Below are 113,457 nucleotides of genomic sequence, written 5' to 3' on the forward strand. Positions count from 1 at the left end.
GACGACGTTGATAGGCCGGGTGTGTAAGCGCAGCGATGCGTTGAGCTAACCGGTACTAATGAACCGTGAGGCTTAACCTTACAACGCCGAAGGTGTTTTGGCGTGAGAGACAGAAAAGATTTTCAGCATTGATTCAGAGTCCGAAGGATTTTGCGCCGGGACAAGGCGGCAAATGAGGCGACGGAAGGAGCATACAGAGGTATGTGACTGACGTTCGTGGAATGCAGCCAACGCGGTACCGGTGCAAAAGACACAGGACAGGGCACAAAGAATTTGCCTGGCGGCACTAGCGCGGTGGTCCCACCTGACTCCATGCCGAACTCAGAAGTGAAACGCCGTAGCGCCGATGGTAGTGTGGGGTCTCCCCATGCGAGAGTAGGGAACTGCCAGGCATCAAATTAGCAGTGAAACCGGGGCAACAAACCGGTGGTTGTAAAGAAATTCGGTGGAGCGGTAGTTCAGTCGGTTAGAATACCTGCCTGTCACGCAGGGGGTCGCGGGTTCGAGTCCCGTCCGTTCCGCCACTTATTTTAAGAGCCGCATCTCTAACGAGATGCGGTTTTTTTTCGTCTGTTATTTCGCTAAAAAAGGGCAACTACGCCCTTTTTAGCGTATGTTACTCCCAGCGTTTCAGCAGCAGGCTGGCGTTGACGCCACCAAAACCAAATCCATTGGATAAGGCATAGCGCATCTCCAACGGCTTTGCAGTCAGCGCAACCAAATGCAATCCTTCTGCCTCGTCATCAGGGTGATGCAAATTTAGCGTTGGCGGTACAACCTGATCACGTAAAGTCTGGATAGTGAAAATAGCTTCGATACCCCCTGCCGCGCCCAGCAGGTGGCCCGTCGCTGATTTTGTAGAGGTAATTGCAACCGGAGCGTTACCAAAAAGTCCCTTAATCGCTGCCAGTTCTCCTTTGTCACCGACCTGTGTTGAGGTCGCATGCGCATTAATATGCTGAATATCCGCAGTGGTAATCTCTGCCTGGCGAATGGCTGCTTCCATGGCGCGACGCGCGCCGTTACCATCTTCCGGGCCTGCCGTCAGATGGTACGCATCCGCGCTGGTTCCGTATCCCACCAGCTCTGCCAGCGGTGTAGTACCACGTGCCAGGGCATGTTCCAGCGATTCGATAACGAGCAATCCGGCGCCTTCTCCCATCACAAAACCATCACGATCGCGATCAAATGGCCGCGATGCTGCCGTTGGATCGTCGTTAAAACTGCTTGATAGTGCTCTTGCAGCCGCAAAGCCAGCAAGACTAACCCGGTGTATTGCCGCCTCACTCCCGCCACACAGCGCGATATCCGCTTCACCGCTACGGATCATACGCGCGGCGTCGCCGATGGCCTGCGCCCCTGCGGCACAGGCGGTTACCGGTGCGCCTATGGGTCCGCGAAAACCATGCGCAATTGAAACATGTCCGGCAGCGAGGTTGGCGAGGAAGGAGGGGATGGTAAAAGGGGAGAGGCGACGAGGTCCACGATCGTCCGTTGTGTGCACGGCATTGGCGATTTCGTTAAACCCACCGATCCCGGTCGCAATTACCGTGGCAGTGCGATCTTTTTCTGTTTGATCCTGTGGGAACCAGTTCGCCTGCGTCAGGGCTTCTTTTGCCGCCACCAGTGCGAACTCAATAAAACGATCCATCTTTTTGCGCTCTTTGGCTGGAATAGCCACCAGCGGATCAAAACCATATTGCGGATCTTCTTCTATAGAAGGGACCTGTCCTGCCACTTTGCAGGAAATATCATCGACAATCTCATCTGCAAGCCGGCTAATCCCTGATTTACCCTGTAATAGCGATTGCCACACATGCGAGACACCACAACCCAGCGGGCTGACAATTCCCATACCTGTTACTACGATGCGTTTTGTTGAAACGCTCATCATCAATTCTCCTGAAATATCATGCTGTTTGCGGTTTTTTCATTAAAGGAACCAGCAGCGCAGCGATTAAAAACCCTAACATGATCAGATAGAAAGCATCTGAAAATGCCTGTGTCCGAGCTTCACGCAACGTGATAGCCGAAAGATTCTTTAGCGCAGCACTGTTGGCGATATCGGGTGAAATCCCCTGGCTAACCAATCTGCTGGCGGTGCTCTGAACGAATTCCGTTACGGAAAGAGAGGCATTATTGAGATGATCCGCGAGGCGGCTGTAGTGCAAATTGGTTCGGTCATTAATCACGGTGCCGCACAAGGCGATGCCAATCGCGCCACCCAGATTGCGCATCAAATTGAACAGACCTGATGCCAGCTTCAGCCGCGTTGGCGGCAGGCTGCCAAGCGTCAACGTGACCGTCGGGGCAACCGCAAATTGTTGTGCCAGCCCACGAAATGCTTGTGGTAACAGGAGTTCTTGCGCCCCCCATTCATGGGTGAGCGGAATAAAACTGTACATCGACAACGCAAATCCGAGCAGCCCTGCCATCAGCAACCAGCGTAAATCGACCCGATTTGCAAGCCACGCATAGAATGGGATCGACAGCACCTGAAAAAGCCCGGTGGAAAACACCGCCAGACCAATTTCCAGTGCGCTAAAGCCGCGCACCGTGCCAAGAAATAAGGGCGTTAGATAGATCGTAGCAAAGATGCCAACCCCCGCCATAAACGAGAAGTAGCAGCCCAGTGTGAACGTTCTGTCCTTAAGGGCGCGAAGATCCATGACCGGTTGTGCGTGTCGCAGTGTACGAATAACGAAACCAATACCGCTCAGCAAGGCTAGCCAGCCAGTAAGTGTTAATGTGCTGTCATCAAACCAGCCCCAGCGCGGGCCTTCTTCGAGGGTATATTCCAGACACCCCAGCGATACCGCGAGCAGCAGGATGCTCAGGTAATCCGCGCCGCGTAATAGAGACGGATTAGGTGTATCTATTTTGACCAGCAGTGGCACGGCGAGGGCGATGTAAAGCCCCGGCACGATGTTGATATAAAACAGCCAGTGCCAGCTGAAATTTTCTGTTATCCAGCCACCGACGGTGGGGCCGAGCGTCGGTGCCAGCGATGCTAAACCACCAATTGTCGCGGCAGCGATAACGCGCTGTTTGCCCTGAAAAAAAGCAAATGCAGTGGTGAAAACCAGCGGGATCATTGAGCCTCCCGCCAGCCCTTGTAACGCGCGAAAAACGATCATACTTTGGATATTCCACGCCCAGCCGCAGAGCAGGCTCATCACCGTAAACCCGGCGGCGGAAGCGGCAAACAGCCAGCGCGTGGACATCACCCGCGCCAGCCAGCCGGAGAGAGGAATAATGATGATCTCGGCGATCAGATAGCTGGTTTGTACCCATACTGTTTCATCATCGCCAGCAGAAAGCCCTCCGCCGATATCACGCAGCGACGCCGATACAATCTGGATATCAATCAGGGCGATAAACATGCCCACACACATAGTCGCGAAGGCAAACACTTTCTGACTCACCGGCATTGAAACGCCAGGCTGCAGCGGTACAGCATCGGTCGTGCTCATGGCGCGCTCTTTTCGTCAACGGTAACGATGACAGAAAATCCCGGGCGCAATACACCGAGTTTTGCCGCTTCGCCATCCAGCGCGATACGCACGGGCACACGCTGGACGATCTTAGTGAAATTTCCGGTAGCATTTTCTGCCGGGAGAAGACTAAATCGTGAACCTGTCGCGGGGGAAACGCTGAGAACATGACCGTAGAACGTTCGACCCGGCATGACATCCGCCACAATGGTCGCGCGTTGGCCTGGAAGCATGTGGGCAAGCTGGCTCTCTTTGAAATTAGCGTCCACCCACAACCCTTCTGCGGGAACCAGTGAAAGCAGCTGCGTACCGCCGCCGACGAAGGAGCCGGACCAGGCCCGGCGATTGCCTATAACGCCATCGAACGGGGCGCGGATCTCGGTATAGTTCAGGTTTAATTTCGCGATTTCAAGATTCGCCTGGGCTTGCTGCAGCGCCGCTTGCGTCTGTTTTTCTCGCGCATCAAGCACAGCCAGCTGACGCATGGCGACAGCGTTGTCTGCCTGCGCTTTGCTCTCCTGCGCACGTGCCTGGCGATAATCCGCCGCCGCATTTTCCCGTACCTGCGCAGAAACGGCACTGGACATAACCAGCGCGCTGTAACGGCGATTGTCATTGGCTGACTTATCACTCACCGCTTTGGCTGCCGCCAACGATGCTGTTGCGCCTTCAATGGTCGCCAACTGCAACTGGCGCGTCGCGGCAATATCAGCCAGCGCCGCCTGCTGCGCGGCTACCTCACCTGCAGCTTTCGCCAGTGCAGCCTGGTAATCTCTGTCATCAAGACGGATTAAAAGATCACCTTTCCTGACCAGCATATTGTCCTGAACGGCAATCTGTTGGACATAACCGGACACTTTACTGGAGATGGCGCTGATATCACCACCCACATAGGCATCGTCGGTGGACTGTATAAATCGCCCGCTTTGCCACCAGTACACGCCATAACCCGCAGCGGCGAACAGCGCTGCGGCTAACAGCACCAGGGTGAGCGCCTTTTTCTTTTTACTGAGCGTCATTATTGCGGCTCACATAGTGAAGGGGGCGAATTTTTGCGTGTTATCGCCAGCGTGTTTGCGTTGTAAATAATCGTGGCGGTAATGGATAACCGGGGCCGCTGCAGGGCCGGGCACCAGGGCATATTTCTCTGGCGTGATGGGTTCGCCGGTTGCTTTATCAATGAGGATGGTCTCGACCGGACGCTGTGTTTCACGCTCGACTAACTCTATTTGCGCGCCTTCTGGCGAGAAGTGACGGTTTCCCCACTCCACCAGGGCGAGGATCACCGGGCGAAAATCGCGCCCGAGAGCCGTCAGGTGATATTCATAGCGCGGCGGTGTTGTGCTGTAGCTCACTTTTTCCAGTAGCCCGTCATCAACCAGCTCTTTCAGGCGACGGGAGAGAATGTTGGGGGCGACATTGGCGCTTTTCTGGAACTCATCAAAACGGGTGAAACCGGCAAAAGCGTCGCGCAGGATTATTATGCTCCAGCTGTCACCAATGCGGCCTAAGCTACGGGCAATGGGGCAGGGAGCGTTGCAAAGCGGTTCATTTTTCATGGTCTGATCCGGTTACTGATTAGATTCTGCGCTTACGGTGACATAGTGACTTTCAAAATGCAAGTGACTAGCTTTACGCTCTGAATCCCTTACTTTTGCTTCTCTGGCAAAAAACCTCTGCGTTTTCGCCTCTTTTTCCCCTTGCTGAAGCGGGGAATAATCAGCGCAACGAAACATTACGAAATCAGAAAGAGGAATTCTTATGGCTATCCCTGCATTTGGTCTTGGCACCTTCCGTTTAACTGACGAAGCGGTTATCGCTTCTGTAAAAAACGCCCTTGAACTGGGCTATCGCGTGATTGATACCGCGCAGATCTACGGTAACGAAGCTGCCATTGGCGAAGCGCTGGCTCAGAGCGGCGTTGCGCGTGAAGAGCTGTTCATTACCACCAAAATCTGGACCGAAAATCTGGGCGCTGACAAACTGATCCCCAGCCTGAAAGAGAGCCTGAAAAAATTAGGCACGGATTATGTTGATCTAACCCTGATCCACTGGCCGTCTCCGGGCGCCGCTGTGGCGGTTGATGTCTCTATGCAGGAGCTGATGAAGGCAAAAGCGCAGGAGCTGACACGCCAGATTGGGGTATCGAACTTCACCATTCCGCTGATGGAGCAGGCGATTGCCGCTGTGGGCGCGGAAAACATCGCCACTAACCAGATTGAATTGTCGCCGTATCTGCAAAACCGCAAAGTCGTTGACTGGGCGAAACAGCACGGTATCCATATCACCTCTTACATGACGCTCGCATACGGTAAAGCGCTGAAAGACGAAGTGATTGGACGTATCGCACAGAAACATAACGCCACGCCAGCACAGGTCATCCTGGCATGGGCGATGGGCGAAGGTTATGCGGTTATTCCGTCCTCGACCAAGCGTGAGAACCTGGCAAGCAACCTGCTGGCACAGTCGCTGAAACTGGATGCGGAAGATAAAGCGGAAATCGCGAAGCTTGATTGCAATGACCGTCTGGTCAGCCCGGAAGGTCTGGCGCCGAAGTGGGATTAAGCGCGAATTTAACGGGAGCGTAATGCTCCCGTTGTTGTTATTGCGGCAGATGTTCGCTAATAAAATCGATAAAGGCGCGTATACGCGTACTCACCGCACGGTCACTGTAATAAACCGCACTAAAAGGCATCTCTACCGGCAGGCGCTTATCCGCCAGCAAATCCACCAGTTCCCCGCTTGCCAGCTCCTTATCAATCATATAGTCCGATAAACTGGCGATACCGTTACCGCTCAGACACAAATGTTTGAGTGTTTCTCCGCTATTTGAGGAGATATCCGGCGTGGCTTCAAACAGTTGACCATCGGCAGAGGCAATCGGCCAGGTATTAAGGGAGACGGGTTCGGTAAACCCGAGTAACACATGATTACGCAACTCTTCGACGGTTTCAGGCTTGCCACAGCGAGCGAGGTAATCCGGTGAGGCGATAATTTTTCGATAGCTCTTGAACAGCGGACGGGCGCGCAGGCTGGAATCCGTTAATTTGCCCACGCGGATTGCCACATCCACTTTGCGCTCAATCAAATTGATAAACGTCTCGCTTGAGACCAGAGAAAGATTGATTTCCGGGTAGCGTTCACGAAACGGTTTAATCAGCGGCATAAGAAAATGCAGCACGACCGGCGTTGCCGCATCAATGCGCAGCGTGCCGCGCGGCGTGGATTTCGTTTCCATCACCTCTGTTTCTGCGGCCGCCATCTCCTGTAACACGCTTTGTACTCGACGGAAATAGCGCTCGCCTTCTTCGGTTAAACTGAGCTGGCGCGTGGTGCGATTAAGCAAATTTACGCCCAGCTTGTTCTCCAGTTTTTTTACTGCACGGCTGATGGCCGAGTTCGCCTGTCCCAGGCGTTCCGCTGCCCGGCTGAAGCTGCCGCTTTCAACAACAGCCACAAAAATCGCGAGTTCTTCTGAGGTGGTTTTCATTATTGCCTCTGTAGCAACACTGCAACGATATTATTCATCCATGCGCTATTTAACCATGTTGAAGCCTGTGATGCCACGCACGCGCGGCGCGGGAGGCATTAATAAGCGCTTACTAACCCATAACCGGTAGTTTTTCTGCCGATTGTGCGTTGAAAGTGTGCGCTAAAATCCCTATAACTGAATGACCACCCCGGAACCGGGTGCGGAAATCAATGAGGTTTGAAGCCGAAAGTGCCAAAGAATACCTATGCCATGCGATATGTTGCCGGACAGCCAGCGGAGCGAATTTTGCCGCCGGGATCCTTCGCGAGTATCGGCAAAGCGTTGCCTGCGGGTGTGCCTTTAAGCAGCGACGAAAAAATCCGTGTGCTGGTATGGAATATCTTTAAGCAGCAGCGCGCTGAGTGGTTATCGGTACTGCAGAGTTTTGGCAAAGACGCGCATCTCGTGTTGTTACAGGAAGCGCAAACCACGCCCGAACTGGTCAGGTTTGCGACCACTAACTATCTTGCTGCCGATCAGGTTCCCGCGTTTGTGCTGCCGCAACATCCCTCTGGAGTGATGACGCTTTCATCTGCGCATCCGGTCTATTGCTGCCCTCTGCGTGAGCGGGAGCCGATTTTACGGCTGGCGAAATCAGCGCTGGTCACAGTGTACCCACTGCCTGATTTACGTAACCTGATGGTAGTGAATGTCCATGCGGTGAATTTCAGTCTGGGTGTAGATGTTTATAGCAAGCAGTTGTTGCCGATTGGCGATCAGATTATGCGCCACGCCGGACCTGTGATTATGGCGGGGGATTTCAACGCCTGGAGCCGGCCGCGCATGAATGCGCTCTATCGCTTTACGCGTGATATGTCGCTGCGACAGGTGCGTTTCACCGATGACAATCGCCGCCGCGCCTTTGGTCGTCCGCTGGATTTTGTTTTTTATCGTGGTTTGAATGTGCAGGAAGCATCGGTACTGGTGACTCGCGCATCGGATCACAACCCGCTGCTGGTGGAGTTTACCCCAGCTAAACCGGCTTGAGGGGCGACAAGCAGGCAAAAAAAAGCACCGTGGGGAAACGGTGCTTTTTTATCGGTTTGTATCAGGAATCCGGTGTGGCGCTGTTCTTAACAAACAGTGTCAGCTGATCGCCTGGTTGCAGATTATCGGTATCGTTATTCCAGCGCATCACATCCTGGATGTTCACGCCGTGACGTTTCGCGATGCTCGATAACGAATCACCTTTGCGTACGCGATAGGTAATGCTATCGCTGTTGCTGGCGAGACGCTGTGCGCTGCTACCTGCACCCACCGTCAGACTCTGGCCCACTTTCAGGTTCGAACCGCGCAGGTTATTCCACTTCTGGATATCCTTTGCGCTAACGCCGAGACGCGCCGCGATGGCGGAAAGCGTATCGCCTGAGCGAACCTTGTAGCTCCGGCCTTGCAGCGGTGTGTTATCCGCAAGCTGTGTCGGCTGTACAGCGGCGATTTCGCCGGAGGCCAGTGATTCACGCAGTTGATCGGCGTGTTTCTTCGGCACCATCACGTACTGCGGACCCGCTGAACCTAACGTCGAACCTTTAACGCCAGCGTTAAACGTTTTCAGTTTGTTCACCGAAATCCCGGCCATTTCTGCCAGCTGATCGACCTCAACCGGGCTGCTCAGTCTGACTCGCGCCAGCGCACGGCTTTCGTCTGGTGTTGGCAGACTCACGCCATAGCGCTTACTGTTTTTGAGAATATCGCTCAAAGCCAGCATTTTAGGCACGTAAATCTTGGTTTCCTGCGGCAATGAAAGTGACCAGAAATCGGTGGGTTTACCCCGCGATTTATTGGCTTTCATCGCTTTCAACACGCGACCTTCACCGCTGTTATAAGCCGCAACTGTCAGTAACCAGTCGCCATCAAACATGCGGTTGAGACGCTGCATCATGTCAAGCGCGGCCGTAGTAGAGGCCACAATGTCACGACGCGCATCGTAGCTGCGAGTCTGCTTTAAACCATAATTTCGCCCGGTGCTCGGTATGATCTGCCAAATACCTGCGGCATTGGCGCCAGACGTCGCGTGTGGGTCAAAAGCGCTCTCCACTATGGGTAGTAGTACCAGTTCCATGGGCATGTTACGTTTTTTAACTTGCCCTGCTATCCAGTACATATACGGCTCTGCCCGTAAAGTTACATCGTGGAGATAGCTCTTATTGCTTAAATACTTGAGTTTTTGTTCGCGAATCCGGGTATTTTCCGGAATTCCCATCTTTAGCTCGTCGCTAATGGAGGTCCACAAGTCACTGTTATTCTGGGCGGCGAATGTTCCATCGTCCATCCACCGCGCCTGACTAGTAAACTTCCCTGCTTCCCCTTGACCAGCTGCAGAAAGGCTCTGTGCGTGCTGTTGTACCGTACCGTCGTGGTTAGACGCCTGGCACCCAGCAAGCAAGACAGAGGCGAATAAGATCGCTTTTGCCTTCATGTGTGTGTCAATAGTAGTTGCTTAAAAGACGAGCGATGATAACGGCGTCGTCTTTAAAAGGCAACCCGGAAATATCAGAAGTTATCTTTCTTTGACCTTAACCATGCGAAACGCTCCTCTGGGTGTTGCAACTTTGTTTCTTGGTTAATTATATTAATTAAATCAGCATCTTCCGTGCGTAAAAATAAATTAATTCGCCGTTCATTTTTCAGAATTACGGGGAGTGTTTTTTGATTTTTCGCACGTAACTCATTAACTTTTCGATAATATTCGTTAAGTGCAGGATCCTGCGGTAAGATACTGATCGCAAACTTCATATTCCCTAAAGTATATTCGTGTGCGCAGCAAATCACTGTATCATCCGGAAGCGCATTGATCTTACAAAAGGATTGATACATCTGGCTTGCCGTCCCTTCAAACAATCTTCCACAGCCACCAGAAAATAGTGTGTCACCGCAAAAAAGATAAGGGGAACTGAAGAAACAGATATGTCCTAAAGTGTGACCTGGCGTGGCAAAGACAGAAAAATCATGTCCCAAAACGGAGATAACGTCCCCCTCTTTAACGATCTGGGTGGTTCCCTTATCTTGCGTTTCTTCTGGCCCATAAACCACTATATCCGGGAAATGCTGACGCAACGTGTTCACGCCGCCAACGTGGTCGTTGTGATGATGAGTGAGCAAGACAGCTTCCGGCTGCCACTGGTTTTCTTCTACTGCGCGTAATACCGGTGCGGCTTCACCTGGATCGACAATCAGGCAGCGACCATCATCATTGTTCAGCACCCAGATGTAGTTATCCTGGAACGCCGGAATACTGTTAAGATTCATAAATTACCTCTCAAAGCGTAGCGGAAGGTTGTGATGAAACCGGCAAGGACTCCTAAGACATTGGTCGCACCTGCAAGCTGGAGCGATTTACCTAAAGGCGCGCATTATCGTGAAGCGCTGGAAGGAGAACTTAAGCCGTGGTTTGCAAAAATGTATGGATTTCATTTGCTTAAGATCGGCAATCTGAGCGCGGAAATCAATGCCGAAAGCTGCGCTATTTCCCACCAGGTCAATGTTTCCCTTAGCGGCGAACCGGCGCAGGTCAGAGCCGATCCGCTGCATTTACCGTTCGCAGAAAAATCGGTAGATGCCTGCTTGCTGGCGCATACGCTTCCCTGGTGTACCGATCCGCATCGGTTATTGCAGGAAGTGGATCGGGTGTTAATTGACGACGGCTGGCTGGTGATGAGCGGTTTTAACCCGATTAGCCTGCTTGGGCTTGGTAAAGCGGTTCCTTTTGCACGCCGATCGCCTGCGGTAAAAAGCCGGATGTTCACCCTGATGCGCCAGTTTGACTGGCTATCGTTGCTTAATTTCGAGGTGTTACATTATAGCCGCTTTCGCGTGCTACCCTGGACAAAACAGGGTGGGAAACTGCTTAGCACGCATTTACCGGCGCTGGGGTGTATGCAACTTATCGTCGCGCGCAAACGCACCATTCCGCTTACGCTAAACCCCATGAAGTCAAGCCTCAGTAAACCCCGGGTTCGCCAGCCCGTGGGCGCGACCCGCCAGTCTTAACTTTCCGGCTGATAGCCTACATCTTCCTGAGTTGGGTTCATCGCGGCGGCGCGCGCCAGCTCATCGCAGCGTTCGTTTTCCGGGTGGCCTGCGTGGCCTTTTACCCACTCCCAGCGGATTTGATGTTGGCTCAGCGCCGCATCGAGCCGCTTCCAGAGATCGACATTCTTGACCGGTTTTTTTTCCGCTGTTTTCCAGCCGCGCTTTTTCCAGTTGTGGATCCACTGCGTGATGCCCTGGCGCACATACTGGCTATCGGTACTGAGCACCACTTCGCAATGCTCTTTTAACGCTTCCAGTGCGACAATAGCCGCCATCAGTTCCATACGGTTATTGGTGGTCAGACGGTAGCCTTCGCTAAACAATCTTTCATGCTGACGATAGCGTAAAATCGCCCCGTAACCGCCCGGACCCGGATTGCCAAGACAAGATCCGTCGGTGAAAATTTCTACCTGTTTAAGCATCTCTGGTAGACTTCCTGTGTTTAAAACGACAAGTCTGACATAAATGGCCGCTATGAGCACAGCAATTACACGACAGATCGTCCTCGATACCGAAACCACCGGTATGAACCAGATTGGCGCCCACTATGAAGGGCATAAGATTATTGAGATCGGTGCGGTGGAGGTGATCAACCGTCGACTGACCGGTAATAACTACCATATTTATCTCAAGCCCGACCGGCTGGTGGATCCGGAAGCGTTTGGCGTTCACGGTATCGCCGACGAATTCCTGCTCGATAAACCGACGTTTGCTGACATCGCCGATGAGTTTATTGAGTATATCCGCGGTGCGGAGCTGGTCATTCATAACGCGTCGTTTGATATCGGCTTTATGGATTATGAGTTCAGCAAGCTGAACCGCGAGATTCCAAAAACCGAAACGTTTTGCAAAATCACCGACAGCCTGGCGCTGGCGCGTAAAATGTTCCCCGGCAAGCGTAACAGCCTCGATGCGCTCTGCTCGCGTTACGAAATAGACAACAGCAAACGTACGCTGCACGGGGCATTACTCGATGCCCAAATCCTTGCCGATGTCTATCTGATGATGACCGGCGGCCAGACATCAATGAAATTTGCGATGGAAGGCGAAGGGCAAACGCAAACAGGCGATGCGGGGATCCAGCGTGTTGTTCGTCAGGCAAACCGCTTGCGTGTGGTTTTAGCCAGTGATGAGGAGCTGATGGCCCATGAATCACGGCTTGATTTAGTGCAGAAGAAGGGCGGAAGCTGCCTGTGGCGCGGGTAAAACCGTTTTGTTAACGCGGAAAAATCGTCATACGGGTGATTTTTGCAGCAAACAATTCAAAACGATGGAAAAAGCGTTGACGGCACCAGGTGCAATCCGTAATATGCGCCTCGTTCCCTAACAGGAACACAACGCGGAGCGGTAGTTCAGTCGGTTAGAATACCTGCCTGTCACGCAGGGGGTCGCGGGTTCGAGTCCCGTCCGTTCCGCCACTATTCAGAAGGCCTGAATCAGCAATGATTCAGGCCTTCGTCGTTTCTACTCTTTTGCCGTCACGCGCTGGGCGGTAAATGTGCTGCTCACACCTTCGCGTTCACGGCGTGCCAGAAAGCGGTAGCAACCCGCACCGAGGAACGCGCCAATAAACCAGCTAAAGTTGGCCACTTCATGCAGCGCAGGAATAAAGCTAATAATCAGCCCAACCGCCACTGACGGCACCAGCGCCGCAATCGCTTTCGGGTTGAAGCCGTTTTTGTACCAGTAACGCCCGTTTGGTGAGTCGGTAAACAGATCGTCGACAAACACATTTCCGCGTTTAATCAGATAAAAATCGGTCAGTAAGATACCGAACAGCGGGCCAATAAACGCGCCGAGCACATCCAGCGTGTAGTGGATCAACTCCGGAGACTGGAACAAATTCCACGGCGTCAGCAGTACCGAGCCGACAGCTGCGATCATCCCACCGGTACGGAAACTGATTTTCTGCGGGGAGCAGTTAGAAAAATCGAAGGCCGGGGAGACAAAGTTCGCCACAATATTAATGCCGATAGTGGCAGTGATCATCGTCAACAGGCCAATTGCCATCGCCAGGCTGCTGCCTACATGGCTCACCGTTTCGATAGGGTCAGTGATCATCTTGCCAAACAGCGATTGTGTGCCGGAAACAATCACCACTGTGACAATGGAAAACAGCAGGAAGTTAAACGGCAAACCCCAGCGGTTGCCGCGGCGGATCTCCTGCATGCTTTTACCGTAGCGGGAAAAATCGCCAAAATTGAGCAGCGGGCCGGAGAAATAAGAAACCACTAACGCTGTTGCGGTGATCATCTGCCAGGTTTGCTCACCGGCCGTCAGTTGTTTGCTGGCGAGCGTAAAAGAGATGCCCTCGAAACCCGTTTGCCAGAGGATCCACCCTGCCAGCGCCATCATCACCACGTATACCGCGGGGCCTGCGATATCGATAAAGCGTTTAATCGCACTCATCCCGTGCCAGAACACCAGTGCTTGCAGCACCCACATAATGCCGAAACAGAGCCAGCCCAAATGCGACAGGCCCAGAAAGTGGCCGTTGGTCAGGGGAGTCAGGGCGGGCCAAAACTTCAGGATCACCAGCATCAACGCGTTGGCGGCCAGATAGGTCTGAATGCCGTACCACGCAAACGCAATCAACCCACGGATCACCGCCGGGATATTCGCGCCGAATACGCCAAATGCCTGACGGCAGATCACCGCATACGGCACACCGGCCATTTGGCTCGGTTTCGCCACCAGGTTTGCGCACAGCTGCACAATACAGATCCCCAACAGCAGGCAAAGTAGCACCTGCCAGCTGGCAAGCCCTAAGGCGAAGAAGCTGGCGGCGACCACATAGCCGCCCATGCTATGCACATCGGACATCCAGAAAGAGAAAATATTGTACCAGCTCCAGGTCTGATGGCGGGTCGGCGCCAAATCTTCATTGGTCAGGCGTGGGCTGTAGCGGGCATCGTAATTTGGTTCAAGGTTTGGCATGGATTCTGCTCCTCTGAATACAGATAGTGACGTGTAGTCTGCTATCCCTCGTTGCATTAACCAGGCCAGGTTTTAATTTTTTGTATACAAAATAAATTAACGGTGTATACAAAAATAGATGAATTGAATAACAAAGGAAGTGCGTTATGAACCAGCAAATAGGGCTGCGAACCCCTGCAGATCAGGAAGATAAAGAGCATGTCATTTGGCAATCGTTAATGACCGCCATCGTTGAACATCAGTTGCCACCGGGAAGTAAACTGCCGGAAGAAGCGCTGGCGGAGGTTTTTGGCGTCAGCCGTACCGGGATCCGCAAAGTCTTAACCCGCCTTGCGACGGTGCAAATGATCACCATGACGCCCAGACGTGGTGCATTTGTCGCCAATCCCAGTGTTGAAGAGTCAAAAGCTATCTTTACTACCCGTAAAATGATCGAATGCGCCAACCTGCCGCTGGTGCTGGAACATCTTCAGCCGCCACACCTTGCCGGGCTGGAAAAGATCATCGCGCAGGAAGAAGAGGCGCATCAAAACCATGATGGCGCGGCGGCTATCCGCCATTCTGCGGCTTTTCATATCCAGCTGCAGGCCATTTCCGCTAATGCGGTGGTGACTGACATTATCACCACGCTGGCGCAGCGTTCGTCGCTGGTGATAGCCGCCTGGGGCGCGCCCTGGCAGCGCGGTTGCCGCTGTGACGATCATGACCAACTGATTACGCTGCTGCGTAAAAAAGATCTGTCAGGGCTCAGTGATGCGATGGCCCACCACTTTGATCACATCGTTTCCAGCCTGCGTTTTGAGCGCAGCGGCGAGACATTGCCAGATTTTGCCCGACTGTTTGGTGCCCCAGGAGAACACTGATGAGCCAGTTTTGTATACAAGTTATCAATCCCAATACCAGCCCTGATATGACCAACACCATTGCCCGTGCGGCGCGCAGCGTGGCGGCACCCGGCACCACCATTCTCGCCAGTTCCCCCTCGCAGGGGGTGGAATCCATCGAAGGGCATTTTGATGAGGCCATTGCGGCGATTGGCGTGCTGGAGCAAATCAAACAGGGTAAAACCCAGGGCGCACAGGGACACGTGATTGCCTGTTTTGGTGACCCCGGATTACTGGCGGCGCGCGAGGTGGCGAGCGGGCCGGTTGTCGGTATTGCTGAAGCGGCGATGCACCTGGCAACGCTGGTGGCGACGCGGTTTTCGATTGTTACCACGCTGCCGCGCACGGTAATTATTGCCCGTCATTTACTGCGTCAGTATGGCTTCGAACATCACTGTGCTGCGCTGCACGCGATCGATTTACCTGTACTGGCGCTGGAAGATGGCACGGGTCTTGCTCAGCAAAAGGTACGCGAACGTTGTATACAAGCCAAACGGGAAGATCACAGCGGTGCCATTGTGCTGGGCTGCGGCGGCATGGCGAATCTTGCCCGCGAGCTGACGCAAGAGCTGGGCATGCCGGTGATCGACGGTGTGACGGCTGCGGTGAAGATGGTGGAATCTCTTCTCGCTCTTGGGCTTGGCACCAGTAAATACGGCGATCTCGCGTATCCCAATAAAAAGCCGCTTTCAGGATGTTTTGAACAGCTTTGCTGAAAGCGGCCCCGTAAAGAGGTCGAATCAGCATGCAATCAGCAACGGACAAACCTTTCTGGCATTTCACCGCCGACTACCCCCGCGATATGGCGGGTTATGCGGGAAAACCGCCGCACCCCCGCTGGCCGGGCGGCGCGCGCATTGCCGTCCAGTTTGTCCTTAATTTTGAAGAGGGCGGCGAGAACCATGTGCTGCATGGCGACGCGGGTTCAGAGCAATTTTTGTCGGATATTATTGGCGCGGCCAGCTATCCCGCGCGGCATATGTCGATGGACTCGCTGTACGAGTATGGATCGCGCGCCGGATTCTGGCGTATTCATCAGGCTTTTCAGCAGCGTGGCCTGCCGCTCACGGTTTTTGGCGTGGCAATGGCGCTGGCGCGCAACCCGGAGATTGTCGCGGCGATCAAAGCGGCTGATTACGATGTAGTAAGCCACGGCTGGCGCTGGATCCATTATCAGGATCTCGATATTCAAACCGAACGACAGCACATGCAGCAGGCGATTGAAATCCTGCAAACGCTGTTCGGCACAAAGCCGCTTGGCTGGTATACCGGGCGTGACAGCCCCAACACCCGCAAGCTGGTGGTCGAGCAGGGCGATTTTCTCTACGACAGCGATTATTACGGCGATGATTTACCCTTCTGGACCACGGTGGAAGGGAAACCGCATTTGATTGTGCCGTATACGCTTGATGCCAATGATATGCGCTTTGCCACGGCTCAGGGTTTTAACACCGCCGAGCAGTTTTATACCTACCTGAAAGACAGTTTCGATGTGCTGTACGAAGAAGGTGAGCATGCGCCAAAGATGATGTCGATTGGCATGCACTGCCGCCTGCTCGGGCGGCCCGGGCGCTTTCGCGCACTGCAACGTTTTCTTGATTACGTGCAAAGCCACAGTGACGTCTGGATCTGCCGTCGCCAGGATATCGCCGAACATTGGCTGAAGCACCATCCGTATAAGGGCTAAAGCGAGGCGAAAAGCCCGCCACCGTGCGGGCTTTGCTCAGCGCGTCAGACGTAGCTGTTGTAAGTTGCCATCCAGTTGCAGATCTGTTTGCAGACGCGCGACATCTCGACAGATAAAGGCCATTGCTTTATGCGCTTGCAGTTTTTGCCGCCACTTTTCCGGCACGTCCGCGAGGTTGTCGTACAGTGCTTCCAGCGTCGGGAAGGTGTTTAACAACTGGGTGGCGCTTTTCGGGCCAATGCCAGCAACGCCTGGCACTTTAGAACTGCTGATCCCCGCCAGCCCCCAGTAATCCGGCAATTGCTCTGGCGTGACGCCATATTCCTGCGCAATAAAGGGCGCATCCAGCCAGCGTTTCTGGAAATAGTCGCGGATGCGAATGGTCGGGGAAAGCAGCTGGCAATAGCCTTTGTCCGTGGAAACAATCGTCGCCTGCTGCCCGGCCTGCGCCATTTTCACCGCCAGCGTCGCGGCGAGATCGTCCGCTTCGTTACCCGGCGTTGCCCAACAACGAATGCCGCGCTGCTCAAAGGCGCTGCGTAACGCGGGCATCTCGGCATGAAGCGTCTCCGGCATAGGAGGTCGCCCGGCTTTATAGTCGGGCAATAACTGGTGACGCCAGCCCTGGCTGCGGGCCTCATCATCGAACACCGCCACGGCGTGAGTCGGCTGGCTGTGAACCACAAGCTGCTCCAGCGCGTGCAGGCAGGTGTCTACACAGGGCGATCCCTGCACCGCGTGGATCCGGCGGATAAGATTAAGCGCGTCGACAATTAACAGATGAGCCACAGATACCCTCCTTGAAATCGTGCCTAAGGGTAACATCGCGAGCGGCGTGAGGCTATGAAGCGGGGGATAATCAGGAAGATGCCTCGCAAAACGAGGCATCTTCCTGGGCTTAATCGCAGGTGACGATCTTCATCGCCAGCCCACCGCGTGAGGTTTCGCGGTACTTGGCGTTCATATCTTTCCCGGTTTCGTACATGGTTTCGATGACTTTATCCAGGCAGACGCGCGGCTCGCTGGTACGGCGCAGGGCCATACGCGCGGCGTTCACCGCTTTCACCGAAGCAATGGCGTTGCGCTCGATGCACGGAACCTGTACCTGGCCCGCGACTGGATCGCAGGTCAGTCCGAGGTTGTGTTCCATACCGATTTCCGCCGCGATGCAGACCTGCGCCGGGCTTGCGCCGAGCAGTTCCGCAAGGCCTGCGGCGGCCATGGAACAAGCTACGCCGACTTCGCCCTGGCAACCCACTTCAGCACCGGAGATAGACGCGTTCATTTTATAGAGCGATCCAATCGCGCTGGCGACCAGCAGGTAGCGCGCCAGTGAATTGGCGTTCACCTGACGAATAAACTTGTCGTAATAAGCCAGCACTGCCGGCACAATGCCGCACGCGCCGTTGGTTGGCGCGGTCACTACGCGGCCACCGGCCGCGTTCTCTTCGTTGACCGCCAGTGCGAACATGTTGATCCAGTCGACGACCTGCATCGGATCTTTACTGGTGTTATCGCTGCTGACCAGCATGCGACGCAGCGCGGCGGCGCGACGCGGAACGCGTAATTTGCCTGGCAGCACGCCTTCGGTGCTAATCCCGCGCTCAATACCACCCTGCATCACTTCCCAGACGCGCGCGAGATGCTGTTCCAGCGCCTCTTTGCTGTGTAGCGCCAGTTCGTTCTTCATCATCAGGCCAGAGAGCGACAGCCCGGTTTCCTGGCAGTGACGTTGCAGATCCGCCGCATTTTTGTACGGGTAAGGTACGTCGACAGGCGCGTTGTTGGTCTGGCCAAAATGTTCTTCGTCGACAATAAAGCCGCCGCCGATGGAGTAATAGGTCTGGCTGTAGATAACCTTGTCGCCCGCGAGCGCGGTAATACGCATGCCATTTTCATGTAGCGAGAGGTTATCGGCATGGAAGTTCATGCATTGATCGACAGGAAACTCGACTTCGTGCTCGCCGTTAGCCAGCAGCAGGCGGCCGTGCGTGTTGACGTCCTGAATAAATCCCGGAATAGCATCAATGTCGACGCTATCCGGCAGGTTACCCGCCAGGCCCATAATAATAGCGATATCGGTATGGTGCCCTTTACCGGTCAGGGAGAGGGAACCGTAAACGTCCACCACCACACGGGTCACGTCGTGCAGCATGCTGCGGGCAATCAGATCGTCAGTGAATTGCTTACCGGCTTTCATTGGGCCAACGGTATGCGAGCTGGAAGGGCCAATGCCGATTTTAAAAATATCGAATACGCTGATCATGACGCATTATCCATTGCAATGAGAGTCGCGCCGCCCGTGGAGAGCGGCGCGAAAGAGATTAGCTGAACAGAGAGTAGAAGATCGCGGAGATAGCGATAAGACCCATGATAACAATGAAGATGTTGCTGATTTTACCGCTGTATTTACGCATTGCCGGTACTTTGGCGATGGCGTACATCGGCATCAGGAACAGGATCATCGCGATAATCGGGCCGCCCAGAGTTTCAATCATCCCGAGGATGCTCGGGTTCCAGGTCGCGACAGCCCAGGTGGTCAGCAGCATAAACAGCGCGGTAATGCGGTTCAGCTTGTTGATTTCGATGCTTTTGCCTTTGCCACGCAGAGATTTGATCACCATACCGTTGAAACCTTCACGGGCACCCAGATAGTGGCCGAGGAAGGATTTGGTGATGGCGATCATCGCGATGATCGGCGCCATCCAGGCGATGATCGGTGCGTTAAAGTGGTTTGCCAGGTAAGAGAGAATCGAAATGTTCTGCTGTTTCGCCGACGCCAGGTCAGCCGGAGAGAGGCTCAGCACGCAGCTGAACACGAAGAACATTACCGTCAGCACCATCATGATGTGTGCGAACGCCAGAATACGTGAACATTTGCTCTCTGCTTCATCGCCGTACTCTTCACGTTTTGCAACCGCGAACGAGGAGATGATCGGCGAGTGGTTAAAGGAGAACACCATCACCGGAATGGCCAGCCACAGAGTCATCCACAGGCCGTTACCGGTCGCGGAAGTGCTGTTCAAAGAGAGTGTATCGAGTGCTGCGCCGTTCCACTGCGGGATCAGGTAAACCGCCAGCAACATCAGGGCGATAACAAACGGGAACACCAGAATACTCATCGCTTTTACAATCATCTGCTCGCCAAAACGCACGATGGTCATCATGCCGACAATCAGGATCAGCGACAGAATAGCGCGCGGCGGCGGCGTCATGCCCAGCTGGTGGGTCATAAAGCTGTCAACGGTGTTGGTAATGGCCACGCTGTACACCAGCAGGATCGGGTAGATAGCGAAGAAGTAGAGCAGGGTAATCAGTTTACCCGCGCCGATACCAAAGTGTTCTTCAACCACTTCGGTGATGTCTTCGCCTGGATTTTTACCCGACAGCACAAAGCGGGTCAGACCGCGGTGGGCGAAGTACGTCATTGGGAAAGCGAGGATGGCCATGATGATCAGCGGAATTAAACCGCCAACGCCGGCGTTAATTGGCAGGAACAGTACACCAGCGCCGATGGCAGTACCGTACAGGCCCAGCATCCACATGGTATCCGTTTTGCGCCATGAACTTCGTGTAGCCGATGTGGCCAGCGTACTGGTTTGAGTGGTTTCCATTTATAAATCTCCTGGGAAAAGCAAAATGCTGGCATGACGGGCGAATACATTGCCTGGCAGGCTGGCGGTAATATTAAATTCGGTCAATCACGGTTTTTTTATAATTTCTTTCCGTAATTATTTGCGGCGGAAAGATACATTTATGTTATGACTCTATCAGTGATCGCGATCGCAATTGCAATAAATCACTTTTTATGTGGATATATTTAGACCATCTCTCTGCTTAATGATCGGGAGGTGACATTTATGGGCGCGAAGGCTATCACCGGCAAGATTTGCGATCAAACGCACACCGTTGAAAGACGATAAATGCCCTGTAAAAAACCGCTATCGCAGTGATTTATCGACGTTTAAAGGCAACTGAAACGTAAGAATATGCTGGCGATATTGCTGAGTGTCAGACGGGGAAAATCCGAGGTATAAGGGCGACTTATGGGTCGCCCTGGAAGATCAGGCGCAGATTTCGTAGCAAGGAATATACGCGCTGCCTGGCAGTTTCATACGATGCTGGGCGACAAAGCCCTGTAGCAGGTCATCCATACGGCGCATCATGTCGCTATCGCCATGAATTTTATACGGGCCGAACTCCTCAATTGCCCGAATGCCGTGCTCTTTCACGTTACCCGCCACGATGCCCGAGAATGCCCGGCGCAGATCCGCCGCTAGCGTTTCCACCGGCTGATCCGGATAAAGTTTCAGATTAGCCATGTTTTCGTGCGTCGGTTCAAACGGCACCTGCAGATCCGGCGCGATGCGGATAGACCAGTTGAAGCTATAGGCATCCCCGGTTTCTCGACGGTTTTCTTTTACCCGCGGCATCGCTTTTTTCATCTGCCGCGCCACTTCTGCCGCATCATTGATGATGATGGTGTAGTGGCTGCGTGCGGCTTCGCCCAGCGTGTTGACGATAAATTCGTCCAGCACGCGGAAATAATCCGCACTCTCTTTCGGCCCGGTCAGAATCAGCGGCAATACCTGGTTTTTGTTGGCCGGGTTCATCAAAATCCCCAGCAGATACAACAACTCTTCTGCCGTGCCTACGCCGCCTGGGAAGATAATGATGCCATGGGCGATACGGACAAAGGCTTCCAGACGTTTTTCAATATCCGGCATGATGATCAGTTCGTTGACCAGCGGGTTTGGCGGTTCAGCAGCAATGATCGACGGCTCGGTCATGCCGATAAAACGGCCCTCTTTATAACGTTGCTGTGCGTGACCGACCGCGGCACCTTTCATGGGCGCTTCCATCGCGCCCGGGCCGCAGCCCGTACAGATATTTAGCTCGCGCAGACCAAGCTGGGTTCCCACGCGACGAGCGTACAGGTACTCGGTTTCGTTAATGGAGTGACCACCCCAGCAGACCACCATGCTCGGCGCTTCGCCGACATGCAGCGCGCGGGCATTACGCAAAATGGAAAAGACCAGGTTGGTGATATGAATGGAGCTTTCCAGATTTAAATGCTGGACGCGTCCGGCGTTATGAATCTGACCATTAACGAAGAGAATATCGCGCAGAACAGCAAACAGGTTGGCCTGTAGCGAGCGGATAATACGCCCGTCGACAAAGGCCTCTTCCGGTGGGTTGATCAACTCCAGCTTTACGCCACGTTCACGGCGTAACACGTTGATATCAAAACTTTCGTTACGGGAGAGCAGCTCTTTGCTGCTGTCGGTCTGGCTCCCTGAGTTCAGTACAGCGAGCGAGCAGTTGCGAAACAGTTGATACAGGTCACTGCTGGCCGTGCGTTTAAGCATATCGACTTCCAGCTGCGACAGCATATCCATTGAGCCAAGCGGGCTAATATGTGTAATCAAGTGAACTCCTTTACGGGACGAAAATTTTATCTTTCCCGTGATTACAATAGCCCTGGCTTATGACGTTTAACAACCTGTCGCGTGGGATCTTCTACGCAGAGTCGTAAAATGTTGTGTTTTACTGGCGCACTAGCCGTCCGGTGGCCGGAACAAAGTCGGTATTGGTACGCCATGGGTTGATATCCAGCCCGCCGCGTCGGGTATAGCGCGCGTAGACGCTCAGTTTTTCCGGCTGGCAGAAACGTTGAATGTCCGTAAAAATGCGCTCGACGCACTGTTCATGAAATTCATTGTGATGGCGGAAAGAGACCAGGTAGCGCAGCAATTTTTCACGGTCGATTTTCGCGCCGCGATACTGAATTTGCACCGAGCCCCAGTCTGGCTGGTGGGTGATCAGGCAGTTCGATTTCAATAAATGGCTGACCAGCGTCTCTTCGACAACGTTACCGCTGGCGGCATCGGTTAACAGCGTGGCGTCAAAGTCGTAGTTATCGATCTCAATATCCTGATCGTCGATACAGGTGCCATGAAAATGAGCGACAGGCTGCCCTTCCAGCTCATCAATACAGTACAGCACCACGCTGACGTCACCCTGGGCGCAGGCGCTCAAATCGCGTTGCAGCGTGTCGCGCACCTCTTGCCAGCTGGCAAAACGTGTCTGGTTAAAACTATTTAGATAGAGCTTGAAGCTTTTCGATTCCACCAGATTGATACTGGCGTGATCCAGTTCAACGTGACCGACGGCTACCTGCGGCAAGCCTTTCGCATTGAGCCAGGAGAGCTCATACAGCGTCCAGATATCCGCGCCGCGAAAAGGCAGGCTCCCGGCTTTTAAGCCTAACGGATCGCGGTTTAACGAACGGGGAACGCCTTGCAGCAAGCTGGCGTCGTAGGTGTCGCGGTAATCGGTGGTTTTGCCAAGCGTCAGGCCAGCCAGCGCCTGGTGGTTATCATAAGAGGACATGTTTCATCGCCATTTTGCAGGTAAACTATGACGCAGAGTTTATCCTGGCTTATGTGAAGAGAGAAATCGGTGGAAAAAGAGACGGCGCATGCCCTGAAAGCCTTTACGGAACGTTACTGTAATGCGTGGCACGCACAGCGAGACAGCTGGCCGCAAAGCGAAGAACTTTACGGTATTCCCTCGCCGTGCATTATTTCTTCCACCGATAAATACGTTATCTGGCAGCCACAACCGTTCGTGCCCGAACGAAATGTAAACCCCATTGAACAGGCTATGGAAATTGTGGTACAAACGCCGCTCCATACCTTTTACACCACACAATTTGCCGGTGATATGACCGCGCGTTTTGGCGAATTGACGCTGACGCTGCTGCAAACGTGGAGTGAAGATGACTTCGTGCGTATGCAGGAAAATCTGATTGGTCACCTGGTGACGCAGAAAAGACTGAAGTTATCACCTACACTTTTTATTGCCACGCTCGACAGCGAACTGGATGTGATTTCGCTGTGTAACCTGAGCGGCGAAGTGGTGAAAGAGACACTGGGTACGCGTCAGCGCACCGTTCTTGCCCCAAGCCTCGCAGCATTCCTCGACCAACTCGAACCCGTTGTGTAATCCTCTCTACTACTCATCTTGTGAGAGATCTCTTACACGACCTGTAAGAGATCGCAGGGTCTTTTTCCATAATTCTTATGAGCCTTCTCATTCATAATGAATATAAATCATGAGGTTAATCTAAAACCTTGCATATTCTATGGTTTCATTCAAAGGTAAATTTGCGTTAAGTATTCTTGTAAGACGCTACGTAATGGGTAATTCTATCTGAGTCGACACGGAGTCTGACAACGAAGCGTACATCAGGATGATGTTGTTTCGAGGACTCACCAGGACGGTGCTACAAGGATAGGCTTCAGGACGAAGCAAAGGGACATCGCTGGAATGCGTTAACGGACACCTCCAGGACGGAGAATGAGAGCCGATAAGGATGTTCGGCAGATCAGGATGATCCAGGACACGCTTTATGGATGAGGCCAGGTCACATCGGGGTGGTGTGAGCATGATGCGCTGTTTAAGGATGAACGGGTCAGGAGACCGCAGGAAAAGTTTTCAAGGATGAGCAGGGAGCACACGAGTAGCGGGACTGCTGCGAAACGAACCGGGAGCACTGTTTTTACAGTGCTCCCTTTTTTTATTTATCCCGCTCTTTGGTATGCTGCGCGCCAGTCTGATTATTCCGGGGGTTTATATGACTCAACATCAACGCGTGCGTGAGCAACTTCATCTTCTCGAAGCGCAACTGCGTGAACAGAATCTTTGGCAAACCAACGCGCCTGCGGCAAGCGCCTTTGAAAGCACGCAGCCTTTTTGCATGGACACTCTTGAGCCATTCGAATGGCTGCAATGGGTGCTTATTCCGCGTATGCACGCTCTGCTGGATGGTCAGCAGCCGTTGCCGCAGGCGTTTGCCATTGCGCCATACTATGAAATCGCCCTGGATGCGACGCACCCCGCGCGCGAAGTTATGCTGGTGCATTTACAGCAGCTCGATGCGCTGTTCAGCGACGAAAACACCTGATGCTGGAGATTATTTACCAGGATGAGTGGCTGGTTGCGGTGAATAAACCTTCCGGCTGGCTGGTACACCGAAGCTGGTTGGATCGCGATGAAAAAGTGGTAGTAATGCAAACCGTGCGCGACCAAATTGGCCAGCACGTTTTTACCGCCCATCGCCTCGACAGACCCACTTCCGGCGTGTTGCTAATGGGGTTATCCAGCGAGGCCGGTCGCCGCTTAGCACAGCAGTTTGAGCAACATCAGATTCAAAAACGCTATCACGCGATTGTGCGCGGCTGGCTGATGGAAGAGGCGTTGCTTGATTATCCGCTGGTCGAAGAGCTGGATAAAGTGGCCGACAAGTTCGCCCGCGCCGATAAAGAGGCGCAGCCTGCCGTAACGCACTATCGCGGGCTGGCAACGTGCGAAATGCCGGTGGCGACGAGCAAATTTCCCACCACGCGCTATGGTCTGGTTGAACTGGAACCGAAAACGGGCCGCAAGCACCAATTGCGTCGCCATCTGGCGCATCTGCGCCATCCGATTATTGGCGACAGTAAACATGGCGATTTGCGGCAAAACCGCAGCGCGGCAGAACACTTTGGCTGCAATCGCTTGATGCTGCATGCCAGCCAGCTAACGCTCACGCACCCGTTTACCGGCGCGCTGTTAACCATTCGCGCCGGGCTGGATGAGCGCTGGATGAGCGCGCTGTCGCACTTTGGCTGGCGCGGGCTTCTCCCTGAAAATGAAAGGGTTGAGTTCTTGCCAGTGAGCCGCCAGGATGAGGGCAATCTGGGATCACGCAAGGAGTGATGAGCATGGCGAAGGTCGGAATTTTTGTTGGCACCATGTACGGCAATTCGCTGCTGGTGGCGGAAGAAGCGCAGGAGATCTTACAGGCGCAGGGCCACAAGGCGACGGTATTTGAAGATCCCGACGTCAGCGACTGGGAAAACAACAAAGGCAATTACGCGCTGATCGTTACCTCCACGACCGGTCAGGGCGATTTGCCGGAAAGCATTGCGCCGCTATTCCATTATCTGCGCGACACCGTGGGTTATCAGCCCGATCTGCACTATGGCGTGATTGCCCTGGGCGATAGCACATACGCCCATTTCTGCGGTGGGGGTAAGCAGTTCGATGCCTTGCTGCAAGAGCAAGGCGCACAGCGTATCGGCGAGATGTTGCTGATTGACGCCAGCGAAGATCCGGAACCGGAAACCGTTTCAAATCCGTGGGTTGAGCACTGGGCGACCCTGCTTAAATAACCGGTATTCCTCTCCGTAAGCGGGGAGGAATACCCTCTTTTTGCCGCGTCAAGCGACGCATTTCACACTCTTTAACGCTGCCTCTCTTTTGACCGCCTTCGGTCATGCTCCATTTTCATTTCCGTGAAGTACTCCCCATCCGCCTGGGCTAATGCCTTAAAGGGAATAGCCGCGCCCGGCGAATGTTGTGTTGTTGCACGGTGAGAGTTGAAAAGGGGCTCCATATACTTTTTCTCGCCAGTTAAAAAAACGCGGCCCGCCGGGTGTGGCAAACCCGGCAGGTGCAGCAAAAAACACAACGACATCATCCTGTCTTCCCCTACAGGTTGCGCCGTACAGGATGAATGGACAAAAGAACATTTATGCTTCGGGAGTACAACCATGAGTACATTTAGCCAGGCGGCGAGCGGCGCTGAAAAGCGTACCAACGCCCGCTACTGGATAGTGGTGATGCTGTTTATCGTCACATCCTTCAACTATGGCGATCGCGCCACGTTGTCGATTGCCGGTTCGGAGATGTCCAAAGCGATTGGCCTGGATCCGGTCGGTATGGGTTATGTTTTCTCCGCGTTTTCCTGGGCTTATGTGATTGGCCAGATACCGGGCGGCTGGTTGCTGGATCGCTTCGGATCAAAACGCGTCTATTTCTGGTCGATCTTCACCTGGTCGCTGTTTACCTTGCTGCAGGGCTTCGTCGACATCTTTAGCGGCTTTGGCATCATCGTCGCGCTCTTCACCCTGCGCTTTATGGTCGGTCTGGCCGAATCCCCTTCTTTCCCTGGTAACAGCCGTATTGTCGCGGCATGGTTCCCGGCGCAGGAGAGGGGCACAGCGGTGGCGATTTTTAACTCCGCGCAATACTTCGCGACGGTGATCTTCGCGCCGATCATGGGCTGGCTGACCCACGAGGTGGGCTGGTCGCACGTCTTCTTCTTTATGGGCGGTCTGGGCATCTTTATCAGCTTCCTGTGGCTGAAAATGATCCACGAGCCGAACCAGCATCCTGGCGTGAACAAAAAAGAGCTGGAATACATTGCTGAAGGTGGCGCGCTGATCAACATGGATCAGGCGAAAAGCGCGCACCATGTTCCGTTCTCAGAAAAATGGGGGCAGATCAAGCAACTGCTGGGTTCCCGCATGATGATCGGCGTCTATCTGGGCCAGTACTGTATTAACGCCCTGACCTATTTCTTTATCACCTGGTTCCCGGTTTACCTGGTGCAGGCGCGCGGCATGTCGATTTTGAAGGCAGGCTTTGTTGCGTCAATCCCGGCGATCTGCGGCTTTGTCGGTGGCGTGCTGGGCGGGATCATTTCCGACTGGTTAATGCGTCGCTACGGCTCGCTGAACGTGGCGCGTAAAACGCCAATCGTATTGGGGATGCTGCTCTCCATGAGCATGGTGTTCTGCAACTATACCGACTCCGAAACGCTGATTATCGCTTTCATGGCGCTGGCGTTCTTCGGTAAAGGTATTGGTGCGCTGGGCTGGGCGGTGATGGCAGATACCGCGCCGAAAGAGATCAGCGGCCTGAGCGGCGGTCTGTTCAACATGTTCGGTAATATCTCCGGCATCGTGACGCCGATTGCCATTGGCTACATCGTCGGCACGACCGGCTCGTTTAGCGGCGCGTTGATTTATGTCGGTATCCATGCGCTGGTGGCGGTTCTGAGCTACCTGGTTCTGGTGGGCGATATCAATCGTATCGTGCTGAAACCTGTGACAGGACGTGAATGATGAACACACAAGCAAGCCCGATTATCACAGAGATGAAAGTCATTCCCGTGGCCGGGCATGACAGCATGCTAATGAACATCGGCGGTGCGCATAACGCTTACTTCACCCGCAACATCGTGGTGCTCACCGACAACGCCGGTAACACTGGCGTCGGTGAAGCGCCGGGCGGCGAGGTGATCTACAACACGCTGGTCGACGCCACGCCGATGGTGGTGGGGCAGGAAGTCGCGCGGTTGAATAAAGTGGTGCAGCGGGTACACAAAGGCAACCAGGCGGCGGATTTCGACACCTTCGGTAAAGGCGCCTGGACGTTTGAGCTGCGCGTGAACGCGGTGGCGGCGCTGGAAGCCGCTCTGCTGGATCTGTTAGGCAAAGCGCTGAACGTCCCGGTGTGCGAGCTGCTTGGCCCCGGTAAACAGCGTGATGCGGTGACGGTGCTGGGGTATCTGTTTTATGTCGGCGATCGCACCAAAACCGATCTGCCTTATCTGGAGGCGACACCGGGTAACCACGAGTGGTATCGCCTGCGTCATCAGGAAGCGATGAACAGCGATGCGGTAGTGCGCCTGGCGGAAGCGTCGCAGGATCGCTACGGTTTTAAAGATTTCAAACTCAAGGGCGGCGTACTGCCGGGTGAACACGAGATCGACACCGTGCGGGCGCTGAAAAAACGTTTCCCGGACGCGCGTATCACTGTCGATCCCAATGGGGCCTGGCTGCTCGACGAAGCCATCAGCCTGTGCAAAGGCCTCAACGACGTGCTGACCTACGCGGAAGATCCGTGTGGCGCAGAGCAGGGCTTCTCCGGGCGTGAAGTGATGGCGGAGTTCCGTCGCGCCACCGGCTTGCCGGTCGCCACCAATATGATTGCCACCAACTGGCGTGAAATGGGGCACGCGGTGATGTTAAACGCGGTGGATATCCCGCTGGCCGATCCGCACTTCTGGACGCTTTCCGGCGCGGTACGCGTGGCGCAACTGTGCGACGACTGGGGCTTAACTTGGGGTTGTCACTCCAACAATCATTTCGACATTTCACTGGCGATGTTCACCCACGTTGGCGCGGCAGCACCGGGAACGCCGACCGCCATCGACACGCACTGGATCTGGCAGGAGGGTGACGCGCGCCTGACCAAACAGCCGCTGGAGATCCGCCAGGGAAAAATCGCCGTACCCGATGCGCCAGGCCTTGGCGTGGAGATCGACTGGAGTCAAATCGAAAAAGCGCACGCGGCATACAAGAAGCTGCCCGGCGGCGCGCGCAATGACGCAGGCCCGATGCAGTACCTCATCCCTGGCTGGACGTTTGACAAGAAACGCCCCGTTTTTGGACGTCATTGATAGACCAAAAGGATTAAAAAAATGAGCACATACAGTTCGACACCCGTTGTCTCCTCCATGCAGGTCATCCCGGTTGCGGGCCACGACAGCATGCTGATGAACCTGAGCGGCGCGCACGCCCCGTTCTTCACCCGCAATATCGTGGTGATTAAAGACAATGCTGGTCACACCGGTGTCGGGGAAATCCCCGGCGGCGAGAAAATCCGTAAAACACTGGAAGACGCCATTCCGCTGGTGGTGGGTAAAACGTTGGGTGAGTACAAAAACGTCCTCAACACCGTGCGCAATACCTTTGCCGATCGCGACGCCGGTGGCCGTGGTCTGCAAACTTTCGATCTGCGTACTACGATCCACGTGGTGACCGGTATTGAAGCGGCGATGCTGGATCTGCTCGGCCAGCACCTCGGCGTCAACGTCGCTTCCCTGCTTGGCGAAGGCCAACAGCGCAGCGAAGTGGAGATGCTCGGTTACCTGTTCTTCGTGGGTGACAGCAAAAAAACACCGCTGCCGTATCAGAGCCAGCCGGATGACACGTGCGACTGGTATCGCGTGCGCCACGAAGAGGCGATGACGCCGGATCGTGTGGTGCGCCTGGCGGAAGCGGCCTATGAGAAATACGGTTTTAACGATTTCAAACTGAAAGGCGGCGTGCTGGCGGGAATGGAAGAAGCCGAAGCAATTTCTGCGCTGGCAAAACGCTTCCCGCAGGCCCGCGTCACGCTCGATCCGAACGGTGCCTGGTCGCTGGATGAAGCGATCAACATCGGTAAGCACCTGAAAGGCGTACTGGCCTATGCAGAAGATCCGTGCGGCGCGGAACAGGGCTTCTCCGGTCGTGAAGTGATGGCGGAGTTCCGCCGTGCGACCGGCCTGCCGACGGCGACCAATATGATCGCCACCGACTGGCGTCAAATGGGTCACACGTTGTCACTGCAATCGGTGGATATCCCGCTGGCGGACCCGCACTTCTGGACCATGCAGGGATCGGTACGCGTAGCGCAAATGTGTCACGAGTTCGGTCTGACCTGGGGCTCGCACTCGAATAACCACTTTGATATTTCGCTGGCGATGTTTACCCATGTTGCCGCTGCGGCACCGGGCAATATCACCGCTATTGATACACACTGGATCTGGCAGGAGGGCAACCAGCGCCTGACTAAACAGCCGTTCGAGATTAAAGGCGGGATGGTGCAGGTACCGAACAAACCGGGTCTTGGCGTGGAGCTGGATATGGACCAGGTGATGAAAGCCAACGAGCTGTATCAAAAACACGGCCTCGGTGCGCGTGACGATGCAATGGGAATGCAATACCTGATCCCGGGCTGGAAATTTGATAACAAGCGTCCGTGCATGGTGCGTTGATGAAATTGCCAGTCCTTGCGGGGGCTGGCATTTCCTCATCTTTCCTGGGTGTATGCTTAAAGCGGTGAATATGCGTAAGGATGGCTTATGAAAATTGTGATCGCACCAGACTCTTACAAAGAAAGTTTAAGTGCCCTGGATGTGGCGACCGCGATTGAGAGCGGTTTTCGTGAAATTTTCCCCACGGCGGAATACGTCAAAATACCGGTGGCGGATGGTGGCGAAGGGACGGTTGAAGCCATGGTCGCCGCCACCGACGGGCGTATCGTTAAGGTCGCGGTAAAAGGCCCGCTCGGCGAGCAGGCGGAAGGGTTCTACGGGCTTTCTGGCGACGAGCAATCCGCTTTTATCGAAATGGCCGCCGCCAGCGGGCTGGAAATGGTGCCGTCGGCCAAACGCGATCCGCTCATCACCACGTCGTGGGGCACCGGCGAGTTGATTCGCCATGCGCTGGACGCGGGTGTAAAACATATCATCATTGGCATCGGCGGCAGCGCGACCAATGACGGTGGCGCTGGCATGGTGCAGGCATTGGGTGCAAAGCTACTGGATGAGAAAGGCCAGCAGATTGCGCTGGGTGGTGCGGCGCTGGAAACGCTGGCGCGTATTGATATCGCGCAACTGGATAAACGCCTTGCCGGGTGCCGTATCGAAGTGGCCTGCGACGTGACCAATCCCCTCACCGGAAAAGAGGGCGCTTCGGCGGTGTTTGGCCCGCAGAAAGGGGCGACGCCGGAGATGATCGAAAGGCTCGATAAAGCGCTTGGACATTATGCGCGGATCATTGCCCGCGATCTGGATTTGGACGTGCTACACCTGGCAGGCGGCGGTGCGGCAGGCGGGATGGGTGCCGCGCTGTATGCGTTTTGCGGCGCTGAGTTGCGCCAGGGTATAGAGATTGTCACCGATGCGCTGGCGCTGGATGAGTACGTGATTGGCGCTGACCTGGTGATCACTGGCGAAGGGCGTATCGATAGCCAGACGGTGCATGGCAAAGTGCCTGTGGGCGTAGCGAAAGTCGCGAAGCGACATAATATTCCGGTAATCGGCATTGCCGGCAGTCTGACCGCCGATGTTGGTGTGGTGCACCATCACGGTATCGATGCGGTATTCAGTGTGATCTACAAGGTCTGTTCGCTGGAGGACGCGCTGGAAAATGCCGGCGAAAATGTTCGCATGACCGCGCGCAACGTGGCGGCAGTGCTGAAAGCAGGGCAAAAGCTGTAACCGCAAACCGCCCGGTAGCTGCACGCTTACCGGGCTTATATCTGCGCATTCTCACTCGCCGGGTGCTGATACGCTGAGTGGAGAATCAACGGGTTGGCTATCAACTCGCGGATAAACAACGTGTCTGACCTCAACGCCCGCCAGCGGTTATGCGCCTTGCTATCCCAGCAATTTATGTGCTTCGCGCGTGACGTTATCCATCTCATCAAGCAGTTCCAGGAACTCCGGCTCCAGCTCTTCGGGCGCCACGCCACTGCGTAACTGCTGCTCAATCAACTGGCAGAGATTTTTCAGCCGCGAAACACCGCTGTAACCGCAACTGCCGTGTAACTTATGGATCCCTTCAGAAAGCCCTTGCGGCGCTTCGCCAACCAGCTGTTCTTCTACCATATTGCGGATCTCCGGCAGGAACTCGACCAGCATATGCAGCATCTCACGCGCCAGATCTGTTTTCCCGGCCGCCTGGCGCAGTGCCAGTTGCCAGTCGAGCGTCGTATCGGCGTCAACGACGATGTCCGCAGGTGGTACTGCCTGTTCCGGCGGCACCAGCCAACTGCCCATATCCGGGCCGGGCTTATAACGACGCAGCAGGCTGCGCAGCTTATCCTCTTCAATGGGCTTCGCCAGATAATCGTTCATCCCGGCGCTGAGCAGTTTCTCTTTTTGCCCGGCCATGGCATGGGCAGTCACGGCGATAACCGGCGTTTGCTGCTGGTGCGGCAACTGGCGAATCAGCTCGCAGGCGCGGATGCCATCCATATCCGGCATCTGAATATCCATCAGGATCAGATCGAACTGGAGCTGTCGGGCGCGCTCGATGGCCTGTATCCCGCTTTCGCAAAGCTCGACATGCTGCACCTGATCTTCCAGCAATGCGCCGATGAGCTTCAGGTTGGCCGGGTTATCGTCCACGGCCATTACCGTCATCGGCAGTTTTGTTTCATCTGGCGGCTGAGCCTGCGTGAGCCGAGTCGCACGGCAATATTCTGTGAGCGCGGGCAGCAGGCGGGTAGTGGTCAGCGGTTTCAGCAGGCAGGCCGCCGCGCCGTCTTGTTTCAGCTCCTCGGCGTTCACCTGGGCATGGCAAGGCAGCGCTAACAGCAGGTAGTCGGTCATGGCGGCGGCCCGAGCAAGGCGGTCATGTTGCATGTTAAGCGGCTCACGTACCGTCACCGGAATGGCCATCAGCAGAATGTCGTAATGCGCCTGCGGCAGCGCCGAGAACGACGGGCTGTAAATCACCTCCAGCGGCGTTTCATGCAACACGTCCAGCGTACTTTGCGCGGCTGTCGCATTGGGCTCGACATAGGCAAGGCGTTTGCCAGCAAGGCAGCCTGTGGCAGGCGCTTCGCTGATGGCGTTTGGATTGAGATCGAGATTAATGTGGAACCAGAAAGTGGAGCCGCGATTCGGCTGGCTATGGAAGGAGATATCGCCGCCCATTTCATTGACCAGCTTTTGGGTTATCACCAGCCCCAGCCCGGTGCCGCCGTGGCGGCGAGAGATGCTGGCATCGGCCTGACGAAACGCCTGGAACAGCCGCGACTGATCGCGCTCGGGGATGCCAATGCCGGTATCGCGGATCTGCATCTCCACCTGCACTTTGTTGTTACTGATGGCGCGCTTCTCAACCACAATGTCGATATTGCCATGCTCGGTGAACTTGATGGCGTTACCGACAAGATTGGTGATCACCTGTTGCAGACGCAGCGGGTCGCCAATCACGTTATCCGGCACATCGTTTTTGATATTCAGCGTCAGTTCCAGCCCTTTGTCGTGCGCCGAGTGCGCCAGCAGTATCACCACCTCATCGAGCGTATTGCGCAGCGGGAACGGGATGCTTTCCAGAATTAACTTGCCCGCTTCGAGCTTGGAGAAATCGAGCACGTCGTTAATGATTGCCAGCAGGTTGTTCGCCGAACGTTCAATTGTCAGCAGGTGATCGCGCTGCGTGGGGTTGAGCTCAGATTTCAGTGTCAGGCGGGTAAAGCCAATCACGCCATTCAGCGGTGTACGCAGCTCATGGGACATATTGGCGAGAAACTCAGATTTGATGCGCGCCGCTTCCTGGGCGCGCTTTTTCGCCAGATCCAGTTCGACGTTCTGGATCTCCATCTGCTCCAGTGTTTCGCGCAGATCGGAAGTGGACTGGTCAATGTTGTGCTGCATCTCTTCGTGGTAGGCCGCCAGCGACATCGCCATTGAATTGATACCGTTTTTCAACATATCCAGCTCGCCAAGCATAAAGCCTTCGACGCGGCTGTCGAGTTGCCCGCGACGAATGCGGTCTACGGTGTTGACCATATTACGAATCGGGCTGGTTACATCGCGCATTAAGCGCCAGCCGAAAATCAGCGCAATGCCAATACAGAACAAAATCATCAGGCTGGAGATAAAAATCTCTTTGTACTGCTGTAAACGTACCGATTTGAGATCCAGCTCCAGCGCCACATAACCGAGCATATTGCCGGTGATTTTATCCGCCGGTAGTGCCGTGTTGGTTTGCGTATAGCCCTCGGAGAGGATAGGCGTGCGCAGGATCATTACATCGCCGCGCCGGGAGACGCTGAGTCTGCGCGGAAAAGGTTGCCCTTCCGCCAGCCGGAGATTATCGCCATCAAGCTGGAAATTAGAGGAAACGAATACGTTATTCTGCCCATCGTAAACGGAAATTGCCCGCACAATATCGGAATGGCGGCGATGCAAAACGCTCACCAGTTGGCCAATCGCATCTTTGTCCTGCAACGTCATGCTGTATTCGCTGGAGACCGCCAGCGGCTCAATAATGCTGGTGCCTGCGTCTTCCAGTTGACGCTGCAAATCGTTATAGCGGTGAACAACAAAGAAGATGCTGAGCAACACACCGATAAGCACGGTGGGCGCCAGGATCAGAATCATCATGCGTGCGCGCAAGCTGTAGTTGGTCATGGAGTTCCGTTATGGGAGAATTAGGCCATTAATCTGTAAATGAGATAAATCCCGGCAATGGCGCAATTCTACTCTGCAAAACGACGTGTGACGACTAGTCAAAAAGTAACCGTAACCGTAACTGATCTTGATCCTTTTGGGCAGGGGGTTGCGCGCCATAACGGGAAAGCGCTGTTCATTCCGGGGCTTTTACCCGGCGAAACGGCGGACGTGGTGCTTAAAGAGGATAAGCGGCAGTTTTCACGCGGTGAGGTGAAACGCCGCCTGAATGATAGCGATGAGCGCGTTACGCCGCGCTGCCCGCATTTTGGCGTTTGCGGTGGTTGTCAGCAGCAGCATGCCAGTATTGCCCTGCAACAGCGCAGCAAAAGCGCGGCGCTGGCACGTTTGATGAAACAGGGCGTTGATGAAGTGATTGCAGGCGAACCCTGGGGATATCGCCGCCGCGCGCGGCTTAGCCTGAGCTGGCAGCCCAAAAGCCAAAGTCTGGAGATGGGGTTTCGTAAAGCGGGCGGTAACGACATTATTAATGTCACCCGCTGCCCGGTGTTGGTGCCCCGTCTTGAAGCATTACTGGCGCCGCTGCGTGAATGTCTGAGCGGGTTGCAGGCCGTGCGTCAACTTGGTCATGTCGAGCTGGTAGAGGCCGATAATGGCCCATTAATGGTTTTACGTCACACCGCTGCATTAAGTGCAACAGACAGAGAAAAACTGGAACAGTTTTCGCATTCTCAGGAACTCTCTCTGTATCTCGCGCCACAAAGCGAGATACTAGAACAGGTTAGCGGGGAGTCTCCCTGCTACAGCTCTGACGGGCTACGCTTAACGTTCAGCCCGCGGGATTTTATTCAGGTTAACGATGGGGTTAACCAGCAGATGGTGGCGCGAGCACTGGAATGGCTCGATGTGCAGCCCGGCGACCGGGTGCTGGATCTGTTCTGCGGCATGGGCAATTTCACGCTGCCGCTGGCGAAACGCGCGGCCAGCGTGGTCGGTGTGGAGGGCGTCGCCGATCTGGTGGCGAAAGCGCAGGATAACGCGCAACAGAATGGCTTGCAGAATGTGACATTCTTTCATGAAAATCTGGAGGAAGATGTCACGAAACAGCCCTGGGCAAGCCGTGGTTTTGACAAAGTTTTACTCGATCCGGCACGCGCAGGCGCTGCCGGAGTGATGAAACATATTCTAAAATTGTCGCCGGGCAGAGTGGTGTACGTTTCCTGTAACCCCGCCACCCTTGCCCGCGACAGTGAAGCGCTATTGGATGCGGGTTACCAGATTCAGCGGCTGGCGATGCTGGACATGTTCCCGCACACTGGCCACCTGGAATCGATGGTGTTGTTTGTGAATCACAAATGATTAATTTCGGCTTGTCGAGTTCGACAGGCCCGGTCCCTGAAAGGAGAGGACAATGGTTGCGGTACGAAGTGCACATTTGAACAAAGCGGGTGAATTCGATCCGGCCAAATGGATCGCGAGTCTGGGGATCACCAGTCAGCCGTCGTGTGAACGCTTAACCGAAACCTGGGCATATTGTCTGCGACAAACACAGGGACATCCGAACGCGGAATTACTGCTGTGGCGCGGTGTGGAGATGGTGGAGATCCTCTCCATGCTCAGCATGGATACCGACACGCTGCGCGCGGCTTTGCTGTTCCCGCTGGCCGATGCGGAAGTGGTCAGTGAAGAGGTGCTGCGCGAAAGCGTCGGCACATCGGTAGTCAACCTGATTCATGGCGTACGCGATATGGCGGCTATCCGCCAGTTGAAAGCCACGCATACCGATTCCGTCTCCTCCGAACAAGTCGATAACGTTCGTCGTATGCTGCTGGCGATGGTGGATGATTTCCGTTGCGTGGTTATCAAGCTGGCGGAACGTATCGCCCATCTGCGCGAAGTGAAAGATGCGCCGGAAGATGAACGCGTACTGGCGGCGAAAGAGTGTACGAATATCTACGCGCCGCTGGCGAACCGGTTGGGCATCGGGCAGCTCAAATGGGAGCTGGAGGATTACTGCTTCCGTTATCTGCATCCGGCGGAGTACAAACGCATCGCCAAACTGCTGCACGAACGCCGTATCGATCGTGAACACTACATTGACGAATTTGTTGGGCATTTGCGTGCCGAAATGAAGACCGAAGGCGTCAAAGCGGAAGTGTATGGCCGCCCGAAACACATCTACAGCATCTGGCGCAAAATGCAGAAAAAACATCTCGCCTTTGATGAGCTGTTTGATGTGCGCGCCGTGCGTATCGTCGCTGAGCGCCTGCAGGACTGCTACGCTGCGCTGGGGATTGTGCATACCCATTACCGCCATCTGCCAGACGAGTTCGACGATTACGTTGCCAATCCAAAGCCGAATGGTTACCAGTCTATCCACACAGTTGTGCTTGGTCCTGGTGGGAAGACCGTAGAAATCCAGATTCGTACCCGCCAGATGCATGAAGATGCGGAGCTTGGCGTCGCTGCGCACTGGAAGTACAAAGAAGGCACCGCTACCGTTGGCGGCCCGCGTTCGGCGCACGAAGACCGCATTGCATGGCTGCGTAAACTGATCGCCTGGCAGGAAGAGATGGCCGATTCCGGCGAGATGCTCGACGAAGTTCGCAGCCAGGTGTTCGACGACCGCGTTTATGTCTTTACCCCGAAAGGCGATGTGGTGGACTTGCCTGCTGGCTCGACGCCGCTGGACTTTGCTTACCATATTCACAGCGATGTCGGGCACCGTTGCATCGGCGCGAAGATCGGCGGGCGCATCGTGCCGTTCACTTATCAATTGCAAATGGGCGATCAGATCGAAATTATCACCCAGAAGCAACCGAACCCAAGCCGCGACTGGCTGAACCCGAACCTGGGCTATGTGACCACCAGTCGTGGGCGCTCGAAGATCCATGCCTGGTTCCGCAAACAGGATCGCGACAAAAACATTCTTGCGGGGCGTCAAATCCTCGACGATGAGCTGGCGCATCTTGGCATTAGCCTGAAAGAGGCGGAAAAATTCCTGCTGCCGCGCTACAACTTTAACGAGCTGGACGAGTTGCTGGCGGCGATTGGCGGTGGGGATATCCGTCTTAATCAGATGGTGAATTTCCTGCAGTCGCAGTTCAATAAACCGAGCGCCGAGGAGCAGGATGCCGCCGCGCTGAAGCAACTGCAACAGAAAACGTACACGCCGCAAAGCCGCAGCAAAGACAATGGCCGCGTCGTTGTCGAAGGCGTAGGTAATCTGATGCATCATATCGCGCGTTGCTGTCAGCCGATCCCGGGGGATGAGATCGTCGGGTTTATCACCCAAGGCCGCGGGATCTCTATTCACCGCGCCGACTGCGATCAGTTGGAAGAGCTGCGTAACGTAGCGCCGGAACGTATCGTCGACGCCGTCTGGGGCGAAAGCTACTCGGCGGGTTACTCGCTGGTGGTGCGCGTCACGGCGAACGACCGCAGCGGTCTGCTGCGCGACATCACCACGATCCTCGCCAATGAGAAGGTGAACGTGCTCGGCGTCGCCAGCCGCAGCGACACTAAAGAACAGCTGGCCACCATCGATATGAACATCGAAATCTACAACCTGCAAGTGCTGGGCCGCGTGCTTGGCAAACTCAACCAGGTGCCGGATGTCATCGACGCTCGCCGCCTGCACGGTGGCTGATTCTCTCTTCATCCGAGCCTCGCCTTGATGGGCGAGGCTCAACACTCATTATCAGGGATTTCTCATGACTCAAATCGATCGTCTGCTCGGGATTATGCAACGCCTGCGCGACCCGGAAAACGGCTGCCCGTGGGACAAAGAGCAGACTTACGCCACCATTGCGCCTTACACGCTGGAAGAGACGTACGAAGTGCTGGACGCGATTTCGCGCGAAGATTTTGACGACTTACGCGGCGAGCTGGGCGATTTGCTGTTCCAGGTCGTTTTTTATGCGCAGATGGCGCAGGAAGAAGGGCGTTTCGATTTTAATGATATTTGCGCCGCCATCTGCGACAAACTGGAGCGCCGCCATCCGCACATTTTCGGTGACGCGCATGCGGGCAACAGCACGGAAGTGCTGGCGCGTTGGGAGCAAATTAAAAGCGAAGAGCGCGCGGAAAAATCTCAGCACTCCGCGCTGGACGATATTCCCCATAGCCTGCCTGCGCTGATGCGTGCGCACAAAATCCAGAAACGCTGCTCGACCGTCGGCTTTGACTGGACGTCGCTTGGTCCGGTACTCGACAAAGTGTATGAAGAGATCGACGAAGTCATGGACGAAGCCAAACAAGCGGTGGTAGACGAAGCGAAACTGGAAGAGGAAGTCGGCGATTTGCTGTTCGCGACTGTTAACCTTTCGCGTCATCTTGGCGTCAAAGCGGAGGTGGCGTTGCAAAAAGCCAACCTGAAATTTGAGCGGCGTTTTCGCGAAGTTGAGCGTATTGTGCGCGAACGTGGTCTGGAAATGACCGGTGTAGATCTGGAAACAATGGAAAATGTCTGGCAGCAGGTAAAACGCCAGGAACATGATCTTTAAAGCATTTGTTCAAGTAAGCGCGATTTGTGTGATTTTTTAAATAACAAGCGCTTGATTTGCGTCAAAAACATTTACCCAAAAGTGGCTATTTTCACACTCCTTAAGTTTGTAGAAATGCCTTGAGAATCGCCTCTTCGAGTAATTCGGGTCGCAGCAAGGCGGCAACCGAGCGAATCTTCAGCCGCAGCGAAATGCGCTGCGTCTGGGGTGAGCGAAAGAAGCCAATGCAGATGCGGCCTGAAGAACAGAGGAGAGGGGCAATGAAAGTTTGTGGCGTAGACCATCATCGGGTATACTGCTTTCCCGTCCTGGTTATTCCATCGTCTTTTAAACCTAACTTCTCAGGTTCAGCATGACAACGAACTATATTTTTGTGACCGGCGGGGTCGTATCCTCTCTGGGTAAAGGCATTGCCGCAGCCTCCCTGGCAGCTATTCTTGAAGCCCGTGGCCTCAACGTCACCATGATGAAATTGGATCCGTACATCAACGTCGATCCAGGGACGATGAGTCCAATCCAGCATGGTGAAGTGTTCGTTACCGAAGACGGCGCTGAAACCGATCTGGATTTGGGTCACTACGAGCGTTTTATCCGCACCAAAATGACCCGTCGCAACAACTTCACCACTGGTCGTATCTATTCCGAGGTTTTGCGCAAAGAGCGTCGTGGCGACTATCTGGGTGCAACCGTACAGGTTATTCCGCACATCACCAACGCGATTAAAGAACGCATTATTGCCGGTGGCGAAGGCCATGACGTTGCGCTGGTCGAAATCGGCGGTACGGTGGGTGACATCGAATCCCTGCCGTTCCTTGAAGCTATCCGTCAGATGGCGGTAGAAGTGGGCCGTGAGCGCACGCTCTACATGCACCTGACGCTGGTGCCTTATATGGCAGCTTCCGGTGAAGTGAAAACCAAACCGACGCAGCACTCTGTTAAAGAGCTGCTCTCTATCGGTATTCAGCCTGATATCCTGATTTGCCGTTCCGATCGCGCGGTTCCTGCTAATGAGCGTGCAAAAATTGCTTTGTTCTGTAACGTTCCAGAAAAAGCTGTGATTTCTCTGAAAGACGTCGATTCCATTTATAAAATCCCGGGCCTGTTGAAATCTCAGGGGCTGGACGATTATATTTGTAAACGATTCAGCTTGAACTGTCCGGAAGCAAACCTGGCCGAATGGGAACAGGTGATTTACGAAGAAGCGAATCCGTCAGGCGAAGTCACCATTGGTATGGTCGGTAAGTACATTGAACTTCCGGACGCATACAAATCGGTTATTGAAGCACTGAAACACGGTGGTCTGAAAAACCGCGTCACCGTCAACATCAAGCTGATTGACTCGCAGGATGTTGAAACGCGCGGTGTAGAGATCCTCAAAGGTCTCGATGCCATTCTGATCCCTGGCGGCTTCGGCTACCGCGGTGTGGAAGGCAAGATCGCCACCGCGCGCTATGCGCGTGAAAACAATATTCCTTACCTGGGTATTTGCCTGGGTATGCAGGTTGCGTTGATTGAGTTCGCACGTAACGTAGTCGGGATGGAGAACGCCAACTCCACGGAATTTGTGCCAGACTGTAAATACCCGGTTGTGGCGCTTATTACCGAATGGCGTGACGAAGACGGCAACGTTGAGCAACGTTCGGAGAAGAGCGATCTCGGTGGCACCATGCGCCTCGGCGCACAGCAGTGCCAGCTTGGTGATGACAGCCTGGTTCGCCAGCTGTATGGTGCGCCAACCATTATTGAACGCCATCGCCATCGTTACGAAGTCAACAATATGCTGTTGAAACAAATCGAAGCTGCGGGTCTGCGTGTTGCGGGCCGTTCCGGGGATGATCAGTTGGTCGAGATCATCGAAGTGCCGAATCATCCGTGGTTCGTCGCTTGTCAGTTCCACCCGGAATTTACTTCTACGCCGCGTGATGGACATCCGCTGTTTGCCGGTTTTGTGAAAGCCGCCAGCGAGTATCAGAAGCGCCAGGCGAAGTAAAAAAGTTACAACAGCAACGCGTACCATCGGTACGCGTTGTTTGTCTGGAGTTTTAGTTTAACTTGTACTGAGGAAAACCTAATGTCCAAAATCGTTAAAGTCATCGGTCGTGAAATCATCGACTCCCGTGGTAACCCGACTGTTGAAGCCGAAGTACACCTGGAAGGTGGTTTCGTAGGTCTGGCTGCTGCGCCGTCAGGTGCTTCCACTGGTTCCCGCGAAGCGCTGGAACTGCGCGATGGCGACAAATCCCGCTTCATGGGTAAAGGCGTACTGAAAGCGGTTGGCGCGGTTAACGGCCCGATCGCTCAGGCAATCCTGGGTAAAGACGCGAAAGACCAGGCTGGCATCGACAAAATCATGATCGATCTGGATGGTACCGAAAACAAATCCAACTTCGGTGCAAACGCAATCCTGGCCGTGTCTCTGGCTGTTGCTAAAGCTGCTGCTGCCTCTAAAGGCCTGCCGCTGTACGCACACATCGCTGAACTGAACGGCACCCCGGGTAAATACTCCATGCCGGTTCCGATGATGAACATCATCAACGGTGGTGAGCACGCTGATAACAACGTCGACATTCAGGAATTCATGATTCAGCCGGTTGGCGCGAAGAGCCTGAAAGAAGCGGTACGTATGGGTTCAGAAGTGTTCCACAACCTGGCGAAAGTTCTGAAATCCAAAGGCATGAACACGGCTGTGGGTGACGAAGGTGGTTACGCGCCGAACCTGGGTTCCAACGCAGAAGCACTGGCTGTTATCGCTGAAGCGGTTAAAGCTGCGGGCTACGAGCTGGGCAAAGACATCACTCTGGCGATGGACTGCGCAGCATCTGAGTTCTACAAAGACGGTAAATACGTTCTGGCTGGCGAAGGCAACAAAGCGTTCACCTCTGAAGAGTTCACTCACTTCCTGGAAGATCTGACCAAACAGTACCCGATCGTTTCCATCGAAGATGGTCTGGACGAATCTGACTGGACTGGCTTTGCTTACCAGACCAAAGTGCTGGGCGACAAAATCCAGCTGGTGGGCGACGACCTGTTCGTAACCAACACCAAAATCCTGAAAGAAGGCATCGAAAAAGGCATCGTTAACTCCATCCTGATCAAATTCAACCAGATCGGTTCTCTGACCGAAACCCTGGCTGCGATCAAAATGGCGAAAGACGCTGGCTACACCGCTGTCATCTCTCACCGTTCTGGTGAAACTGAAGACGCTACCATCGCTGACCTGGCTGTTGGTACTGCTGCAGGCCAGATCAAAACTGGTTCTATGAGCCGTTCTGACCGCGTTGCTAAATACAACCAGCTGATTCGTATCGAAGAAGCGCTGGGTGAACAAGCACCGTACCACGGTCGTAAAGAGATCAAAGGCCAGGCGTAATCGCTAAGCGTTGATCAAATAAAAATGCCAGTCAGTTGACTGGCATTTTTTTTGGCTTTTTCTGACTATTTAAAATCGACTTCCATCTGCTGTGGTATCGTCAGGCCGCGCGTTGTCTGCACGCAGCGGGCGATATAATCGGTAAAACGCGGCGGCTTCGGCATACCCATGCTGAGTAGCTTGTCATTGCTGAAACGCACGTTAAGCGTGGCAAACGCTCCGTAAAGACGCATCGCTTTCAGCATCAGGCGCTCGTTGCACGGCCCGAAGATATCCTTCAGCTCGCGGCGCATTTTCACCAGCGTTTCATAGCTAACCTGCGCGTATTTATCACCAACCGGCGCTTTTTCCAGTGCCTTCGCCATTGCCCTGTCGATATCGGCAAAGCGGACGCTATTCTCTTCCCCGGCCGAGATATGCACCACTTCTCCCTGTGCAATCTTGCCGCTAAGCAGCATCAGCAGCGCGTCGGCGCAGTAATCCACCGGGATCACATCCACGCGATCTTCCAGCGAACACATAAATTTTTGCAACATCAGCCCCATGCTGAACACCCAGAAGATACTGGTAGACGGGGTACAACCATGGCTGGTATGGCCGACGACAATAGAGGGACGTGCGATCACCAGTGGCAACTGCGGGCACTCTTTGCGCATCAGTTGCTCGATAGTGGATTTGGAGTGCGTATAGGCCACCAGATGCTCGGCGTTCTCGCGAAACTCGCTGCTTTCCGGTACCAGTGAATCCGGCTCCGGCGTGCATGACATCGCGGTGCCAACGTGCAGAAAACGCTGTAACCCGGCAACGTGCGACATCCGGCGGGCAAATGTCAGCGTGCCTTCCACGTTGACTTTCCAGACCAGCGGATTGTTACCAAAAGAGGCTACCGCTGCGCAGTTCAGCACGTGGGTTACATTTTCCAGGCGTGGATCGGCAATAAAACCTTCTGGTTCGCCCAAATCGCCGAGCAGGATCTGCGACGTTGAAAGTGCGTTCAGTACCTCATCACTGAGGTTGAATTTGCGCATATTACTTTTAACGCGCGCCAGCCCGGCTTCGCTATCTTCGGCACGAACCAGCAGCAATAAATTCATTGGTAGATTGTTATGAAGAATTTTTTCTAATACCGCCCCGCCAAGAAACCCAGTGACACCCGTAATCAATAATGTATTCATCAACGCTTTCTCATCATGGTTGTTCTGGCGGATTGTAGGCACAGAAAGCTAAACGCCATATCAATCAACTGGCGGGCAAAATCGCGGGTTTATTAAGGGTTTTTAAGGAAAAAAGCGCAGGGGATTTATCTACGACAACCAATAAAATGAAAAGATTCCGTCACGCCTCGGTAAATATTTATATCGATGATATTTAATGACTTATTTTTAGTTTATTCGCCTGCGAATTAGTCGTGAATATCATTCAAAATGTAAAATAAATAATATTTACTTACATCATTTGTTTTGCGCTTGATGGCTCACCAGTTTCCCGATGCGCCGCCGCCGTCACTCGACCCGCCGCCACCGTTGGAATTATCGCTACTGCTATGGCTGGAATTCTCGCTGCTGGTGTAAGTGGTTGTGTCGGTACTTATCTCGCTTCCACGAGAATAAGTGAGCTGCCTGCTCTCATGATATTTTTGCCGGCCTGCGGCGGTAAGCCGCTGCGGGTAAATCAACCATACGCACAACATCATCAGCAAGATAAAAGCGGGCACGGCAGCGCAGAATATCGTAAAAGGCAGCAGCAAAGGGTTTTGCTCACTGTAAGCGAACAATATCACGGCCAGAGGGCAGGCGATAAGAAACAGCCCTGCCAGCGTGCGGATTTTGCCCTTAACCGTCAGGACAATGATGACCACCGCCAACATTAGTAAACTCTTCCACAGAGAAAACCAGGTGGCCATTTGCTCGAAAAACGAAGGGGGTTGTGCTTTGGGCAGGGGCTGGCTGGCAAGCACGGTGCTGATCCCCTCAACGCCGCGCACGATTCCGCTATTCAGGTCATTCTGCCGGAAGGCTGGAAGCATATATTCATCAATAATTTGCTTTGCCAGCGCGTTGGTTAACATATCTTCAAGACCGCTTCCCACCTCGATACGCACTTTTCTGTCCTGCCAGGCGACCAGCACCAACACGCCGTCATTACGCGTAGCATCGCCGGGTTGCCAGCGGTTAAAAACCGCGTTGGCAAACTGTTCAATGGTTTCGCCATGGGTCGTGGGTATCAGCAGTACGACGGTTTGCGTACCCGTGCGGGCATTCAGATCGCTCACCTGCTGAATAAGCGCTTTACGCTGCCAGAGGCTTAATTGAGATTCGGGATCGTTAACCACGCCATTCATCGGTGGAACAGGCACAGCCAGCGCCGGAAGGGTAAAACTCAGCACCAGCAGCAGTGCCAGTATGCGCGCCATTTGCATCATCCTTGCGGGGCAACTCAGGGAAATAACCCTCATAGAATAGCGGTTGATAGCAGGTAATGACAATTTGCCATAACTGATAGTTTTCATTATCAGCGGCTTAAATAGTCCGCCGTGCGCGGCGCAAATGGCACATGATCCCCCGCGGGTTATCTGCAATAATGGCGTTTTTCCCCGGTAATAAGAGTGACGATGCAGTACCCGATTAACGAGATGTTCCAGACCCTGCAAGGCGAGGGTTACTTCACCGGCGTTCCCGCCATTTTTATTCGTTTACAGGGATGCCCGGTTGGTTGCGCCTGGTGCGATACCAAACACACCTGGGATAAGCTCGCGGATCGGGAGGTTTCGCTGTACAGCATTCTCGCGAAGACTAAAGAGAGCGACAAATGGGGCGCGGCAAGCAGCGAAGATCTGCTCGCTATTATCCAGCGCCAGGGATGGACAGCACGCCATGTGGTGATTACCGGCGGTGAGCCCTGCATTCACGATCTCACGGCATTAACCACGCTGCTGGAGCACAATGGTTTTAGCTGTCAGATTGAAACCAGCGGCACGCACGACGTTCGTACGTCGCACGCCACCTGGGTCACCGTATCGCCGAAAGTGAATATGCGCGGCGGTTATAATGTCCTTCAGCAGGCGCTGGAACGCGCCGATGAGATTAAGCACCCTGTTGGCCGCCTGCGCGATATTGAAGCGCTGGACGAGCTTCTGGCGCAGCTGCACGATGATAAGCAGCGGGTGATCGCCCTGCAGCCGATAAGCCAGAAAGAGGATGCGACACGCTTGTGTATTGAAACCTGTATCGCCCGCAACTGGCGGCTGTCGATGCAGACGCACAAATATCTCAATATTGCTTAATACAAACCCGCCGCTGGCGGGTTTTTTCATGCCGAAAGGGAAAACAAAGTGATTATTCCGAAGTGAATTCTCGTGATAATTTTACTTTGACCTCTATCAAAGGTTATTTTATTTATCTGTGTATTTTACTTCTCTGCGCCAGAAAACGTGCATTCTTAATATTTAAATATTGCAAGCGTCGCTTCGTTATTACGGAGTGTCGCTTTTTTCTAAAAGGATTTTGGAACACGCAATGTCAATGAGATCAATTAATAATTTTTCACTGGACTTTTTCTCCTTGCAGGGAAAAACCGCTATTGTCACCGGCGGTAATAGTGGATTAGGACAGGCATTTTCCGTTGCGCTGGCAAAAGCCGGGGCTAATGTTTTTATTCCGGCGATTACTTCGGACGGTGGGGAAACAGAAGAAGCCATTAAACAGCAGGGCGTAGATGTTGAATTTATGGAAGTGGATATTACCGCCGAAGGGGCGCCGAAAAAGATCATCAGCGCCTGTTGCGAGCGATTTGGCACGGTAGATATTCTGGTTAATAATGCGGGCATCTGCAAAATGAATAATGTCTGGGCGTTTAATCGTGCTGACTGGGATCCGATGATTAATGTGAATCTAACGGCGGCCTTTGAATTATGTCACGAAGCAGCAAAAGTGATGGCGAAAAACCTGCGTGGCAAAATTATCAATATTTGCTCGGTGCGTTCATTTTTAGGCCAGCAAGGATCGCCCGCTTATTCCGCGACAAAACATGCGCTCGCCGGTTTAACAAAAGCCTATTGTGACGAATTAGCGCAATTTAATATTCAGGTAAACGGTATTGCGCCGGGATATTTCTCCACAGATATCACGCAAATAATTCGTAACGATCGCAAGCAATATAAATGGGGAATTGATCACACACCGGCTATGCGCTGGGGAGATACGCAGGATTTAATGGGCGCGGTAATTTTTCTCGCCAGCCGCGCCTCGGATTATGTGAATGGTCATTTGCTGGTCGTCGATGGCGGCTATCTGGTGCGTTAAACAGACTGCCCTCTGTGAGGGGAGCAGATAACGAGTGGGCACCTGTGCTGTCAACCTGCAGGCCTGGTCGGCTTGCAGGTTGGCGGTACGACAGTAATTTATTCGCCGCGATAAACGCAGCCTGCCGTGCAGGTCTCTTTTACCATCACCGCGCTCAGCAGCGGCACCACCGGTTTCATCTGATCCCAAATCCATTTCGCCAGCACTTCGCTGGTGGGGTTTTCCAGCCCCGGGATCTCATTTAAATAGTAGTGATCCAGGCGTTCGTAAAGTGGTTTAAACGCGGCTTTCAGTTCGGCGAAGTCCATTATCCAGCCGGTATAAGGATCCACCTCGCCGGTGATCTCCAGGCGCACCATAAACGAGTGACCATGCAGACGACCGCATTTGTGCCCCTGCGGAACATGCGGCAGGTGATGCGCGGCTTCGAAAGTGAAATCTTTAAACAACGTGGTCGACATAATGAACTCTCAGGCTTACAAAAAACCGCCGCATGGTAGCGGAAATGACCTTTTTTAGCATTAATTAAAATCACTAAAAGCGGTTATGGCAGAAGCTAAGCCGCGATACATTCATTTTGTGAATATAATTCAATGAGTTATTTAACCTGTTTTAGTGTTAACAACTATAACTAAAACAGGTTAGTTCTTTTGGTTATTTGTTATTTCCAACCTTTCTTTAATTGTTATTATCCCCACCGTTAACCTTAGTTTCACTTCACTTTTTTAAAATGATATCCCATGGATTTCGCGGCATTGGCGCGTTCACAAGCTGCGCGAAAGACGAAAGGGAATTGCTACTGGAACAATACGACGCATGACGACCCAGGTCCCACCTTCCGCGTTGCTTCCGCTTAATCCGGAGCAACTGGCGCGCCTCCAGGCGGCCACCACTGATTTAACACCCACCCAGCTCGCCTGGGTTTCCGGCTATTTCTGGGGCGTGCTGAATCAGCAGCCGGCCGGCGCGGTTGTCGCTGCACCACCGGTCGCAGAAGCGTCCTCTATTACGCTGATTTCCGCTTCGCAAACCGGTAACGCCCGCCGTGTAGCCGAAGCGCTGCGCGATGATTTATTGGCCGCGAAACTCAATGTCACGCTGGTCAACGCGGGCGACTACAAATTCAAACAGATAGCGAATGAGAAACTGCTGATCGTCGTTGCCTCAACGCAGGGTGAAGGGGACGCGCCGGAAGAAGCCGTTGCGCTGCATAAATTCCTGTTCTCGAAAAAAGCGCCAAAACTGGATGGCACCGCCTTTGCGGTCTTCGGTCTGGGCGACACCTCGTATGAGTTTTTCTGCCAGGCCGGGAAAGATTTCGACAGCAAGCTGGCGGAGCTGGGTGCTGAACGTCTGCTGGATCGCGTCGATGCCGATGTCGAATACCAGGCCGCCGCCACAGAATGGCGCTCCCGTGTGGTCGAGGTGCTGAAAGCCCGTGCGCCAGCCTCTTCGCCTGCGCAAGCCGCTGTTGCCGCCAGCGGCGCGGTGAATGAAATCGTCTCCAGCCCCTACACCAAAGAAGCACCGCTTAGCGCAAGCCTGTCGGTTAATCAGAAAATCACCGGGCGCAATTCAGAAAAAGATGTGCGTCATATCGAAATCGATTTGGGTGATTCTGGTTTGCGTTACCAGCCGGGCGATGCGCTCGGCGTCTGGTATCAGAACGATCCGGCACTGGTTAAAGAGCTGGTTGAACTGCTGTGGCTGAAAGGCGATGAGCCCGTCACGGTCGATGGCAAAACCCTGCCGCTCGCACAAGCGTTGCAGTGGCATTTCGAATTGACGGTTAACACCGCCAATATCGTGGAAAATTACGCCACCCTGACGCGCAGCGAATCATTGCTGCCGCTGGTTGGCGACAAAGCACAGTTGCAGCACTACGCCGCGACCACACCGATTGTCGACATGGTGCGTTTCTCTCCGGCGCAGCTGGATGCGGACGCGCTGATTGGCCTGCTGCGCCCGCTGACGCCGCGCCTTTACTCCATTGCCTCTTCGCAGGCGGAAGTAGAGAGCGAAGTGCATATCACCGTCGGCGTGGTGCGTTATGACGTCGAAGGCCGCGCCCGCGCGGGCGGTGCCTCCAGCTTCCTCGCCGATCGCGTAGAAGAAGAGGGCGAAGTTCGGGTGTTTATCGAGCATAACGATAATTTCCGCCTTCCCGCCAACCCGGAAACACCGGTGATCATGATTGGGCCGGGCACCGGTATCGCGCCGTTCCGCGCCTTTATGCAGCAGCGCGCCGCCGATGAAGCGCCAGGTAAAAACTGGCTGTTCTTTGGCAACCCGCACTTTACCGAAGATTTCCTCTACCAGGTTGAATGGCAGCGCTATGTAAAAGAGGGCGTGCTTAATCGTATTGATTTGGCCTGGTCCCGCGATCAAAAAGAAAAAATTTACGTACAAGACAAACTGCGCGAACAGGGCGCGGAGCTGTGGCGCTGGATCAACGACGGCGCGCACATTTATGTCTGCGGCGACGCCAATCGCATGGCGAAAGACGTTGAGCAGGCTTTACTGGATGTGATTGCCGAATTTGGTGGCATGGACACCGAAGCGGCGGATGAATTTTTAAGTGAGCTGCGCGTTGAGCGCCGTTATCAGCGAGATGTCTACTAATGAGCGAAAAACACCCAGGCCCACTGGTGGTCGAAGGCAAACTGACCGACGCCGAACGTATGAAACGCGAAAGCAACTACCTGCGCGGTACGATTGCTGAAGATCTGCATGACGGTCTGACCGGCGGCTTCAACGGCGACAACTTTCTGCTGATCCGTTTTCACGGTATGTATCAGCAAGACGATCGCGATATCCGCGCCGAGCGTGCCGAGCAGAAGCTGGAACCGCGCCACGCGATGATGCTGCGTTGCCGTCTGCCAGGGGGCGTCATCACCACCAAACAGTGGCAGGCGATTGATCAATTCGCCCATGACAACACGATCTACGGCAGCATCCGCCTGACCAACCGTCAGACCTTCCAGTTTCACGGCATTCTGAAAAAATATGTGAAACCGGCGCACCAGATGCTGCACGCCGTTGGGCTGGACGCGCTGGCGACCGCCAACGACATGAACCGTAACGTGCTCTGTACCTCGAACCCGTACGAATCTGAACTGCACGCTGAAGCTTACGAATGGGCGAAAAAGATCTCTGAACATCTGCTGCCGCGCACGCGCGCTTACGCCGAGATCTGGCTCGATCAGGAAAAAGTGGCGACCACCGATGAAGAGCCAATCTTAGGCCAGACTTACTTGCCGCGTAAGTTCAAAACCACGGTGGTTATTCCGCCGCAGAACGATATCGATCTGCACGCCAACGACATGAACTTCGTGGCGATTGCGGAAAACGGCAAGCTGGTGGGCTTTAACCTGCTGGTGGGCGGCGGTCTGTCTATCGAGCATGGCAACAAGAAAACCTACGCCCGCACGGCGAGCGAATTCGGTTATCTGCCGCTGGAACACACGCTGGCCGTCGCCGAAGCGGTGGTTACCACCCAGCGCGACTGGGGCAACCGTACCGATCGTAAAAACGCCAAAACCAAATACACCCTTGAGCGCGTTGGCGTCGAGACGTTCAAAGCGGAAGTGGAGCGCCGCGCCGGGATCAAGTTTGAACCGATCCGCCCGTACGAATTTACCGGCCGTGGTGATCGCATCGGTTGGGTGAAAGGTATCGACAACAAATGGCACCTGACGCTGTTTATTGAAAACGGTCGTATTCTGGATTATCCGGGACGGCCGCTGAAAACCGGCCTGCTGGAAATTGCCAAAATCCACAAAGGCGAGTTTCGCATTACGGCTAACCAGAACCTGATCATCGCCGGTGTGCCGGAAAGTCAGAAAGCGAAGATTGAAAAACTGGCGCGCAGCCACGGACTGATGGACGCGGTAAAACCGCAGCGCGAAAACTCCATGGCCTGCGTGTCGTTCCCGACCTGCCCGCTGGCGATGGCGGAAGCCGAGCGTTTCCTGCCTTCGTTTGTCGATAAAGTCGAAGCGGTAATGGAAAAACATGGCGTCGGCGACGATCACATTGTACTGCGTGTGACCGGCTGCCCGAACGGCTGCGGTCGTGCGATGCTGGCGGAAATCGGCCTGGTCGGCAAAGCGCCAGGACGCTATAACTTGCATATCGGCGGTAATCGCAGTGGTACACGTATTCCGCGCATGTACCGTGAAAACATTACTGAAGCCGAAATCCTTGGCGCTATCGACGAGCTGGTAGCCCGCTGGGCGCATGAGCGGGAAGAGGGCGAAGGTTTTGGCGACTTCACCATCCGCGCGGGAATTATTCGCCCGGTGCTCGATCCGGCGCGGGATTTCTGGGAATAACGCCTGAATCCTTCCTCCCCGCTCGGGGAGGAAGAGGTGATAAGAGAGGTCAATATGTCCGTACTCGATCTGAACGCGCTAAACGAGCTGCCCAAAGTAGACCGCATACTGCAGCTTTCTGAAACCAACGCGCAGCTTGAGAAACTCAGTGCTGAAGAGCGTGTCGCCTGGGCGCTGGAAAATCTGCCGGGGGAATATGTGCTCTCCTCAAGCTTTGGTATTCAGGCGGCGGTGAGCCTGCACCTGGTAAACCAGGTGCGCCCGGATATCCCGGTGATCCTTACCGATACCGGTTATCTGTTCCCGGAAACCTATCAGTTTATCGACGAGCTAACGGACAAGCTCAAGCTGAACCTGAAAATCTACCGCGCCGAACAAAGCCCGGCCTGGCAGGAAGCCCGCTACGGCAAGCTGTGGGAGCAGGGCGTTGAAGGGATTGAAAAATACAACCACATCAACAAAGTTGAGCCGATGAACCGTGCGCTGGCCGAACTGAACGCGAAAACCTGGTTTGCCGGGCTGCGCCGCGAGCAATCCGGTAGCCGCGCCACGCTGCCGGTGCTGGCTATTCAGCGCGGCGTGTTCAAAGTGCTGCCGATCATCGACTGGGATAACCGCACGGTTTACCAGTACCTGCAAAAACACGGGCTGAACTACCATCCGCTGTGGGATCAGGGCTACCTTTCCGTGGGCGACACGCACACCACCCGCAAATGGGAGCCTGGCATGGCAGAAGAAGAGACCCGCTTCTTTGGCCTGAAACGCGAATGCGGGCTGCACGAAGGTTAATGTTCGCCCTCTCCTTTACCGGAGAGGGTTTTTGTTACCCCATCACACTCACATGCGCCGCCACAATGCGCCAGCCCCACGGGAACTTCACCCAGGTCTGCATCTGGCGGCCAATTTTCTCGCTGTTTTCCCGCGTAAACTCTGTGCTCGCCACCGCCATATCATCGCCGAAGGTGGTGATGGTGGTATTGCGTAGCACGCGCTCAAGCCCGGCCGAAGGGCGAGCGTTGCGAAAATCGCGGATCGCGGCAATGCCATACAGGTTTTCGGTGGCGCCGTAACGCACCGTACGCGCGTCATCCCAGAACAGCTCGTCCAGCACATCAATATCGTTGCTGATAAGCGCCTGCTCATAGCGGTAAAACGCGGTGGTCACTTCATTGAGGATCGCCGGGCGATCAACATTATCTCGGTTCATGCTGCATCCTGTAGGAAAAGAAGACCGGCCTGCTCCAGCCGCCAGGCGGCCTGTAAACAACGCGCTTCCTGCCAGGGCGCGCCAATAATCTGTACGCCTATCGGTAAACCGCTGGCGGTTTTCAGCGCCACGGTCACCACGGGCAAGCCAAGAAAGGAGATGGGCTGCGTCAGCATCCCCATGCTCGCTTTCACCGGCAAATCGACACCATTGATATGCATGGTTTGTGCGCCAATCAGCGTGGCACAGCAGGGCGTTGCCGGGGCTAACAGCAGATCAACGTCATTGAATAGCGGCAGCGTTTTGTCGCGAAACCAGGCACGGAAACGCTGTGCCTGGGTGTACCAGGCCGAGGGCGTCATCGCGCCTGCCAGCAGGCGTTCGCGTGAGTTGGGTTCAAACGTATCAGCATCGGTACGCAGGGCGGGTAAATAGTGGTTGCCGCCTTCCGCCGCCGACAGCAAAAACGCCGCCGTTCGCGCCAGTTCCGCTTCCGGCAGCGTTATCGCATTGTCTGCGCCCAGCGCTCGCGCCACATGGGTCACGGCCTGACGCGCATTATCATCGCACCAGGTGGTGAAATACCCCTCCAGCACGGCGCAGCGCAGCCTGCTTTCCCCATACAACTGCGGCAAAGCGGCATCACTGGCGCGATCGGATTGCCAGCGATCGTCCGGATCGTGACCTTGCAACGCGTCATACACCTGGGTCAAATCCTCAACGCTACGCGCCAGCGGGCCGATATGATCGAGGCTGGCGACAAACGGATGGCTACCGCTGCGCGACAGGCGGCCAAATGTCGGTTTCAGCCCGTTAATACCGCACAGCGAAGCGGGCACGCGAATCGATCCATTGGTATCGCTGCCCAGCGAAAAATTGACCATCCCTGCGGCGACAGCCGCCGCTGAACCGCCGGACGAACCGCCTGCAATACGCTGCGGATCGCGCGGGTTGTGCGTTGCGCCGTAGTGGCTATTTTCGGTGGTAAAACCATAAGCGTAGGCATCCATATTCAGCGCGCCAGCGAGCATCGCGCCCGCGCGTGTCAACTGGCGAAGCGCAAAAGCATCGGCCGTTGCGGGCGGTTGCTGGCTGAAGAGTTTCGCCCCGGCAAGCGTGGTGACACCTTCGATATCAAACAGGTTTTTCACCCCATATGGCACGCCCGCCAGCGCGGGCACTGCTTCGCCCTTCGCGATACGTTGGTCGATTTGCGCGGCCTCAGCCAGCATGCGCATAGCGGTGATGTCGGTAAAGGCGTTAATGCCCGGATTGTCGCGCTCAATGTACGCCAGCGTCTGCTGCGCCAGTTCGCTGGCGCTAAACGCTTTTTCCCGCAGACCGCGCTGAATATCAGCAATTGATAAATTCATAACCGATACTCTCCTGCGCCTTGCTGGCGGTGAGCCAGTTTGCTGTCGCTAAACGCTTTTTTCCGCAGACCGCGCTGAATATCAGCAATTGATAAATTCATAACCGATACTCTCCTGCGCCTTCCTGGCGGTGCGGCAGTGTAAAGGCCATCAGCGGTTGCGCCATCGCTGCGATTCTGGCGAGCTGAATTTCCAGCTCGGCGCGGCGTGCGTCATCCAGCGGCACATTAAGCAGTTGCTCCATCAGCCGGATATAGGTCGGCCAGTCAAATGTGGTATTCATCATTGCCCCTTAAAATCCCGCCGCGCTGCCGTTACTGCGCGGATCGTAAGCCCCTTCCAGCATGCCGCTGGTATGGCGCACAATCGCCCCTGCGTGACCGGTCGCTTCGCTCATTCCCGGCAACCACTCAACCTCATGCCCCAACGCCCGCAGCGCCTGGAATGTCTCTTCGCTAAAGCGTCCTTCCAGTTTCAGGCTATCGGATAGCTGCCCCCATGTACGACCCAGCAACCAGCGTGGGGCGCAAACCGCCTCCTGCAACGGCATACCCTGCAGCACATGGCGGGTAAAAATGGCTGCCTGCGTTTGTGGTTGACCATCGCCGCCCATGGTGCCGTAAACCAGCGTGCGCCCATCTTTCAGCCGCGCGGCAGCGGGGTTTAAGGTGTGGAACGGCTGTTTACCGGGCATCAGCGCCAGCAGATGCGCCGGATCGAGACTAAAGGCCGCGCCACGGTTTTGCAGCAGCACGCCGCTTTCCGGCAGCACTACGCCGCTGCCAAATTCGTGATAAATGCTCTGGATAAACGACACCGCCAGCCCGTTTTTATCGATAACCCCCATCCACACCGTATCACCCGGCCCTTTCCCCTGGCCCCAGGGCGCGGCGCGCTGCTCATCAATGCTGGCCGCCAGTTGCTCCAGCGGCGCTTGTTCCAGCAGGCTCTGTACCGGCAGCGTGACGTGGCGCGGGTCGGTGATGTAGCGATCGCGCAGACCGAAGGCTTTTTTGGTTGCTTCCACAATGCGGTGAATGGTCTGCACTTCGCTGGCCTGCGCCATCTCCAGATGATCGGTAATGCCGAGGATAGCCAGCGATACCAGCCCCTGCGTTGGCGGCGTCATATTGAAAATGTCGCCCTGGCTATGGCTGAGCTTCAACGGTACGCGGCGCTGGGCGCGATGGTTCGCCAGATCCTGGGCGGTCACAGGCAAACCCAACGCCTGCATTTCGCGGGCGATCACCTGCGCCAGCGAGCCACGGTAAAAGCTCTCCAGCCCTTCGGTGGCAAGCTGGGTCAGCGTGCGGGCAAGTTTCGGCTGACAAAAGCGGCTGCCTGCCAGCGGGGCGGTGCCGTGCGGCAAAAAGGTGTCTGCAAAACCGGGGATATCCACCAGTTCCGCATATTTACTTTGCGTAGCGCTGGCCTGCGACTGGGTGACGGGAATGCCGTCGGCGGCGTAGCGAATGGCATCGGCCAGTAACCGTGAGAGCGGAAGCTGCCCGCCGCCGAGCGCGGCGGAGACCTTCAGCGCCTCATCCCAGCCGCTGAGCGTGCCGGGTACGGTCAGCGCGGCAAGTGTACCGCGATGGGGAATATTCACATGACCTGCGTAAAACTCGCATGTTGCGTGTTGCCCGGCCGCACCGCTGGCGTCAATGGCGAGCGGTTCGCCCTCTGGCGGCACAATCAACCAGAAGCCGTCGCCGCCGATGCCGTTCATGTGCGGGTAGGCCACCGCAATGGTTGCCGCTGCGGCCACCATCGCCTCAATCGCGTCGCCGCCGTGGCGTAACACCGATAACGCCGATTCGCTGGCGAGGTGGTGCGGCGTTACCGCCATGCCGGAGGGGGCCATATTACTTTGCATCGTCACGCTTCCTGTTTTCTGCGGGTAAGTGCAGAACACTAAGCAAGAGCTGTTCCAGATTGACGACGGGCGTTTCACTGTGTCAGCTTAGCCTGAAACAAAAGTTGCAGGAGAAGCTATGCAGCAGCTGGATGAGCGTTTACGGGCGAGCTTTGACGAGCTATCCCCACAGGAACAACGGGTTGCCTCGTTTATCATCGATCATTTCGACGATCTGGTGAGCTATAACAGCGCCGAGCTGGCGCGCTTGAGCGGGGTATCGAAAGCCACCGTCAGCCGCTTGTTTAAGCGGCTGGGCTACGATCGTTTCAAAGAGATGCGCGATGAACTGCGCACGCTGCGCCAGAGCGGTATGCCGCTGACCGAAAACCGCGACGCGGTGCAGGGCAACACCCTGCTGGCACGCCATTACAAGCAGGAGATGGCGAACCTGACGCTGTGGGTCAATACGCTGGATGCCGGGCAATTCGCCGACATCGTCACCGCCCTCACCACGGCGAAGCGGGTTTTTATTTTAGGTCTGCGTAACAGCGCGCCGGTGGCGCTACATCTGCGCCAGCAGCTGCTGCAAAGCCGTGGCCAGGTGGTATTGATGCCGCAGCCGGGGCAGACGCTGGCGGAAGAAGTGGTTGATATCACCCCGCAGGATATGGTGGTGGTGGTGGCTTTTCGCCGCCGCCCGCGCGTGGTGCGCCCGCTGCTCGACGCGCTGCATCAGCAGGGCATTCCGTTACTGGCGATCAGTGAGCCGCAGGCGGCCAGCATTAAACCGCTGTGCCGCTGGCACATTGGTTTGCCGCTGGAGAGCGTCTCCGCATTCGACAGCTACAGCAGCGCCATGAGCCTGGTTAATTTGCTCTCCAATGCCGTGCTGCACACCGCGCTGAGCGAAGGGCGCCAGCGTATTCACCACATCGCCTCCCTGTATGACGAACTGGACGAACTTGAACACCGTTAATGCACCATAACGGTGCTTTTGCACCATCCTGATGGGTTATGACGGGGCGTTCAGCGCGCCGTTTTCTTTTGGTTTTGTGTGTGAAATAGCGATTACTCAGCGCTGGTGTCGTTTTTTTGCCTGTGGCACATTAGTTGCAGAAATTAATTCAAAGAATCTTTTGTTTCATATCTTACGCTGTCGCAGACTAAAGGACGCGCCCATGTTTGATTTCCAGCAGTTCCCGCAAATTAATCCGCCTTCGCGCCTGTTGATGGGGCCGGGGCCAATCAACGCCGACCCGCGTGTGCTGCGGGCAATGGCGAGCCAGTTGGTAGGGCAATACGATCCGGTGATGACCGGCTACATGAATGAAGTGATGGCACTCTACCGCGAGGTGTTTCGCACTGAAAACCGCTGGACGATGCTGGTGGATGGCACCTCACGCGCGGGTATTGAGGCGATCCTCGTTTCCGCTATACGTCCGGGCGATAAGGTGCTGGTGCCGGTGTTTGGCCGTTTTGGTCATCTGCTATGTGAAATTGCCCGCCGCTGCCGCGCTGAAGTCCATACCATTGAGGTGCCGTGGGGTGAGGTGTTTAGCCCGGATCAGATTGAAGACGCCATCGTTCGCATCAAGCCGCGCCTGCTGTTAACGGTACACGGCGATACCTCGACCACCATGCTGCAACCGCTGGATCAATTGGGTGAAATTTGCCGCCGCCATGATGTGCTGTTTTATACCGACGCCACCGCTTCGCTCGGCGGCAACCCGTTAGAAACCGATGCATGGGGATTAGATGCCGTTTCCGCCGGGTTGCAGAAGTGCCTTGGCGGCCCGTCCGGTAGTTCGCCCATCACTCTCAGCCCGCGCATGGAAGCCGCAGTACGGGCGCGCAAATGTGTAGAACAGGGCATTCGCACCGAGGCGCATCAGGACGGCGCGGAGGAGATGATCTACTCCAACTATTTTGATCTCGGCATGGTGATGGATTACTGGGGGCCGGAACGTCTGAACCATCATACGGAAGCGACCAGCATGCTGTTCGCCGCCCGCGAATGCGCGCGCATTATGCTCGAAGAGGGCATGGATAAGCTGATTGCGCGCCACGAGCTGCACGGGCGTGCAATGCTGGCAGGTATCCAGGGGATGGGGCTGGCGGTGTTTGGCGATATTCAGCACAAGATGAACAACGTCCTCGGCGTGCAAATCCCGCGGGAAGTGCATGGTGAAGAGGTGCGTAAACGTCTGCTGGATGATTTCCATATTGAAATCGGCACCTCGTTCGGTCCACTGCAGGGCAAGATCTGGCGCATCGGCACCATGGGTTATAACGCGCGCAAAGATTGTGTCCTGCAAACGCTGACGGCGCTGGAAGCGGTGTTGAACCGACTGGGTTTTCGCACCGTTCAGGGGGCAGGCATGCAGGCGGCATGGGACATTTACGAAGGAGTCAGTTAATGATGACACCTTTCGATGCCGCGCAAGCCGCCAGCCGGGTTATGCAGCGTTGTGATGCGCTGGCGCAAATCAGCGAAACGCCGGGCCAGCTCACCCGTGTGTATCTCTCGCCCGAGCATTTGCAGGCAAATGCGCTGGTCGCCGGGTGGATGCAGCAGGCGGGGATGCGTACCTGGCAGGATGCGGTCGGCAATATTTTTGGCCGTTACGAGGGTATCGATGCGGGGGCGCAGGCGCTGCTGCTCGGTTCGCATCTTGATACCGTGCGCGATGCCGGGCGTTACGACGGTATGCTTGGCGTGCTGGCGGCGATTGAAGTCGTTGATGGCCTGAATCGGGCCAACCTGCGCGGCAGACAAGCGATCGAGATTGTTGGTTTCGCCGACGAAGAGGGGACGCGGTTTAACATTGCGCTGCTTGGCAGCCGTGGGCTGACCGGTAGCTGGCCGCAAACGTGGCTGGCCTGTGAAGATGGGCAGGGCATCAGCGTGGCGCAGGCGCTGGAACAGGCCGGCCTGGATGCCGCGCAGATTGCTACGGCGCAGCGCCCGGTCGAGGATTTTTCTGCTTACCTGGAGCTGCATATTGAACAGGGGCCGGTGCTGGAACAGGCGGATCTGGCGCTCGGCGTGGTCACCGCCATCAACGGTGCGCGGCGGCTTAGCTGCCGTTTTACCGGGGAGGCCGGGCACGCCGGTACGGTGCCGATGCGTCATCGCCGGGATGCGCTGGCGGCCGCCGCCGAATGGATACAGATTATCGAACAGGCCACGATAGATTCCGGCCCGGAAATGGTCGCCACCGTTGGCACATTACAATGTGAGCCCGGTGCGGTAAATGTGATCCCCGGTGCTGTTGGGCTTACGCTGGATATCCGTAGCCCGCAGGATGATAAACGCGAAGCGTTGCTCAATCACTTGCTGGAGGAAGCCACCCGCATCGCCCGGCAACGCAGGCTTGAGTTCCGCCACGACATTTTTTACACCATCGCCGCCACGCCGTGCGATATGCCACTGCGTGAAGAGCTGGCCGATGCGGTTCACACCGTACAGGGGAAGGTGTTATCGCTGCCGAGTGGGGCAGGGCATGATGCTATCGCCATTGCGGAACGCTGGCCGTCGGCCATGCTGTTTGTGCGTTGCTATAAAGGCATCAGCCATCATCCGGCGGAAAGCGTGGCCTGTAGCGACGTCGCCCAGGCGCTTCGCGCCCTGAGCCTTGCGGTAGGGCGGCTGATTCACGCCGAGTAGCGTCAAGCTGTTACCACCGTTTCAGCGTGCGGTTGTGGGGAGCGCACGACACTATCCGGCACCCTGCTCTGTTCGGGCATACCGGAGCAGTGGCCGCCGGGATAGTGAATTCGCTATGCTGAGAACTGGCCATGTGTGCAGGTGCGGCAGGTTTTGTGTGTTTCTCTCTTCGACGTAGTGATGGAGAAGGTCTCCTTCCGCCTCCTCATCACTACGTCCCTGTCGCATTCAGGTATTTCCCTCTTTGGTTCCTTTCTTCCCTTTTAGTGCATGGTTTGCACGCTAATTGTGCATTTCATCGCCTGCATCCCCTGGTGTCTGTGACGTCCTCTGTGTTAGCCAAAAAATAAACATTAATAAATCAAAGTATTAACAAAAATTTATCGAACCAATGCCGTATTGGTTCGCGAATTGCTTAGTAAATAACGAGGCATACAGACGGTATAAGCATTAACTGTTTGTAATTAAACAAAAAGATAACGCGAAACGCGGATGAACCAATATGGAAAAACCGTCACGCTATCTGGCAAATTCCAGTACGGCGCTTGAACAACTTCGTGGGCTGATTCACCAGCACGAGTCAACACCAGGGACTCCTCTGCCCACGGAACGTGAACTGGCGGAAAACTTAGGCGTCGGGCGACGCGAAGTGCGTCGCGCGCTGGACGTGCTGGAAGAAGAAGGGCGGATCTGGCGTAAACAGGGCAAAGGTACCTTTATTGGCCCTGCGGCACCGGTTTCGCCTCTTGCACTACAGGGACTGGTGCAACAAACCAATATGCTGGAAGTGATGGAAGCCCGTCTGCAGATTGAGCCCAGTCTTGCGCGGCTGGCGGCACTTCGCGCCAGCCCGGAAAATCTGGCGCTGATGCAGCGCATGCTGGAACGCATCGACAACGTTAATCCGGATGATCCGGATCTGAATGAGCTGTGGGACAGCGCTTTTCACCGGGCTATCGCCGAGGCGGCAGGAAACCGTCTGATGCTCGGTCTTTTTGACACGCTTGACGCGGTGCGGCGCGAACCTGCCTGGCACCATCTGCGTGAACTGGCGCGAACGCCAGCGAAAGTGGATCGCTACAACGATCATCATCATCGCATCATGATCGCCATTCGCCAGCGCCAGCCGCATGAGGCGGCGACGGCGATGCGCGAACATTTGCTCGACCTGCAACATGCGCTGATCCAGGCCATTCATCTTGAGGACGATACCCCATGACGACGATCCCGTTTACAGAGGCTGCGCCGGTGCTGCGTCTGCATAACCTGGAAGTGCAGTTTGCTGGCAGCCCGGTAAGCGTGCTGGACAGGATTTCGCTCTCTGTCAAAAGTGGAGAAACGCTGGCGCTGGTTGGCGAATCCGGCTGCGGCAAAAGCATTACCTCGCTGGCCTTGATGGGGCTGCTGCCCGCCAGCGCGCAGATCCTTGGCGGTGAGATGCAGTTTCGCGGGCGTAACTTGCGCCAACTCTCCCCGCGCGAATATGCCGATCTGCGTGGCAATGAACTGGCGATGATTTTCCAGGAGCCGATGACCTCGCTCAACCCGGCGTTTACGCTTGGCGACCAGCTCAGCGAAGCGGTGATGCGCCACCAAAACGTGTCGGCGAACGCGGCGCACGAGGCGGCGCTCCGCATCCTGGAAAAAGTGCAGATCCCGGCCGCGGAGATGCGTCTGAAAGCCTATCCACACCAGCTTTCCGGCGGCATGCGCCAGCGGGTGATGATTGCGATGGCACTCATCAACAAGCCGCGTCTGTTAATTGCCGACGAACCGACAACCGCGCTGGATGTGACGATTCAGGCGCAGATCCTCGCACTGCTTAACACCCTGAAAGCCGAAACCGGCACGGCGGTATTGATGATCACCCACGATCTCGGTGTGGTGGCGGAAGTGGCGCAGCAGGTGGCGGTGATGTACGCCGGACAAGTAGTGGAGCAGGGCAGTGTGGAGGCGATTTTTGCCGATCCGCAGCACCCGTACACCATTGGTCTGATGGGATCTATCCCTTCACTGGGGGCGCGTAAAGGACAACTGTCGACCATTCCCGGCGCGGTGCCGTTACCGGAAGCGATGCCGCAAGGCTGCCGTTTCGCCACCCGTTGCCCGTTTGCCCGGACACGCTGCCATCAGGAAAAACCGCCGCTGCTGCCGCAAGGGCGCGGCCATCAGGTCGCCTGTTTTCGTGTTCCCCTTGAACAGCATATTGCACTGGGAGAAACCGCATGAGCACGCCGATACTTGAAGCTTTTGATCTGAGTAAACGCTTTGCCGGGCCAACCCGCTTATTCGCGCCAAAACGTTATGTCACTGCGGTGGATCGTATTTCCCTGGCGGTTTACCCCGGCGAAACGCTGGCGATTGTGGGGGAATCCGGTTCAGGAAAATCGACGCTGGGCCGCCTGCTACTGCGTTTGTTAACGGCCTCTGAAGGGCGCGTTTACTACCAGGGGGAGGAGATCACCCATGCCAGCGGGGCGCGATTAAACCAGCTTCGGCGCGAGCTGCAAATTATCTTTCAGGATCCGTTTGCCTCGCTCAACCCGCGTATGACGGTAGAGCAGATTGTTGGTGAGCCGCTGTGGTTGCACCAGAAGATGGGAAAAGCAGAACGTCAGGCGCGAGTGGCGGAACTGCTCGGTACTGTCGGCCTGCCTGCGGCCTGGGCGCGACGCTATCCGCATGAGTTTTCCGGCGGCCAGCGCCAGCGCATTGGCATTGCCCGCGCGCTGGCTTCCGGGCCGAAATTGCTGCTGGGCGATGAACCCGTTTCCGCGCTCGATGTGTCGGTGCAGGCGCAGGTGGTCAACCTGCTGGAGACGCTGAAACAGCAGCTTGGTTTAACCATGATTATCGTCGCGCACGGGCTGTCGGTGATCCGTCATATGAGCGACCGTGTGGCGGTGATGTACCTTGGGCAAATCGTGGAAATGGCAACGGTGGATGAGATCTTCGATGCCCCGCTGCACCCCTACACCCAGGCGCTGATTGCGTCTGCACCGCAACCGCAACCCGGCATTGTGCGCGAAACACCGCTGTTGCAGGGCGATTTGCCCAACCCCGCAAGCCCGCCGCAGGGCTGCCGTTTTCATACCCGCTGCCCGTTTGCGACAGACGAGTGCCAGCAACGCGAGCCCATCACTCAGGTGCTCGAAGGTGGCCGTCAGGTCTCGTGTCATCGCTGGCAGGAGATTAACCGCGACCGCAGCGTGATTCAGATTGCTCCCCCCTCAGCCGCGTTCTTGCGCCGTCGCGCGCTGTTTGAACACGCGGCCTCTCACTCCTCCCCTTAAAGGAAACAATAATGATGATGCGAAATTCGCTTTTGACCGTTCTGGGAAGTGTCATGTTGCTGGGCGCGGCGCTGCCTGCCCAGGCTGAAAGTGTGCTGCGCGTGGGTCTTGGCGCGGATCCGGATATGCTCGATCCGCACCTGGCGCGTACTTACTATGGCCGTTTTGTCTTCGCTTCTCTGTGCGACCGGCTGGTGGACGTGGATGAAAACCTGAAAGTGGTGCCCGGGCTGGCGAAGGCCTGGTCGTGGAGCGACGATGGCAAAACCCTGACCATGGATCTGCGTGAGGGCGTGACCTTCCACGATGGCGAGAAGTTTGACGCCTCAGCGGCGAAATTCAGCCTCGATCGCGCGCTGACGCTGCCGGGTTCGCTGCGAAAAAGTGAAATCTCCTCTATTGAGTCCGTGGAGGTCAGCGGGCCGATGCAAATTAAGCTGCATTTGAAAACGCCGGACTCAGCGTTGCTGATGCAGTTAACCGATCGCGCTGGCGCGATGCTGGCGCCGGAGGCGGCGAAAAAGCCGGACTTCGCCGCGCATCCGGTGTGTTCCGGCCCGTATAAATTCGACAGCCGCGTCTCGCAGGACCGCATTGTGTTGTCGCGTTTTGATAACTACTGGAACAAAAGCGCGTACCACTTCGACAAAGTGATCTATTTGCCGATCCCGGATGCCTCCGTGCGACTGGCGAACCTGCGTGCGGGCGATCTCGATCTGACTGAAGGTATTGCCGCCAGCGATGTGAAAACCGTAGAGGCCGACAGCAAACTGCAACTGGCGAAAGTGACGGGGCTTGGGTATCAGGGCATCACGTTTAATATCAATAACGGCAAAGTCCCGGCCAACGATCCGTTCAAAGATGCGCGCGTGCGTGAGGCTTTCTCGCTGGCGATTGATCGCGAGGCGCTCAACCAGGTGGTCTTCGAGGGGTTATACGCCCCGGCGAATCAGGCGTTTTCACCGGTTAGCCCCTATCACGTGAAGCTGCCTGTTGCGCCGCGTGATGTGGAAAAAGCCAAAGCGCTGCTGCAGGCGGCAGGGGTGAAGACGCCGATCACCGTCTCACTGCTGGTGCCGAACAACCCGACGTCACAGCAAGTGGGCCAGGTGTTGCAGGCGATGACCGCCGAAGCCGGTTTTAATGTCAATCTGCAAATGACCGAGTTCGCCACGCTGCTCGACAGACAGCAAAACGGCGATTTCCAGCTCAGCTACTCCGGCTGGTCTGGTCGCCCCGATCCCGATGGCAGCATCTTCGGTTTCATTAATAGCAAAGGAACGCTCAACGATGGTCGCTACAGCAACCCGCAGGTGGATGAGTGGCTGACGCAGGCGCGTTTGCACAACGATCCGGCAACCCGTCAGGGGCTCTATGAGAAGGTGGTGAAGCAGTTGCAAACGGATATGCCGATTGCCTACCTCTACTTTGAGCCGCGCCTGTTTGGGCTGAACAAAAAAGTGCAGGGCTTTAAACCTTACCCGGACGGCATTGTGCGTCTGGCGGGTCTGTCGCTCGCCAACTAAACGGCATCGCCTGGAGAAACCATGCTGGAATTGATTTGCAAACGCCTGCTGCTCGCCGTTCCGACCTTGCTGCTGGTCAGCATGATGGTGTTCGGTTTGCAAAAGTTGCTACCCGGCGATCCGCTCACGGCGATGCTGGGCGAGGAGCGCGATCCGGCGGTCATCGCCCAGTTGCGCGCGGAGCTGAACCTGGATGCGCCGATCCCGGTGCAATATTTTCACTGGCTGACCCGTGCGTTGCAGGGCGATCTTGGCGTCTCGTTGCGTACGCAGGAACCGGTAACGCACCTGATTGCCACCAAGCTGCCGGTGACGCTTGAGATGTCGCTGCTGGCGATGGTGATTGCGCTGCTGTTTGGCATCAGCATGGGCATTCTGGCGGCGGTGAACAAGAATAGCTGGATCGACCACGGCGCTAATTTTGTCGCGATATCCGGCATTTCGGTGCCGCACTTCTGGCTGGGGATCCTGCTGATCCTCATCTTTTCCGTCAATCTGCAATGGCTGCCTGCGTCTGGTTTTGTGCCCTTTAGCGAAGATCCCTTGCAGAACTTGCGCACGTTGTTGTTGCCCGCGCTGGTGCTGGGAACAGGGCTGGCGGCGACGTTAATGCGCCATACTCGCGCGTCGATGATTGCGGTGCTGAAAGCGGATTATATTCGTACCGCACGCGCCAAAGGGTTACTGCCAAAAGCGGTGATCATGAAGCATGCGTTTCGTAATGCGCTGGTACCCGTGATCACCCTGACCACGCTGTTGTTTGGCGAGCTGCTGGGCGGCGCGGTGCTGACGGAGCAGGTGTTTACCATTCCCGGTTTCGGCAAGATGATTGTCGATTCGGTGTTCAACCGCGACTACGCGGTGGTGCAGGGTGTGGTGCTGGTGGTGGCGATTGGTTTTCTCGCCCTGAACCTGCTGGCAGATGTGCTGTATGTGTTAATCAACCCGAAAATGCGGAGCGAATAATGGCCGAACTCTTCACCACTGGCGTGGCGGCATCGCTGCCGCGTACGGAAAACCGGGTACTGAAAAAATTCCTCGCTAACCGTAGTGCGGTGATTGGCGCGGTGATTGTCGGCGTGTTTGTGCTGATTGCGCTGCTCGCGCCGTGGATCGCACCGTTTGATCCGGTCAAAGCGAACTTTCTGGCAGTACGCAAACCCCCGTCGGAGCTTTACTGGTTCGGCACCGATGAGTTGGGGCGCGATATTCTCTCGCGCATGATTTGGGGGGCGCGCACTTCACTGCTGGCGGGCTGCGTGTCGGTGGTGATCGCCGTAGTGATTGGCGTACCGCTCGGTTTGCTGGCGGGTTACTTCCATGGCGTCTGGGACGGTGTGATTTCCCGCGTTATTGAAGCGCTGCTCGCCTGTCCGTTTCTGATTATGGCCATTGCACTGGGCGCGTTTCTTGGCCCCAGCCTGACCAATGCGATGATCGCCATTGGCTTGTCGGCGATGCCGATCTTTGCCCGCCTGACGCGCGGCCAGGTGATCGCGATTCGCAACGAAGAGTATATCGACGGCGCGCGGGCGATTGGTCTGCCTGATCGCTGGATCATCCTGCGTTACGTGCTGCCGAATGTGATGTCGCCGATCCTCGTGCAGGCCACGCTGGCGATCGCTTCGGCGATCATTACCGAAGCGAGCCTGTCGTTTCTCGGTCTTGGCCAGCAGCCTCCCTATCCGTCGTGGGGCGCAATGCTGAACACCGCAAAGGGCTTTCTGGAACAGGCTCCCTGGATGTCTATTTTCCCCGGTGTAACCATTTTTCTGACCGTGCAGGGATTTAATTTACTCGGCGACGGGCTGCGCGACGCGCTCGATCCGCGCCACGACTAAGGAGTTCTGATGACCAAAGCGATTGATTTCAATGTAAATTATGCCTCGCATCGTGCGCCGATGATGGGCCGCAACGCGGTAGCCACCTCACAGCCGCTGGCGGCACAAGCCGGGATGCGGATGCTCGCGCTCGGTGGTAACGCGGTGGATGCGGCGATTGCCACCGCGATGGCGCTCACCGTTGTCGAACCGACCGGTTGCGGGATCGGCAGCGATGCCTTCGCCATTGTCTGGGATGGCAAGGAACTGCATGGCCTGAACGCTTCCGGGCGTTCGCCCGCAAGCTGGCATGCGGATATGTTCGCAGGTAAAGCAGCCGTGCCGGAACTGGGCTGGGATGCCGTCACCGTGCCGGGCGCGGTATCCGGTTGGGTGGCGCTGGCACAACGCTTTGCCACCCTACCGCTGACCACGCTGGCGCAACCGGCTATTGAGTATGCACGCCACGGTTTTCCCGTCTCGCCGCTGATTGGTCACTTGTGGCAACGCGGCTATAACAAACTTAAAGATCAGCCGGGCTTTAGCGCCTGCTTTGCGCCGGAAGGGCGAGCGCCGAAACCCGGCGAAATATTCCGCAACCCGGCGCAGGCGCGCACGCTGGAGCTGATTGCCCAGACCAATGGCGAGGCGTTTTATCGCGGAGAATTGGCGCAGAAGATTGCCGCCTTCGCCAGAGAACACGGTGCGCACCTGAGCGAGGCTGACCTGGCGAATCACAAAGCCGATTGGGTCACGTTGTTGTCGCGTGAGTTCGCCGGTGGCTCCGTGCAAGAGTTACCGCCAAACGGGCAGGGGATCGCCACGCTGATTGCGCTCGGCATTCTTGAGCAGTGCGATATTGGCCGTTATCACCCGGACTCGGTGCAATCGCTGCATCTGGCGATTGAAGCCATGAAGCTGGCGCTGGCCGATCTTGACCGCTATGTTGCCGATGACGCACACCTGGAGTTTGCCGCAGAATTGCTGCTCAGTGACGACTATCTGCAGTCGCGTGCAGCGCTGATCGACCCGGATAACGCGTCTGATTTTGTCTATGGCGCCCCGACGCAAAGCGGCACGGTTTACCTTTCTACCGCTGATGCCAGCGGCATGATGGTGTCGTTTATTCAGTCCAACTTTATGGGTTTTGGCTCCGGCGTTGTGGTACCGGACACCGGCATTAGCCTGCAAAATCGGGGCTGCGGCTTTGTGCTTGATCCCAAACACCCGAACGCGCTGGCGGGCAGCAAGCGTCCGTTCCACACCATTATTCCCGGTTTTGCGATGGGCGCTGACGGTAAACCGCTGATGTCGTTTGGCGTAATGGGCGGGCCGATGCAGGCGCAGGGGCATTTGCAGATGGCGCTGCGCATAATGCTGCATGGACAGAACCCGCAGGCGGCGATTGATGCGCCGCGCTGGCGAGTGATTCAGGGGCGCGAAGTGGCGCTGGAGTCAAGCTTTGATCGCAACGTGATTGCGGCGCTGCGCGAGCGCGGGCATGTGATAACGGTGGAAGATCCGCTGGCGGGCTATAACTTTGGTGGTGCGCAGGTCATTTACCGCATGCCGGAAGGCCACTATGTGGCGGCGACAGAGAGCCGCAAAGACGGGCAAGCGTTGGTGAGTTGAGAAACACCCTCTCCCGGCGGGGAGAGGGGATCGCCTTATCCCAGCGTAAAGGGATCGGCATCCTGCCAGGCCGGAAACTTCTCGCGGTATTCCCGTAACGCGCTGAGTGACAATTCGGCGTCAATGCGCGTCGCCAGGTGCGGCTCGGCGGTGGCGATGATTTCGCCCTGCGGGCTGATAACCCGGCTGTCGCCACGATAGTGATGCCCGTTGCCATCGGTGCCAACGCGGTTGCAGCCCGCCACCCAGGCGAGGTTTTCAATCGCGCGGGCCACCAGCAGAGATTGCCAGTGCAGCGAGCGCGGCGCGGGCCAGTTGGCAACATAGAGCAGCAGATCGTAATCATTGCGGTTGCGCGACCACACCGGAAAGCGCAGGTCATAACAGACCAGCGGCAGAATGCGCCAGCCGCGCCACTCAAACACCACGCGCTCGTTACCCGCTTCGTAGTGGTGGTGCTCATCGGCCATGCGGAACAGATGGCGTTTATCGTAGAAGTGCACCTTGCCTTGCGGTTCGACCAGCAAAAAGCGGTTCACCGGGCCGCGATCGGTTTGCAGCGCGGCGCTACCGGCGACCAGCGCATTGGTCTGGCGCGCTTTGCTCTGCATCCAGGCGATGACCTCATCTTGCGGCATGGATTGTTTCGCCGCCTCCATGGCAAAACCGGTGGTGAACATTTCCGGTAGCACAATCACATCACGCCCGGTGACGTCTTCTAACTGGATATCGAAATGGCGCAGGTTAGCGGGGCCATCCATCCAGACTAACGGTTGTTGTAACAGCGTAATTTTTAAACCAGGCACAATAGCAACTCCCCGTAAGACAGCATCTGCACACTGTAGCATGAGGATAAATAAAAAAACCCGCATGATGCGGGTTTCGATAAGAGGAGAGGGTTTTCAGCCGCTTAGTCCGTTATGCGGCTTCCGGTTTGCGCATCTTTTCCGGCGTTTTGACCACCGGCTGAGTCGCCAGTGCCTCCGGTTCAAAGTCGTCAACGTTGATACTGCGCAGACGGCTGGCTTCGGCTTTATTAAGCAGATTCGCCTCATCCTGGTTGATCAACCCGCTTGCCAGCGCCTGCTGAGCCAGCACGTCCAGACGGGTGAACGGCAGGTTTTTGCCCAGCTCTTTACAGATGCGCTGGTGAATCGGATCGGCGGCCATCACATCTACCAGCGCCTCTTCCAGCAGACCGACCGGGTTATGCTCGCTCGGCGTCAGGTACTGGCCACGACCAATACGCGAACGCGTTGCGCTCGGGGTTTGCAGGATCTTCGCTATTTTGTGATCCAGTTTGTCGGACGGGGCGCGGTAGTGACGACCGGTCGGGAAAATCACCAGGCTCAGCAAGCCTGCGACAAAGCGGTTCGGGAAGTTCTCCAGCAAATCATGCATCGCCTGTTCCGCCTGGTAGAGCGCATCCTGCACGCCCCAGTGCACCAGCGGCAGATCCGCTTCCTGACGGCCTTCGTCGTCATAGCGTTTCAGCACCGCCGAGGCGAGATAGAGCTGGCTTAACACATCGCCGAGACGCGCCGAGATGCGCTCGCGGCGTTTCAGGCTGCCGCCAAGCACCGCCATGGACACGTCCGAGAGCAGCGCGAGGTTGGCGCTCACACGGTTCAGATGCTGATAGTAACGTTTGGTGGCGTCACGGGTCGGCGTGGCGCTGGTTAAGCCGCGTGTCAGGCCGAGCCAGAGGCTGCGCATTTCATTGCTGCCGACGTGGCCGATATGTTTGAACAGCAGTTTGTCAAAAGCGTCCAGATCGTTATTCTGCGCGGCAGCCATCTCTTCCAGCACGTACGGATGGCAGCGGATTGCGCCCTGGCCGAAGATCATCATGGTGCGGGTAAGGATATTCGCGCCTTCAACGGTAATGGCGATCGGCGCACCCTGGTAGCTACGCGCCAGGAAGTTGCTCTCGCCAAGCATGATGCCTTTACCGCCGGCAATATCCATTGCATCAATGATTGACTGCTGACCACGGTGGGTACAGTGATACTTAACGATGGCCGAAAGCACCGCCGGTTTTTCACCGAGCATAATGCCGTAGGTCACCAGCGATGCGGCTGCATCCATGGCGTAGGCGTTACCGCCAATGCGCGCCAGCGGCTCTTCGATGCCTTCCATTTTACCAATCGATACTTTGAACTGGCGGCGGATATGAGCGTACGCGCCGATCCCCATTGCGACGGATTTGACGCCACCGGTAGAGTTGGACGGCAGCGTAATACCGCGACCTACCGACAGACATTCCACCAGCATACGCCAGCCCTGACCGGCCATTTTCGGCCCGCCAATAATGTAATCAATCGGCACAAAGATATCGTCGCCACGGGTCGGGCCGTTCTGGAACGGCACGTTCAGCGGGAAGTGACGGCGACCAATTTCCACGCCCGGCGTAGACGTTGGGATCAGCGCACAGGTAATGCCTAATTCTTCGTCGCCGCCCAGCAGTTTATCCGGGTCGGATAGTTTGAACGCCAGGCCCAGCACCGTCGCGATTGGCGCGAGCGTAATGTAGCGTTTGTTCCAGGTCAGGCGCATACCGAGCACCTGCTCGCCCTGCCAGTCGCCCATGCAGACGATGCCGGTGTCCGGAATGGCGCCTGCATCGGAGCCCGCTTCCGGGCTGGTCAGCGCGAAGCAGGGGATTTCCACCCCGCGCGCCAGGCGCGGCAGGTAGTGATCTTTTTGTTCCTGGGTACCGTAGTGTTGCAGCAGTTCGCCCGGGCCTAAGGAGTTCGGTACGCCGACGGTGATCGCCAGAATACCGGAGACACCAGCGAGTTTTTGCAGCACGCGGGATTGGGCATAAGCAGAGAATTCCAGCCCGCCATACTCTTTTTTGATGATCATCGCAAAGAAGCGGTGCTCTTTTAAGAACGCCCACAGTTCCGGCGGCAGATCGGCCATTTCGTGGGTGATCTGGAAGTCATTCGCCATGCGACAGGCTTCTTCCACCGGGCCGTCGAGAAACGCCTGCTCTTCGGCAGTCAGACGCGGCTGCGGATAGTTGTGCAGTTTTTTCCAGTCCGGGTTACCGCGAAACAGATCGCCTTCCCACCAGGTTGTCCCGGCGTCGATGGCCTCTTTTTCGGTACGCGACATTGGCGGCATCACTTTACGGAAACCACGAAATGCCGGGGCGGAAATCAACGCTTTACGCATCGGCGGCAGGTTAAACGGCACCAGAATAATCGCGAGCGGCACCAGCAGCCAGATAGACCACAGGCCAGCAACGCCCAGCGCGGCGGTCCACGCCAGCAGAATCACGCTGCTGAGCAGCAGGTTAACGCGGTGGTAAAACAGCGCGCCGAGCAGAACAACCGTTGCGATAATGCTCAAAATCATCATAAAGAAAAGCTCCCTTGCTTGTAGGAGGTCTGACCACTTGTGATGTATTGGTTGTAGTGGATGTGATTTCTTTTAGCAATGTGTTTACAAAATAATTACAACCTGGTTCACATTGTTGAGGGCTTTTTGCGCACGGAAAATGAAAACAACGGGGGGCTACGGCTTTAACTTCTCGCCTGGAATAGTATCCGGTACACTGCGCAGTGTTATTTACATTTATGCTGAAGGATATCCTCATGTACCAGGATCTTATTCGTAACGAACTGAACGAAGCGGCCGAAACGCTGGCGAACTTCTTGAAAGATGATGCCAATATTCACGCTATTCAGCGCGCGGCGGTATTGCTGGCCGACAGCTTTAAAGCCGGCGGCAAAGTGTTGTCCTGTGGTAACGGCGGCTCGCATTGCGATGCGATGCATTTCGCAGAAGAGTTAACCGGGCGCTACCGTGAAAACCGTCCGGGTTACCCGGCGATTGCCATCTCTGACGTGAGCCATCTCTCCTGCGTCAGCAACGACTTCGGTTACGACTATGTTTTCTCCCGTTATGTGGAAGCCGTTGGCCGCGAAGGCGACGTGCTGCTGGGTATCTCCACTTCCGGTAACTCCGGCAACGTGATCAAAGCGGTTGCGGCAGCGCGTGAGAAGGGGATGAAAGTGATCACCCTGACCGGTAAAGACGGCGGTAAAATGGCGGGCAGCGCAGATGTTGAAATTCGCGTGCCGCATTTTGGTTATGCTGACCGTATTCAGGAAATTCACATTAAGGTGATTCATATCCTGATTCAGTTGATTGAAAAAGAGATGGTGAAGGCTTAAGGAAGGCTGTTTTTGCCTTTTTGATTCCGGCAGTGCCCGAACACAGTGAATCGGAGCACTGCCCGTATGCAAACTGGCTGCACCAATTACGCCTTCTCTGATAAGGGCGCTGTGTGGGGGTGTGTATGTGCGAACTGCTCGGTATGAGCGCAAATGTGCCAACCGATATCTGCTTTAGTTTTACCGGTCTCGTCCAGCGTGGCGGCGGAACCGGGCCGCATAAAGATGGCTGGGGCATTACCTTTTACGAGGGCAAGGGCTGTCGCACGTTCAAAGATCCGCAACCGAGTTTTAATTCCCCTATTGCGAAATTAGTGCAGGACTACCCGATTAAATCCCGTTCAGTGATTGCCCATATTCGCCAGGCTAACCGTGGCGAAGTGGCGCTGGAAAATACCCATCCGTTTACCCGTGAACTGTGGGGGCGCAACTGGACGTATGCGCACAACGGGCAGCTTACGGGTTATAAATCGCTGGAGACCGGGAACTTCCGCCCGATTGGCGAGACCGACAGCGAAAAAGCGTTTTGCTGGTTGTTGCACAAGCTGACCGAACGCTATCCGCGCACGCCAGGTAATATGGCGGCGGTGTTTAAATACATTGCGGCACTGGCAACGGAACTGCGTGAGAAGGGCGTTTTTAATATGCTGCTGTCGGACGGGCGTTATGTGATGGCGTTTTGTTCGACCAATCTGTTCTGGATCACCCGCCGTGCGCCATTTGGCGTGGCGAAGTTGCTGGATCAGGATGTGGAAATTGATTTTCAGCGGGAAACCACACCAAATGATGTGGTTACCGTGATTGCCACCCAGCCGTTAACCGGCAATGAAACCTGGCAAAAGATTATGCCAGGTGAGTGGGCATTATTTTGTCTGGGGGAGCGTGTAGTTTGACGCCAGCTGTGGCTGAACAGCGGTGTTCAGCGGCTTGCTAACCACATAGCGACCATCCACAACCGAGACAACCGGCGGCTGGTGGGTGGTGGCGAAGTAGTCATAACCCGGCTTCAGTTGCTTCCAGAAATCCGCATAGGTTGAATATTTATGGCGCTGCATATTGGCGTCGGTCATGCGGAACGGATAGATACTTACCTGCACGTTCGGCTGCCCGAAGACCAGCGCGGCGGTAACAAACTGGAAGATCTCGTCAATACCGGAATCCGTCATCGCGTAGCAGCCAATAGATACGCAAGCGCCATGGATCATCAGGTATTTACCTTCATAGCCGTGGGCGCGATCGTAGTTATTCGGAAACCCAATATTGATGGCTTTATAGAAGCGGCTATCCGGCTTCAACTGGTTGCGCTGCACGGAGTAGAAACCCTCCGGGCTTTTAAAATCACCCTGGCGCTGCTTGGGGCCTAACCCGCCGGAGTAATTACAAATCTTGTAGCTGTCGAGCAACTGGTATTGCTCGCCCATCTTGACGTAAAGATCAAGGGTGCGCTCTTCTTTGAAGATCTGGATATAAACCGGCGACCCCATCAACTGCTGCTTATATTCTTTGCTGACCGGCGTTACTGAACCGTTGCTGCTCACCAGGCCAGCAAAAGAGACGCACGGAAGCAGAAGCATCGCAATAAATAATGCGATTTTGCGCATACTACTTGTTTCCTTGATAAAGCTAATACCACATTGCCAGGACGGCAAAAGAAGCCCAAAATTCAGACTATTCTGTTTTGGAGCGCCCACATTAGCATTACGGCATTTTTTCGCAAGCCCCAATCTACGTCGTCTTTCCCGCTGCCTTGTTATGGGCTTTGCTTTTGTCTGGCGCGAATAAGATTGAGGATTATGTATCAAACGCTTGGCCGAAAGCTGGCGACTATTATGCGAGTAAAAAGCCTGAATTGCCGCTTATATTCCCCTCTTTTCGTCAGATTTACGCGCTGGCTTCTCAATTGCTGTAAATATGCTGTATACTTATCCAGTGTTCTGTGAGGGCGTACGTATGCGCAAAATCATACATGTTGATATGGACTGCTTTTTCGCGGCGGTTGAGATGCGCGATAACCCAGCCCTGCGCGATATTCCCATCGCTATCGGCGGCAGCCGGGTACAACGCGGCGTCATCAGCACTGCTAACTATCCGGCGCGCAAATTTGGCGTTCGCAGCGCGATGCCAACCGCGATGGCGCTTAAACTTTGTCCGCACCTCACGTTATTGCCCGGTCGTTTTGACGCTTATAAAGAGGCGTCCAACCAGATCCGCGATATCTTCTCTCGCTACACCTCACTTATTGAACCGCTCTCGCTGGATGAAGCCTATCTTGATGTGACCGATAGCCCGCACTGCCACGGTTCGGCGACGCTGATGGCGCAGGAAATTCGCCAGACCATTTTTAATGAAACCCAACTGACGGCTTCAGCGGGCGTCGCGCCGGTGAAGTTTCTCGCCAAAATTGCCTCGGATCTCAACAAACCCAATGGGCAATATGTGATTACTCCGGCTGATGTACCGGCGTTTCTGCGCACATTACCGCTCAGCAAAATCCCCGGTGTGGGGAAGGTGTCAGCGGCAAAGCTGGAAACGCTGGGGCTGCGGACTTGTGAAGATGTGCAAAAGAGCGATCTGGCGATGCTACTTAAACGCTTTGGTAAATTCGGCCGTGTTTTATGGGAGCGCAGCCAGGGCATTGACGAGCGGGAAATTAACAGCGAGCGGTTGCGTAAATCCGTGGGTGTAGAGCGGACGCTGGCGGAAGATATTCATAGCTGGGAAGAGTGCGAAGCGATTATTGAACATTTATACCCTGAGCTTGAGCGGCGGTTGGCAAAAGTAAAACCGGATCTGTTAATCGCTCGCCAGGGGGTAAAACTGAAATTTAATGATTTCCAGCTGACGACTCAGGAGCATGTCTGGCCGCGCTTAAATAAAGAGGATTTACTGGCGACGGCGCAAAAAACCTGGAATGACCGCCGTAGCGGGCGCGGTGTCCGGCTGGTCGGGTTGCATGTCACACTGCTTGATCCGCAACTGGAACGGCAACTGGTATTAGGGCTATAAAAATTACGCTACGGATAGACGACACGCTGCTTTATCCCCCGACGTTTATTTCACGTTACTGCAAAAGCATTTCACCGTACCCTGATGTCTCTTTGTCGTTCCTATAACCCCGGTTTCGTCTGCCGGTCCCTTTTATTTGTTCATATATAAAAGGAGATACGGGCAATTCTCTTTGCCATCTCGCTTAGGAAAATATTTCTACTAAACGGCTGGCAACCTTGCTGATTGCTCATCGTCTGCAACAAATAAAGGATGCTGAACGCGTGACGCTGAAATTAGAACGTCGATTGTTTCACCCGCAGATTGAACGGGGAGAAACCCGCTGCGCGCGTTTAAAGGGATGGTATTTAAGGCAGTGTAGAGTCGGGGAAAATGTCCGCGCCGGGCGACGCGGACAACAGACTTACTTCGCCGGAATCGCTTTCAGCAACTCGGTCAGCAGGGTCCAGTAATGGCCCACGCTTTCGATATGCACTTGCTCATCCGGTGAGTGCGGGCCGGTGATGGTTGGCCCAATCGATACCATATCCATGTCCGGGTACGGTTTTTTGAACAGACCGCACTCCAGACCCGCGTGGATCACCTGAATGTTCGGGGTTTTGTTGAACAGACGCTGATAAGTTTCGCGCACCAGCGCCATCACCGGTGAACGCGCGTCCGGCTGCCAGCCCGGGTAACCGCCTTTCGGTGCGGTTTTCGCTCCCGCCAGCGCACCCAGTGACTCCAGCATGCTCACCACATAATCTTTCCCGCTATCTACCAGCGAGCGGATCAGGCAGATGATCTCGGCGTTGTCATCCTGCAGCGTCACCACACCCACGTTCAGCGAGGTTTCCACCACACCTTTTGCCACGTCAGAGTTACGGATCACGCCGTTCGGTGTCGCATTCAGCAGGCGCACAAACGTATCGCGTGAGGCGGTGGTCAGCGCGGCTTTATCGCTGTTTGCGCTGTCCAGCAGCACCACCAGATTCTTCTCTTTCGCTTCCAGCTCGTTTTTCAGGATTGCCTGATATTCGCTGGTCAGCGTTTTCAGCTGTGCGGCTTTATCTGCCGGAACGGCGATAACAGCAATCGCTTCGCGCGGAATCGCGTTACGCAGCGTGCCGCCGGTGAAATCCAGCAGACGCAGATCCAGCTCCGCCGCGTGGCCGGCCAGGAAGCGCGCCAGCAGTTTGTTGGCGTTACCTAAACCGACATGAATTTCGGCACCAGAGTGGCCGCCTTTCAGCCCTTTCAGCGTCAGCTTAAAGGTTTCATACCCGGCGGGAACGGCTTCGCGGGAGAGCGGCAGGGTGGTGATAAAATCGATACCACCTGCGCAACCCATGTAGATTTCCCCCTCTTCTTCAGAGTCGGTGTTGATCAGGATATCCGCTTGTAACCAGTTCGCTTGCAGACCAAACGCGCCATCCATGCCCGCTTCTTCGGTCATGGTCAGCAGCACTTCCAGTGGACCGTGTTCAACGCTGTCATCTGCCAGCACCGCCAGCGCGGAAGCCATGCCGATGCCGTTATCCGCGCCGAGCGTAGTACCGCGCGCTTTAACCCATTCCCCGTCGACATACGGGCGAATCGGATCGGTAGTGAAATCGTGTACTGTGTCGTTATTTTTCTGCGGCACCATATCAAGGTGTGCCTGCAGAACTACCGGCTTGCGGTTTTCCATGCCCGCGGTGGCTGGTTTACGGATCAGAATGTTGCCAACCTGGTCGCGCTCCGCATGCAACCCCTTTTCTTTCGCCCAGCCCATAATGTGTTCGGCGAGTTGTTCTTCATGGTAGGACGGGTGCGGAATAGAACAAATTTTGGCAAAAATATCCCACAGCGGCTGTGGCGATAGGTGAGACAGTTCAGACACGATGAGTCTCCTTACGAAGAGCCTGCGCAACGTACCTTGCAGGTCACAGGGTTAAATAAACGAACATCGCAAGCGATGCGCTTGCGAGATGGCGTTGAGAATACCACTTTATTGCCGCGCTGCGAGCACCAGTGCGCGGAAAAAGCGCCGGTAATGCCGGGTAATACTGGTTTTTAGCGCTTCAGATCTCTATAATCTCGCGCAACCTATTTCCCCCTCGAATAATTTTTAAGCCGTAAAACACAGGCTGGGACACTTCACATGAGCGAAAAATACGTCGTCACCTGGGACATGTTGCAGATTCACGCACGCAAACTGGCCGCCCGATTGATGCCTTCAGAACAGTGGAAAGGCATTATTGCCGTAAGCCGTGGCGGTCTGGTGCCAGGAGCATTGCTGGCGCGTGAGCTGGGTATTCGTCATGTTGATACCGTTTGTATCTCCAGCTACGACCACGATAACCAGCGCGAGCTGAAAGTGCTGAAACGCGCGGAAGGCGACGGTGAAGGTTTTATCGTGATTGATGATCTGGTGGACACCGGCGGTACCGCTGTCGCCATCCGTGAAATGTATCCTAAAGCGCATTTCGTCACTATTTTCGCCAAACCGGCAGGTCGCCCGCTGGTTGACGATTACGTGATCGATATTCCGCAGGACACCTGGATTGAGCAGCCGTGGGATATGGGCGTGGTATTTGTGCCGCCAATCAGCGGCCGTTAATCCCGCTTTGAAACATTTGCTCACGCCCGGTTTTGCCGGGCGTTGTTCTTTTTAACGCGCAACAGGTTACAATAACCGCCGGTGATAGATACAGGGAGCCTGCGCGCAATGTCACAGCCCAATCTTAGCGAAACCTTATTCAAACCCCGCTTCAAGCACCCGGAAACTTCCACGCTGGTACGTCGGTTTAATCGTGGCGCGCAATCGCCGGTACAGTCGACTCTCGATGGCAAAAATGTGCCGCACTGGTATCGCATGCTCAATCGGTTGATGTGGGTCTGGCGCGGCGTGGATCCGCGAGAGATCCTCGAAGTACAGGCGCGTATTGTCATGTCCCAGGCCGAGCGCACCGACCCGGAGCTGTATGACACGGTAGTGGGTTACCGTAACGGTAACTGGATCTATGAATGGTCCGTGCAGGCGATGTTGTGGCAGCAAAAAGCGATGCAGGAACCCGCGCCGGAGCTCAGTGGCAAACACTGGCTGCATGCGTCCGGTTTGTTCAGCATTGCCGCTTATCCTCATATTAAAGGCGATTCGCTGGCGGAGCAGGCGCAGGCGCTGGCGAACCGCGCGTATGAAGAGGCAGCGCAGCGTCTGCCTGGGGAGATCAAAGAGCTGGAGTTCGCCATTCCCGGCGGCGCGCCTGTCACCGGATTTTTGCATATGCCGCCTGGCAATGGCCCGTTCCCGACGGTATTAATGTGCGGCGGGCTGGATAGCCTGCAAAGCGACTATTACACCCTGTATGAACGCTATTTCGCGCCGCAAGGCATCGCGATGCTGACGCTGGATATGCCTTCGGTTGGTTTCTCTTCGAAGTGGAAACTGACACAGGATTCCAGCCTGCTGCATCAGCATGCGCTGCAAGCGCTGCCGAACATTCCGTGGATCGATCACACGCGGGTGGCGGCGTTTGGCTTTCGCTTTGGCGCGAATGTGGCGGTGCGCCTGGCGTACCTTGAATCTTCGCGCCTGAAAGCGGTGGCTTGTCTTGGGCCGGTAGTGCATGCGCTGCTAAGTGAGCCGCAGCGCCAGGGACGCGTGCCGGAGATGTATCTGGATGTGCTTGCCAGCCGTCTGGGGATGCATGACGCTTCCGACGAGGCGCTGCGCGTGGAGTTGAATCGCTACTCGCTGAAAACTCAGGGTTTGCTCGGCAGACGTTGCCCCACGCCGATGCTTTCTGGTTACTGGCAAAACGATCCCTTCAGCCCGGAGGAGGAGTCGCGTTTAATCACCTCGTCATCTGGTAACGGCAAACTGCTGGAGATCCCGTTTAAGCCGGTTTATCGAAATTTTGATAAGGCGTTGCAACAAATAACCGGATGGATCAACCATCATTTCCGTTAATAGATTGATAAATTCTATCGGTTTGGTAAAACAGTTGCTTCACAAAAGGAGATCGCAATGACGTTACCGAGTGGACATCCGAGAAGCAGGTTGATTAAAAAGTTTACTGCGCTAGGGCCTTATATCCGCGAAGAGCAATGCGAAGAGAACCGTTTTTTCTTTGATTGCCTGGCAGTTTGCGTGAATGTTAAACCCGCGCCGGAAAAACGAGAGTTCTGGGGCTGGTGGATGGAAATGGAAGCGCAGGAGACACGTTTTACCTACCGTTATCAGTTCGGCCTTTTTGATAAAGAAGGGCAATGGAAGCCCACGGCAATAAAAGATCAGGAAGTGATCGATCGTTTAGAACAGACGCTGCGCGATTTTCATGAACGTGCGAAAACCCTGCTGGCTTCACTTGAGCTGAAGCTGGAACCTGCCGAAAACTTCAAAGAACAGTTGAAGCTCACCGCGTAACTTCCCGCATAAAAAATGCCCGATAGCTTACGCTTATCGGGCCTGGCCGCAGTTTCCCGGCCTTCCACCTGAATCAGGTTAAATAAATGCCCTCTTGCGAAGGCATTCGATATAACGAGGTATATTACAGTTACTGCAACTCAGAACTGGTAAGTCACGCCAACGGCAACAACGTCGTCATCAGCCAGACCCAGTTTGTTGTCGTCTTTAAGCTGGTTGATTTTGTAGTCAACCATTGCAGAGAAGTTCTTGTTGAAGTAGTAAGTGGCGCCCACGTCGATGTAGTTAACCAGATCTTCGTCGCCAACTCCTTTTTCCAGGTCTTTGCCTTTAGTCAGGACATAGCCGAGAGACGGACGCAGACCGAAGTCGAACTGGTACTGGACAACCGCTTCGAAGTTCTCGGTTTTGTTAGCAAAGCCTGAACCCAGCCCGGTGCTCGCTGCGGCAGAGACTGGCGTCATGTTGTAAGCAACGCCGTACATGGTGGCGATGTACAGGTTGTTTGCGTCATATTTCGCGCCGGTTGCCCAGGCTTCGGCTTTCTCGCCGCGACCAAACGCTGCGGTGTTCTGCGCGTTGGTACGGTCAGAGTTCGCATACGCGCCAATCAGGCTGAACGCGCTACCGCCGAAGTTATAGGAGAGTGAAGTACCCCAGCCGTCGCCGTTCTGTTTGCTGACAGCGCGGTTGCTTTCGTTTTTCCCCTGGTACTGCAGGGTCATATTCAGGCCATCGATCATGCCAAAGAAGTCGGTATTGCGATAAGTTGCAACGCCAGTGGTACGTTTGGTCATGAAGTCATCGGTACGGGTCATGCCGTCGCCGCCGAATTCCGGGAACATATCCGTTACGGAAGCCACATCGTACAGCACGCCCAGGTTACGACCGTAGTCGATAGAACCAAAATCTTTGATTTTCAGACCAGCAAACGCCAGACGGGTTTTTTGGCTAGTTGCTGAGTTATTGTTGTTGGTTTCGTCATTGTTACCAGCAAATTCAGCTTCCCAACGGCCGAAACCGGTCAGCTGATCGTTAATCTGGGTTTCGCCTTTAAAGCCGAAACGCACGTAAGTTTTGTCACCGTCGTTGTTGGTATCGTCACTGAAGTAGTGCATGGCTTTCACTTTGCCGTACACGTCCAGTTTGTTGCCGTTCTTGTTATAAACTTCCGCTGCGTGAACAGAAGAAGCAGAAGCGACAACGCTCATCACCATTAATGCCAGAGTGCTCTTTTTCATTTTGATTCCTGATTTGACTAACGCGCTAATATTCGCTGGGCATACGCCCCGTGAAAAACAGGAAGGGTTTTAACGCTGTGAAATTAAAGATTTATGACAAATTAAGAATATTTTTAAAAAGTTATGTTTTTTTGTATTTGCCATAAAAGTGTCAAATCCTGCCGCTACGCTTGCTGATCCCGCGCAACAAAAAAGTGAGCTGACAGCTCTGGCAGTTGGCAATCGCTCTGACTCCTGTTACAACGTCTGACGACGATTTACTTTCCTTATATTTCCTTAAAAAACGGCAGAGAATCATGAGTGACAGCCAGACGCTGGTGGTAAAACTCGGTACCAGTGTTTTAACGGGCGGTTCCCGTCGCCTGAACCGCGCCCATATTGTTGAACTGGTGCGCCAGTGCGCGCAGCAACACGCCGCCGGGCACCGAATTGTAATTGTGACGTCGGGGGCGATTGCCGCCGGACGCGAGCATCTGGGTTATCCGGAACTGCCCGCGACTATCGCGTCGAAACAGCTGCTGGCGGCGGTAGGGCAGAGCCGTTTGATTCAACTGTGGGAACAGCTGTTTTCCATTTACGGGATTCATATTGGGCAGATGCTGCTGACGCGTGCCGATATGGAAGATCGTGAGCGTTTCCTCAATGCGCGCGACACGCTGCGTGCGCTGCTCGACAACAATATCGTGCCGGTGATTAACGAAAACGACGCCGTTGCCACCACGGAAATCAAAGTCGGCGATAACGATAACCTCTCGGCGCTGGCAGCGATCCTCGCTGGTGCCGACAAACTGCTGCTGCTGACCGATCAGCAAGGTCTGTTTACCGCCGATCCGCGTAGCAACCCGGATGCGGAACTGATCAAAGATGTTTACGGCATCGACGATGCGCTGCGCGCGATTGCCGGGGACAGCGTTTCCGGCCTCGGTACGGGCGGGATGGGCACCAAGCTGCAAGCGGCTGACGTTGCCTGCCGCGCGGGGATCGACACCATTATCGCTGCGGGCAGCAAGCCTGGCGTGATTGGCGATGTTGTCGAAGGGATTTCCGTCGGCACGCGCTTTCACGCCCAGGAGTCGCCGCTGGAGAATCGTAAACGCTGGATCTTTGGCGCGCCGCCTGCCGGTGAAATCACCGTTGATGAAGGCGCAACGGCGGCCATTCTGGAACGCGGTAGCTCGTTACTGCCCAAAGGTATTAAAAGCGTGACAGGCAACTTTTCCCGTGGTGAAGTGATCCGCATTCGTAATCTGCAAGGCCGCGATATCGCCCACGGTGTAAGCCGTTATAACAGCGATGCGCTGCGTCGCATCGCCGGGCAACATTCGCAGCAGATTGACGCCATTCTGGGCTACGAATATGGCCCTGTCGCGGTGCACCGCGACGACATGATTACCCGTTAAGGAGCAGAAGTATGCTGGAACAAATGGGCATCGCTGCCAAAGCAGCGTCATACAAGCTGGCATTGCTCTCCAGCCGCGAGAAAAACCGTGTGCTGGAAAAAATCGCTGATTATCTCGAAGCGCAGGCGGATGAGATCCTGCTCGCGAATGAACAGGATCTGCTGGAAGCTCGCCGCAACGGGCTGAGCGAGTCGATGCTTGACCGTCTGGCGCTCAACCCGGCGCGCTTAACCGCGATCGCTAACGATGTGCGCCAGGTGTGCAAACTGGCGGATCCGGTAGGCCAGGTGATTGACGGTGGTCTGTTGGACAGCGGGTTGCGTATTGAACGCCGCCGCGTGCCGCTGGGGGTGATTGGTGTGATTTATGAAGCGCGTCCTAACGTCACCGTGGATGTCGCCTCTTTGTGCCTTAAAACCGGGAATGCCGCGATCCTGCGCGGGGGCAAAGAGACCTGGCGCACCAATGCCGCCACGGTAAAAGTAATCCAGCAGGCGCTGGAAGAGTGTGGCTTACCGGCCGGCGCGGTGCAGGCTATCGAAAGCCCGGATCGCGCGCTGGTGAATGAAATGCTGCGCATGGATAAATACATCGACATGCTGATCCCACGCGGTGGCGCGGGTTTACATAAGCTGTGCCGCGAGCAGTCGACCATTCCGGTTATCACGGGTGGTATCGGCGTGTGTCATATCGTGGTTGATGAGTCTGCGGAAATCGATCCGGCGCTAAAAATCATCGTTAACGCGAAAACTCAACGCCCCAGTACCTGCAACACGGTGGAAACCCTGCTGGTGCATCAGGGGATCGCGCAGCGATTCCTGCCCGCGCTGAGCAAGCAGATGGCGGAAAGTGGCGTGACGCTGCATGCGGATGAGCAGGCGATGGCGCTGCTGCAAAACGGCCCGGCGAAAGTGGAGGCGGTAAAAGCGGAGCAGTATGACGACGAGTTTTTATCGCTGGATCTGAATGTGAAAATCGTGGCGGGGCTGGATGATGCTGTTAACCATATTCGCCAGCACGGCACCCAGCATTCTGACGCTATCCTTACTCGCACACTGCGAAACGCTGATCGCTTTATCAACGAAGTGGACTCCTCGGCAGTGTATGTGAATGCTTCTACGCGTTTTACTGACGGTGGACAGTTTGGTCTTGGTGCGGAAGTGGCTGTCAGCACGCAGAAGCTGCACGCGCGTGGCCCGATGGGGCTGGAAGCGTTGACGACTTATAAGTGGATTGGCTTCGGCGACGACACGATTCGTGCTTAATTGAAAAAGGGTGATGCAAAAGTAGCCGTTTGATTCCCAAGGGCATTGACGCATCACCCGCTTAGTTTTAACCTTCTACTCCGTGATTCACGCTCGTGAACACATCGCAGGGCCGATATAGCTCAGTTGGTAGAGCAGCGCATTCGTAATGCGAAGGTCGGAGGTTCGACTCCTCTTATCGGCACCATCTTTTCTTATTTAAACTCAATAACTTATGCTTAAGTGGTCATGCTTTGATCGACCTGGAATTTCTCCGTGTTGAACATTCAAAGCGTAACGTGGCGTAAGTCATATCATGCCCTTTGCTTTATTGTCGGCGTCCCATTTATGGAATTAACAGCAGGCTGGATTAATTAATCCAGTGCTGTATTCCATGAAGCTGGCAGAAAGTGGATCGGAAATAACTCATCTTCTCTCCATAAAGATATATTTTGTATTAAGCCAGACCTCAACATGGTGCGCGCAAATAAAATACGTGGCGTGTATATTAATGGTCGGTTTCATAACATCATGTGTGCATGTTGAATTTATCGCCATTTTATTGATAGGGATGATCGTGATGAGAAAACTTATAGCTCTGTTGTCTATTTCGATTTTAAGTGGATGCGCTCAGCAACCACTTGTAACGGTAAATGCGCTATCCTCAGGCCAGAGTGTAGGGAAACGCTTCATCATCCTGCCAGCCAGTCAAGCGCTGTATGACGCTAACCAGATTGAATACAATCAAATCGCCGCCGTCGTTTCTGCATCGCTGACACGTCAGGGGTATGTACAAGTTAACGAACCGGAAAAAGCCGATCAGGGAATTTTATTAGGATTTGCAAGAAGTGGGGCGGTGACCAGCACACGTAATGTTACTGTTCCAGTCTATGGCCAGACCGGTATTAGTTCAGCGACGACATACGGTAATGCCAATACGACATATAACTATCTGGGTGGCGGTAACTTAACGTCGAACACGACAGGCAGCGCAACGACAGTCTACACGCCAACCTATGGAATTACCGGGGCATATGACACAACAGTAACTAATACATCATACGGAACAGCGGTAGCGCTTAATTCATACGATGCTAAGGTATATCTGAAAAGTAAGCGCGTAAATCTCCTGTGGAAATCAAGTGCGGCACTCGTATCTTCCAGAGCTGACAGTATTGCTGATTACAGAGGCCTGGCATTAATTGCGGCTAATTACGCCAATATGAACACTAACGGTGATACACATTTGAGAATCGATCCACGTAATCCCGTTCAGTAATTTAACCGGGGTGTGATAAATGCTATGGAAATTAACACCCCGTTCAAACCAAAAAATTATACCGCTAGTGAGCTGCATTGACCTCTCAACATTTCCTTCCTGATATTCACGCTACGCAAGATACCGTTTTAGCTATAAAAAAAGCGCCCGCAGGCGCTTAGAGAGTAGTGTTCGACCAGGCATACTTATTTGGTCAGTTCAGCCGTCATATGAACATTATTATTGGTGTTGGCTTCAATGATTTTATATGAAGCGCCAGCCTGCTGTGCTTTGGCGGCAATTAAGGATTCTGCTTCGTCAAGCGTTGAAGCTGTGGCGGTTACGCTCTGAGCGAAAGCACCAAATGACAGGACGGAAAGCACAGTAGCGACAGCAAGTGAATTGATGGTTTTCATAATGGTATTCCTTAAATTTTTATTTGTGTGGGCGATAACGCCCGATTCAACATCTGTTGTGAATGCCGGTTTTATACGGCAGAGCTTATTTGTAAATCACCGCGGTGCCGTGCAGGGTATTCGGGCCAGTCACGGAAGTAATGCGGAATGATTTCGCACCCATTTCATCGGCTTTCTGCGCCAACTCGCTTTGCAAAGAGGAGAGATTGGTGCCGGCATTGGCAGAAATCACGCCCACTTTTTGTTGGTCAGCCGGAGTGGATTGCACTTCGACGGCGGCTACGCTTGCGAAAGAAAGGGAACCAAGTACAGCGATAGCGATCAGGGATTTGATGGTTTTCATAATTTTTGCCTTCTGAATCTGGATTTGTGTGAGGTCGTAAGTATTAACTTAACGATCGATAGGTAAATGATAAGTGTGATCTGCGTCACCCGTCAACACTATTTTTATAATGATCATTTAAATAATTAAAAAACACTTGTTATTCATGTAGATAAATCTTTTATTTTTTCGAAAAATTTCTACTGGTCAGCCGCTTTGTAATGTTTTTATAATGATTATTAACTAAATTGATGTGAACGGGGGGAGGAACAATGGCAACCGACGACACATGCTGTACGAGAAAAGGTCGTGGACGGCCAAAAATTTTTGACCGGAACGCGATGCTGGATAAAGCGATGATGCTGTTCTGGCAACAGGGCTATGAAGCCACATCACTGGCAGATCTTGTTGAAGCCACCGGTGCAAAAGCACCGACGTTGTATGCGGAATTCCACAATAAAGAGGGATTGTTCAGAGCCGCGCTTGATCGCTATACGGCTCGGTTTTCCGCCAAACACCGGGCAGCGCTTTTTTGCGAAGAGAAAACGGTTGAGCAGGCGCTGCGCGATTATCTACAAGCGTTAGCCCGTTGCTTTGCCGGTAGCGATACCCCGGCAGGCTGCTTTTTGATAAATAGTTCCGCCACGGTTTCTGCTTCTTCAGAGCCGATAGCTGACACCATCCGGGAACGGCAAACGGCGCAGGAACAAACGCTACTTACCTTTTTGCTGCAACGTCAGTTGCGTGGCGAGATCCCGGCGCAAACAGAAGTGAAAACCATCGCGCTTTTTTTAAGCTGCATCATTCATGGAATGTCGGTCAGCGCGCGAGAAGGTGCGAGTGTGGATAAACTGCAGCAGATTATCGATACGACGCTGCGGTTGTGGCCGTTATTAATCAACGAGTAACACCGAGAACGTCTGGCGCTTTGCCATCGCCCACGATACACAGCGAAATGTTGCTATTGTTCACTATCACTGGCAATAACTCGGTGGTGAAACCAACCATATATTAATCGCTGTGCCTGCCGGTGGTGATCTTCAGGTGGACTGTTCCGCCATGGGAAACCAGTGCAAACGAGGGAAAACGCCCGCCAGCAATGCCAGCCCGGCTTCATCATTTTCCTGCTCGGATTAACGCTGAGCGCAATTTGCGTGGTGAACGTGAGTAACGAGGTGAGTGGCGTCGGGCGAAAATCTCGCCTGGAAGTATTGAAAGTCAGCCAGAACGAACGGAACGCAGGTTAAGAGAACGGCTGACAATGGATTGTTGATTGCCAATTGCGGGCGAGAGGATGGTTCGCCCGCGGTGAAACCATCAGTGATGCAGCATTTCGTCGACAATCTGCGCTTTCGTCATATTGTACGGATAATATGTCGGCCAGTTATCCATCTCTTTTAACAGCGCTTCTTGCGATTCGTTGCCAATAAAAATATGGAAATGTTGCGACTGGCGCGGGCCGATAATATGGTCGCTAAACTGCACATATTTTGGTGCTTTTGATTGTGCGTCTTTGCATTCAAACAGATAACGCACGCCTTTTTTCCCGGAGGTGTAGGTCAGAATTTTATAGCCCGCGTAATCATAGCGGCAGGCATTGACTGTTTTGCCAACGTGAAACTCCATCACATTGTTTTCTATGCCAATTATTTCGACATCGGTGGCATAACCTTTTTGGTAATAGGCGCGGTACTCTTCCACGCTTTTACCGCCTTGTTTTGCTTTTTTCTCCAGCACCGGATCAAGCGCACCGCTGAGCAGATACGGGTTCACGGATTGCCAGATCCCGTCCCAATCGGACAACGCCCGGTCTTTCACGTCCTTATCATCAAAAATGCCTTCGCTGGCTTTACGCTCCACTTCCGTAAGCGGTTTGCCGTGGTGGTGGTCATGCGCTAACGTCTGCGCACTCATTAGCAGCACACCCATGCCAAGTACAAAGGCCGATTTCTTCATGATCATATTGCGCTCCCTGGTTATCATTTGTTACGAAATGAAATGTTATAATATAACAAAATAAAATACCAGACTGCCTGCGCCTTTCCAGCCTGCGGGAAGTGACTGACGAGCGATATCGCCGCAGCTATAAAACATAAAATCAACTATATGTAAGTGAATAGTAAATAGTTTTTGTGTTTTTAATTTGTCTTCGGCACCTTGCCGCTCTTTTCGCAGTGTCTGCGTTTTTGCCCTCGCCGAAGGGCATTTAAGGGGCAGCTATGAGTTTTTACGCAATTAGCATTCCTGCTTTCGGTATGTCGATGGGTTCTTTTGCTGCCGCTTTCGGTAAAAGGGCGATGTTGAAACGCCCGCCGGTAAGCGAAACGCTACGCACCGGGAAGCCATCACCCCAATTATTGGTTTAGTCGCCAGCCAGTACATTATGCGGCAGGACCACAGGATAGCCTTCGTACTGCTCTTTGCGCCGGGTATGCGCATGATGAAAGAGCACTACGGATGAAGAAGCCGAAGCACCGCGTCGCCACGGTTTCTGGTTGCTGGTTACCACTGTTATTGCTACCAGCTTTGATGCGATGGCCGTGGGTGTCGGGCTGGCGTTTCTCAACGTGAACATCGTGGCGACGGTGCTGATGATTGGCTTTGCGACCACCATCATGGCTACCACCGGTATGTTGCTGGGGCGCTTTCCTGGCGCGGCGTTCGATAAATGGGCGGAAGTGTCCGGCGGTGTTGTGCTTATCTGTATCGGCAGCTCAATTCTGATTGATCACTTAGGTTTACTGTCACTTGCCCGAACGCGAGAAATCGTCAACAATGCGTCCTCAGGTGATGGCGTTCCACCTGACCCAACCGCTTCCCTGAGAAGCTGATGACGCCTGGTATGTCTCTGTAATGAGGCATGTCGGGCGTTTTTCTTTTGTCTCCCGCATGCCTCGCACTTTTGTTGATGAGGAAAAACATGCTGAAGTCTTTATTTGCCGTAATCATCGGTGGTTCTGCCGGCTGCGTGATCCGCTGGCTGCTCGCGATGCGTTTCAATACGCTGTTTCCCAATCTGCCGCCCGGCACGCTGCTGGTAAATCTACTCGGCGGGCTGATCATTGGCGGTGCGCTGGCACTCTTTACCCGCCACCCGCATCTGGATCCCACATGGCGGCTGCTGATCACCACGGGCTTATGCGGCGGCATGACCACCTTTTCCACGTTTTCTCTGGAGATTTTTGCCCAGTTGCAAACGGGCAGCTATGCGTGGGCACTGGCTTCCGTGCTGGTGCATGTGGTGGGATCGATTTTAATGACGGCGCTGGGGTTTGCGCTGATAAACGCCTGGTATTGATAAAACAGCAAGGGGAGCAATGCCGCTCCCCCTTATTCAGCTTATTTCACGCCGCCATTTGCAGGCAGGCTTCTGCGCAAGCCCGGCAACGTTTAGCGCACTGCTGGCAGTGCGGATGTTGATGCTTACTGCACTCTTCGGCGCAGGCTTTGCATACGTCGACGCAAATCCGGCACAGTGAGGGTAAATGTTTGCTTTCCAGCGCCATGAATTGGCCGGCAAGGCGACACAGGGCGGCACATTGCACGTCCAGTTTGATGCATTCACGCATCATGTCGATATTCTCTTCCTGCAGGCAAGAAAGCGCACAGTGTTCGCAAGCCGCTGCGCATTGATAACAGGCTTCTGCGCATCGTTGATGTTCTGTATGCATGGTTTTACTCCACAATATTTATGTGTCATGAGATAAGTGTGCACAGAATATTTATCCCTACCATTTTATTTACATATTTCATCACATCGGTAATTTTAGGCGATGAACAAAACTTTAGTAACCTGCTTATATCTATAGAGATTTATTTATCACGCAACATATGTGTTTAAATATTTCTTCCGGAAATATTGATTTAATTTGGATATATTTTTGCTCGTTCGATTGACTAATCGGGATAAATAGCCAGACTTAAGGTTCCAACGCGATTGATATGGGCTGTTAACCGTATCGATTATATCGAAAACGAGATGTGGAGATATAACATGGCCGAACATAGAGGCGGTTCCGGTAATTTCGCTGAAGATCGTGAAAAAGCTTCTGAAGCGGGACGTAAAGGTGGTCAGCACAGCGGCGGTAATTTTAAAAATGATCCCGAACGTGCATCCGAAGCCGGTAAGAAAGGCGGTGAAAATAGCCACGGCGGTGGAAGAAAATAACCACTTTTTAAAGTCATTATTTTCTTAATGCTAGCGAGCCGGAGACGGCTCGTTTATTTTTTAATTAACAATATCTTAAAAATAAAAATGTAGAGGTAGTGTAGTAATGAGTTCAAAAAATAATGACGAGGGCGAGAGAATTGGTTTGCTATCTGAAAATTTACCCACCTGTCTATCCACTAATTTAATTGAACATTTCCACCAGCCTGCCGAAAAAATCGCTATTAATTTTACCGAAGCCGTTGATTTATCGCTCCCGCCTTATAAAAAACGTCTGGTGCATAAAATGGCCAACCGCAAACAATCCTCAAAAAGCTAATAACCAGTTAATCCTTTTCCTTTCCCTCACGACGTTGTGCTTCTTACATTCGGGGAATTCTCCGTCTAATGGTGTGCTGCGGCAAGGGGCGGGAAGCCTTTCGCTATTCCTCTTTACGAAATGATCAGAGCCATTTTTAGCGCGTTGAAAATGATTAAAAAAAACCTTCAGGCTCAGCCAATTCGCGTTGCGCCTGAAGGCGTGCAATTGCATCTTCGTTACTAACAATAAGCGTGCTAATTATTAACGAATTTCAACAAGAAAAGCGCTATAAAACAGCGAGTTATGATGAAATAAACCGATCTTTTCGAATAAATTTTTTTATCGTTAACACATTGATGTTATTGATGATTTGTCTAAATTTCATCCGTTTCACGTTTTTAAATAACCTGTGTCGCAGCGGCAATAACGCTTTATGGGCAGTTTTTTTTGCCTGCCGCCTGGCCTCTATGGCGGCGGAGAGTCTATAGTTAGGGAACTAAAGGCAACGAGAGGAGGTTTCGTGTTCAACGTTGAAAAAGATGACCCCCGTGAAGCGCCGGAATCGGGTGATAAAAAACCCCAGCCGGTGAAGAAATAAATAAAAAGGTCGCTACGGCGGCCTTTTTATTAGCTATTCAGCATGTTAACAACAAAACCGTAAGACACTCAGGCCTCTCTCCGCGGCCAGGTTCCTTTATCGAACGCCCATTTACACCTGCTGTGTTTCTTATCAATACCGCTGAAGCGTTACGCAGCGCAAATCGCCCTGCGGGTGCGAGCACAGAGATTTACTCGGCTTTCTTTTCCACATGTCCGAGCGTTTTTTCCGGAAAGCAGTAGTCGCGCACGCGGCGCTTTAACTCTGCCGCATCGGGGAAACCGCCATCCAGCTTGCGATCCCAAATCACATTGCCATCAATATCGATAACAAAGATCCCGCCGGTGCCCGGTATCAGCGTGACGGAGCCGAGATCCGCATTAAACGTCTGCAACAATTCTTGCGCCATCCAGGCGGCGCGCAACATCCAGTTGCATTGTGAGCAGTAGTGCAAAGTGATGGCCGGTTTATTCATGGTTACTGTCTCCTGGCGCGAATGATAAAGAGGGCATAAAACTTATGCGGCTGAAAATCTGACGGTAAAACAAATTTATTGCAAATGATAACCGTTATCATTATCTTCGGTATCGATAACATAACAATAACCTGCAACTCTTTTGCACTGACTGCAATCTTCCGCGGTCTCCTGGAAGTCATACGTGAGCCTGATACTAATAAATTCTAAGGCTTACAAGACAATATGTGTAAATCGCACCTTTCCCTGCTGCGCTTTAACAAGCGTGTGCTGGTCACTTCATTACTCGCAGCGTTGTATCAACCCTCCGCATTTGCGGTGGATAACGACACCTCATCGACAGCTTCCAGTGGCGCTCAGCAAGATAACGCTGAGGAGATGCTCGTCACCGCACCAGCACCGACATTAAAAGCCGGCAGTTCGCATTCCCTCAGCGCTCAGGATCTGCAAAACAAAGGCGCGAAAGACTTTGGCTCCATTATGCGTTATGAACCGCTCATCAGCGCCACGGGCGCAAGCGGCGGTTCCGGAAACGGCAAAAGCGGCTTCGATCGCGGCGGGTACACTGGCTACAACATTCGCGGGCTGGAAAGTAACCGCGTCGGCATCGATGTTGACGGCATTCCGCAGCCGGACGCCACCGGGCGCAGCTACGTGAGCCGTGCAGGCCTTAACACCTTCGGTATTGGCCGCGACTATATCGATCCGTATATGTACGGCAGCGTTGATATCCAGTCCGGCGCGACCCGTACCGAGCAAGCCAACACCTCCATCGGTGGTAACGTCTCCTTCCGCCCGAAATCGGCAGATGACTATCTGCGCCCTGGCAAAGAGACATATTTTGGTTACCAGAGCGATTACGACTCCGCCGATCGCAGCTGGCACAATGGCGTGACGGGAGCCGCAGGGGACGAAACCCTGCGCGGCATCGTGGTCTACAGCCGTCGCGACGGTCAGCAAACCCGCAATAACAGCGGTACGGTTGACGCCTACCCGGCGAACTGGCACTCGGATGCGATGATGGCCTCCGGCATCTGGCAACCAAACGATGTACACAAATTCACCGGCACGCTCGATTACTACCATAAGACCAACCACACCCACTACGATGCGTGGAACAACGCCGGTAGCGCCATTCTTGGCGACGCACAGCAAACCAGCCAGACGCGCCGCTGGGGTGTTAGCCTGAAAGATGACTGGACGCCGATGAACGACTGGCTGGACAGTGTGTCCAGCAAAGTCTATTACCAGCACACCGAGGCACATGACCGTACGTATATGCCGGACAGCGTCACAGCGACCATGGAAACGGTCTACTCCAATTACGACACCGATACCTGGGGTATTCAGAATGCGCTGGCGAAAACGTTAGGACGCCACGATTTGAGCGCCGGTTTTAACGCCAGCACCAGTAAAACCGAGCGCCCGTTTAACCAGTCACCGGTGCCGAGCGCCTTTAGCGAAATCATGCAGCCGGAAGCCGACAGCCGCAGCTATACGTTAGGCGCGTTCCTGCAGGATCAGATCAATTTCGCTGCCGATGGTCACCACTTCGCTATCATTCCCGGCGTGCGCGTGGTTCACCAGGCGACAAAGCCGGATAATCTCTCCAGCCTGACCGCCAACAGCAGCGTGCTGGACGAATCCGACGTGTCGACCCTGTACGGTAAAAATTCCGACACCCAACTGCTGCCGTCGCTGACTTTCCAGTACGACATCACACCGCGCCTGATGACATACCTGCAATACAAACGCGGCGCGCAGTTCCCCAACGCCAGCCAGTTGTATGGCTCGTGGAACCTCGGTTCCAGCTACGCCGGGCGTGGACAGTATGCGCTTATTGGCAATACGGATCTGGACACCGAAACCAGCGATAACCTCGAGTGGGGCATGAAGGGCGAGGTGACCGAGGGCGTGACGTTGCGCACGGTGCTGTTTTACAACAGCTATAAAAACTTTATCGCCTATACCCGTTACACCCGTTCCGGCAACCCGGATAAATTCACTAACGTGCCGTCTAACATCTACACCACCTATCAGGCGGAAAACCGCGATAAAGCCTTTATCTATGGCGGCGAAATTAGCGCGAAATTGAATTTTGGCACCTGGTTTGAGCAGGTTGATGGTCTGAGCGCCACGCTGGCGTATGGCTACAGCGAAGGGAAGGCGAAATCGCGCTATCTGGGCGACAAATACATCGATCTCGATAGCGTCGCGCCAATGAAAGCGATTGTCGGCGTCGCCTGGGATGATCCGGCGAAACGCTACGGTACGGCGCTGACCGCCACCTTCGTCAAAGGTAAGCAAGCCACTGCCACTAACCGTCAGACCTACACCAACACCGGCGGGTCGCTGGGCGATTCCAGCACGGAATATATGCGGGTGCCGGGCTATGGGCTGCTCGACTGGACGGCGTACTGGCAGGTGGCGAAAAACATCAAAATTAACGGCGGCGTTTACAACATCACCGATCGTAAATATTGGGATTACCTGAACAGCCGTAACCAGGAAGAGACCACCAACCAGAATGCATATGACAAAGCGCTGGCGGTAATGCCGGGGCGGACCTGGCAACTGGGCGTCAATGTTGATTTCTGAGGTGATGTCATTTCACGTTGACCGCCTGGCGGCGCTACCGCTTCGCCGCCGCGACGCAACGTGAATGATTTTTCCGCTAGTCGGTACGTTTTCTCCCTCCCCGGTATCGCTGCCGGGGGTAAAACAGTTAAGGAAGTGAAAAATATGCCTGCAACATCACACGATTTCACCGCCATCTGGCAGCAGTATCAGACCATTAAAGCGCAACAGCCAACGAAGTACGCCCGCGATATCGCGACCGAGATGGCGATAAGCGAAGCCGAATTAACCTTCGCCCGTGTTGGCCATGACGCTGTGCGCCTGCAAGGGGAAATGCGCGACATCCTCGCTGCGCTGGAAGCGGTCGGCGACACGAAATGCATTTGTCGCAACGAATACGCGGTGCATGAGCAAATTGGTCGTTTCACCAATCTGCATATCAGCGAGCGTGCCGGGCTGGTGCTTAACCCGCGAGCGCTCGATCTGCGTTTGTTTATCAACCAGTGGGCCAGTGCCTTTCATCTGCATGAACAGAGCCCGCGCGGCGACCGTTACAGCATTCAGTTCTTCGATTATCAAGGCGATGCGCTACTGAAGGTCTACCGGACGGAAGCCACTGATAGTGCCGCGTGGAACGACGTTATCAACCGCTTTACCGCGCCGGAGAACCCGCCGTTAACACTCATTAAAGCCGAGGGCGCACAGCACGCGGAACAGGCAGATGGCGCCGCGCTGGAGAGTGAGTGGCGTGCCATGACCGACGTGCATCAATTCTTTGGTTTGTTGAAAAAGTACAACCTTTCGCGCCAGCAGGCGTTCCGGCTGGTGGGCGACGATCTTGCCTGTCTGGTCAGTAATGACGCGCTGCCCGGCCTGCTTGAGGCGGTGCAACAGCAGGGTAACGAAATCATGATTTTCGTCGGCAACCGTGGCTGCGTGCAGATCTTTACCGGCGTGCTGGAAAAACTGACGCCGATGAAAGGCTGGACCAACATCTTCAATGAGAACTTCACCCTGCATCTGCGTGATACAGAGATTGCCGAAAGTTGGGTCACGCGCAAACCCACCGCCGACGGCCATGTCACCAGCCTTGAGTTGTTCGCCAAAGACGGTACGCAAATCGCCCAGCTTTACGGTCAGCGTAGCGAGGGCCAGCCGGAGCAGAGCCACTGGCGCGCGCAGATTGATGCATTAACCAATCCGGGAAAAGCCGCATGAAAAAATTGCTGATTCTGCTGGCGGCGCTGCCGCTGGTAGCAAGCGCCGCCGGGCAAAAAATTGTCTCCTTAGGCGGCGATGTCACCGAGATTGTCTACGGGTTACATGCGCAGGCGCAGCTGGTCGGGCGCGACAGCACCAGTACCTGGCCTGCCAGCGCACAAAAACTGCCGGATGTCGGCTATGTCCGCCAGCTCAACACCGAAGGCATTCTCTCTTTGCGCCCGACGCTGGTGCTGGCCAGCGACCAGGCGCAACCTTCGCAGGTATTGCAAAAAGTGCAGGACAACCACGTCAGGGTCGTTGCGGTGCCGGGCGGTTACACGCTGGCGGCAATTGATAAAAAAATCGCGGTCATTGCGGATGCCATCGGCAAAACCGATGAAGGCGCGCAGCTGCGTAAAACGCTGGCGAACGATATTGCCGCCCTGCCGAAACCGCCGCTGAACAAGCGCGTGTTGTTTATCCTCAGCCACGGCGGGATGGGAACACTGGTCGCCGGGCAGAAAACCGCTGCCGACGGTGCGTTGCGAGAAGCTGGATTACAAAATGCGATGCAGGGTTTTGACCATTACCGTTCGATGTCGCAAGAAGGGGTGATTGCCAGCCAGCCGGACCTGGTGGTGATCTCCGCCGACGGCGTAAAAGCGATGGGCGGTGAAGAGAATCTGTGGCGGTTGCCTGGTCTGGCGCAAACGCCCGCCGGGCGCAATAAACAGGTGTTGCTGGTCGATGATGTCGCGCTGCTCGGTTTTGGCTTACGCACTCCGCAGGCGCTGCTTGCTCTGCGTCATAAAGCGGAGCAACTACCCTGATGAACCGCCACGCTTCCCGCACGCTCTGGGGACTTGCGTTGCTGCTGCTTGGGTTGACGGGGCTGGCAAGCACGCAGGGCGCGATGCAACTGCCACTCAAAAGTTTATGGCAGGCCGGTGACGAGGCGCTGCGCCAAATCTGGCTGACGGTGCGGTTGCCGCGCGTGCTGCTGGCGCTGCTGGTTGGCGCGGCGCTGGCACTTTCCGGCTGCGTGATGCAGGGGCTGTTCCGTAACCCGCTTGCCGATCCTGGTTTGCTGGGCATCAGCGGCGGCGCGTCGTTAACAGTCGCCTGCTGGCTGGTGCTGCCGCTTACCGTTTCACCGCTGGTGGCGCTGTATGCGCCGATGCTGGCGGCGTTTATCGGCAGCCTGGCGGTGATGATGGTGATTTATCTGCTCAGTAAAGCAGGAGCAGGAGAGACTGGTTTATCGCGATTGCTGTTGGTAGGGATCGCCATTAATGCACTTTGTGGTGCGGGCGTTGGCCTCCTTTCGTGGATCAGCAACGACGCGCAATTGCGCCAGCTTTCGCAGTGGGGAATGGGCAGCCTCGGGCAGATCGAATGGTCGACGTTATCGGGCGCCGCCAGCCTGATCCTGCCCGCATCGCTGGTGGTATGGCGCGTAGCCAGCGCCCTTAATCTGCTGCAACTGGGCGATGAAGAGGCGCACTATCTGGGCGTCAATGTGCCGCGGCTCCAGCGTCTGTTGCTGGTGTGCAGTGCGCTGCTGGTGGCAACGGCGGTCGCCGTGAGCGGCATTATCAGTTTTGTTGGCCTGGTGGTACCGCATTTGATGCGTATATGGCTGGGGCCAGATCACCGTGCGCTGGTGCCCGGCACGCTGCTGGCAGGAGCAATGTTGCTGTTGGTCGCCGATACCGTGGCGCGCACCGTTGTCGCGCCCGCCGAAATGCCGGTTGGCCTGCTGACCAGCATGCTTGGCGCGCCGTGGTTTTTATGGCTCATCTTTCGCCAGTCAAAGGCGGTGCCATGAACAGACTTTTAACCGCCGCGCATTTGCGGCTCAACGCCGGTTCACGGCAGTTGATTGACGATGTTTCCCTGACGCTGACCGGCGGCGAAAGGGTGGCGCTGATTGGCCCAAACGGCGCGGGTAAATCGACGTTACTGCGCCTGTTGACCGGTTTTCTGCCAACGACGGCGGGGGAGTGCCATCTGGAAGGCAAGCCGCTAAAGGCGTGGACGGCGCAAGCGCTTTCGCGCCGCCGGGCGGTAATGTTGCAACAAACCACGCTTGGTTTTGACTGGCCGGTTGAGGCCATTATCGCCATGGGACGCGCGCCCTGGGGGCCACAACACGAACGCGAAATTGTGCAGCAGGTGGTGGCGTTGACCGGCTGTGACGCGCTGCTCGGGCGGCGGTATGTCACTCTATCCGGCGGTGAACAGCAGCGGGTACAACTGGCGCGCTGCCTTGCGCAACTGTGGCGTCATGACGGCCCGGAAGGGTGGCTGTTTCTGGATGAACCGACATCGGCGCTCGATCTCTACCACCAGCAGCAGGTGCTGCGCCTGCTGAAGCGGCTGACGCTGGGCGGCAAACTGCATGTCTGCGCGGTGCTTCACGATCTCAACCTTGCTGCGCGGTGGGCGCAGAGGATCTTGCTGTTACACCAGGGAAAACTGGTGGCGCAAGGCACGCCGGAACAGGTGATTCAGGCGCCGCTTATCGCACAGTGGTACGGTGCCGATGTCGAGGTCAGCCCGCATTCAGACGGCAAAACGCCGCAGGTTTTTCTCTCAGTCTGATAAACGCCACTGTTGGCTGATGAAGCCGTATTTTTGCTAAAGTTTAGTGTGACTTAACTGATGCGGAGATCGGCAATGACCTTACCGCCTTTGCAGGCGCTCATCTGTTTTCATGCTGTCGCACAACACGGCAGTATGAAAGCGGCGGCAGCGGCGTTATCTATCAGCGCCAGCGCAGTGAGCCAGCAAATTGCCAAACTGGAAGCCTGGGTGAATGTGCGGCTGTTTATGCGCGGCTCGCGCGTGCTCACGCTGACGCCGGAAGGGAAAATTTACCTGCGGGCGATTCAGCCTGCCTTTCATCAGATTTCGCATGCCACCCACCGGTTAATTGACGCAACGGCGCACAACCGCGTGAGTGTCAGTTGTTCAACAGATTTTGCCATGCACTGGTTGCTGCCAAGGCTTGGTGGCTTTGAACGTTATTACCCGCATGCCGAGGTGCTTATCACTACCGCTACGCGGGACGTTGATTTGAAAACGGAAGGGATCGATTTTGCTTTTCGCCGTACGGTGCAGGCCGGGAGCGAAGGCATCCTGCACCCGCTGGAAAACAGCGGCGGGATGCTGCTGATCTACGATAAATCGGCGCTGTTAGAACCACTTTGCCACGCCTTTCGCGACTGGCTGCTGGCTGTCGCACAAGAACATCATTGGCCGGAACAGTAAACGCAAAGGCCGCGGCACGTTCGCGTTCCGGCAATGGTGTGTTCATGAGAAATTACGCATATTTCCACCACAATCGATGCAGTTCATAGCCATTGTCACCGGGTTCGGGGCGCGTTTCCCATGGTTTGTCGATAATGAAGTGGAGGTTTTTCACCTGCGCGAAATCCCACATTTGCGGATGCTGAAGCGGCAATGTTTTTAAGGCGTTATAGCCGTAATGCAGCGGCAGCCAGCGGTCGCGGAATACTTCGTTGAGAAAATCCTGCTCGGCGAACACATAGTCCGAAATGTCGGCTTTCTCCGCCAGCGTCGCCATCATCTGCTGATAGAGGGATTTATCCGGCGTGAGCAGCAGAAAACCGCCGTTCAGGTAGTTGTCCAGCGACGCCGGTGGGTTGGCGTGCATTTGCGCGTCCGTACACCAGCTGTAATAACAGTTTTCCGGCCGCCAGCTCGCCGGGTAGCTTTCGATATGGTTAGGGTTACAGCGACAGGCATGGCAGGCGGCAATAGTGCCTGGAGCCAGTGGCAGTTCAAAGAGATGATCCATATTTTGCAGCACCAGCATATCGGCATCGAGAAACGCCACCCGTTGGTATTCCTCAAGCGTCCACACCGCCAGTTTGCTCCACACGTCGGCAAAACGGGCGTTCGCATAGCGGCTTTCAAGTGTGGGATCGGGGCCGATAACCGGCACTTCCCGCACCTTGCAGCCTTGCGCGTTCAGGTGCTGGCGCGTGCTCTCGTCAATGGCGTCGGTCACCATCACCACCAGCGGCCACGGCGAACCACTGGCGCGTAACGAACGGTGCAACGTTTGTACGCCCGGCAGGTAATCGGGCTGCGTCAGAAGAGTGACCCAGGCGAAGGCGGCGCTCATGACAACAGCTCCGCCATAAACGTGTTGAGGAATTTGCCCTGCGGATCAAAACGCTGGCGTACAGCCTGAAACGCCGTCCATTGCGGGTAGAGCGTTGGCCAGTCGTATAGCGTCGGATCGAAGTATTTCCCCCAGTGCGGCTTCCCGCCTTCTTCTGCCAGCAACTGTTCGGCGGCGCGCAGAAACGCCAGCCCCTCTTCAGAGAGCGAGCCGTCTTCGGCGTAATAGACCACAAAGCCAAAAAAACAGGTTGGCTGCTGCCAGGCCGGGCTTAGCCACGCGTCGGAAGGCCCGGTACAGCGCAAAATAATCGGGTAGTGCATATGCGGGTGCGATTGCTGATGCCACGCTTTAATGCGCGCAATCACCGCCGGGGCGCGCGCCAGCGGAATGCCAATTTCAATATTAATTTGCGGGGTGGCAATACCGCGGCAGAACACCTGATAGATATCGCCAATGACATCTGAAAAGTCTTTAAAGCGCGTCACGGTGCGAAACGGCTTGCCGTTTTCATCAACAATATTGGTGTCGTCATGCATCTGCTCCAGCGTTTTTTCCACCGTGTCGTTCATCTGCGTGTCGGTCTCTTCCCGCTCGACCAGATCGCCATGGTTATCGCGCCATAGCGCCATCTCATCGGCGGTGGATTCGCGCGCATTCCAGGTATGAACTTTGTTTTCATCCGGGAACCACCACGTTTTGCTGAACGCCCATTGCTGGTTCCAGCTAAGCAGGTCTTGCGCCAGATTGTCGGCGCTGCTGGCGCTTTTAAAGCAGGTATACAGCGTTGCCGGGCGCGTGCGCAGGGTGACGGCGGTAATTGCCCCCAGCGTGCCGAGCGCCAGTTGCGCGGCGGCAAACTCTGGCTGCTGGCGGTCAATCTCATAGATCTGCCCGTCGGCATCCACCAGCCGGATGCGCAGCGCTTCATCCGCCAGCGAGCTTTGCTGCATGCCCTGGCCGTGGGTTCCTGTCGAAATGGCGCCAGCCAGCGTTTGCGAGTCAATCACGCCCGGCGACGCGTGCAGCATGCGGTTCATGCCGGTGAGCAGTTCAAACACTTCGTGCAACGGCGTCCCGGCGCCAAACGTCACGCTATCCTCATCCACCGCCAGCACACCGCGCAGCGCAGAGATATCAAGCAGCGTATCGCCCGGCTGGCTCAGTTTTAGCATACGCCCGGGCGACATACGGCTACCCATCACCCGCACGCGCCCGGCAGCTGCGGTAATCACCTGCTGCAACTGCGCTTCATTTTCCACATGGATAACGGCGTTTTTGCTGGCCAGTACCGCGTTTTTCGCCCAGTTGAAAAGGTGTGGATCTTGCGGGTCCGCGTGCGGTTGACGGCGTGGGAAAAGGGTCTGCGTAGTGGTCATGGGCGGCTCCTCGCTCAGATTTTTATTTATTAACCAAGCGTAGCGCATCACACAAAGGTGTGAGTTTTTCACAACATTGCCTCGTGGCGCAGCAGAGAGTGAGTGACTGACAACCTGGCGTCACAACACGCAGGTGAGCATTAACCCGCTCGCTACCTTCGCGCGCGCGTAATGCGGGTCATCAGGCCCTGTGCGGCCTGATTATTGAGGTTTACAGCGTGATGGACGAAAAAGGGAGCCAGCGCGACATAACGACGCGCGACGACGTGAAAAGGTTAGCCGTTTAACAGTGTTATTAACCTTGCCAGCGCATATTTCACCGACTGCTCAATCACGCTTTCGCAATCCCCGGCAAAATGACGCAGTGCCGTGATTGGAGATTGCCCTGGTAGCGCCCAGGCAAACCACACGGTTCCGGCAGGCGTACCATCTTCGCCGCCGTCCGGGCCGGCATAACCGGTGACAGCAATCCCGACCGGTTCATGGCTGACCGCGCAAGCGCCTTGCACCATCTCGCTGGCTGTCTGCTCGCTCACCGCTGTCCAGCGCGCCAGCGTTTCGCGTTTAACATGCAACAGGGTGCTTTTCGCTTCATCGGTAAACGAGACAAACCCGCAGCCAAAGAAGGCTGGCGTATCGCCTGCGGCGCACAGCGCGGTGGCGATTTGCCCGCCGGTGCAGGATTCCGCCGTGGTGACGCGCAGCTGTTTTTGTGTCAGCAACTCACCCAACTGCGCTGCCAGCATCGGAATGGGCAGGCAGAGCAGCGCATTCATGTTGTTAGTTAAGGTAACATCTTCATTCATAGGGTATTTTTCGTTAATTCGGTGGTGACTCGGTAAGCAAAGTATAGCGAGTGAAACGTTATGATGAGTTTTTGGGAATAATCGAGATATGGCCGTTGCGCTCAAGAATGGCGAATTTAATCTCCGCCAGATCGGCAATGCCCTGGTTGTTTCGCGCTGACACCATAATGTCGTCGCGCGTGATATCGGCTTCGCGCATTTTGTTTTCCAGCATTTGGCCGTTCTCCACTAACACCACCGGTGTGCCGTCGATCAGGTTCTCCGCCCCTTTGACATACTTCTTCAGCGTGCCGAATAAGATATCCACCACCACCAGCGTGATAATGGTCAGCGCCGCGCCGGTCACGGAGAAGTCATTGCCGAGCAGCGCTTGTTGCGTGGCTTCACTGATGATCAGCAGCAAAATGAGATCAAAAGAGGTCATCTGTAGCAGCGCCCGGCGTCCGGCGATTTTGAACACCACCATCAACACCAGATAGATAGCTATCGCGCGTAATACCATGTCCATCGCGTTCTCCTCAGGGCCAGATAAACTGCGTCAGGGTGACCGGGGTTGCGTTATTTACTGAAATCCGCTGCGTGCTGTTACCGATGCCGAGCGGTGTCAGCCCCAGCCATACGGTCAGCGGTTTATCGGCGGCAGGGCGGGCATATTCCAGCACCAGTTCGCCGCTGCGGCTGTACATGTTTAACGGTTGTGGTTGCAGGGTGCGGATCTCAAAATCGTGCATGAAATCGCCGCCCAGGGTGAAGGTGATGCGGTTATCGGCCGTGGCATTGGCGGTTATCTGCATGTCCAGATCGCTTTGTAGCCGACCAAAGCGGTCGTACTCGACGGTGAGACGTTGATCGGCGCTGATCGCCGTTTTTTTGCTTAGTAAGCCCTGGGAAAAGAGCCCGCACAGCCCGGCAATCACAATGGCGATAAGCGCTATCGCCCCCCATTTTTGCACCTGCATTTCCACATGCAGCCAGAAAGGGTTGTCTTCCACGGGCCATGTTCGCTCTGCGTCAGTGCTGTTTTTTTTCTCCATACGCCCTCCACGGGGTCGCCGTAAATAACGTAAAGAGTGTAGATGACGAGGGGAGAAAGAGCGCTTCGTCACGCCAGCGCTCTGTACTGAGATCAGGGCGTAATGCGGGGTGTCACGCGCCCGTGCAGCGCCGGGTTATCACTTTCATCTTTCAGTTTGACGCCGGTGAGACGGCGCAGAAATGCCTGTTCCAGCAGCCAGGCGAGCTTAAACGCGGCAGCCTCGTAATTCAGCCCTTCCGGGCGAATGTTGGAGATGCAGTTGCGCTCGGATTCAATGCGCTGGCGTTCTGGCTTCCAGGTGAGGTAGACACCGAGGCTATCGGGCGAGGATAACCCCGGACGCTCACCAATCAGTATCGCCACCGCTTTACTGCCCAGCGTTTCGCCAATGTCATCGCCCAGCGCCACGCGCGACTGGTGCGCCAGCACGATGGGGCCCAGGGAGATACCCAGCGTGTCCAGATAGGGCAGCAGGGCGGTGATAAGCCCGACTGACTGGCGGTGTACGGCGTGGGAAGAGAGCCCGTCGCCAATCACCAGCAGCAGATCATGCGCGGCCGGGCGATGAGCAGCAAGCGTTTCGCGGCTCTCATCACTGAGCCTGCGCCCGAGATCCGGGCGGTTCAGGTAGATGTGCCGGTCGGCGGCGGCGCTGTGCGCGTCCAGTGTTTTTAAGCCAAGTGCATGGAGCTGATGCGCCAGGCTTTCGCTGTCAAAGGGCTGGTGAATGGCATCACGCGCCTGGGCGTGCGCGAGGCCAAAGTTGAGCACTTCCCGCGTCGGCAGGCTTGCGCCACTGCGCCCCAGCGCAATACGGGCATCGGTAAACTCACGCAGCAGTGTCCAGGCATCGGGTCCATTCATGCGTGCGCTCCTTGTGGCATCACGGTCAGCAGCGGGTGGTTCGCGCCGGTCAGGCGTAACTGACCGTGGGTGTCGATAATCTGCATTTTGGTTAACCACTCGGCGAACTCCGGCGCGTGTTTCAGCCCCAGCAAGCGGCGGGCGTAGAGCGCATCGTGGAACGAGGTACTCTGGTAATTGAGCATGATGTCATCCGCGCCCGGTACGCCAATCAGGAAAGTCAGCCCGGCGGTGCACAGCAGCGTCAGCAGCGTGTCCATATCGTCCTGATCCGCTTCCGCGTGGTTGGTGTAGCAGACGTCGCAGCCAATCGGCAGCCCCATCAGTTTGCCGCAGAAGTGATCTTCCAGCCCGGCGCGGATGATCTGCTTGCCGTCGTAGAGGTATTCCGGGCCGATAAAACCGACCACCGTGTTGACCAACAGCGGCTTGAAGTGCCGTGCGACAGCGTAAGCGCGTGCTTCGCAGGTTTGCTGATCGACGCCGTGGTGCGCGTTGGCAGAAAGACAACTGCCCTGGCCGGTTTCAAAATACATCACGTTTGTGCCGAGCGTGCCGCGCTTCAGGCTCAGCGCCGCCTCATGCGCCTCCTGTAATAGCGCCAGATTGATGCCAAAACCGCTGTTAGCGGCTTCAGTACCGGCAACCGACTGGAACACCAGATCAACCGGTGCGCCGCGTTCAATGAGCTGAATGGTATTGGTGACATGCGTCAGTACGCAGGACTGGGTAGGAATGGCAAAGCGCTCAATGATGTCTGCCATCATGTGGTTGAGCTTTTGCAGCACCGGCAGGCTATCGCTGGCCGGGTTGATGCCCACCACCGCGTCGCCCGCGCCATACAGCAGGCCATCGAGCATACTGGCGGCAATGCCTTTCAGATCGTCGGTCGGGTGATTGGGCTGTAAACGCACGCTCAGGTGACCCGGCAGGCCAATGGTGTTGCGAAAACGGGTGATCACGCTGCATTTGCTGGCCGCGAGGATCAAATCCTGGTTGCGCATTAGCTTACTGACGGCGGCGGCCATTTCCGGGGTGATCGCCGGTGCAACATGGCTGAGCGTGGCGGTGTCGGTGCTGTCGGCCAGCAGCCAGTCGCGGAATTCGCCCACCGTCAGGTGGGCTATCAGGGCAAACGCGCGGCTATCGTGGGTATCGATGATTAACCGCGTCACTTCATCGTCTTCATACGGGATGAGCGGCAAGGCGAGAAGTTCGCGTAGCGGCACATCCGCAAGGGCGATTTTCGCCGCCATCCGCTCTTCTGCCGACTGTGCCGCAACACCTGCCAGTACATCCCCGGATCGCGCCGGGGAGGCTTTCGCCATCAACGTTTTCAGGCTATCGAATTGATAAGTACGGTGAGCCAGCGTGGTTTTATACATTCCGTCTCCTCAGGAGAGCGCCCGCAGTTGCGGGTCCATCTCGGCACGTTCACGCGCGTGCGCCGTTTTACGAAACCACATATAGCCGCCCAGCATCATCAGCGCGAAGATCAGTGCCAGAAGCGTGTTATACCAGACCATCGCCACCAGGCAGAGCACCGCCATGCCCAGCGCAAACGCGGGCGCGTACGGGAAGAGTGGCGCTTTAAACGGGCGCTCAAGTTCCGGTTCGCTGCGGCGCAGCTTAAACAGCGCGGCCATTGAGGTGATATACATAACGATAGCCCCGAAAACGGACATCGTCACAATACAGGCGGTGAGCGGCATACCGCTGATGGTCACCAGCGAGTCGGAGAAAATCGCCGCAATGCCGACCACGCCCCCGGCGAGGATCGCCAGATGCGGCGTGCGGGTTTTGCGGTTGAGGTTCGCCAGGCTTGCCGGCAGATAGCCCGCGCGCGCCAGCGAATAGATCTGGCGTGAGTAACCCATAATGATGCCGTGGAACGATGCCACCAGGCCAAACAAACCGAGCCACACCAGCATATGCAACCAGCCGCTGCTGTTGCCGACCACCACTTTCATCGCCTGCGGCAGCGGGTCGTTAATATTCGACAGCGCACGCCAGTCGCCGACGCCACCGGCAAAAATCATCACGCCAACCGCCAGCACGGTGAGGGTTAAAATACCGCCGCCGAGTGCGCGCGGGATGGTGCGTTTCGGATCTTTGGCTTCTTCCGCTGCCATAGACGCACCTTCAATAGCGAGGAAGAACCAGATGGCAAAGGGGATCGCGGCAAACATGCCCGGCAGGGCCAGGCTACTGAAGCTCTCAGCGCCTGCCCAGCCGTTAGCGGTGAAGTTGCCCCATGAGAAGCCCGGTGCCACCACGCCCATAAACACCAGCAGCTCGAAAATGGCCAGCAGGGTGACAATCAGCTCAAATGTGGCGGCAATGCCGACGCCGAGAATGTTCAGCGTCATAAAGATGAGGTACGCGCCGCAGGCCACCCATTTCGCATCCAGCGACGGGAACTGCACGTTCAGGTACGCACCAATCGCCATGGCGATAGCCGGAGGCGCGAAGACGAATTCGATTAAGGTGGCAAACCCGGCGATAAACCCGCCCGTTGGCCCAAATGCGCGGTACGCGTAAGCGAAAGGACCACCGGCATGAGGAATGGCGGTGGTCAGCTCGGTAAAACTAAAGATAAAGGCGCAGTACATCGCGGCAATTAACAGCGCGACAATCAAAAAGCCGAGTGTCCCGGCCTGCGACCAGCCATAGCTCCAGCCAAAATACTCTCCTGAAATCACCAGTCCGACGGCAATGCCCCACAGACGGAAACTGCCCAGTGTTCTTTTTAATGTTGTTTGTGTGCTCATGCTTTACTGCCTCGCCATTGAATACAGTTAGCGGTGAATGTGCAAAGGCGATGCCAGGAGATATATTTCTTGGTTAATTAAATAGTTAGATGATTATGGTTTTGAAATGCTGCATGGCTTGCACCGTGGCAGATCGGATTCTGGTGCAGTCTGCCCTGCAATGGTGAAACTGGCGAATATGCTGCTTAAGGTGAAATTAATTGCCGGCAGGTTAATAAAAAAGGCGATAGCCCGGTTTCTGGAAATGTTATAGGGAATAACTGGAAATTTAAATCCGACTATTCTTAGCTCTTTTTTGTTATATCAGGCTTTAATTAAAGTGACGATGTGTTATTTAAATGGTGCATTTCACAATAACTTAACATGTTGATTTTACTGCGTGATTCATTTTGTTTTTTGTGAGGCGCAACACATATCATTAGTCTACTAACCTGATGTTAAATCTAATCCGGAATAATGGGTTGACCTGAATTGTCTGGCACTTTAGTTTGACACAATAATTTTCAGCCAAACCCAGGATGATATTTAGCAAAGGAGGACGTCATGGCCTGGCGACCCATTTTATATGTCATTTTTACCGACAACCCTCGTTTAAATAGCCGACGAGCACAGTTGCGGCTGGTGCATGGCTGACAGGATCCATTAATAAGCCGTCACGCATAACGCGACGGCTTTTATATTTTATGCCGGTTTACTTTATGCCGTTTCTGTTTCCGGCTGCGGCAGATGCGCAGCAATATAGCGCTCGTAGCGGTTTGCTTTCAGGTGCGTTAAATCTACCAGCACCAGACCATCCACGCAGTTGTTGAAGTCCGGGTCGCAGCCGAAATCAATAAATTGCACGCCGCCAGGCTCACACAGTTCGGAATATTGTTTATACAGCGGCGGAATGCCGCAGCCCAGGTTTCCCAGCAGCGATTTCAGCCGCGTCAGATCTTCGGTGTAGTCATCGCCGGTAAATTGCGCCAGCACTTCCGGCATGCTGGCAGGCCACGGGCGGCGCGATGACGCCAGCGGCCAGGTTGCCGGGAACCACAGACGGTAGAACGCCACCAGCAGATCGCGCGCCGCAGGAGGCATCCCGCCGGAAATAGAGACCGGGCCAAACAGGTAGCGATACTGCGGATAACGTGCCAGATAGGCACCGATACCCGACCACAGATAATCCAGCCCGCGACGTCCCCAGTAGCGCGGCTGAATAAAACTGCGCCCCAGTTCAATGCCGTGGCGCAGCACATCCGCCATGCGATCGTCGTAATGGAACAGGCTGTGGCTGTATAACCCTTCGACGCCGCGCGCCGCCATTTGCTGCGCTGTAGGCATAAAACGGTAAGCGCCGACAATTTCCAGATCGGCTTCATCCCACAAAATCAGATGCAGGTAATCGTCGTCATATTTATCCGTATCACGACGTTTACCGCTGCCTTCGCCCACGGCACGGAAGGCGATTTCACGCAGCCGTCCAAGCTCGCGCAGCAGCGGCGCATCTTCCTGCCCTTTACGTTGCCACAGATAGATGATCTTGCCATCAGCGGTGCGACCGAGGCACTCGGCGTTGTTAAGCTCCCGACGCAGCGTAATGCGCGCTTCCGGACGTGCGATGGCGCATTCGGTTTTGAAGGGGCCGGGCAATCCCTTGCCAAGACGCAGGACATGTTGGCGACACTTATCGGCCAGCTCGCGCGGCGCGAGCTGCGGCGTGTGCCAGCTGTCCCAGGGAATACGTTCACCGATTTTGATCGGCAGTGCGCTGTCGCGCCGGCGAAACATCTGCTGCATCAGCAGTATAAAGGGAAGCGTTTCAGAGACCATCGCGCTGGCGTAGAACAGGGCGCTGTTGCGCGCGTCAATCCACACCGGCAGTAACGGCGTGCGGAATTTACTGGCCAGCTTGATAAACCCGGCGTGCCAGCTTTTATCGCGAATGCCTTTGCGCGTCATGCGCGACACTTCCCCGGCCGGGAAGAAGATCAACACGCCGCCGCTTTGCAACTGGTTTTCCATTTGCTGCAATGAGGATTTACGCGTGCGACCACCCATGTTATCCACCGGAATAAACAGGGAACTGAGCGGCTCAAGGTGCGTCAGCATGCGGTTGGTGACCACTTTCACATCGCGGCGTACGCGGGAAACGGCGTACAACAGCGCCAGCCCGTCGAGTGTGCCTGTCGGATGGTTGGAAATGATGACCAACGGGCCATGTTCAGGAATTTGTTCGAGGCAGTGAGCGGGAACGGTGCAGCGGATTTGTAGATGTTCGAGTACTTGTTCCACCATATCCAGCCCTTTCAGGTGAGGGTGGTGCGCGGCGAACTGCTGAAACTCTTGCTCATAGAGCAGGCGTCTGAGCAGATTTTTTTGCCAGGGGGCTGGCCTGGCCTGTGGCCAGAGATCCTCAAGTACATTGTCGAGACTAAACATGGTGATTTCTCCTCCCGTCTTGTCGATGACAGTAAAGGGCGAAGATGACGCTTACATTTCATTACAATGAAGAAATGACACTTTAAAGACGGCAGGAGAATCAGAAGGAAAGGCAAAAAAAAGCGGGCCAGGCCCGCTTCGTTCAGAGGATGCCGCGTTCGGCGAGATCGAGGGCGAAATAGCTGAAAATCAAATCCGCGCCGGCGCGTTTAATCGCACCCAGGCTTTCCAGTACTACTTTGTCTTCATCAATTGCGCCTGCCTGAGCGGCAAACTTGATCATCGCGTATTCGCCGCTCACCTGATAAGCGCCCAGCGGCAGTTCGGTGCGCTCGCGGATATCACGCAGGATATCGAGATAAGCGCCAGCCGGTTTCACCATCAGGCAATCTGCGCCTTCGGCCTGATCGATAAGCGACTCGCGAATCGCTTCGCGGCGGTTCATCGGGTGCATCTGATAAGTTTTACGATCGCCTTTCAGCGCCGTGCCCGCGGCTTCGCGGAACGGGCCGTAGAAGGATGAGGCGAATTTGGTCGAATAGGACATGATGGCGGTATCGGTAAAGCCCGCCGCATCCAGCGCACGGCGAATCGCCTGCACCTGACCGTCCATCGCCGCTGATGGCGCAATGAAATCGGCGCCTGCCGCAGCGGCAATCACCGCTTGTTTACCGAGATTAATCAGCGTGGCGTCGTTATCCACGCCGTGATCGCACAACACGCCGCAGTGGCCGTGCGAGGTGTATTCGCAAAAACAGGTGTCGGACATCACCACCATTTCCGGCACTGTCTCTTTGCAGATACGCGACATCCGCGCCACCAGGCCGTTTTCCTGCCAGGTATCGCTGCCGGTGGCATCCGTGTGGTGCGAGATACCGAACGTCATTACCGAACGGATGCCCGCTTTGGCGATGCGTTCTATTTCGCGCGCCAGATATTTTTCCGGAATACGCATCACGCCCGGCATGGCGGCGATGGCTTTGTAATCGTCAATTTCTTCTTCAACAAAGATCGGCAACACCAGGTCGTTTTTGCTCAGTGTTGTCTCTTCAAACATGGCGCGTAGCGCAGGCGATTTGCGCAGGCGGCGGGGGCGAGTAATTAAATCGGTCATGGTATGCCTGATGTTTGTGGAACAGATGGCGGCATTGTAGCCGAAAAGGCGGTGGGCTGTTTTACCAAAATCGCTGTTAAAAGGGGAAGGCAGACGGCAAGCCGCCTGCCTTTTGCCGCATCAGGAGGCCGGAACCACCAGTGGTTTGTTGTTGCTCAGCTCGCTGACCAGGTCATTCGCGCCGTCGCTCATGCTGGTAAAGCGCGTCAGCGGGGAACGGGTCATCACCACAAAGACGCCGACGTTATGCTGCGGCACCATCGCTATATAGGTGATGAAACCGCCGCCACCGCCGGTTTTCTGGATGATGCCCGGGTGACCGTCTTTCGGTGCCATATAGACCCAGCCGAGGCCGAGCGCGTCGGCTTTGCCGGGGACATCCATGCCGATCACTTTAGTCAGCTGATTACGCGGGTAGATCAGCGTTTGCATACGGTCGGCCTGGCTGTTGCGGGTATAGAAATCGGACGAGAGGAACTGCTGCATCCAGCGCATCATATCGCCTGGCGTGGAGTAAACGCCGCCGCTGCCAATCGCCGCCAGCGTATTGTCACACGGACTGGCACCTTTTTCCGCCACCATCAGGCGCTTGCACTGATCCGGCGACGGGGTAAAAGTGGTGTCTTTCATCCCCAGCGGGCGGGTTATCTGCTCTTCAAACAGCTGCGGATAGGGTTTGCCCGCCGCCTGAGAAAGTGCATCGGCCAGCAGGTCAAACGCCAGGTTAGAGTAAGACGCCTGCGAGCCTGGCGCGGTTTTCAGCTTCGCGGTGGAAAGCCAGCTCCAGCGCTGCTCGCGCGTTGGCCAGACAAATACTGAACGGTGCGCCGCGCCGCCAGGCTGCTCACGCGGCAGCGCGCTGGTGTGGGTCGCGAGGTTAACCAGCTTGATCGGCGTACCCTCGTAAGTCGGCACGCGTGCGCCCGGCGGTGCATATTTGCTTAAGGGATCGTCGAGGCGCACCCGGCCTTGATCGAGCAGTTTTACCAGCATTTCGCTGGTCATCAGTTTGGAGAGCGAAGCAATACGGATAACCGAATCCAGCTGTGGGCGCACATTGTTGCCCGGGCGGGTTTCACCAAAGCTTCTGAATACGCGCTGGTTACCGTCAATGACCACCATTGCCATCCCGGTCGCACCGCTACCGTAATAGATGTGGTTGGCGTAACGATCGACAATGTCAGAGGCAAATACCGGATCGGGAGATTGTTGCGCCGCACGGGCGCTGGTCATACTCAGCGCGCAGAGCAACGCGGAGAAAAGCAGACAACGTTTCAACGAAGGGGATCCATATAAGAATGGGAACGATAGAGGATATTTATACTACCTGGCGTTTCGATGCAAAGCACCAATAAGCGTGTTATTTCGCCCTAATACGTAACGATGGGTAAATATGAAATTTTTTCCCTATGACTTCGGGGGAAGAGGGCTGTGATAACCTCTTCCTTTCCCGCACTCAGGAGTCAGGCAATGGCAAGTCAACGGGTAGTGATGGTGGTGGATATGCAAAACGGCGTGTTTGCCACAGAGCGTATTGAGCGTGAGCACTGCGTGGCGCGCATTAACCAACTGACCGCGGCAGCGGATACGGTGATTTTTATTCAACATGCCGAGGCCGGTGGGCTGGAAGAGGGCAGTGACGGGTTTGCTCTTTTGCCGGAGCTGACGCAACCGGCGAATGCGCTGTATGTCACCAAAACCGCCTGCGACGCGTTTTATCACACCACGCTTGAAAGCGTGCTGCGAGAGCATGATATTCGCGCCTTTGTGATGTGCGGATGCGCCACCGATTACTGCGTGGATACCACGCTGAAAAACGGCGCCAGCCGTGGTTACGCCATTACCGTCGCGCAAGATGCGCACACCACGGCGAATCGTCCGGCGGCACGGGCCTCGGTGTTAATCGATCACTATAACGAGGTGTGGCGCACGCTAACGGTGCCTGGCAACCCGGTATTGGTGAAACCCGTCGAAACAATTCTTCACGAATGGCAAACGAACTAAGGCGTTAACCTCAGGTCAGATTTAACCAGACGGCGCCGCACTTCGCGGCGCTTTTTTTGTCGCGGCCCATTAAGGGGCTTACATACAGCGATGCACAGCATTTGTCGTAAATAATAAGAAGTGAGCAGGAGAGCATTATGTTTAAGTCCTTCTTTCCGAAACCGGCGTTGTTCTTTTTGTCGGTGTTCATCTGGACCGCGATTACCGTGGTTTTCTGGCAGGCGGGTGGGGAAGCGTGGTTGATGCGTCTCACCGGTGCGTCTGCGGATGTGCCGATTAGCGCCGCGCGTTTCTGGAGCCCGGGTTACCTGCTTTTTTACGCCTATTACGCGCTCTGTGTCGGCGTTTTTGCTCTTTTCTGGTTTACCTTTTCGCCGCATCGCTGGCAGCGCTGGTCGATTCTGGGTACTGCGTTAATTATCTTTGTCACCTGGTTTTTGGTGGAAGTGAATGTCGCCATTAACGCCTGGTATCAGCCGTTTTACGATCTTATCCAGACCGCGCTCAGTGCGCCGAACAAAGTCAGCATTCATCAGTTATACAGCGAGATTGGTGTGTTTTTGTGGATCGCGCTGATTGCCGTCACGGTGGCGGTGCTCAACAACTTTTTCGTCAGCCATTATGTGTTCCGCTGGCGTACGGCGATGAACGAATACTATATGGCGCACTGGGATCGTTTGCGCCATATCGAAGGCGCAGCGCAGCGCGTACAGGAAGACACCATGCGTTTCGCCTCGACGCTTGAAGATATGGGCACCAGTTTTATTAACGCCATCATGACGTTGATTGCTTTTTTGCCGGTGCTGGTGGCGCTATCGCCGCATGTACAGGAAATACCGGTGGTAGGGCACATCCCATATGGGCTGGTGATTGCCGCCGTAAGCTGGGCGTTGCTCGGCACCGTGCTGCTGGCATTTGTAGGTATCAAGCTGCCGGGGCTGGCGTTTAAAAACCAGCGCGTGGAAGCGGCTTACCGTAAAGAGCTGGTCTATGGCGAAGATGATGCTGGTCGCGCCAGGCCGCATACCGTTGCGGAGCTGTTCGCTGCCGTGCGCCGTAACTATTTCCGGCTCTATTTTCACTATATGTATTTCAATATCGCCCGTATCCTGTACATGCAGGTTGATGTGGTGGTTGGCCTGATTGTGCTGTTCCCGACGATTGCTGCCGGGGCTATCACTTTCGGTCTGATGCGCCAGATAACTAACGTGTTTGAGCAGGTGCGCAGTTCGTTCCAGTATTTGATCTCTTCCTGGACGACGCTGGTGGAGCTGATGTCTATCTATAAACGTTTACGCAGTTTTGAGCGTGAGCTGGATGGGCAGGAGATCCAGCCTGTGCCCCATACTTTTGGTTAACACAAGGAACGTTATGGTTTACGTCCCCCGTTTTGGCTGGTTACTGGCGACGTTGATTCTCGCCGGGTGTAGTACGCAGGGCACGCTTTCGCAAAAAGAAGCCGAAGCTGAAAAAGAAAAAGCGCTGGAACAACAGCAGAACAAGCCGATGGATGTCGCAAGCGTGGTGCGGCGAACGATCCCCGCCAGTGTAAAAGATCGTGAAGGCTGGGCGCAGGATCTGGCGACGACCTTTAGCAGTCAGAAGCTCTCTCCAACGCTGGAGAACATCTGTTCGGTGCTGGCGGTGGCGCAGCAGGAATCCAATTACCGGTCTGATCCGGTGGTACCGGGGCTGAATAAAATCGCCTGGAAAGAGATCGACAAGCGCGCCGAGCGGATGCACATCCCAACGATGCTGGTGCATACGGCGCTAAAAATTCCGTCGCCGAATGGTAAAAGCTACAGCGAACGGTTAGACAATGTGCGCACGGAAAAAGAGCTCAGCGCCATTTTTGATGACTTCATTGGCATGGTGCCGATGGGGCAAAAATTGTTTGGTTCGCTTAACCCGGTGCGCACCGGTGGGCCGATGCAGATTAGCGTTGCGTTTGCCGAGCAGCATACGGACGGTTATCCGTGGAAAATGGCAGGCACCGTGCGCCAGGAGGTTTTCAGTCGCCGCGGTGGATTATGGTTTGGCACCTATCATCTGCTCAATTATCCGGCCAATTACACCGCACCCATTTACCGTTTCGCCGATTTTAACGCCGGGCTGTATGCCAGCCGTAACGCGGCGTTTCAGAACGCCATCAGCAAAGCGACCGGCGTGAAACTGGCGCTCGACGGCGACCTGATTTTGTATGGCAGCAGCGATGCGGGTACGACAGAATTAGCCGTGCGCAAACTGGGCGCGTCGCTTGGCATGAGCGATCGTGATATCCGTCGGCAACTGGAGCGTGGAGACAGCGACAAGCTGGAAGAGACTAAACTCTATCGCGAAGTGTATCGGCTCGCTGAAAAGAAAAACGGCAAACCATTGCCGAGAGAGGTACTGCCAGGGATCAAGCTGGAAAGCCCGAAGATCACGCGCAACCTGACAACAGCATGGTTTGCGAAGCGCGTCGACGATCGTCGGGCCGCCTGCATGGCGCAGAACTAGCGCGAATGGTGGTGTCGCCAGCGTAAGATAAGGAAGATGACGCCGAGCAGGGCGCTTCCCACGAGGAAAGGCACAAGACCGAAAATCGTGCCGACGCCCATTCCCATTTCTACGTGGGGGCGGGTGGTGTCCTGCACTTGCATCAGATGCTCGAACACGCCCGGTGCGTGCACCAGCAGGTTCAGCAACTGCGCACCCGCCCAGAAGCAGAGTAGTACGAATATGGCGTAAGCAATATTACCCGGTCTGGAGGTGTCACGTTGTTTTGCGCCCTTAAAGGGTTTCGACATAGTAAAGTCAGCCATAAGACCTCCGGTACTCTTTACTTTTAACGCTCGATTTAGTTGGCGTGTGGCCTCAACT

General features: G+C 55.1%; 104 protein-coding genes, 3 tRNA genes, 2 rRNA genes, 1 pseudogene and 1 riboswitch. Of the genes and pseudogenes, 65 read left to right on the plus strand and 45 right to left on the minus strand.

The features are described 5' to 3' along the window. From BN2591_RS17075 to BN2591_RS17085, 3 genes are all read left to right on the plus strand, one after another. A 23S ribosomal RNA gene (locus tag BN2591_RS17075) occupies positions 1 to 80 on the plus strand; the annotation flags it as partial. 196 nt (positions 81 to 276) lie between these two features. Further along, positions 277 to 392: ribosomal RNA gene (gene rrf / locus BN2591_RS17080) — 5S ribosomal RNA — on the plus strand. A gap of 55 nt (positions 393 to 447) precedes the next feature. Next, positions 448 to 524 (plus strand) — tRNA-Asp (locus tag BN2591_RS17085). Positions 525 to 616: 92 nt separating this feature from the next. Here BN2591_RS17085 and fabF read toward each other — a convergent pair. Genes fabF through BN2591_RS17105 form a run of 4 tightly spaced genes read right to left on the minus strand, consistent with a single transcriptional unit; the run spans position 617 to position 5,053 of the window. Next, a complete protein-coding gene (gene fabF / locus BN2591_RS17090) occupies positions 617 to 1,891 on the minus strand; it encodes a beta-ketoacyl-ACP synthase II (protein ID WP_162494958.1) in 1,275 nt (424 codons plus the stop codon). Between the two features lie 19 nt (positions 1,892 to 1,910). Next, the gene (locus BN2591_RS17095; RefSeq protein ID WP_086873124.1) at positions 1,911 to 3,473 is read right to left on the minus strand and encodes a DHA2 family efflux MFS transporter permease subunit; all 1,563 of its coding nucleotides are present in this window, start codon (positions 3,471 to 3,473) and stop codon (positions 1,911 to 1,913) included. Continuing rightward, on the minus strand, positions 3,470 to 4,513 hold the full coding sequence (locus BN2591_RS17100; protein ID WP_086873125.1) for an HlyD family secretion protein: 1,044 nt from the start codon (positions 4,511 to 4,513) through the stop codon (positions 3,470 to 3,472). Before BN2591_RS17100 ends, BN2591_RS17095 begins: the two co-directional genes overlap by 4 nt. Before the next feature lie 9 nt (positions 4,514 to 4,522). Continuing rightward, positions 4,523 to 5,053, minus strand: a complete 531-nt coding sequence (locus BN2591_RS17105) for a winged helix-turn-helix transcriptional regulator (RefSeq protein WP_086873126.1) — start codon at positions 5,051 to 5,053, stop codon at positions 4,523 to 4,525. A 202-nt stretch (positions 5,054 to 5,255) separates the two neighbouring features. On the opposite strand from BN2591_RS17105, the gene dkgB reads away from it, so the two are divergent. Next, complete coding sequence (dkgB, locus tag BN2591_RS17110) at positions 5,256 to 6,059, plus strand: 2,5-didehydrogluconate reductase DkgB (RefSeq protein ID WP_086873127.1); 804 nt, start codon at positions 5,256 to 5,258, stop codon at positions 6,057 to 6,059. Between the two features lie 37 nt (positions 6,060 to 6,096). Here dkgB and yafC read toward each other — a convergent pair whose 3' ends face one another. Next, entirely contained in the window at positions 6,097 to 6,984 is an 888-nt protein-coding gene (gene yafC, locus BN2591_RS17115; protein ID WP_086873128.1) for a DNA-binding transcriptional regulator YafC, read from the minus strand. 231 nt (positions 6,985 to 7,215) lie between these two features. Between yafC and BN2591_RS17120 the strand changes: the two genes are divergently transcribed. Then, complete coding sequence (locus tag BN2591_RS17120; RefSeq protein WP_071908240.1) at positions 7,216 to 8,013, plus strand: endonuclease/exonuclease/phosphatase family protein; 798 nt, start codon at positions 7,216 to 7,218, stop codon at positions 8,011 to 8,013. A gap of 61 nt (positions 8,014 to 8,074) precedes the next feature. On the opposite strand, the gene mltD is transcribed toward BN2591_RS17120, so the two are convergent. Then, positions 8,075 to 9,445: a murein transglycosylase D gene (mltD, locus tag BN2591_RS17125; protein WP_086873129.1), complete on the minus strand. Its 1,371-nt coding sequence runs from the start codon at positions 9,443 to 9,445 to the stop codon at positions 8,075 to 8,077. A 74-nt stretch (positions 9,446 to 9,519) separates the two neighbouring features. Further along, positions 9,520 to 10,275: a hydroxyacylglutathione hydrolase gene (gloB, locus tag BN2591_RS17130; protein ID WP_086873130.1), complete on the minus strand. Its 756-nt coding sequence runs from the start codon at positions 10,273 to 10,275 to the stop codon at positions 9,520 to 9,522. Between the two features lie 33 nt (positions 10,276 to 10,308). Between gloB and BN2591_RS17135 the strand changes: the two genes are divergently transcribed. Then, positions 10,309 to 11,016 (plus strand): class I SAM-dependent methyltransferase, encoded by a 708-nt coding sequence (locus BN2591_RS17135; RefSeq protein ID WP_086873131.1) that lies wholly within the window; start codon positions 10,309 to 10,311, stop codon positions 11,014 to 11,016. On the opposite strand, the gene rnhA is transcribed toward BN2591_RS17135, so the two are convergent. Continuing rightward, positions 11,013 to 11,579 (minus strand): ribonuclease HI, encoded by a 567-nt coding sequence (rnhA, locus tag BN2591_RS17140; RefSeq protein ID WP_161796289.1) that lies wholly within the window; start codon positions 11,577 to 11,579, stop codon positions 11,013 to 11,015. The two genes, BN2591_RS17135 and rnhA, sit on opposite strands and share 4 nt — an antisense overlap. On the opposite strand from rnhA, the gene dnaQ reads away from it, so the two are divergent. After that, positions 11,533 to 12,264: a DNA polymerase III subunit epsilon gene (gene dnaQ, locus BN2591_RS17145; protein WP_086873132.1), complete on the plus strand. Its 732-nt coding sequence runs from the start codon at positions 11,533 to 11,535 to the stop codon at positions 12,262 to 12,264. The two genes, rnhA and dnaQ, sit on opposite strands and share 47 nt — an antisense overlap. A gap of 135 nt (positions 12,265 to 12,399) precedes the next feature. Beyond that, a tRNA-Asp gene (locus BN2591_RS17150) sits at positions 12,400 to 12,476 on the plus strand. A gap of 46 nt (positions 12,477 to 12,522) precedes the next feature. Here BN2591_RS17150 and BN2591_RS17155 read toward each other — a convergent pair. Further along, positions 12,523 to 13,995 (minus strand): NCS1 family nucleobase:cation symporter-1, encoded by a 1,473-nt coding sequence (locus tag BN2591_RS17155; protein WP_086873133.1) that lies wholly within the window; start codon positions 13,993 to 13,995, stop codon positions 12,523 to 12,525. 146 nt (positions 13,996 to 14,141) lie between these two features. Here BN2591_RS17155 and BN2591_RS17160 point away from each other — a divergent pair, with 146 nt between their 5' ends. The 3 genes from BN2591_RS17160 to puuE are packed head-to-tail and all read left to right on the plus strand — an operon-like array spanning position 14,142 to position 16,566. Beyond that, entirely contained in the window at positions 14,142 to 14,858 is a 717-nt protein-coding gene (locus tag BN2591_RS17160) for a GntR family transcriptional regulator (RefSeq protein ID WP_086873134.1), read from the plus strand. After that, a complete protein-coding gene (locus BN2591_RS17165) occupies positions 14,858 to 15,595 on the plus strand; it encodes an aspartate/glutamate racemase family protein (RefSeq protein WP_086873135.1) in 738 nt (245 codons plus the stop codon). The genes BN2591_RS17160 and BN2591_RS17165 overlap by 1 nt, the downstream gene beginning before the upstream one ends. Before the next feature lie 29 nt (positions 15,596 to 15,624). Further along, positions 15,625 to 16,566, plus strand: coding sequence for an allantoinase PuuE (gene puuE, locus BN2591_RS17170; RefSeq protein ID WP_086873136.1), 942 nt, complete (start codon positions 15,625 to 15,627; stop codon positions 16,564 to 16,566). Positions 16,567 to 16,602: 36 nt separating this feature from the next. Here the strand turns inward: puuE and xni are convergent, their stop codons facing one another. The 5 genes from xni to queF form a co-directional block, all read right to left on the minus strand. Continuing rightward, a complete protein-coding gene (gene xni, locus BN2591_RS17175) occupies positions 16,603 to 17,355 on the minus strand; it encodes a flap endonuclease Xni (RefSeq protein ID WP_244173022.1) in 753 nt (250 codons plus the stop codon). A gap of 109 nt (positions 17,356 to 17,464) precedes the next feature. Then, a complete protein-coding gene (locus BN2591_RS17180) occupies positions 17,465 to 18,832 on the minus strand; it encodes an L-serine ammonia-lyase (RefSeq protein ID WP_086873138.1) in 1,368 nt (455 codons plus the stop codon). 58 nt (positions 18,833 to 18,890) lie between these two features. Then, the gene (locus BN2591_RS17185; RefSeq protein WP_086873139.1) at positions 18,891 to 20,180 is read right to left on the minus strand and encodes an HAAAP family serine/threonine permease; all 1,290 of its coding nucleotides are present in this window, start codon (positions 20,178 to 20,180) and stop codon (positions 18,891 to 18,893) included. Positions 20,181 to 20,630: 450 nt separating this feature from the next. Further along, entirely contained in the window at positions 20,631 to 21,995 is a 1,365-nt protein-coding gene (gene ppnN, locus BN2591_RS17190; protein WP_086873140.1) for a nucleotide 5'-monophosphate nucleosidase PpnN, read from the minus strand. Positions 21,996 to 22,113: 118 nt separating this feature from the next. Next, positions 22,114 to 22,959, minus strand: coding sequence for an NADPH-dependent 7-cyano-7-deazaguanine reductase QueF (gene queF / locus BN2591_RS17195; RefSeq protein ID WP_086873141.1), 846 nt, complete (start codon positions 22,957 to 22,959; stop codon positions 22,114 to 22,116). 69 nt (positions 22,960 to 23,028) lie between these two features. Between queF and syd the strand changes: the two genes are divergently transcribed. The 4 genes from syd (at position 23,029) to BN2591_RS17215 (ending at position 25,784) form a co-directional block, all read left to right on the plus strand. Beyond that, positions 23,029 to 23,574: a SecY-interacting protein gene (syd, locus tag BN2591_RS17200; RefSeq protein ID WP_086873142.1), complete on the plus strand. Its 546-nt coding sequence runs from the start codon at positions 23,029 to 23,031 to the stop codon at positions 23,572 to 23,574. 631 nt (positions 23,575 to 24,205) lie between these two features. Beyond that, positions 24,206 to 24,535 carry a YqcC family protein gene (locus BN2591_RS17205; RefSeq protein ID WP_086873267.1) on the plus strand — a complete coding sequence of 110 codons (330 nt, stop codon included), beginning with the start codon at positions 24,206 to 24,208 and terminating at the stop codon, positions 24,533 to 24,535. Next, complete coding sequence (gene truC / locus BN2591_RS17210) at positions 24,535 to 25,329, plus strand: tRNA pseudouridine(65) synthase TruC (protein ID WP_086873143.1); 795 nt, start codon at positions 24,535 to 24,537, stop codon at positions 25,327 to 25,329. The genes BN2591_RS17205 and truC overlap by 1 nt, the downstream gene beginning before the upstream one ends. A gap of 5 nt (positions 25,330 to 25,334) precedes the next feature. Next, positions 25,335 to 25,784 (plus strand): flavodoxin, encoded by a 450-nt coding sequence (locus BN2591_RS17215; RefSeq protein WP_086873268.1) that lies wholly within the window; start codon positions 25,335 to 25,337, stop codon positions 25,782 to 25,784. A gap of 71 nt (positions 25,785 to 25,855) precedes the next feature. Here the strand turns inward: BN2591_RS17215 and BN2591_RS17220 are convergent, their stop codons facing one another. After that, entirely contained in the window at positions 25,856 to 26,092 is a 237-nt protein-coding gene (locus BN2591_RS17220; RefSeq protein ID WP_086873144.1) for a hypothetical protein, read from the minus strand. Between the two features lie 73 nt (positions 26,093 to 26,165). Here BN2591_RS17220 and BN2591_RS17225 point away from each other — a divergent pair, with 73 nt between their 5' ends. The 4 genes from BN2591_RS17225 (at position 26,166) to BN2591_RS17240 (ending at position 31,450) form a co-directional block, all read left to right on the plus strand. Continuing rightward, entirely contained in the window at positions 26,166 to 27,521 is a 1,356-nt protein-coding gene (locus BN2591_RS17225) for an MFS transporter (protein WP_086873145.1), read from the plus strand. After that, a complete protein-coding gene (locus BN2591_RS17230; RefSeq protein ID WP_086873146.1) occupies positions 27,521 to 28,861 on the plus strand; it encodes an enolase C-terminal domain-like protein in 1,341 nt (446 codons plus the stop codon). Before BN2591_RS17225 ends, BN2591_RS17230 begins: the two co-directional genes overlap by 1 nt. Positions 28,862 to 28,882: 21 nt before the next feature. Further along, complete coding sequence (gudD, locus tag BN2591_RS17235) at positions 28,883 to 30,223, plus strand: glucarate dehydratase (protein WP_086873147.1); 1,341 nt, start codon at positions 28,883 to 28,885, stop codon at positions 30,221 to 30,223. 87 nt (positions 30,224 to 30,310) lie between these two features. Continuing rightward, entirely contained in the window at positions 30,311 to 31,450 is a 1,140-nt protein-coding gene (locus BN2591_RS17240; protein WP_086873148.1) for a glycerate kinase, read from the plus strand. 159 nt (positions 31,451 to 31,609) lie between these two features. Here the strand turns inward: BN2591_RS17240 and barA are convergent, their stop codons facing one another. Beyond that, positions 31,610 to 34,378, minus strand: coding sequence for a two-component sensor histidine kinase BarA (barA, locus tag BN2591_RS17245; protein ID WP_086873149.1), 2,769 nt, complete (start codon positions 34,376 to 34,378; stop codon positions 31,610 to 31,612). 57 nt (positions 34,379 to 34,435) lie between these two features. Between barA and rlmD the strand changes: the two genes are divergently transcribed. From rlmD to eno, 5 genes are all read left to right on the plus strand, one after another. After that, a complete protein-coding gene (gene rlmD / locus BN2591_RS17250; protein ID WP_086873150.1) occupies positions 34,436 to 35,737 on the plus strand; it encodes a 23S rRNA (uracil(1939)-C(5))-methyltransferase RlmD in 1,302 nt (433 codons plus the stop codon). 52 nt (positions 35,738 to 35,789) lie between these two features. Beyond that, complete coding sequence (gene relA, locus BN2591_RS17255) at positions 35,790 to 38,027, plus strand: GTP diphosphokinase (protein ID WP_017458746.1); 2,238 nt, start codon at positions 35,790 to 35,792, stop codon at positions 38,025 to 38,027. Positions 38,028 to 38,091: 64 nt separating this feature from the next. Continuing rightward, entirely contained in the window at positions 38,092 to 38,883 is a 792-nt protein-coding gene (gene mazG, locus BN2591_RS17260; RefSeq protein WP_086873151.1) for a nucleoside triphosphate pyrophosphohydrolase, read from the plus strand. Positions 38,884 to 39,235: 352 nt separating this feature from the next. Then, positions 39,236 to 40,873, plus strand: a complete 1,638-nt coding sequence (gene pyrG, locus BN2591_RS17265; protein ID WP_017458748.1) for a glutamine hydrolyzing CTP synthase — start codon at positions 39,236 to 39,238, stop codon at positions 40,871 to 40,873. An 81-nt stretch (positions 40,874 to 40,954) separates the two neighbouring features. Continuing rightward, on the plus strand, positions 40,955 to 42,253 hold the full coding sequence (eno, locus tag BN2591_RS17270) for a phosphopyruvate hydratase (protein ID WP_086873152.1): 1,299 nt from the start codon (positions 40,955 to 40,957) through the stop codon (positions 42,251 to 42,253). 65 nt (positions 42,254 to 42,318) lie between these two features. Here eno and BN2591_RS17275 read toward each other — a convergent pair whose 3' ends face one another. Both BN2591_RS17275 and BN2591_RS17280 read right to left on the minus strand, forming a co-directional pair. Further along, the gene (locus BN2591_RS17275; protein ID WP_086873153.1) at positions 42,319 to 43,428 is read right to left on the minus strand and encodes an SDR family oxidoreductase; all 1,110 of its coding nucleotides are present in this window, start codon (positions 43,426 to 43,428) and stop codon (positions 42,319 to 42,321) included. A gap of 299 nt (positions 43,429 to 43,727) precedes the next feature. After that, positions 43,728 to 44,666, minus strand: a complete 939-nt coding sequence (locus tag BN2591_RS17280) for a TPM domain-containing protein (protein WP_086873154.1) — start codon at positions 44,664 to 44,666, stop codon at positions 43,728 to 43,730. Positions 44,667 to 44,864: 198 nt separating this feature from the next. Between BN2591_RS17280 and queE the strand changes: the two genes are divergently transcribed. Both queE and BN2591_RS17290 read left to right on the plus strand, forming a co-directional pair. Then, entirely contained in the window at positions 44,865 to 45,536 is a 672-nt protein-coding gene (gene queE / locus BN2591_RS17285) for a 7-carboxy-7-deazaguanine synthase QueE (RefSeq protein WP_086873155.1), read from the plus strand. A 232-nt stretch (positions 45,537 to 45,768) separates the two neighbouring features. Then, complete coding sequence (locus tag BN2591_RS17290) at positions 45,769 to 46,554, plus strand: SDR family oxidoreductase (RefSeq protein WP_086873156.1); 786 nt, start codon at positions 45,769 to 45,771, stop codon at positions 46,552 to 46,554. A gap of 98 nt (positions 46,555 to 46,652) precedes the next feature. Here the strand turns inward: BN2591_RS17290 and queD are convergent, their stop codons facing one another. After that, positions 46,653 to 47,015, minus strand: a complete 363-nt coding sequence (queD, locus tag BN2591_RS17295) for a 6-carboxytetrahydropterin synthase QueD (RefSeq protein ID WP_017458754.1) — start codon at positions 47,013 to 47,015, stop codon at positions 46,653 to 46,655. Between the two features lie 355 nt (positions 47,016 to 47,370). On the opposite strand from queD, the gene cysJ reads away from it, so the two are divergent. From cysJ to cysH, 3 genes are read left to right on the plus strand one after another with little or no spacing between them, the layout of a single operon-like run. After that, positions 47,371 to 49,176, plus strand: a complete 1,806-nt coding sequence (gene cysJ, locus BN2591_RS17300) for an NADPH-dependent assimilatory sulfite reductase flavoprotein subunit (RefSeq protein ID WP_086873157.1) — start codon at positions 47,371 to 47,373, stop codon at positions 49,174 to 49,176. Continuing rightward, on the plus strand, positions 49,176 to 50,888 hold the full coding sequence (gene cysI / locus BN2591_RS17305; protein WP_086873158.1) for an assimilatory sulfite reductase (NADPH) hemoprotein subunit: 1,713 nt from the start codon (positions 49,176 to 49,178) through the stop codon (positions 50,886 to 50,888). The genes cysJ and cysI overlap by 1 nt, the downstream gene beginning before the upstream one ends. 54 nt (positions 50,889 to 50,942) lie before the next feature. Then, positions 50,943 to 51,677 carry a phosphoadenosine phosphosulfate reductase gene (cysH, locus tag BN2591_RS17310; protein WP_017458757.1) on the plus strand — a complete coding sequence of 245 codons (735 nt, stop codon included), beginning with the start codon at positions 50,943 to 50,945 and terminating at the stop codon, positions 51,675 to 51,677. Positions 51,678 to 51,711: 34 nt separating this feature from the next. Here cysH and hpxZ read toward each other — a convergent pair whose 3' ends face one another. The 4 genes from hpxZ to BN2591_RS17330 form a co-directional block, all read right to left on the minus strand. Continuing rightward, complete coding sequence (gene hpxZ / locus BN2591_RS17315; protein WP_086873159.1) at positions 51,712 to 52,095, minus strand: oxalurate catabolism protein HpxZ; 384 nt, start codon at positions 52,093 to 52,095, stop codon at positions 51,712 to 51,714. Further along, positions 52,092 to 53,468 (minus strand): AtzE family amidohydrolase, encoded by a 1,377-nt coding sequence (locus BN2591_RS17320; protein ID WP_086873160.1) that lies wholly within the window; start codon positions 53,466 to 53,468, stop codon positions 52,092 to 52,094. Before BN2591_RS17320 ends, hpxZ begins: the two co-directional genes overlap by 4 nt. A gap of 97 nt (positions 53,469 to 53,565) precedes the next feature. After that, on the minus strand, positions 53,566 to 53,751 hold the full coding sequence (hpxX, locus tag BN2591_RS17325) for an oxalurate catabolism protein HpxX (RefSeq protein WP_086873161.1): 186 nt from the start codon (positions 53,749 to 53,751) through the stop codon (positions 53,566 to 53,568). A gap of 9 nt (positions 53,752 to 53,760) precedes the next feature. Beyond that, positions 53,761 to 55,344 (minus strand): gamma-glutamyltransferase family protein, encoded by a 1,584-nt coding sequence (locus BN2591_RS17330; protein ID WP_086873162.1) that lies wholly within the window; start codon positions 55,342 to 55,344, stop codon positions 53,761 to 53,763. Positions 55,345 to 55,462: 118 nt separating this feature from the next. Here BN2591_RS17330 and BN2591_RS17335 point away from each other — a divergent pair, with 118 nt between their 5' ends. The 10 genes from BN2591_RS17335 (at position 55,463) to BN2591_RS17380 (ending at position 67,264) form a co-directional block, all read left to right on the plus strand. After that, entirely contained in the window at positions 55,463 to 56,302 is an 840-nt protein-coding gene (locus BN2591_RS17335; protein WP_086873163.1) for a MurR/RpiR family transcriptional regulator, read from the plus strand. Positions 56,303 to 56,504: 202 nt separating this feature from the next. Next, a complete protein-coding gene (locus BN2591_RS17340) occupies positions 56,505 to 57,743 on the plus strand; it encodes a pyridoxal-phosphate-dependent aminotransferase family protein (protein WP_086873164.1) in 1,239 nt (412 codons plus the stop codon). After that, positions 57,743 to 58,993, plus strand: coding sequence for an allantoate amidohydrolase (hpxK, locus tag BN2591_RS17345; protein ID WP_086873165.1), 1,251 nt, complete (start codon positions 57,743 to 57,745; stop codon positions 58,991 to 58,993). Before BN2591_RS17340 ends, hpxK begins: the two co-directional genes overlap by 1 nt. A gap of 502 nt (positions 58,994 to 59,495) precedes the next feature. Beyond that, positions 59,496 to 60,212 (plus strand): FadR/GntR family transcriptional regulator, encoded by a 717-nt coding sequence (locus BN2591_RS17350; RefSeq protein ID WP_086873166.1) that lies wholly within the window; start codon positions 59,496 to 59,498, stop codon positions 60,210 to 60,212. Beyond that, the gene (locus tag BN2591_RS17355) at positions 60,209 to 61,222 is read left to right on the plus strand and encodes an ABC transporter ATP-binding protein (RefSeq protein WP_086873167.1); all 1,014 of its coding nucleotides are present in this window, start codon (positions 60,209 to 60,211) and stop codon (positions 61,220 to 61,222) included. Before BN2591_RS17350 ends, BN2591_RS17355 begins: the two co-directional genes overlap by 4 nt. Then, on the plus strand, positions 61,219 to 62,286 hold the full coding sequence (locus tag BN2591_RS17360) for an ABC transporter ATP-binding protein (RefSeq protein ID WP_086873168.1): 1,068 nt from the start codon (positions 61,219 to 61,221) through the stop codon (positions 62,284 to 62,286). Before BN2591_RS17355 ends, BN2591_RS17360 begins: the two co-directional genes overlap by 4 nt. Positions 62,287 to 62,297: 11 nt before the next feature. Further along, the gene (locus tag BN2591_RS17365) at positions 62,298 to 63,812 is read left to right on the plus strand and encodes an ABC transporter substrate-binding protein (protein ID WP_208616150.1); all 1,515 of its coding nucleotides are present in this window, start codon (positions 62,298 to 62,300) and stop codon (positions 63,810 to 63,812) included. A gap of 21 nt (positions 63,813 to 63,833) precedes the next feature. Continuing rightward, positions 63,834 to 64,778, plus strand: a complete 945-nt coding sequence (locus BN2591_RS17370) for an ABC transporter permease (RefSeq protein ID WP_086873169.1) — start codon at positions 63,834 to 63,836, stop codon at positions 64,776 to 64,778. Further along, positions 64,778 to 65,653, plus strand: coding sequence for an ABC transporter permease (locus tag BN2591_RS17375; RefSeq protein ID WP_086873170.1), 876 nt, complete (start codon positions 64,778 to 64,780; stop codon positions 65,651 to 65,653). Before BN2591_RS17370 ends, BN2591_RS17375 begins: the two co-directional genes overlap by 1 nt. 9 nt (positions 65,654 to 65,662) lie before the next feature. After that, positions 65,663 to 67,264 (plus strand): gamma-glutamyltransferase family protein, encoded by a 1,602-nt coding sequence (locus tag BN2591_RS17380; protein ID WP_086873171.1) that lies wholly within the window; start codon positions 65,663 to 65,665, stop codon positions 67,262 to 67,264. Between the two features lie 35 nt (positions 67,265 to 67,299). Here the strand turns inward: BN2591_RS17380 and BN2591_RS17385 are convergent, their stop codons facing one another. Continuing rightward, the gene (locus tag BN2591_RS17385) at positions 67,300 to 68,070 is read right to left on the minus strand and encodes an amidohydrolase (protein WP_086873172.1); all 771 of its coding nucleotides are present in this window, start codon (positions 68,068 to 68,070) and stop codon (positions 67,300 to 67,302) included. A gap of 112 nt (positions 68,071 to 68,182) precedes the next feature. Next, positions 68,183 to 70,630, minus strand: a complete 2,448-nt coding sequence (gene fadE, locus BN2591_RS17390; RefSeq protein WP_086873173.1) for an acyl-CoA dehydrogenase FadE — start codon at positions 70,628 to 70,630, stop codon at positions 68,183 to 68,185. 236 nt (positions 70,631 to 70,866) lie between these two features. Between fadE and lpcA the strand changes: the two genes are divergently transcribed. Both lpcA and BN2591_RS17400 read left to right on the plus strand, forming a co-directional pair. After that, entirely contained in the window at positions 70,867 to 71,448 is a 582-nt protein-coding gene (gene lpcA / locus BN2591_RS17395; protein WP_017458774.1) for a D-sedoheptulose 7-phosphate isomerase, read from the plus strand. A gap of 125 nt (positions 71,449 to 71,573) precedes the next feature. Then, positions 71,574 to 72,341, plus strand: a complete 768-nt coding sequence (locus BN2591_RS17400) for a class II glutamine amidotransferase (protein WP_045513248.1) — start codon at positions 71,574 to 71,576, stop codon at positions 72,339 to 72,341. Here BN2591_RS17400 and dpaA read toward each other — a convergent pair. After that, positions 72,312 to 73,049, minus strand: a complete 738-nt coding sequence (dpaA, locus tag BN2591_RS17405) for a peptidoglycan meso-diaminopimelic acid protein amidase (RefSeq protein ID WP_086873174.1) — start codon at positions 73,047 to 73,049, stop codon at positions 72,312 to 72,314. The genes BN2591_RS17400 and dpaA overlap by 30 nt on opposite strands. Before the next feature lie 349 nt (positions 73,050 to 73,398). On the opposite strand from dpaA, the gene dinB reads away from it, so the two are divergent. After that, positions 73,399 to 74,454 (plus strand): DNA polymerase IV, encoded by a 1,056-nt coding sequence (dinB, locus tag BN2591_RS17410; RefSeq protein WP_086873175.1) that lies wholly within the window; start codon positions 73,399 to 73,401, stop codon positions 74,452 to 74,454. Between the two features lie 403 nt (positions 74,455 to 74,857). Here dinB and pepD read toward each other — a convergent pair whose 3' ends face one another. Continuing rightward, positions 74,858 to 76,315, minus strand: a complete 1,458-nt coding sequence (pepD, locus tag BN2591_RS17415; RefSeq protein ID WP_086873176.1) for a cytosol nonspecific dipeptidase — start codon at positions 76,313 to 76,315, stop codon at positions 74,858 to 74,860. Positions 76,316 to 76,576: 261 nt separating this feature from the next. On the opposite strand from pepD, the gene gpt reads away from it, so the two are divergent. From gpt to crl, 3 genes are all read left to right on the plus strand, one after another. Continuing rightward, positions 76,577 to 77,035, plus strand: a complete 459-nt coding sequence (gpt, locus tag BN2591_RS17420; RefSeq protein ID WP_003863205.1) for a xanthine phosphoribosyltransferase — start codon at positions 76,577 to 76,579, stop codon at positions 77,033 to 77,035. Between the two features lie 108 nt (positions 77,036 to 77,143). Continuing rightward, positions 77,144 to 78,388, plus strand: a complete 1,245-nt coding sequence (gene frsA, locus BN2591_RS17425; RefSeq protein ID WP_086873177.1) for an esterase FrsA — start codon at positions 77,144 to 77,146, stop codon at positions 78,386 to 78,388. Between the two features lie 57 nt (positions 78,389 to 78,445). Further along, the gene (gene crl, locus BN2591_RS17430; RefSeq protein ID WP_086873178.1) at positions 78,446 to 78,844 is read left to right on the plus strand and encodes a sigma factor-binding protein Crl; all 399 of its coding nucleotides are present in this window, start codon (positions 78,446 to 78,448) and stop codon (positions 78,842 to 78,844) included. A gap of 140 nt (positions 78,845 to 78,984) precedes the next feature. Here crl and phoE read toward each other — a convergent pair whose 3' ends face one another. Then, on the minus strand, positions 78,985 to 80,085 hold the full coding sequence (gene phoE, locus BN2591_RS17435) for a phosphoporin PhoE (RefSeq protein ID WP_086873179.1): 1,101 nt from the start codon (positions 80,083 to 80,085) through the stop codon (positions 78,985 to 78,987). A gap of 296 nt (positions 80,086 to 80,381) precedes the next feature. Between phoE and proB the strand changes: the two genes are divergently transcribed. The 4 genes from proB to BN2591_RS17455 all read left to right on the plus strand — a co-directional run bounded on the left by proB (position 80,382) and on the right by BN2591_RS17455 (position 84,008). Further along, the gene (proB, locus tag BN2591_RS17440) at positions 80,382 to 81,485 is read left to right on the plus strand and encodes a glutamate 5-kinase (RefSeq protein WP_020456691.1); all 1,104 of its coding nucleotides are present in this window, start codon (positions 80,382 to 80,384) and stop codon (positions 81,483 to 81,485) included. An 11-nt stretch (positions 81,486 to 81,496) separates the two neighbouring features. Then, a complete protein-coding gene (proA, locus tag BN2591_RS17445) occupies positions 81,497 to 82,750 on the plus strand; it encodes a glutamate-5-semialdehyde dehydrogenase (RefSeq protein WP_086873180.1) in 1,254 nt (417 codons plus the stop codon). 111 nt (positions 82,751 to 82,861) lie between these two features. After that, positions 82,862 to 82,937: transfer RNA gene (locus BN2591_RS17450), tRNA-Thr, on the plus strand. A 186-nt stretch (positions 82,938 to 83,123) separates the two neighbouring features. Beyond that, positions 83,124 to 84,008, plus strand: a complete 885-nt coding sequence (locus tag BN2591_RS17455; protein ID WP_228007814.1) for a hypothetical protein — start codon at positions 83,124 to 83,126, stop codon at positions 84,006 to 84,008. Positions 84,009 to 84,193: 185 nt separating this feature from the next. On the opposite strand, the gene BN2591_RS17460 is transcribed toward BN2591_RS17455, so the two are convergent. Both BN2591_RS17460 and bhsA read right to left on the minus strand, forming a co-directional pair. After that, the gene (locus BN2591_RS17460; protein ID WP_017458785.1) at positions 84,194 to 84,403 is read right to left on the minus strand and encodes a YdgH/BhsA/McbA family protein; all 210 of its coding nucleotides are present in this window, start codon (positions 84,401 to 84,403) and stop codon (positions 84,194 to 84,196) included. 85 nt (positions 84,404 to 84,488) lie between these two features. Continuing rightward, complete coding sequence (gene bhsA / locus BN2591_RS17465) at positions 84,489 to 84,746, minus strand: multiple stress resistance protein BhsA (protein ID WP_086873181.1); 258 nt, start codon at positions 84,744 to 84,746, stop codon at positions 84,489 to 84,491. 251 nt (positions 84,747 to 84,997) lie between these two features. Here bhsA and BN2591_RS17470 point away from each other — a divergent pair, with 251 nt between their 5' ends. Together BN2591_RS17470 and BN2591_RS24495 are read left to right on the plus strand one after the other, a co-directional pair. Continuing rightward, complete coding sequence (locus tag BN2591_RS17470) at positions 84,998 to 85,633, plus strand: TetR/AcrR family transcriptional regulator (RefSeq protein ID WP_086873182.1); 636 nt, start codon at positions 84,998 to 85,000, stop codon at positions 85,631 to 85,633. 162 nt (positions 85,634 to 85,795) lie between these two features. Continuing rightward, positions 85,796 to 85,972 carry a hypothetical protein gene (locus BN2591_RS24495; protein ID WP_159457500.1) on the plus strand — a complete coding sequence of 59 codons (177 nt, stop codon included), beginning with the start codon at positions 85,796 to 85,798 and terminating at the stop codon, positions 85,970 to 85,972. Positions 85,973 to 86,042: 70 nt separating this feature from the next. On the opposite strand, the gene zinT is transcribed toward BN2591_RS24495, so the two are convergent. Next, positions 86,043 to 86,687: a metal-binding protein ZinT gene (gene zinT, locus BN2591_RS17475; RefSeq protein ID WP_086873183.1), complete on the minus strand. Its 645-nt coding sequence runs from the start codon at positions 86,685 to 86,687 to the stop codon at positions 86,043 to 86,045. Positions 86,688 to 86,944: 257 nt separating this feature from the next. Here zinT and BN2591_RS17480 point away from each other — a divergent pair. Both BN2591_RS17480 and crcB read left to right on the plus strand, forming a co-directional pair. Beyond that, positions 86,945 to 87,466 (plus strand): annotated as a pseudogene (locus BN2591_RS17480) (manganese efflux pump); the annotation flags it as partial. 36 nt (positions 87,467 to 87,502) lie between these two features. Then, a riboswitch (Fluoride riboswitch) is annotated at positions 87,503 to 87,572 on the plus strand. 73 nt (positions 87,573 to 87,645) lie between these two features. Continuing rightward, the gene (crcB, locus tag BN2591_RS17485) at positions 87,646 to 88,023 is read left to right on the plus strand and encodes a fluoride efflux transporter CrcB (protein ID WP_086873184.1); all 378 of its coding nucleotides are present in this window, start codon (positions 87,646 to 87,648) and stop codon (positions 88,021 to 88,023) included. A gap of 46 nt (positions 88,024 to 88,069) precedes the next feature. On the opposite strand, the gene BN2591_RS17490 is transcribed toward crcB, so the two are convergent. Next, positions 88,070 to 88,396, minus strand: coding sequence for a four-helix bundle copper-binding protein (locus BN2591_RS17490; protein WP_086873185.1), 327 nt, complete (start codon positions 88,394 to 88,396; stop codon positions 88,070 to 88,072). Positions 88,397 to 88,719: 323 nt separating this feature from the next. Between BN2591_RS17490 and BN2591_RS17495 the strand changes: the two genes are divergently transcribed. The 3 genes from BN2591_RS17495 (at position 88,720) to BN2591_RS25020 (ending at position 89,792) form a co-directional block, all read left to right on the plus strand. Continuing rightward, complete coding sequence (locus BN2591_RS17495; RefSeq protein WP_086873186.1) at positions 88,720 to 88,893, plus strand: con-10 family general stress protein; 174 nt, start codon at positions 88,720 to 88,722, stop codon at positions 88,891 to 88,893. 106 nt (positions 88,894 to 88,999) lie between these two features. Further along, positions 89,000 to 89,212: a hypothetical protein gene (locus BN2591_RS17500; RefSeq protein ID WP_086873187.1), complete on the plus strand. Its 213-nt coding sequence runs from the start codon at positions 89,000 to 89,002 to the stop codon at positions 89,210 to 89,212. Between the two features lie 502 nt (positions 89,213 to 89,714). Then, a complete protein-coding gene (locus BN2591_RS25020) occupies positions 89,715 to 89,792 on the plus strand; it encodes a hypothetical protein (protein WP_244173025.1) in 78 nt (25 codons plus the stop codon). A 190-nt stretch (positions 89,793 to 89,982) separates the two neighbouring features. On the opposite strand, the gene BN2591_RS17505 is transcribed toward BN2591_RS25020, so the two are convergent. Continuing rightward, the gene (locus BN2591_RS17505; RefSeq protein ID WP_086873188.1) at positions 89,983 to 90,267 is read right to left on the minus strand and encodes an Rdx family protein; all 285 of its coding nucleotides are present in this window, start codon (positions 90,265 to 90,267) and stop codon (positions 89,983 to 89,985) included. A gap of 225 nt (positions 90,268 to 90,492) precedes the next feature. Between BN2591_RS17505 and BN2591_RS17515 the strand changes: the two genes are divergently transcribed. From BN2591_RS17515 to BN2591_RS17540, 6 genes are all read left to right on the plus strand, one after another. Further along, positions 90,493 to 92,865 (plus strand): TonB-dependent receptor domain-containing protein, encoded by a 2,373-nt coding sequence (locus BN2591_RS17515; RefSeq protein WP_086873190.1) that lies wholly within the window; start codon positions 90,493 to 90,495, stop codon positions 92,863 to 92,865. 144 nt (positions 92,866 to 93,009) lie between these two features. Next, positions 93,010 to 94,062, plus strand: coding sequence for a hemin-degrading factor (locus BN2591_RS17520; protein WP_086873191.1), 1,053 nt, complete (start codon positions 93,010 to 93,012; stop codon positions 94,060 to 94,062). Further along, positions 94,059 to 94,877 (plus strand): heme/hemin ABC transporter substrate-binding protein, encoded by an 819-nt coding sequence (locus tag BN2591_RS17525; protein ID WP_086873192.1) that lies wholly within the window; start codon positions 94,059 to 94,061, stop codon positions 94,875 to 94,877. Before BN2591_RS17520 ends, BN2591_RS17525 begins: the two co-directional genes overlap by 4 nt. Continuing rightward, the gene (locus tag BN2591_RS17530) at positions 94,877 to 95,875 is read left to right on the plus strand and encodes a FecCD family ABC transporter permease (protein WP_086873193.1); all 999 of its coding nucleotides are present in this window, start codon (positions 94,877 to 94,879) and stop codon (positions 95,873 to 95,875) included. The genes BN2591_RS17525 and BN2591_RS17530 overlap by 1 nt, the downstream gene beginning before the upstream one ends. Further along, positions 95,872 to 96,651 (plus strand): heme ABC transporter ATP-binding protein, encoded by a 780-nt coding sequence (locus tag BN2591_RS17535; protein WP_086873194.1) that lies wholly within the window; start codon positions 95,872 to 95,874, stop codon positions 96,649 to 96,651. The genes BN2591_RS17530 and BN2591_RS17535 overlap by 4 nt, the downstream gene beginning before the upstream one ends. Positions 96,652 to 96,726: 75 nt before the next feature. Further along, positions 96,727 to 97,320 (plus strand): LysR family transcriptional regulator, encoded by a 594-nt coding sequence (locus BN2591_RS17540; RefSeq protein ID WP_086873195.1) that lies wholly within the window; start codon positions 96,727 to 96,729, stop codon positions 97,318 to 97,320. Positions 97,321 to 97,372: 52 nt separating this feature from the next. Here BN2591_RS17540 and BN2591_RS17545 read toward each other — a convergent pair whose 3' ends face one another. The 11 genes from BN2591_RS17545 to ampH all read right to left on the minus strand — a co-directional run bounded on the left by BN2591_RS17545 (position 97,373) and on the right by ampH (position 109,869). Beyond that, a complete protein-coding gene (locus BN2591_RS17545; RefSeq protein WP_086873196.1) occupies positions 97,373 to 98,200 on the minus strand; it encodes a glycosyltransferase family 8 protein in 828 nt (275 codons plus the stop codon). Beyond that, the gene (locus BN2591_RS17550) at positions 98,197 to 99,579 is read right to left on the minus strand and encodes a D-arabinono-1,4-lactone oxidase (protein WP_086873197.1); all 1,383 of its coding nucleotides are present in this window, start codon (positions 99,577 to 99,579) and stop codon (positions 98,197 to 98,199) included. The genes BN2591_RS17545 and BN2591_RS17550 overlap by 4 nt, the downstream gene beginning before the upstream one ends. 275 nt (positions 99,580 to 99,854) lie before the next feature. Continuing rightward, the gene (locus BN2591_RS17555) at positions 99,855 to 100,385 is read right to left on the minus strand and encodes a 2-oxo-tetronate isomerase (protein ID WP_086873198.1); all 531 of its coding nucleotides are present in this window, start codon (positions 100,383 to 100,385) and stop codon (positions 99,855 to 99,857) included. 58 nt (positions 100,386 to 100,443) lie between these two features. After that, the gene (locus BN2591_RS17560; RefSeq protein ID WP_017458803.1) at positions 100,444 to 100,893 is read right to left on the minus strand and encodes a DUF421 domain-containing protein; all 450 of its coding nucleotides are present in this window, start codon (positions 100,891 to 100,893) and stop codon (positions 100,444 to 100,446) included. Positions 100,894 to 100,903: 10 nt separating this feature from the next. Further along, entirely contained in the window at positions 100,904 to 101,419 is a 516-nt protein-coding gene (locus tag BN2591_RS17565; RefSeq protein WP_086873199.1) for a hypothetical protein, read from the minus strand. A gap of 92 nt (positions 101,420 to 101,511) precedes the next feature. Further along, positions 101,512 to 102,285, minus strand: coding sequence for an ethanolamine ammonia-lyase subunit EutC (gene eutC / locus BN2591_RS17570; protein WP_086873200.1), 774 nt, complete (start codon positions 102,283 to 102,285; stop codon positions 101,512 to 101,514). After that, complete coding sequence (locus BN2591_RS17575; protein ID WP_086873201.1) at positions 102,282 to 103,670, minus strand: ethanolamine ammonia-lyase subunit EutB; 1,389 nt, start codon at positions 103,668 to 103,670, stop codon at positions 102,282 to 102,284. Before BN2591_RS17575 ends, eutC begins: the two co-directional genes overlap by 4 nt. A gap of 9 nt (positions 103,671 to 103,679) precedes the next feature. Further along, positions 103,680 to 105,056, minus strand: a complete 1,377-nt coding sequence (gene eat / locus BN2591_RS17580) for an ethanolamine permease (RefSeq protein ID WP_086873202.1) — start codon at positions 105,054 to 105,056, stop codon at positions 103,680 to 103,682. 696 nt (positions 105,057 to 105,752) lie between these two features. Beyond that, positions 105,753 to 107,477, minus strand: coding sequence for a bifunctional ornithine lipid synthase OlsF (olsF, locus tag BN2591_RS17585; RefSeq protein WP_086873203.1), 1,725 nt, complete (start codon positions 107,475 to 107,477; stop codon positions 105,753 to 105,755). Between the two features lie 142 nt (positions 107,478 to 107,619). Beyond that, positions 107,620 to 108,591, minus strand: coding sequence for a porphobilinogen synthase (hemB, locus tag BN2591_RS17590; RefSeq protein ID WP_086873204.1), 972 nt, complete (start codon positions 108,589 to 108,591; stop codon positions 107,620 to 107,622). Positions 108,592 to 108,711: 120 nt separating this feature from the next. Next, positions 108,712 to 109,869: a D-alanyl-D-alanine-carboxypeptidase/endopeptidase AmpH gene (ampH, locus tag BN2591_RS17595; RefSeq protein WP_086873205.1), complete on the minus strand. Its 1,158-nt coding sequence runs from the start codon at positions 109,867 to 109,869 to the stop codon at positions 108,712 to 108,714. Positions 109,870 to 110,061: 192 nt separating this feature from the next. On the opposite strand from ampH, the gene BN2591_RS17600 reads away from it, so the two are divergent. The 3 genes from BN2591_RS17600 (at position 110,062) to BN2591_RS17610 (ending at position 113,094) form a co-directional block, all read left to right on the plus strand. Next, positions 110,062 to 110,595, plus strand: a complete 534-nt coding sequence (locus BN2591_RS17600; protein WP_086873206.1) for an isochorismatase family protein — start codon at positions 110,062 to 110,064, stop codon at positions 110,593 to 110,595. Positions 110,596 to 110,732: 137 nt separating this feature from the next. Next, entirely contained in the window at positions 110,733 to 111,953 is a 1,221-nt protein-coding gene (gene sbmA, locus BN2591_RS17605) for a peptide antibiotic transporter SbmA (RefSeq protein WP_086873207.1), read from the plus strand. Between the two features lie 13 nt (positions 111,954 to 111,966). Further along, complete coding sequence (locus BN2591_RS17610; RefSeq protein WP_086873208.1) at positions 111,967 to 113,094, plus strand: DUF1615 domain-containing protein; 1,128 nt, start codon at positions 111,967 to 111,969, stop codon at positions 113,092 to 113,094. Here BN2591_RS17610 and BN2591_RS17615 read toward each other — a convergent pair. After that, complete coding sequence (locus BN2591_RS17615) at positions 113,091 to 113,399, minus strand: DUF2755 family protein (RefSeq protein ID WP_086873209.1); 309 nt, start codon at positions 113,397 to 113,399, stop codon at positions 113,091 to 113,093. The genes BN2591_RS17610 and BN2591_RS17615 overlap by 4 nt on opposite strands. Positions 113,400 to 113,457: the final 58 nt, after the last annotated feature.

It is taken from the genome of Kosakonia pseudosacchari, from assembly GCF_900184035.1.
Taxonomy (GTDB): Bacteria; Pseudomonadota; Gammaproteobacteria; order Enterobacterales; family Enterobacteriaceae; genus Kosakonia; species Kosakonia pseudosacchari.

What these genes read in the sequence shown, in the direction of transcription:
- BN2591_RS17220 (WP_086873144.1), bottom strand. Translation starts at nt 26,092, where the DNA reads ATGATGTCGTTGTGTTTTTTGCTGCACCTGCCGGGTTTGCCACACCCG.
- BN2591_RS17615 (WP_086873209.1), bottom strand. Translation starts at nt 113,399, where the DNA reads ATGGCTGACTTTACTATGTCGAAACCCTTTAAGGGCGCAAAACAACGT.
- dpaA (WP_086873174.1), bottom strand. Translation starts at nt 73,049, where the DNA reads ATGCGCAAAATCGCATTATTTATTGCGATGCTTCTGCTTCCGTGCGTC.
- BN2591_RS17320 (WP_086873160.1), bottom strand. Translation starts at nt 53,468, where the DNA reads ATGAATTTATCAATTGCTGATATTCAGCGCGGTCTGCGGGAAAAAGCG.
- BN2591_RS17155 (WP_086873133.1), bottom strand. Translation starts at nt 13,995, where the DNA reads ATGCCAAACCTTGAACCAAATTACGATGCCCGCTACAGCCCACGCCTG.
- puuE (WP_086873136.1), top strand. Translation starts at nt 15,625, where the DNA reads ATGCAATCAGCAACGGACAAACCTTTCTGGCATTTCACCGCCGACTAC.
- dkgB (WP_086873127.1), top strand. Translation starts at nt 5,256, where the DNA reads ATGGCTATCCCTGCATTTGGTCTTGGCACCTTCCGTTTAACTGACGAA.
- BN2591_RS17290 (WP_086873156.1), top strand. Translation starts at nt 45,769, where the DNA reads ATGTCAATGAGATCAATTAATAATTTTTCACTGGACTTTTTCTCCTTG.
- BN2591_RS17185 (WP_086873139.1), bottom strand. Translation starts at nt 20,180, where the DNA reads ATGGAAACCACTCAAACCAGTACGCTGGCCACATCGGCTACACGAAGT.
- BN2591_RS17610 (WP_086873208.1), top strand. Translation starts at nt 111,967, where the DNA reads ATGGTTTACGTCCCCCGTTTTGGCTGGTTACTGGCGACGTTGATTCTC.
- BN2591_RS17535 (WP_086873194.1), top strand. Translation starts at nt 95,872, where the DNA reads ATGAACAGACTTTTAACCGCCGCGCATTTGCGGCTCAACGCCGGTTCA.
- proB (WP_020456691.1), top strand. Translation starts at nt 80,382, where the DNA reads ATGAGTGACAGCCAGACGCTGGTGGTAAAACTCGGTACCAGTGTTTTA.
- phoE (WP_086873179.1), bottom strand. Translation starts at nt 80,085, where the DNA reads ATGAAAAAGAGCACTCTGGCATTAATGGTGATGAGCGTTGTCGCTTCT.
- hpxZ (WP_086873159.1), bottom strand. Translation starts at nt 52,095, where the DNA reads ATGAACCGAGATAATGTTGATCGCCCGGCGATCCTCAATGAAGTGACC.
- BN2591_RS17455 (WP_228007814.1), top strand. Translation starts at nt 83,124, where the DNA reads ATGAAGCTGGCAGAAAGTGGATCGGAAATAACTCATCTTCTCTCCATA.
- BN2591_RS17275 (WP_086873153.1), bottom strand. Translation starts at nt 43,428, where the DNA reads ATGAATACATTATTGATTACGGGTGTCACTGGGTTTCTTGGCGGGGCG.
- BN2591_RS17500 (WP_086873187.1), top strand. Translation starts at nt 89,000, where the DNA reads ATGAGTTCAAAAAATAATGACGAGGGCGAGAGAATTGGTTTGCTATCT.
- BN2591_RS17520 (WP_086873191.1), top strand. Translation starts at nt 93,010, where the DNA reads ATGCCTGCAACATCACACGATTTCACCGCCATCTGGCAGCAGTATCAG.
- BN2591_RS17280 (WP_086873154.1), bottom strand. Translation starts at nt 44,666, where the DNA reads ATGGCGCGCATACTGGCACTGCTGCTGGTGCTGAGTTTTACCCTTCCG.
- hpxK (WP_086873165.1), top strand. Translation starts at nt 57,743, where the DNA reads ATGATGACACCTTTCGATGCCGCGCAAGCCGCCAGCCGGGTTATGCAG.
- BN2591_RS17230 (WP_086873146.1), top strand. Translation starts at nt 27,521, where the DNA reads ATGAACACACAAGCAAGCCCGATTATCACAGAGATGAAAGTCATTCCC.
- BN2591_RS17400 (WP_045513248.1), top strand. Translation starts at nt 71,574, where the DNA reads ATGTGCGAACTGCTCGGTATGAGCGCAAATGTGCCAACCGATATCTGC.
- rlmD (WP_086873150.1), top strand. Translation starts at nt 34,436, where the DNA reads ATGGCGCAATTCTACTCTGCAAAACGACGTGTGACGACTAGTCAAAAA.
- frsA (WP_086873177.1), top strand. Translation starts at nt 77,144, where the DNA reads ATGTCACAGCCCAATCTTAGCGAAACCTTATTCAAACCCCGCTTCAAG.
- fadE (WP_086873173.1), bottom strand. Translation starts at nt 70,630, where the DNA reads ATGATGATTTTGAGCATTATCGCAACGGTTGTTCTGCTCGGCGCGCTG.
- queF (WP_086873141.1), bottom strand. Translation starts at nt 22,959, where the DNA reads ATGTCCTCTTATGATAACCACCAGGCGCTGGCTGGCCTGACGCTTGGC.
- BN2591_RS17335 (WP_086873163.1), top strand. Translation starts at nt 55,463, where the DNA reads ATGCAGCAGCTGGATGAGCGTTTACGGGCGAGCTTTGACGAGCTATCC.
- BN2591_RS17160 (WP_086873134.1), top strand. Translation starts at nt 14,142, where the DNA reads ATGAACCAGCAAATAGGGCTGCGAACCCCTGCAGATCAGGAAGATAAA.
- pyrG (WP_017458748.1), top strand. Translation starts at nt 39,236, where the DNA reads ATGACAACGAACTATATTTTTGTGACCGGCGGGGTCGTATCCTCTCTG.
- cysH (WP_017458757.1), top strand. Translation starts at nt 50,943, where the DNA reads ATGTCCGTACTCGATCTGAACGCGCTAAACGAGCTGCCCAAAGTAGAC.
- truC (WP_086873143.1), top strand. Translation starts at nt 24,535, where the DNA reads ATGCTGGAGATTATTTACCAGGATGAGTGGCTGGTTGCGGTGAATAAA.
- BN2591_RS17100 (WP_086873125.1), bottom strand. Translation starts at nt 4,513, where the DNA reads ATGACGCTCAGTAAAAAGAAAAAGGCGCTCACCCTGGTGCTGTTAGCC.
- dnaQ (WP_086873132.1), top strand. Translation starts at nt 11,533, where the DNA reads ATGAGCACAGCAATTACACGACAGATCGTCCTCGATACCGAAACCACC.
- BN2591_RS17105 (WP_086873126.1), bottom strand. Translation starts at nt 5,053, where the DNA reads ATGAAAAATGAACCGCTTTGCAACGCTCCCTGCCCCATTGCCCGTAGC.
- gpt (WP_003863205.1), top strand. Translation starts at nt 76,577, where the DNA reads ATGAGCGAAAAATACGTCGTCACCTGGGACATGTTGCAGATTCACGCA.
- BN2591_RS17205 (WP_086873267.1), top strand. Translation starts at nt 24,206, where the DNA reads ATGACTCAACATCAACGCGTGCGTGAGCAACTTCATCTTCTCGAAGCG.
- BN2591_RS17225 (WP_086873145.1), top strand. Translation starts at nt 26,166, where the DNA reads ATGAGTACATTTAGCCAGGCGGCGAGCGGCGCTGAAAAGCGTACCAAC.
- cysI (WP_086873158.1), top strand. Translation starts at nt 49,176, where the DNA reads ATGAGCGAAAAACACCCAGGCCCACTGGTGGTCGAAGGCAAACTGACC.
- BN2591_RS17365 (WP_208616150.1), top strand. Translation starts at nt 62,298, where the DNA reads ATGATGATGCGAAATTCGCTTTTGACCGTTCTGGGAAGTGTCATGTTG.
- eno (WP_086873152.1), top strand. Translation starts at nt 40,955, where the DNA reads ATGTCCAAAATCGTTAAAGTCATCGGTCGTGAAATCATCGACTCCCGT.
- BN2591_RS17380 (WP_086873171.1), top strand. Translation starts at nt 65,663, where the DNA reads ATGACCAAAGCGATTGATTTCAATGTAAATTATGCCTCGCATCGTGCG.
- dinB (WP_086873175.1), top strand. Translation starts at nt 73,399, where the DNA reads ATGCGCAAAATCATACATGTTGATATGGACTGCTTTTTCGCGGCGGTT.
- sbmA (WP_086873207.1), top strand. Translation starts at nt 110,733, where the DNA reads ATGTTTAAGTCCTTCTTTCCGAAACCGGCGTTGTTCTTTTTGTCGGTG.
- bhsA (WP_086873181.1), bottom strand. Translation starts at nt 84,746, where the DNA reads ATGAAAACCATCAAATCCCTGATCGCTATCGCTGTACTTGGTTCCCTT.
- BN2591_RS17495 (WP_086873186.1), top strand. Translation starts at nt 88,720, where the DNA reads ATGGCCGAACATAGAGGCGGTTCCGGTAATTTCGCTGAAGATCGTGAA.
- BN2591_RS17360 (WP_086873168.1), top strand. Translation starts at nt 61,219, where the DNA reads ATGAGCACGCCGATACTTGAAGCTTTTGATCTGAGTAAACGCTTTGCC.
- gloB (WP_086873130.1), bottom strand. Translation starts at nt 10,275, where the DNA reads ATGAATCTTAACAGTATTCCGGCGTTCCAGGATAACTACATCTGGGTG.
- BN2591_RS17515 (WP_086873190.1), top strand. Translation starts at nt 90,493, where the DNA reads ATGTGTAAATCGCACCTTTCCCTGCTGCGCTTTAACAAGCGTGTGCTG.
- fabF (WP_162494958.1), bottom strand. Translation starts at nt 1,891, where the DNA reads ATGAGCGTTTCAACAAAACGCATCGTAGTAACAGGTATGGGAATTGTC.
- crl (WP_086873178.1), top strand. Translation starts at nt 78,446, where the DNA reads ATGACGTTACCGAGTGGACATCCGAGAAGCAGGTTGATTAAAAAGTTT.
- BN2591_RS17530 (WP_086873193.1), top strand. Translation starts at nt 94,877, where the DNA reads ATGAACCGCCACGCTTCCCGCACGCTCTGGGGACTTGCGTTGCTGCTG.
- BN2591_RS17470 (WP_086873182.1), top strand. Translation starts at nt 84,998, where the DNA reads ATGGCAACCGACGACACATGCTGTACGAGAAAAGGTCGTGGACGGCCA.
- BN2591_RS17215 (WP_086873268.1), top strand. Translation starts at nt 25,335, where the DNA reads ATGGCGAAGGTCGGAATTTTTGTTGGCACCATGTACGGCAATTCGCTG.
- BN2591_RS17505 (WP_086873188.1), bottom strand. Translation starts at nt 90,267, where the DNA reads ATGAATAAACCGGCCATCACTTTGCACTACTGCTCACAATGCAACTGG.
- lpcA (WP_017458774.1), top strand. Translation starts at nt 70,867, where the DNA reads ATGTACCAGGATCTTATTCGTAACGAACTGAACGAAGCGGCCGAAACG.
- BN2591_RS17540 (WP_086873195.1), top strand. Translation starts at nt 96,727, where the DNA reads ATGACCTTACCGCCTTTGCAGGCGCTCATCTGTTTTCATGCTGTCGCA.
- BN2591_RS17560 (WP_017458803.1), bottom strand. Translation starts at nt 100,893, where the DNA reads ATGGACATGGTATTACGCGCGATAGCTATCTATCTGGTGTTGATGGTG.
- zinT (WP_086873183.1), bottom strand. Translation starts at nt 86,687, where the DNA reads ATGATCATGAAGAAATCGGCCTTTGTACTTGGCATGGGTGTGCTGCTA.
- BN2591_RS17490 (WP_086873185.1), bottom strand. Translation starts at nt 88,396, where the DNA reads ATGCATACAGAACATCAACGATGCGCAGAAGCCTGTTATCAATGCGCA.
- proA (WP_086873180.1), top strand. Translation starts at nt 81,497, where the DNA reads ATGCTGGAACAAATGGGCATCGCTGCCAAAGCAGCGTCATACAAGCTG.
- BN2591_RS17355 (WP_086873167.1), top strand. Translation starts at nt 60,209, where the DNA reads ATGACGACGATCCCGTTTACAGAGGCTGCGCCGGTGCTGCGTCTGCAT.
- relA (WP_017458746.1), top strand. Translation starts at nt 35,790, where the DNA reads ATGGTTGCGGTACGAAGTGCACATTTGAACAAAGCGGGTGAATTCGAT.
- BN2591_RS17575 (WP_086873201.1), bottom strand. Translation starts at nt 103,670, where the DNA reads ATGTATAAAACCACGCTGGCTCACCGTACTTATCAATTCGATAGCCTG.
- BN2591_RS17525 (WP_086873192.1), top strand. Translation starts at nt 94,059, where the DNA reads ATGAAAAAATTGCTGATTCTGCTGGCGGCGCTGCCGCTGGTAGCAAGC.
- BN2591_RS17350 (WP_086873166.1), top strand. Translation starts at nt 59,496, where the DNA reads ATGGAAAAACCGTCACGCTATCTGGCAAATTCCAGTACGGCGCTTGAA.
- BN2591_RS17240 (WP_086873148.1), top strand. Translation starts at nt 30,311, where the DNA reads ATGAAAATTGTGATCGCACCAGACTCTTACAAAGAAAGTTTAAGTGCC.
- eutC (WP_086873200.1), bottom strand. Translation starts at nt 102,285, where the DNA reads ATGAATGGACCCGATGCCTGGACACTGCTGCGTGAGTTTACCGATGCC.
- mltD (WP_086873129.1), bottom strand. Translation starts at nt 9,445, where the DNA reads ATGAAGGCAAAAGCGATCTTATTCGCCTCTGTCTTGCTTGCTGGGTGC.
- BN2591_RS17370 (WP_086873169.1), top strand. Translation starts at nt 63,834, where the DNA reads ATGCTGGAATTGATTTGCAAACGCCTGCTGCTCGCCGTTCCGACCTTG.
- eat (WP_086873202.1), bottom strand. Translation starts at nt 105,056, where the DNA reads ATGAGCACACAAACAACATTAAAAAGAACACTGGGCAGTTTCCGTCTG.
- BN2591_RS17180 (WP_086873138.1), bottom strand. Translation starts at nt 18,832, where the DNA reads ATGATCAGCGTATTCGATATTTTTAAAATCGGCATTGGCCCTTCCAGC.
- hemB (WP_086873204.1), bottom strand. Translation starts at nt 108,591, where the DNA reads ATGACCGATTTAATTACTCGCCCCCGCCGCCTGCGCAAATCGCCTGCG.
- BN2591_RS17460 (WP_017458785.1), bottom strand. Translation starts at nt 84,403, where the DNA reads ATGAAAACCATCAATTCACTTGCTGTCGCTACTGTGCTTTCCGTCCTG.
- BN2591_RS17555 (WP_086873198.1), bottom strand. Translation starts at nt 100,385, where the DNA reads ATGAATGAAGATGTTACCTTAACTAACAACATGAATGCGCTGCTCTGC.
- hpxX (WP_086873161.1), bottom strand. Translation starts at nt 53,751, where the DNA reads ATGAATACCACATTTGACTGGCCGACCTATATCCGGCTGATGGAGCAA.
- cysJ (WP_086873157.1), top strand. Translation starts at nt 47,371, where the DNA reads ATGACGACCCAGGTCCCACCTTCCGCGTTGCTTCCGCTTAATCCGGAG.
- BN2591_RS17165 (WP_086873135.1), top strand. Translation starts at nt 14,858, where the DNA reads ATGAGCCAGTTTTGTATACAAGTTATCAATCCCAATACCAGCCCTGAT.
- BN2591_RS17135 (WP_086873131.1), top strand. Translation starts at nt 10,309, where the DNA reads ATGAAACCGGCAAGGACTCCTAAGACATTGGTCGCACCTGCAAGCTGG.
- BN2591_RS17375 (WP_086873170.1), top strand. Translation starts at nt 64,778, where the DNA reads ATGGCCGAACTCTTCACCACTGGCGTGGCGGCATCGCTGCCGCGTACG.
- BN2591_RS17550 (WP_086873197.1), bottom strand. Translation starts at nt 99,579, where the DNA reads ATGACCACTACGCAGACCCTTTTCCCACGCCGTCAACCGCACGCGGAC.
- queD (WP_017458754.1), bottom strand. Translation starts at nt 47,015, where the DNA reads ATGTCGACCACGTTGTTTAAAGATTTCACTTTCGAAGCCGCGCATCAC.
- BN2591_RS17600 (WP_086873206.1), top strand. Translation starts at nt 110,062, where the DNA reads ATGGCAAGTCAACGGGTAGTGATGGTGGTGGATATGCAAAACGGCGTG.
- BN2591_RS17095 (WP_086873124.1), bottom strand. Translation starts at nt 3,473, where the DNA reads ATGAGCACGACCGATGCTGTACCGCTGCAGCCTGGCGTTTCAATGCCG.
- BN2591_RS17330 (WP_086873162.1), bottom strand. Translation starts at nt 55,344, where the DNA reads ATGCAAAGTAATATGGCCCCCTCCGGCATGGCGGTAACGCCGCACCAC.
- BN2591_RS17565 (WP_086873199.1), bottom strand. Translation starts at nt 101,419, where the DNA reads ATGGAGAAAAAAAACAGCACTGACGCAGAGCGAACATGGCCCGTGGAA.
- olsF (WP_086873203.1), bottom strand. Translation starts at nt 107,477, where the DNA reads ATGTTTAGTCTCGACAATGTACTTGAGGATCTCTGGCCACAGGCCAGG.
- BN2591_RS17340 (WP_086873164.1), top strand. Translation starts at nt 56,505, where the DNA reads ATGTTTGATTTCCAGCAGTTCCCGCAAATTAATCCGCCTTCGCGCCTG.
- crcB (WP_086873184.1), top strand. Translation starts at nt 87,646, where the DNA reads ATGCTGAAGTCTTTATTTGCCGTAATCATCGGTGGTTCTGCCGGCTGC.
- gudD (WP_086873147.1), top strand. Translation starts at nt 28,883, where the DNA reads ATGAGCACATACAGTTCGACACCCGTTGTCTCCTCCATGCAGGTCATC.
- yafC (WP_086873128.1), bottom strand. Translation starts at nt 6,984, where the DNA reads ATGAAAACCACCTCAGAAGAACTCGCGATTTTTGTGGCTGTTGTTGAA.
- barA (WP_086873149.1), bottom strand. Translation starts at nt 34,378, where the DNA reads ATGACCAACTACAGCTTGCGCGCACGCATGATGATTCTGATCCTGGCG.
- queE (WP_086873155.1), top strand. Translation starts at nt 44,865, where the DNA reads ATGCAGTACCCGATTAACGAGATGTTCCAGACCCTGCAAGGCGAGGGT.
- mazG (WP_086873151.1), top strand. Translation starts at nt 38,092, where the DNA reads ATGACTCAAATCGATCGTCTGCTCGGGATTATGCAACGCCTGCGCGAC.
- BN2591_RS17545 (WP_086873196.1), bottom strand. Translation starts at nt 98,200, where the DNA reads ATGAGCGCCGCCTTCGCCTGGGTCACTCTTCTGACGCAGCCCGATTAC.